At 70.3% G+C, this 112,593-nt stretch carries 105 protein-coding genes, 2 tRNA genes and 6 pseudogenes; 41 read left to right on the top strand and 72 right to left on the bottom strand.

Annotated features, from left to right (window positions below; translation table 11 throughout):
* The first annotated feature begins 126 nt into the window (after window positions 1-126).
* The gene (locus C3488_RS08135; protein ID WP_103838637.1) at window positions 127-558 is read left to right on the top strand and encodes an SRPBCC family protein; all 432 of its coding nucleotides are present in this window, start codon (window positions 127-129) and stop codon (window positions 556-558) included.
* Here C3488_RS08135 and C3488_RS08130 read toward each other — a convergent pair.
* The 5 genes from C3488_RS08130 to C3488_RS08110 form a co-directional block, all read right to left on the bottom strand.
* On the bottom strand, window positions 530-1,216 hold the full coding sequence (locus C3488_RS08130; RefSeq protein WP_103838659.1) for a TetR/AcrR family transcriptional regulator: 687 nt from the start codon (window positions 1,214-1,216) through the stop codon (window positions 530-532). The genes C3488_RS08135 and C3488_RS08130 overlap by 29 nt on opposite strands.
* Complete coding sequence (locus tag C3488_RS08125; RefSeq protein WP_103838658.1) at window positions 1,213-1,869, bottom strand: DUF4166 domain-containing protein; 657 nt, start codon at window positions 1,867-1,869, stop codon at window positions 1,213-1,215. Before C3488_RS08125 ends, C3488_RS08130 begins: the two co-directional genes overlap by 4 nt.
* A gap of 23 nt (window positions 1,870-1,892) precedes the next feature.
* Complete coding sequence (locus C3488_RS08120; RefSeq protein WP_103838636.1) at window positions 1,893-2,642, bottom strand: hypothetical protein; 750 nt, start codon at window positions 2,640-2,642, stop codon at window positions 1,893-1,895.
* Window positions 2,643-2,813: 171 nt separating this feature from the next.
* Complete coding sequence (locus C3488_RS08115) at window positions 2,814-3,110, bottom strand: MTH1187 family thiamine-binding protein (RefSeq protein ID WP_103838635.1); 297 nt, start codon at window positions 3,108-3,110, stop codon at window positions 2,814-2,816.
* Window positions 3,107-3,451 carry a DUF3817 domain-containing protein gene (locus C3488_RS08110; protein WP_103838634.1) on the bottom strand — a complete coding sequence of 115 codons (345 nt, stop codon included), beginning with the start codon at window positions 3,449-3,451 and terminating at the stop codon, window positions 3,107-3,109. Before C3488_RS08110 ends, C3488_RS08115 begins: the two co-directional genes overlap by 4 nt.
* Window positions 3,452-3,693: 242 nt before the next feature.
* Here C3488_RS08110 and C3488_RS08105 point away from each other — a divergent pair, with 242 nt between their 5' ends.
* The 4 genes from C3488_RS08105 (at window position 3,694) to C3488_RS08090 (ending at window position 6,338) form a co-directional block, all read left to right on the top strand.
* A complete protein-coding gene (locus C3488_RS08105; RefSeq protein WP_103838657.1) occupies window positions 3,694-4,326 on the top strand; it encodes an AIM24 family protein in 633 nt (210 codons plus the stop codon).
* A gap of 1 nt (window position 4,327) precedes the next feature.
* Complete coding sequence (locus tag C3488_RS08100) at window positions 4,328-4,978, top strand: AIM24 family protein (protein ID WP_103838633.1); 651 nt, start codon at window positions 4,328-4,330, stop codon at window positions 4,976-4,978.
* Window positions 4,975-5,769: an AIM24 family protein gene (locus tag C3488_RS08095; protein WP_103838632.1), complete on the top strand. Its 795-nt coding sequence runs from the start codon at window positions 4,975-4,977 to the stop codon at window positions 5,767-5,769. The genes C3488_RS08100 and C3488_RS08095 overlap by 4 nt, the downstream gene beginning before the upstream one ends.
* A 92-nt stretch (window positions 5,770-5,861) precedes the next feature.
* Window positions 5,862-6,338 (top strand): MarR family winged helix-turn-helix transcriptional regulator, encoded by a 477-nt coding sequence (locus C3488_RS08090; RefSeq protein ID WP_103838631.1) that lies wholly within the window; start codon window positions 5,862-5,864, stop codon window positions 6,336-6,338.
* A gap of 39 nt (window positions 6,339-6,377) precedes the next feature.
* Here the strand turns inward: C3488_RS08090 and C3488_RS08085 are convergent, their stop codons facing one another.
* The 3 genes from C3488_RS08085 to C3488_RS08075 all read right to left on the bottom strand — a co-directional run bounded on the left by C3488_RS08085 (window position 6,378) and on the right by C3488_RS08075 (window position 10,017).
* Entirely contained in the window at window positions 6,378-7,646 is a 1,269-nt protein-coding gene (locus tag C3488_RS08085; RefSeq protein WP_107528742.1) for an MFS transporter, read from the bottom strand.
* A gap of 164 nt (window positions 7,647-7,810) precedes the next feature.
* Window positions 7,811-8,767 carry a methylmalonyl Co-A mutase-associated GTPase MeaB gene (gene meaB, locus C3488_RS08080; protein WP_103838630.1) on the bottom strand — a complete coding sequence of 319 codons (957 nt, stop codon included), beginning with the start codon at window positions 8,765-8,767 and terminating at the stop codon, window positions 7,811-7,813.
* 47 nt (window positions 8,768-8,814) lie between these two features.
* The gene (locus C3488_RS08075) at window positions 8,815-10,017 is read right to left on the bottom strand and encodes an acetyl-CoA C-acetyltransferase (protein ID WP_103838629.1); all 1,203 of its coding nucleotides are present in this window, start codon (window positions 10,015-10,017) and stop codon (window positions 8,815-8,817) included.
* A 148-nt stretch (window positions 10,018-10,165) separates the two neighbouring features.
* Between C3488_RS08075 and mce the strand changes: the two genes are divergently transcribed.
* The 5 genes from mce (at window position 10,166) to C3488_RS08050 (ending at window position 18,351) form a co-directional block, all read left to right on the top strand.
* Window positions 10,166-10,606, top strand: coding sequence for a methylmalonyl-CoA epimerase (mce, locus tag C3488_RS08070; RefSeq protein WP_103838628.1), 441 nt, complete (start codon window positions 10,166-10,168; stop codon window positions 10,604-10,606).
* Between the two features lie 233 nt (window positions 10,607-10,839).
* Complete coding sequence (scy, locus tag C3488_RS08065; protein ID WP_103838627.1) at window positions 10,840-14,688, top strand: polarized growth protein Scy; 3,849 nt, start codon at window positions 10,840-10,842, stop codon at window positions 14,686-14,688.
* 181 nt (window positions 14,689-14,869) lie between these two features.
* Window positions 14,870-15,805 (top strand): cellulose-binding protein, encoded by a 936-nt coding sequence (locus tag C3488_RS08060; protein ID WP_103838626.1) that lies wholly within the window; start codon window positions 14,870-14,872, stop codon window positions 15,803-15,805.
* A 438-nt stretch (window positions 15,806-16,243) separates the two neighbouring features.
* Window positions 16,244-17,485, top strand: coding sequence for an ABC transporter ATP-binding protein (locus C3488_RS08055; RefSeq protein WP_103838625.1), 1,242 nt, complete (start codon window positions 16,244-16,246; stop codon window positions 17,483-17,485).
* Complete coding sequence (locus C3488_RS08050) at window positions 17,482-18,351, top strand: ABC transporter permease subunit (RefSeq protein WP_103838624.1); 870 nt, start codon at window positions 17,482-17,484, stop codon at window positions 18,349-18,351. The genes C3488_RS08055 and C3488_RS08050 overlap by 4 nt, the downstream gene beginning before the upstream one ends.
* A 9-nt stretch (window positions 18,352-18,360) precedes the next feature.
* Here the strand turns inward: C3488_RS08050 and C3488_RS08045 are convergent, their stop codons facing one another.
* The gene (locus C3488_RS08045) at window positions 18,361-18,690 is read right to left on the bottom strand and encodes an ATP/GTP-binding protein (protein ID WP_103838623.1); all 330 of its coding nucleotides are present in this window, start codon (window positions 18,688-18,690) and stop codon (window positions 18,361-18,363) included.
* A gap of 219 nt (window positions 18,691-18,909) precedes the next feature.
* Here C3488_RS08045 and C3488_RS08040 point away from each other — a divergent pair, with 219 nt between their 5' ends.
* Window positions 18,910-19,938 (top strand): LLM class flavin-dependent oxidoreductase, encoded by a 1,029-nt coding sequence (locus tag C3488_RS08040; protein ID WP_103838622.1) that lies wholly within the window; start codon window positions 18,910-18,912, stop codon window positions 19,936-19,938.
* A 121-nt stretch (window positions 19,939-20,059) separates the two neighbouring features.
* On the opposite strand, the gene C3488_RS08035 is transcribed toward C3488_RS08040, so the two are convergent.
* Window positions 20,060-20,452, bottom strand: a complete 393-nt coding sequence (locus tag C3488_RS08035; protein ID WP_103838621.1) for an SCO5389 family protein — start codon at window positions 20,450-20,452, stop codon at window positions 20,060-20,062.
* A gap of 280 nt (window positions 20,453-20,732) precedes the next feature.
* On the opposite strand from C3488_RS08035, the gene nucS reads away from it, so the two are divergent.
* Complete coding sequence (gene nucS, locus C3488_RS08030) at window positions 20,733-21,404, top strand: endonuclease NucS (protein WP_103838620.1); 672 nt, start codon at window positions 20,733-20,735, stop codon at window positions 21,402-21,404.
* Between the two features lie 66 nt (window positions 21,405-21,470).
* Here the strand turns inward: nucS and C3488_RS08025 are convergent, their stop codons facing one another.
* The 5 genes and pseudogenes from C3488_RS08025 to C3488_RS08010 all read right to left on the bottom strand — a co-directional run.
* Window positions 21,471-23,978 carry an ATP-binding protein gene (locus tag C3488_RS08025; protein WP_103838619.1) on the bottom strand — a complete coding sequence of 836 codons (2,508 nt, stop codon included), beginning with the start codon at window positions 23,976-23,978 and terminating at the stop codon, window positions 21,471-21,473.
* Window positions 23,979-24,269: 291 nt separating this feature from the next.
* Window positions 24,270-24,593, bottom strand: a complete 324-nt coding sequence (locus C3488_RS08020) for an STAS domain-containing protein (RefSeq protein WP_103838618.1) — start codon at window positions 24,591-24,593, stop codon at window positions 24,270-24,272.
* Between the two features lie 145 nt (window positions 24,594-24,738).
* Entirely contained in the window at window positions 24,739-25,587 is an 849-nt protein-coding gene (locus C3488_RS08015; RefSeq protein ID WP_103838617.1) for a 3-hydroxyacyl-CoA dehydrogenase family protein, read from the bottom strand.
* 126 nt (window positions 25,588-25,713) lie between these two features.
* The gene (locus tag C3488_RS40430; protein WP_181138928.1) at window positions 25,714-25,887 is read right to left on the bottom strand and encodes a hypothetical protein; all 174 of its coding nucleotides are present in this window, start codon (window positions 25,885-25,887) and stop codon (window positions 25,714-25,716) included.
* A gap of 265 nt (window positions 25,888-26,152) precedes the next feature.
* A pseudogene (locus C3488_RS08010) lies at window positions 26,153-26,665 on the bottom strand (transposase); the annotation flags it as partial.
* 137 nt (window positions 26,666-26,802) lie between these two features.
* On the opposite strand from C3488_RS08010, the pseudogene C3488_RS08005 reads away from it, so the two are divergent.
* Window positions 26,803-26,937 (top strand): annotated as a pseudogene (locus C3488_RS08005) (ABC transporter permease); the annotation flags it as partial.
* A gap of 13 nt (window positions 26,938-26,950) precedes the next feature.
* Window positions 26,951-27,523, top strand: a complete 573-nt coding sequence (locus tag C3488_RS08000) for a cob(I)yrinic acid a,c-diamide adenosyltransferase (protein WP_103838616.1) — start codon at window positions 26,951-26,953, stop codon at window positions 27,521-27,523.
* A 56-nt stretch (window positions 27,524-27,579) separates the two neighbouring features.
* Here the strand turns inward: C3488_RS08000 and C3488_RS07995 are convergent, their stop codons facing one another.
* The 5 genes from C3488_RS07995 to C3488_RS07975 all read right to left on the bottom strand — a co-directional run bounded on the left by C3488_RS07995 (window position 27,580) and on the right by C3488_RS07975 (window position 31,270).
* Window positions 27,580-27,822, bottom strand: coding sequence for a hypothetical protein (locus C3488_RS07995; protein ID WP_103838615.1), 243 nt, complete (start codon window positions 27,820-27,822; stop codon window positions 27,580-27,582).
* A complete protein-coding gene (locus tag C3488_RS07990; protein ID WP_103838614.1) occupies window positions 27,822-28,244 on the bottom strand; it encodes a hypothetical protein in 423 nt (140 codons plus the stop codon). Before C3488_RS07990 ends, C3488_RS07995 begins: the two co-directional genes overlap by 1 nt.
* Window positions 28,245-28,293: 49 nt before the next feature.
* Window positions 28,294-29,757, bottom strand: coding sequence for a sensor histidine kinase KdpD (locus tag C3488_RS07985; protein WP_103838613.1), 1,464 nt, complete (start codon window positions 29,755-29,757; stop codon window positions 28,294-28,296).
* Complete coding sequence (locus C3488_RS07980) at window positions 29,754-30,443, bottom strand: response regulator transcription factor (protein WP_103838612.1); 690 nt, start codon at window positions 30,441-30,443, stop codon at window positions 29,754-29,756. Before C3488_RS07980 ends, C3488_RS07985 begins: the two co-directional genes overlap by 4 nt.
* A 272-nt stretch (window positions 30,444-30,715) precedes the next feature.
* Complete coding sequence (locus C3488_RS07975; protein ID WP_103838611.1) at window positions 30,716-31,270, bottom strand: hypothetical protein; 555 nt, start codon at window positions 31,268-31,270, stop codon at window positions 30,716-30,718.
* Between the two features lie 152 nt (window positions 31,271-31,422).
* Between C3488_RS07975 and C3488_RS07970 the strand changes: the two genes are divergently transcribed.
* From C3488_RS07970 to C3488_RS07960, 3 genes are all read left to right on the top strand, one after another.
* Window positions 31,423-32,595, top strand: coding sequence for a sensor histidine kinase (locus C3488_RS07970; RefSeq protein WP_103838610.1), 1,173 nt, complete (start codon window positions 31,423-31,425; stop codon window positions 32,593-32,595).
* Window positions 32,592-33,233 (top strand): response regulator transcription factor, encoded by a 642-nt coding sequence (locus tag C3488_RS07965; RefSeq protein ID WP_103838609.1) that lies wholly within the window; start codon window positions 32,592-32,594, stop codon window positions 33,231-33,233. Before C3488_RS07970 ends, C3488_RS07965 begins: the two co-directional genes overlap by 4 nt.
* Window positions 33,234-33,361: 128 nt before the next feature.
* The gene (locus C3488_RS07960; RefSeq protein WP_103838608.1) at window positions 33,362-35,191 is read left to right on the top strand and encodes a glycoside hydrolase family 18 chitinase; all 1,830 of its coding nucleotides are present in this window, start codon (window positions 33,362-33,364) and stop codon (window positions 35,189-35,191) included.
* A 68-nt stretch (window positions 35,192-35,259) separates the two neighbouring features.
* Here C3488_RS07960 and C3488_RS07955 read toward each other — a convergent pair whose 3' ends face one another.
* From C3488_RS07955 to C3488_RS07835, 25 genes are all read right to left on the bottom strand, one after another.
* A complete protein-coding gene (locus C3488_RS07955; protein ID WP_103838607.1) occupies window positions 35,260-35,706 on the bottom strand; it encodes a DUF2550 domain-containing protein in 447 nt (148 codons plus the stop codon).
* A 157-nt stretch (window positions 35,707-35,863) separates the two neighbouring features.
* A complete protein-coding gene (locus tag C3488_RS07950) occupies window positions 35,864-36,241 on the bottom strand; it encodes a F0F1 ATP synthase subunit epsilon (protein WP_103838606.1) in 378 nt (125 codons plus the stop codon).
* Between the two features lie 174 nt (window positions 36,242-36,415).
* Complete coding sequence (gene atpD / locus C3488_RS07945) at window positions 36,416-37,852, bottom strand: F0F1 ATP synthase subunit beta (protein WP_103838605.1); 1,437 nt, start codon at window positions 37,850-37,852, stop codon at window positions 36,416-36,418.
* Window positions 37,852-38,772 (bottom strand): F0F1 ATP synthase subunit gamma, encoded by a 921-nt coding sequence (locus tag C3488_RS07940; protein ID WP_103838604.1) that lies wholly within the window; start codon window positions 38,770-38,772, stop codon window positions 37,852-37,854. Before C3488_RS07940 ends, atpD begins: the two co-directional genes overlap by 1 nt.
* A gap of 21 nt (window positions 38,773-38,793) precedes the next feature.
* Window positions 38,794-40,386 carry a F0F1 ATP synthase subunit alpha gene (atpA, locus tag C3488_RS07935; RefSeq protein ID WP_103838603.1) on the bottom strand — a complete coding sequence of 531 codons (1,593 nt, stop codon included), beginning with the start codon at window positions 40,384-40,386 and terminating at the stop codon, window positions 38,794-38,796.
* Window positions 40,387-40,508: 122 nt separating this feature from the next.
* Window positions 40,509-41,324: a F0F1 ATP synthase subunit delta gene (locus C3488_RS07930; protein WP_103838602.1), complete on the bottom strand. Its 816-nt coding sequence runs from the start codon at window positions 41,322-41,324 to the stop codon at window positions 40,509-40,511.
* Complete coding sequence (locus C3488_RS07925) at window positions 41,321-41,872, bottom strand: F0F1 ATP synthase subunit B (RefSeq protein ID WP_103838601.1); 552 nt, start codon at window positions 41,870-41,872, stop codon at window positions 41,321-41,323. The genes C3488_RS07930 and C3488_RS07925 overlap by 4 nt, the downstream gene beginning before the upstream one ends.
* Before the next feature lie 39 nt (window positions 41,873-41,911).
* Window positions 41,912-42,157 (bottom strand): ATP synthase F0 subunit C, encoded by a 246-nt coding sequence (gene atpE, locus C3488_RS07920; protein ID WP_103838600.1) that lies wholly within the window; start codon window positions 42,155-42,157, stop codon window positions 41,912-41,914.
* A 75-nt stretch (window positions 42,158-42,232) separates the two neighbouring features.
* Window positions 42,233-43,003: a F0F1 ATP synthase subunit A gene (gene atpB / locus C3488_RS07915; RefSeq protein ID WP_103838656.1), complete on the bottom strand. Its 771-nt coding sequence runs from the start codon at window positions 43,001-43,003 to the stop codon at window positions 42,233-42,235.
* Between the two features lie 273 nt (window positions 43,004-43,276).
* Window positions 43,277-43,714 carry a hypothetical protein gene (locus C3488_RS07910; protein ID WP_103838599.1) on the bottom strand — a complete coding sequence of 146 codons (438 nt, stop codon included), beginning with the start codon at window positions 43,712-43,714 and terminating at the stop codon, window positions 43,277-43,279.
* A 298-nt stretch (window positions 43,715-44,012) separates the two neighbouring features.
* Window positions 44,013-45,350, bottom strand: a complete 1,338-nt coding sequence (locus tag C3488_RS07905; protein WP_103838655.1) for an MraY family glycosyltransferase — start codon at window positions 45,348-45,350, stop codon at window positions 44,013-44,015.
* A gap of 126 nt (window positions 45,351-45,476) precedes the next feature.
* Window positions 45,477-46,718 carry a serine hydroxymethyltransferase gene (gene glyA, locus C3488_RS07900; protein WP_103838598.1) on the bottom strand — a complete coding sequence of 414 codons (1,242 nt, stop codon included), beginning with the start codon at window positions 46,716-46,718 and terminating at the stop codon, window positions 45,477-45,479.
* A 344-nt stretch (window positions 46,719-47,062) separates the two neighbouring features.
* A complete protein-coding gene (locus tag C3488_RS07895; RefSeq protein ID WP_103838597.1) occupies window positions 47,063-47,722 on the bottom strand; it encodes a protein-tyrosine-phosphatase in 660 nt (219 codons plus the stop codon).
* An 88-nt stretch (window positions 47,723-47,810) separates the two neighbouring features.
* Window positions 47,811-48,458, bottom strand: a complete 648-nt coding sequence (locus tag C3488_RS07890; protein ID WP_103838596.1) for an L-threonylcarbamoyladenylate synthase — start codon at window positions 48,456-48,458, stop codon at window positions 47,811-47,813.
* 55 nt (window positions 48,459-48,513) lie between these two features.
* Window positions 48,514-49,359 (bottom strand): peptide chain release factor N(5)-glutamine methyltransferase, encoded by an 846-nt coding sequence (prmC, locus tag C3488_RS07885; RefSeq protein WP_103838595.1) that lies wholly within the window; start codon window positions 49,357-49,359, stop codon window positions 48,514-48,516.
* 49 nt (window positions 49,360-49,408) lie between these two features.
* Entirely contained in the window at window positions 49,409-50,479 is a 1,071-nt protein-coding gene (gene prfA / locus C3488_RS07880) for a peptide chain release factor 1 (RefSeq protein WP_103838594.1), read from the bottom strand.
* A 134-nt stretch (window positions 50,480-50,613) separates the two neighbouring features.
* Window positions 50,614-50,835 (bottom strand): 50S ribosomal protein L31, encoded by a 222-nt coding sequence (gene rpmE, locus C3488_RS07875; protein WP_103838593.1) that lies wholly within the window; start codon window positions 50,833-50,835, stop codon window positions 50,614-50,616.
* A 254-nt stretch (window positions 50,836-51,089) separates the two neighbouring features.
* Entirely contained in the window at window positions 51,090-52,229 is a 1,140-nt protein-coding gene (locus tag C3488_RS07870) for an LCP family protein (protein ID WP_103838592.1), read from the bottom strand.
* A gap of 283 nt (window positions 52,230-52,512) precedes the next feature.
* A complete protein-coding gene (rho, locus tag C3488_RS07865; RefSeq protein ID WP_103838591.1) occupies window positions 52,513-54,504 on the bottom strand; it encodes a transcription termination factor Rho in 1,992 nt (663 codons plus the stop codon).
* 408 nt (window positions 54,505-54,912) lie between these two features.
* A complete protein-coding gene (gene thrB, locus C3488_RS07860; RefSeq protein WP_103838590.1) occupies window positions 54,913-55,830 on the bottom strand; it encodes a homoserine kinase in 918 nt (305 codons plus the stop codon).
* 255 nt (window positions 55,831-56,085) lie between these two features.
* The gene (gene thrC / locus C3488_RS07855) at window positions 56,086-57,144 is read right to left on the bottom strand and encodes a threonine synthase (protein ID WP_103838589.1); all 1,059 of its coding nucleotides are present in this window, start codon (window positions 57,142-57,144) and stop codon (window positions 56,086-56,088) included.
* A gap of 6 nt (window positions 57,145-57,150) precedes the next feature.
* Window positions 57,151-58,500, bottom strand: coding sequence for a homoserine dehydrogenase (locus C3488_RS07850; RefSeq protein WP_181138927.1), 1,350 nt, complete (start codon window positions 58,498-58,500; stop codon window positions 57,151-57,153).
* Between the two features lie 149 nt (window positions 58,501-58,649).
* Window positions 58,650-60,041, bottom strand: a complete 1,392-nt coding sequence (gene lysA, locus C3488_RS07845) for a diaminopimelate decarboxylase (protein WP_103838588.1) — start codon at window positions 60,039-60,041, stop codon at window positions 58,650-58,652.
* Window positions 60,042-60,067: 26 nt separating this feature from the next.
* Window positions 60,068-61,066: an ArgS-related anticodon-binding protein NrtL gene (nrtL, locus tag C3488_RS07840; protein ID WP_103838587.1), complete on the bottom strand. Its 999-nt coding sequence runs from the start codon at window positions 61,064-61,066 to the stop codon at window positions 60,068-60,070.
* A gap of 219 nt (window positions 61,067-61,285) precedes the next feature.
* Window positions 61,286-61,834, bottom strand: coding sequence for a response regulator (locus tag C3488_RS07835; protein ID WP_103838586.1), 549 nt, complete (start codon window positions 61,832-61,834; stop codon window positions 61,286-61,288).
* Between the two features lie 109 nt (window positions 61,835-61,943).
* On the opposite strand from C3488_RS07835, the gene C3488_RS07830 reads away from it, so the two are divergent.
* Window positions 61,944-62,015 (top strand) — tRNA-Arg (locus C3488_RS07830).
* A 218-nt stretch (window positions 62,016-62,233) separates the two neighbouring features.
* On the opposite strand, the gene C3488_RS07825 is transcribed toward C3488_RS07830, so the two are convergent.
* The 13 genes from C3488_RS07825 to C3488_RS07765 form a co-directional block, all read right to left on the bottom strand.
* A complete protein-coding gene (locus tag C3488_RS07825) occupies window positions 62,234-63,607 on the bottom strand; it encodes a tyrosine-type recombinase/integrase (protein WP_103838585.1) in 1,374 nt (457 codons plus the stop codon).
* Complete coding sequence (locus C3488_RS07820; protein WP_078917071.1) at window positions 63,604-63,777, bottom strand: AlpA family transcriptional regulator; 174 nt, start codon at window positions 63,775-63,777, stop codon at window positions 63,604-63,606. The genes C3488_RS07825 and C3488_RS07820 overlap by 4 nt, the downstream gene beginning before the upstream one ends.
* Window positions 63,778-63,788: 11 nt before the next feature.
* A complete protein-coding gene (gene repSA, locus C3488_RS07815) occupies window positions 63,789-65,162 on the bottom strand; it encodes a replication initiator protein RepSA (protein ID WP_103838583.1) in 1,374 nt (457 codons plus the stop codon).
* Window positions 65,159-66,214: a DNA cytosine methyltransferase gene (locus tag C3488_RS07810; RefSeq protein ID WP_103838582.1), complete on the bottom strand. Its 1,056-nt coding sequence runs from the start codon at window positions 66,212-66,214 to the stop codon at window positions 65,159-65,161. Before C3488_RS07810 ends, repSA begins: the two co-directional genes overlap by 4 nt.
* Window positions 66,215-66,219: 5 nt before the next feature.
* Window positions 66,220-66,399: a hypothetical protein gene (locus C3488_RS07805; protein ID WP_103838581.1), complete on the bottom strand. Its 180-nt coding sequence runs from the start codon at window positions 66,397-66,399 to the stop codon at window positions 66,220-66,222.
* Window positions 66,400-66,490: 91 nt separating this feature from the next.
* Entirely contained in the window at window positions 66,491-66,808 is a 318-nt protein-coding gene (locus tag C3488_RS07800) for a SpdD-like protein (protein WP_103838580.1), read from the bottom strand.
* 23 nt (window positions 66,809-66,831) lie between these two features.
* Window positions 66,832-66,987: a hypothetical protein gene (locus tag C3488_RS07795; RefSeq protein ID WP_103838579.1), complete on the bottom strand. Its 156-nt coding sequence runs from the start codon at window positions 66,985-66,987 to the stop codon at window positions 66,832-66,834.
* 12 nt (window positions 66,988-66,999) lie between these two features.
* Window positions 67,000-67,191, bottom strand: a complete 192-nt coding sequence (locus C3488_RS07790) for a mobile element transfer protein (RefSeq protein ID WP_030610028.1) — start codon at window positions 67,189-67,191, stop codon at window positions 67,000-67,002.
* 18 nt (window positions 67,192-67,209) lie between these two features.
* Complete coding sequence (locus tag C3488_RS07785) at window positions 67,210-67,893, bottom strand: DUF2637 domain-containing protein (RefSeq protein ID WP_103838578.1); 684 nt, start codon at window positions 67,891-67,893, stop codon at window positions 67,210-67,212.
* A gap of 74 nt (window positions 67,894-67,967) precedes the next feature.
* Window positions 67,968-68,153, bottom strand: coding sequence for a hypothetical protein (locus C3488_RS07780; RefSeq protein ID WP_103838653.1), 186 nt, complete (start codon window positions 68,151-68,153; stop codon window positions 67,968-67,970).
* Between the two features lie 2 nt (window positions 68,154-68,155).
* Window positions 68,156-68,362 (bottom strand): hypothetical protein, encoded by a 207-nt coding sequence (locus C3488_RS07775; RefSeq protein ID WP_103838577.1) that lies wholly within the window; start codon window positions 68,360-68,362, stop codon window positions 68,156-68,158.
* Between the two features lie 82 nt (window positions 68,363-68,444).
* Window positions 68,445-69,800, bottom strand: coding sequence for an FtsK/SpoIIIE domain-containing protein (locus tag C3488_RS07770; RefSeq protein WP_103838576.1), 1,356 nt, complete (start codon window positions 69,798-69,800; stop codon window positions 68,445-68,447).
* 2 nt (window positions 69,801-69,802) lie between these two features.
* Window positions 69,803-70,159, bottom strand: coding sequence for a hypothetical protein (locus tag C3488_RS07765; RefSeq protein ID WP_103838575.1), 357 nt, complete (start codon window positions 70,157-70,159; stop codon window positions 69,803-69,805).
* A gap of 150 nt (window positions 70,160-70,309) precedes the next feature.
* On the opposite strand from C3488_RS07765, the gene C3488_RS07760 reads away from it, so the two are divergent.
* The 3 genes from C3488_RS07760 (at window position 70,310) to C3488_RS07750 (ending at window position 72,638) form a co-directional block, all read left to right on the top strand.
* The gene (locus C3488_RS07760) at window positions 70,310-70,681 is read left to right on the top strand and encodes a winged helix-turn-helix domain-containing protein (protein WP_103838574.1); all 372 of its coding nucleotides are present in this window, start codon (window positions 70,310-70,312) and stop codon (window positions 70,679-70,681) included.
* Window positions 70,682-70,915: 234 nt separating this feature from the next.
* On the top strand, window positions 70,916-72,130 hold the full coding sequence (locus C3488_RS07755; protein ID WP_103838573.1) for a helix-turn-helix domain-containing protein: 1,215 nt from the start codon (window positions 70,916-70,918) through the stop codon (window positions 72,128-72,130).
* A gap of 19 nt (window positions 72,131-72,149) precedes the next feature.
* On the top strand, window positions 72,150-72,638 hold the full coding sequence (locus C3488_RS07750) for an NUDIX hydrolase (RefSeq protein ID WP_103838652.1): 489 nt from the start codon (window positions 72,150-72,152) through the stop codon (window positions 72,636-72,638).
* Between the two features lie 507 nt (window positions 72,639-73,145).
* On the opposite strand, the gene C3488_RS07740 is transcribed toward C3488_RS07750, so the two are convergent.
* A complete protein-coding gene (locus tag C3488_RS07740; protein ID WP_146067844.1) occupies window positions 73,146-74,174 on the bottom strand; it encodes a DNA cytosine methyltransferase in 1,029 nt (342 codons plus the stop codon).
* A 167-nt stretch (window positions 74,175-74,341) separates the two neighbouring features.
* On the opposite strand from C3488_RS07740, the gene C3488_RS07735 reads away from it, so the two are divergent.
* Both C3488_RS07735 and C3488_RS40425 read left to right on the top strand, forming a co-directional pair.
* Window positions 74,342-76,465, top strand: coding sequence for an ATP-binding protein (locus tag C3488_RS07735; RefSeq protein ID WP_181138925.1), 2,124 nt, complete (start codon window positions 74,342-74,344; stop codon window positions 76,463-76,465).
* A 99-nt stretch (window positions 76,466-76,564) separates the two neighbouring features.
* Window positions 76,565-76,649, top strand: a tRNA-Arg gene (locus C3488_RS40425).
* Between the two features lie 561 nt (window positions 76,650-77,210).
* On the opposite strand, the gene C3488_RS07730 is transcribed toward C3488_RS40425, so the two are convergent.
* Window positions 77,211-78,887, bottom strand: coding sequence for an SWIM zinc finger domain-containing protein (locus C3488_RS07730; protein WP_103838569.1), 1,677 nt, complete (start codon window positions 78,885-78,887; stop codon window positions 77,211-77,213).
* A 193-nt stretch (window positions 78,888-79,080) separates the two neighbouring features.
* On the opposite strand from C3488_RS07730, the gene C3488_RS07725 reads away from it, so the two are divergent.
* Window positions 79,081-79,902 carry a MerR family transcriptional regulator gene (locus tag C3488_RS07725; RefSeq protein ID WP_103838568.1) on the top strand — a complete coding sequence of 274 codons (822 nt, stop codon included), beginning with the start codon at window positions 79,081-79,083 and terminating at the stop codon, window positions 79,900-79,902.
* Between the two features lie 723 nt (window positions 79,903-80,625).
* On the opposite strand, the gene C3488_RS07720 is transcribed toward C3488_RS07725, so the two are convergent.
* The 6 genes and pseudogenes from C3488_RS07720 to C3488_RS07695 all read right to left on the bottom strand — a co-directional run.
* On the bottom strand, window positions 80,626-81,933 hold the full coding sequence (locus tag C3488_RS07720) for a YrhB domain-containing protein (RefSeq protein WP_103838567.1): 1,308 nt from the start codon (window positions 81,931-81,933) through the stop codon (window positions 80,626-80,628).
* 4 nt (window positions 81,934-81,937) lie between these two features.
* A complete protein-coding gene (locus tag C3488_RS07715) occupies window positions 81,938-82,234 on the bottom strand; it encodes a YrhB domain-containing protein (RefSeq protein ID WP_103838566.1) in 297 nt (98 codons plus the stop codon).
* Between the two features lie 48 nt (window positions 82,235-82,282).
* A complete protein-coding gene (locus tag C3488_RS07710) occupies window positions 82,283-84,055 on the bottom strand; it encodes a putative T7SS-secreted protein (protein WP_103838565.1) in 1,773 nt (590 codons plus the stop codon).
* A gap of 12 nt (window positions 84,056-84,067) precedes the next feature.
* A complete protein-coding gene (locus C3488_RS07705) occupies window positions 84,068-84,676 on the bottom strand; it encodes a hypothetical protein (protein WP_103838564.1) in 609 nt (202 codons plus the stop codon).
* The gene (locus C3488_RS07700; RefSeq protein WP_103838651.1) at window positions 84,673-85,059 is read right to left on the bottom strand and encodes an SseB family protein; all 387 of its coding nucleotides are present in this window, start codon (window positions 85,057-85,059) and stop codon (window positions 84,673-84,675) included. The genes C3488_RS07705 and C3488_RS07700 overlap by 4 nt, the downstream gene beginning before the upstream one ends.
* A 132-nt stretch (window positions 85,060-85,191) precedes the next feature.
* A pseudogene (locus tag C3488_RS07695) lies at window positions 85,192-85,420 on the bottom strand (leucine zipper domain-containing protein); the annotation flags it as partial.
* 483 nt (window positions 85,421-85,903) lie between these two features.
* Here C3488_RS07695 and C3488_RS07685 point away from each other — a divergent pair.
* The 10 genes from C3488_RS07685 to C3488_RS07640 all read left to right on the top strand — a co-directional run bounded on the left by C3488_RS07685 (window position 85,904) and on the right by C3488_RS07640 (window position 98,596).
* The gene (locus C3488_RS07685) at window positions 85,904-86,236 is read left to right on the top strand and encodes a hypothetical protein (protein WP_103838563.1); all 333 of its coding nucleotides are present in this window, start codon (window positions 85,904-85,906) and stop codon (window positions 86,234-86,236) included.
* Between the two features lie 65 nt (window positions 86,237-86,301).
* Complete coding sequence (locus C3488_RS07680; protein ID WP_103838562.1) at window positions 86,302-86,613, top strand: pore-forming ESAT-6 family protein; 312 nt, start codon at window positions 86,302-86,304, stop codon at window positions 86,611-86,613.
* A gap of 25 nt (window positions 86,614-86,638) precedes the next feature.
* The gene (locus C3488_RS07675) at window positions 86,639-87,043 is read left to right on the top strand and encodes a DUF6507 family protein (RefSeq protein ID WP_103838561.1); all 405 of its coding nucleotides are present in this window, start codon (window positions 86,639-86,641) and stop codon (window positions 87,041-87,043) included.
* A complete protein-coding gene (locus tag C3488_RS07670) occupies window positions 87,040-89,505 on the top strand; it encodes a hypothetical protein (protein ID WP_146067843.1) in 2,466 nt (821 codons plus the stop codon). Before C3488_RS07675 ends, C3488_RS07670 begins: the two co-directional genes overlap by 4 nt.
* The gene (locus C3488_RS07665; protein ID WP_103838559.1) at window positions 89,502-90,374 is read left to right on the top strand and encodes an immunity 49 family protein; all 873 of its coding nucleotides are present in this window, start codon (window positions 89,502-89,504) and stop codon (window positions 90,372-90,374) included. Before C3488_RS07670 ends, C3488_RS07665 begins: the two co-directional genes overlap by 4 nt.
* A gap of 2 nt (window positions 90,375-90,376) precedes the next feature.
* On the top strand, window positions 90,377-90,661 hold the full coding sequence (locus tag C3488_RS07660; protein WP_103838558.1) for a hypothetical protein: 285 nt from the start codon (window positions 90,377-90,379) through the stop codon (window positions 90,659-90,661).
* Window positions 90,662-90,692: 31 nt separating this feature from the next.
* Entirely contained in the window at window positions 90,693-92,057 is a 1,365-nt protein-coding gene (eccD, locus tag C3488_RS07655) for a type VII secretion integral membrane protein EccD (RefSeq protein ID WP_103838557.1), read from the top strand.
* 31 nt (window positions 92,058-92,088) lie between these two features.
* A complete protein-coding gene (locus C3488_RS07650; RefSeq protein WP_258053334.1) occupies window positions 92,089-93,219 on the top strand; it encodes a hypothetical protein in 1,131 nt (376 codons plus the stop codon).
* Window positions 93,216-97,199, top strand: coding sequence for a type VII secretion protein EccCb (eccCb, locus tag C3488_RS07645; RefSeq protein ID WP_103838556.1), 3,984 nt, complete (start codon window positions 93,216-93,218; stop codon window positions 97,197-97,199). Before C3488_RS07650 ends, eccCb begins: the two co-directional genes overlap by 4 nt.
* Complete coding sequence (locus C3488_RS07640; protein ID WP_103838555.1) at window positions 97,196-98,596, top strand: DUF6177 family protein; 1,401 nt, start codon at window positions 97,196-97,198, stop codon at window positions 98,594-98,596. Before eccCb ends, C3488_RS07640 begins: the two co-directional genes overlap by 4 nt.
* 438 nt (window positions 98,597-99,034) lie before the next feature.
* Here C3488_RS07640 and C3488_RS41415 read toward each other — a convergent pair.
* Window positions 99,035-99,613, bottom strand: a pseudogene (locus tag C3488_RS41415) (MMPL family transporter); the annotation flags it as partial.
* A gap of 474 nt (window positions 99,614-100,087) precedes the next feature.
* Between C3488_RS41415 and C3488_RS07630 the strand changes: the two are divergent.
* The gene (locus tag C3488_RS07630) at window positions 100,088-100,309 is read left to right on the top strand and encodes a hypothetical protein (protein WP_103838553.1); all 222 of its coding nucleotides are present in this window, start codon (window positions 100,088-100,090) and stop codon (window positions 100,307-100,309) included.
* A gap of 361 nt (window positions 100,310-100,670) precedes the next feature.
* Here C3488_RS07630 and C3488_RS40060 read toward each other — a convergent pair whose 3' ends face one another.
* Entirely contained in the window at window positions 100,671-100,874 is a 204-nt protein-coding gene (locus C3488_RS40060) for a hypothetical protein (protein ID WP_146067842.1), read from the bottom strand.
* A gap of 535 nt (window positions 100,875-101,409) precedes the next feature.
* On the opposite strand from C3488_RS40060, the gene C3488_RS07615 reads away from it, so the two are divergent.
* Window positions 101,410-102,594 (top strand): mannosyltransferase family protein, encoded by a 1,185-nt coding sequence (locus C3488_RS07615; RefSeq protein ID WP_181138924.1) that lies wholly within the window; start codon window positions 101,410-101,412, stop codon window positions 102,592-102,594.
* A gap of 189 nt (window positions 102,595-102,783) precedes the next feature.
* Here the strand turns inward: C3488_RS07615 and C3488_RS07610 are convergent, their stop codons facing one another.
* A complete protein-coding gene (locus C3488_RS07610) occupies window positions 102,784-105,141 on the bottom strand; it encodes an MFS transporter (protein ID WP_103838549.1) in 2,358 nt (785 codons plus the stop codon).
* A gap of 253 nt (window positions 105,142-105,394) precedes the next feature.
* Window positions 105,395-106,075: pseudogene (locus tag C3488_RS07605) on the bottom strand (FAD-dependent oxidoreductase); the annotation flags it as partial.
* A gap of 441 nt (window positions 106,076-106,516) precedes the next feature.
* Here C3488_RS07605 and C3488_RS07595 point away from each other — a divergent pair.
* Window positions 106,517-107,923: a beta-ketoacyl synthase gene (locus C3488_RS07595; protein WP_103838548.1), complete on the top strand. Its 1,407-nt coding sequence runs from the start codon at window positions 106,517-106,519 to the stop codon at window positions 107,921-107,923.
* On the opposite strand, the gene C3488_RS07590 is transcribed toward C3488_RS07595, so the two are convergent.
* Window positions 107,924-109,003, bottom strand: a complete 1,080-nt coding sequence (locus tag C3488_RS07590) for a Ku protein (protein WP_103838547.1) — start codon at window positions 109,001-109,003, stop codon at window positions 107,924-107,926.
* A 62-nt stretch (window positions 109,004-109,065) separates the two neighbouring features.
* Here C3488_RS07590 and ligD point away from each other — a divergent pair, with 62 nt between their 5' ends.
* Window positions 109,066-109,947, top strand: a complete 882-nt coding sequence (gene ligD, locus C3488_RS07585; RefSeq protein WP_103838546.1) for a non-homologous end-joining DNA ligase — start codon at window positions 109,066-109,068, stop codon at window positions 109,945-109,947.
* A gap of 99 nt (window positions 109,948-110,046) precedes the next feature.
* On the opposite strand, the gene C3488_RS07580 is transcribed toward ligD, so the two are convergent.
* A complete protein-coding gene (locus C3488_RS07580; protein WP_103838545.1) occupies window positions 110,047-110,850 on the bottom strand; it encodes a nuclease-related domain-containing protein in 804 nt (267 codons plus the stop codon).
* A 97-nt stretch (window positions 110,851-110,947) separates the two neighbouring features.
* On the opposite strand from C3488_RS07580, the gene C3488_RS07575 reads away from it, so the two are divergent.
* From C3488_RS07575 to C3488_RS07565, 3 genes and pseudogenes are all read left to right on the top strand, one after another.
* The gene (locus C3488_RS07575) at window positions 110,948-111,454 is read left to right on the top strand and encodes a dual specificity protein phosphatase family protein (protein WP_103838544.1); all 507 of its coding nucleotides are present in this window, start codon (window positions 110,948-110,950) and stop codon (window positions 111,452-111,454) included.
* A 142-nt stretch (window positions 111,455-111,596) separates the two neighbouring features.
* Entirely contained in the window at window positions 111,597-112,349 is a 753-nt protein-coding gene (locus tag C3488_RS07570; RefSeq protein ID WP_103838649.1) for a hypothetical protein, read from the top strand.
* Window positions 112,346-112,593 (top strand): annotated as a pseudogene (locus C3488_RS07565) (two-component sensor histidine kinase); the annotation flags it as partial. The gene C3488_RS07570 and the pseudogene C3488_RS07565, both read left to right, overlap by 4 nt.

Below are 112,593 nucleotides of genomic sequence, written 5' to 3'. Positions count from 1 at the left end.
CATCGACCTTACCGGCCGGTCACATGCTGGTCAGCCCCGTCTCGCTTTTCGGTCCACGGGCTGTCGCCGGGCGCACACTGGAAGCAGAAGGCAGGAGGGGGGACGAACCGAACCCGGAGGTCAGCCATGAGCACCCTCGAAGAACACGTGGATGTGGGAGTCCCCATCGACACGGCCTGGGAGAGCCTGCACCGGGTGGAGAACTATCCGCGCTTCGTGGACGGACTGCGGGACGCCCGCACGGAGTCGGGCGGCCGGGCGCATCTGGACGTCGAGGCGGGCGGCCGGTCCCGGGAGATCGAGGCGGAGGTCTCCGACCGCGGCGGGGAACGCGTGATGGAGTGGCGCACCACGGGCGAGCCCGAGCTGAAGTGCTCCTTCTCACTGCAGTCGATCGACAGGGACCACACCCGGGTACAGGCGCGGCTCGCATACGACCCCGGTGCGGTCAGGGAGACGTTCGGCGGCCCGAAGGGCTTCGCCCAGGCGAGCGCCATCGAACGACTGGTGCGCAGCGATCTGGAGCACTTCAAGGAGTACGTCGAGCAGGGGAGCTGAGCGAGGACCCCTCGGGGCGGGAGCCCCGGGTGCGCGACGCCCGGCGCAGCGTGTGGCGGACCGCCCGCTGAGCCACCGGGCCCAGATCCTCCAGCGCCGCCACGACAAGGGCCAGCTGGTCCAGGGCGCCGAGCGCCGCGCTCGCCCCTTCCGCGTCCACGCCCTCGTACAGCTCGATCCCCACGAAGGACGCCGACACGGCCCGCGCGAGCCCCTTGGCGTCGGCGAACTCGCCGAGCGGTGTCCCCCCGAGCACCCGTTCCAGCACCCGCTCGATCTCCACGATCCACAGGTCGAGTCCCGCGGCCGTCGCCGGCGCGAGGCGGGGATGCGTCTGCGCCCCCGCCAGCAGCTGGCCGAGCACCGCCACGTACCCGGCCGTCTTCTCCTCCTCGTGCATCTCCCGGCCGAACGCGAGGAGCTCACCGAGCGAGCCGATACCGTCGAGGCGTTCCCGGTAGCGCGCCACCCGCTGTTCCGTGCCGTACCGGCACGCGGCCGCGAGCAGCTCGTCCACCGAGCCGAAGTGATAGAAGACGAGGGCCTGGTTGACACCGGCGGCCGCCGCGATCGTCCGCGCTGACGTCTTCGCGATCCCCTGCTCCGTGAGCGTGCGCAGTGCCCCCTGGAGCAGCTTGATCTTCGTCGCCTCGCTCACGCCCGCGCCTCCTCCCGCGCCGGCCGCAGCCCCGGCCGCACCCCGCACGCACCGACGTCCGCGTACGACACCGTGAACGACCCCTCATAGCCGAACAACGGGCCGACGTACCGGTTCGCCACCCGCACCCGGATCCGGAACCGTCCGGTCGACTCGTCGAACGACTCCCGGACCTCCGCCTGCCCGCCGATGACGTCCGGCACGCGCACGTCCACCGGCCCCTCCCGGAAGCGGTGCTCGCCGGAGCGGATCAGCAGTGACCCATCCGGCTCCGCCGAGAAGTGCAACTCGCTCGCCAGATGCTGATGGGTGCCGAGATAGTCCAGAACACGGTCGCCCTTCGGGCTCAGCACCATCTGCGCGTCGAAGCGGCGGGCCCGGCCCGGGAGGTCGAAGGTACGCACGAACGACACCGTCTCACGGCCGAAGGTGTCGGTGTACGGGACGTTCTCGATGACGAAGGGAACGTTCTGCCCCTGGCGCGGGACGAGGATGTTCCGCGTGCCGCCCAGCACGAGGAACGGCTTCACCAGACCCCTGTCGTGCCAGACGCGGTCCATGACACCGCGCCCCGTGCACGCCTCGCCGTTCACCAGCCCCACGGAGAAGCGGCGCCGCAGCTCCGGGTGCAGCCGCCCGAAGTCCGCGCCCATCGCCGTCTGGAAGATCGAGGTCGTCACGGCCGTTCCAGGGTGGTGAGGAGGCGGGGTGCGCTCACGCGCGTGGGCGGGGTGCGCAGACAGCGACGGGCGGCCGGGGTGCGGGGCAGGGGCGCCTTGAACAGGGCCAGCGAGATGGCGACCACCAGCAGCAGTGGGCACAGAAAGGCAGTCGCCGACGTGAAGGGGCCGAACAGGTCGGAGGAGGAGCCCAGGGCGAGGCCCGTGCCGGCGGCCGTGACGATCAGCGCGCGGGCCGCCAGTTCCACCAGCCAGTTCACGAGCGCGCGCTCCGGTGCGACCCCCCGCTCCAGCCACAGGCGCAGGCGGTCGAACGACCAGGCCGTCGCCCACCCCATCAGGGGCCGGAAGACCAGCCGGTCGGCCAGGGAGCCGAAGGCACCCCAGCGCGGCCGGTAGTCGTACCCGGTCAGGAAGCGGACGCCGTCGCCGTCGGGGACGTATCGCCAGTAGCCGCTCCCCTCGGCGATCAGCGACAGCGGGTGCGGCGAGGAGAACCGCAGCGCGGAGGTGCGGGTGCCGTCCGGTCGCGTCTTCTCCCCCGCCGACACGCCGGTGGCGGACACCGTCAGGAAGGGCAGGACCCGCGTGGCGTACCGGAAGCGCCGGGGTTCGCCCTCCGCGCAGGGCAGGTGGTCGATCTCGGTGAAACGGAGATCCCAGCGCCGGTGCTGCGCGGGGTCCTGGGTGCGTTCCCACAGGTCGTCGAGGGCGACCCGTATGTGTTCCTCCACGTAGAGCCCCATGCGGATCCCCCTGATCCCCTGGTCGTCGTCCTTTTTGAGCAGTCGCTCAAGCAGGTTGCCTCGACAGTACAGCAGATTTGAGCGACCGCTCAAACGTGCGCGCAAAGAAATGCCCCGGCCCCTGGGGGCCGGGGTTCGGAGTTGCGGGCCCTTACCTCGCCGGGCGGCGCCTCACCCTCCGGTCAGGTGCCTCTCCACCGTCTCCACCTTGGAGGTGAGGCCGTCCGTCACGCCCGGGCGGATGTCCGCCTTGAGGACCAGGGAGACCCGCGGCGCCCGCTCCTCGACCACAGCGACGGCACGCTTCACCACGTCCATCACCTCGTCCCACTCCCCCTCGATCGAGGTGAACATGGCGTCGGTGCGGTTGGGCAGACCGGATTCCCGTACGACCCGGACGGCGTCGGCGACGTACTCCCCCACGTCCTCGCCGACGCCCAGCGGCGTCACGGAGAAGGCGACGATCACGCGTTCACGACCCCTTCCTTGCGGGCGCGAGCCGCGATGACGGCGTCCTCGGCCTCGCGGCGCAGCTTGCGCTCGGCGAAGAAGCCGCCGGTCGGCAGCACGGAGAGGACGAAGTAGACGGCGGCGGTCTTCAACGGCCACTTGGTGCGGTTCCAGGCGTCCGCCCAGAAGATCACGTACAGGATGAACAGGACACCGTGGATCGAGCCCATCACGGGCACGGCGTTGAAGTCGGTGGTGCGCTTCAGTACCGAGCAGACGAGCAGCAGCAGGAACGAGACGGCCTCTGGGGCCGAGACCAGGCGGAGCCGGCGGAGGGCGGTGGCGGTCTTTATGTCCACGGGTCACCTTCGGTGGGAGGTTCGTCCGGAAGGGCGGGCGCTTTGTGAACGCACGCACAAGCGCCCGCCCATTGTGACATCCGGGAAGCGGCGGCCCCGGCACGGGGGTACGGGGTGTCGGCGACACGCCGACTCATCCCTTACCCGACCGCTGGACCCCTCTAAGGGGCGGCTCGGGGTGCGGATCCACCTTCGGGCTCTGTCCGCCGCACCCGCGCGGCCGTTACCTTCGCTCCGTGGCGATGTTCCGACTCCAAGGCAGCAAGGTGCTGGCCGTCGACATGACCGGGGACGGCGTGAAGGCGAAGAACGGCTCCATGGTCGCGTACGACGGCCAGATGACCTTCAAGAAGCTCACCGGCGGCGGTGAGGGGATCCGGGGAATGGTGACCCGGCGGCTCACCGGCGAGCAGATGACCGTGATGGAGGTGAAGGGGCACGGGACGTGCTGGTTCGCGGACCGGGCCTCCGAGATCAACCTCGTCAGCCTCCAGGGGGACAAGCTGTACGTCGAGTCGAGCAACCTCCTCGCGACGGACGCCGGCCTGCGCACGGGCACGACGTTCACCGGCCTGCGGGGCGCCTCGCAGGGCAACGGCCTGTTCACGACGACGGTCGAGGGCCACGGCCAGGCGGCGATCATGTCGGACGGCCCGGCGGTGGTGCTGCGGGTCAGTGCGCAGTACCCGCTGACCGTCGACCCGGGCGCGTACGTGGCGCACCAGGGGAACCTGCGGCAGTCGTTCCAGTCGGGCGTGACGTTCCGCACATTCATGGGCGAGGGCGGCGGCGAGGCCTTCCAGATCCGCTTCGAGGGGGACGGACTGGTGTACGTGCAGCCCAGCGAGCGCAACACGATCGCGGGGGACCTCTGACATGGGCTTCCGAGAAGTGAACTCCAAGATGATCGAGGCGACGGTGATCCCCGGGCAGCGGCTGTTCAGCCAGCGGGGCGCGATGCTCGCCTACAAGGGCGACGTCGCCTTCACCCCCAACATCCAGGGCGGCCAGGGCGGGGTCATGTCGATGATCGGCCGCCGCATCGCGGGCGAGGCGACGCCGCTGATGACGGTCGAGGGCAGCGGCACGGTGCTGTTCGGGCACGGCGGCCACCACATCCAGGTGATCAACCTGACCGGCGACACGCTGTACGTCGAGGCGGACCGGCTGCTCGCCTTCGAGGGCACCCTCCAGCAGGGCACGATGTTCATGGGCTCCCAGGGGGGCGTCATGGGGCTGGTGCGGGGCCAGGTCACCGGCCAGGGCCTGTTCACGACGACCCTGACCGGGCACGGCGCGGTCGCCGTCATGGCGCACGGAGGCGTCTTCGAGGTGCCGATCACCCCGCAGCGCCCGGTCCACGTCGACCCGCAGGCGTATGTCGCCCACCACGGCGACGTGCGCAACAAGCTGTCCACGGCGCTCGGCTGGCGCGACATGGTGGGCCGCGGCTCCGGCGAGGCGTTCCAGCTGGAGCTGAGCGGCAGTGGTGTGGTGTACGTGCAGGCGTCGGAGGAGAAGCTGTGACCACCTACCCGGGCGCGGGGCCCGTCGTGTACGACCCGATGACGCTGCCGGCCGACGACAACGTCGACAAGTACACCTTCTGCGTGGAGCTCAAGGGGAGCCAGTGGTTCCTGCAGAAGGGCAAGATGATCGCCTACTACGGCTCGATGGAGTTCAACGGCATCGGGCACGGCCGTCTGGACCGTCTCGTCCGTACGTCGTTCCATTCGCCACTGCACGCGAGCGACTGGGTGGTGGCGGAGGGCTCCGGCAAGATGCTGCTCGCCGACCGGGCCTTCGACGTGAACTCGTACGACCTCGAGGACGGCAATCTGACCATTCGCTCCGGCAACCTGCTCGCTTTTCAGCCAAGTCTCTCGCTGAAGCAGTCGATCATTCCGGGCTTCCTCACGCTCATCGGAACCGGGAAGTTCGTGGCCGCGTCCAACGGTCCGGTGGTGTTCATGGAACCCCCGATCCGGGTGGACCCGCAGGCACTGGTCGGCTGGGCCGACTGCCCGTCGCCGTGCCACCACTACGACCATGGGTACCTGACGGGCGTATGGGGCGGTCTACGTGCGATGACGGGGCTCGGCGGGGCCTCCGGGGAGGAGCACCAGTTCGAGTTCGTCGGGGCGGGCACGGTGCTGCTGCAGTCCTCGGAGACGCTCATGGCCGAGCAGGACACGGGAGTGGTCCCGCACGAGCCCGGCGTACCCGGCGGCGGTGGGGTACCCGGCCATCAGGGACAGCCGGGGACACCGCGTCTTCCCGGACAGCTGGGGGACCTCCAGCGTCGCTTCGGGCTGTGAGCGGTAGTCTGCGGAGTGTGACGTCGAACGCGTGCGCACAGTCACACCACCCTCACTAGTTCGCCTTTCAACCTTTTAGGTAGACTTCATTCATGGAGATCGAGACGGCCACGCGCTGGCTGACGGATGCGGAACAGTGTGCTTGGCGCACCCACCTGGAGGTCAACAAGCTGCTGACCTACCAGCTGGAAAAGGATCTGCAGCCGTTCGGCCTGACGATGAACGACTACGAGATCCTGGTGAACCTCTCGGAGTCGGAGGGCCTGCGAATGCGGATGAGCGACCTCGCGTCCGCCACCCTCCAGTCCAAGAGCCGCCTCTCGCACCAGATCACTCGTATGGAGAACGCGGACCTGGTACGCCGGGAGAACTGCGAGTCCGACCGCCGGGGTCTGTACGCGGTCCTCACGGACCACGGCCTGGAGACGATGCAGAAGGTCGCGCCGCACCACGTGGCGTCCGTGCGGCGGCACTTCATCGACCTGCTGCCCGCGGACGACCTGGAACACCTCCACAAGTCCCTGCGACCCATCGCGGAACACCTGCGGGGGCAGCGGGGCAAGCCGTAGCACTCCGCCGGCCCCGCGTGGAGCCGTAGGGGGCGCCCGTCAGTGCTCGCCCGCGGGCCCGTTGCGGCCGGTCGCGCAGCTCCCCGCGCCCCTTGGGGCGCGGGGACAGCCACCGGCGGCCAAACCCGCGGCAGCCACTGTGACCGCCCCCGGCACCGCGAAGCACCACCCCAGCGGCAGATGCCCCAACAACGCCCCTACCGCTGCCGAGCCGGCCGAGATGCCGCCGTTCACGGCCATGTTCACCCAGGCACCCGCCTGGGTGCGGAAGTCAGCAGGGGACGACTCGTCCGCGAGCAGGTACGACGTCGTCAGGGCCGGGGCGATGAACAGGCCCGCGCAGATCACCGTCGCCGTGAGGACGCCGAGGCCCGGAGCGAGCCCCGCCGCCGCCACCGCCAGCCCCAGACCCGCGCCCAGCAGCGACAGGCGCACCCGAGCGCTCCCCCGCCACTCCACCGCCCCGTTCAGCAGCCCGCCCACCGCGCTGCCCGCGGACAGTGCCGCGAGCACCCAGGCCACCACGTCGTCGCCGTACCCTCGCTGCTCGGCGAACGCCATGACCAGGAGGTCCAGCGCGCCGACGGCAAGCCCGGCGCCCGCGGCCACGAGCACCGGCTGCGCCAGTCCCCGCACACCCCGCAGCTGCCCGTGCATCAGGCGCGCCGGTGTCCCCGCGGGCGGCCGCACACGCGCCACCCCCGGGGAGGTGACGAAGGCGATCGTCCCGGCCGTCACCAACAGCGCGCTCAGCGCCACTCCGGCCGCCGGTGGCGCATACCGGACCGCCGCGCCGACCAGCAGCGGGCCCGCGACGAACGTCAGCTCCTCGACCACGGCATCCAGGCCGTACGCCCGCTGCACCAGCCGGCGGTCGTCGAACAGGGCGCTCCACACGGCCCGTACGGTGGGCCCGAGCGGCGGCGGAAAGACCCCGGCGGCGGCGCCCAGGGCGCCCAGCAGCAGCGCCGGGGCGCCGGGCCGCCGGGTGACCACCGCGAGCAGGCACAGGACGCAGGCGTAGAGCAGGGCCATCGTCAGGAGCGCCCGCCGGGGCCCGTAGCGGTCGACGAAGGCCGCCCTCAGCGGTGACAGCAGGACCGTCGTGGCCCCGAACAGCGCCAGGACCGTCCCGGCCACGGCGTACGACCCGCTGGCCCTGGTCACGGCGAGCATCACGGAGAGGGGAGCCGTCCCGTACGACAGCCGCGCGACCAGGGAGGCGGCGAGAGTGCGGCGGACGCGCGGGGCACGGAGAACGGCGGCGTAGGAGGGCCGCACGGAAGCAGCGGAAGGAGGCGTGGACACGCGGAGAGTTCCTCGGCTCGAGGCGATGAAGGGACGCCGGAGTGCCGCGACGACCACAGCCACTGCTGCTCGTCGATCGCGGTCCTGGGCGGGCCCTAGGCCAAGAGGCGGAACATGCGGATCAACGTATCAACACACCCGCGTACGGACCACACACTTTCCCGTCAGCCCTGCGTCAGCCCCGCCACCAGTTCGTCCGCCGCCCGGTACGGGTCCAGCTCCCCCGCCACGATCCGCTCCGCCAGGGCGCTCAGGCGGCGGTCCCCGTGGAGGTCGCCGATGCGTTCCCTCAGGGCCGTCACGGCGATCGTCTCGACCTCGTGGGCCGCGCGGGAGAGCCGGCGCTCCGCCAGGACGCCCCGCTCCTCCATCCACGCCCGGTGCTTCTCCAGCGCCTCCACGACCTCGTCGACGCCCTCGGCACGGGCCGCGACCGTCTTCACGATCGGCGGGCGCCAGTCGCCGGGAGCCCGCGACTCGCCCAGGCCCAGCATGTGGTTCAGCTCACGCGCGGTGGCGTCCGCGCCGTCCCGGTCGGCCTTGTTGACGACGTACACGTCGCCGATCTCGAGGATGCCCGCCTTCGCGGCCTGGATGCCGTCGCCCATACCCGGGGCCAGCAGGACGACCGAGGTGTCCGCCTGGGAGGCGATCTCCACCTCCGACTGGCCTACGCCGACCGTCTCCACCAGGATCACGTCGCAGCCCGCCGCGTCCAGGACCCGGATCGCCTGCGGAGCCGCCCACGCCAGACCCCCCAGGTGGCCGCGGGTGGCCATCGAGCGGATGTAGACGCCGGGGTCCGAGGCGTGCTCCGACATCCGCACCCGGTCGCCGAGCAGGGCGCCGCCCGAGAAGGGCGAGGACGGGTCGACGGCGAGCACGCCGACCCGCTTGCCCTGCTTGCGGTACGCGGTCACCAGCGCCGACGTGGACGTGGACTTGCCGACGCCCGGCGACCCCGTGAGGCCCACCACGTATGCGTTGCCGGTCAGCGGGGCCAGCGCCGCCATGACCTCCCTGAGCTGCGGGGACGCCCCCTCCACCAGGGAGATCAGCCGGGCCACGGCCCGCGGCCGGCCTTCCCTGGCCTGGGCCACCAGCGAGGAGACGTCCTGCATCACAGCTCCGTTCACGTGTTCACGCAAAGAGGTCGGTTCGAGAGTGCTCAGGCCTTGGGTACCCGCACGATCAGCGCGTCACCCTGGCCGCCGCCCCCGCACAGCGCCGCCGCGCCCACGCCGCCGCCGCGCCGCTTCAGCTCCAGGGCGAGGTGCAGGACGAGCCGGGCGCCGGACATCCCGATCGGGTGACCCAGAGCAATGGCACCGCCATTGACATTCACCTTTTCGGAGGAAACCCCAAGGTCCTTCATTGACTGCACGGCGACCGCCGCGAAGGCCTCGTTGATCTCGATCAGGTCGAGGTCGGCGACCTCCAGGCCCTCCTTCTTCAGGGCGTGCAGGATCGCGTTCGACGGCTGCGACTGCAGGGAGTTGTCCGGCCCCGCCACGTTGCCGTGGGCGCCGATCTCCGCGATCCAGTCCAGGCCCAGCTCCTGAGCCTTGGCCTTGCTCATCACGACCACGGCCGCCGCACCGTCCGAGATCTGCGAGGAGGAACCGGCCGTGATCGTGCCGTCCTTGCTGAACGCCGGCCGCAGCTTGCCCAGCGACTCCGCCGTGGTGTCGCCGCGGATGCCCTCGTCCTTGGCGAAGAGGACCGGCTCGCCCTTGCGCTGCGGGATCTCCACGGGGGTGATCTCCGCCTCGAAGACGCCGTTCTTCTGGGCGGCGGCGGCCCGCTGGTGGGACAGGGCGGCGATCTCGTCCTGCTCCTGGCGGCCGATGCCGAGGCGGGTGTTGTGCTTCTCGGTGGACTCGCCCATGGCGATGCCGTCGAAGGAGTCGGTCAGCCCGTCGTACGCCATCGCGTCCAGCATCTGGACCGCGCCGTACTTGAAGCCCTCCCGGGACTTCGGCAGCAGGTGGGGGGCGTTGGTCATGGACTCCTGGCCGCCCGCGACGATCACGTCGAACTCACCCGCACGGATCAGCTGGTCCGCGAGCGCGATCGCGTCGAGGCCCGACAGACACACCTTGTTGATCGTCAGGGCCGGGACGCTCATCGGGATGCCCGCCTTGACCGCGGCCTGACGTGCCGGGATCTGACCGGCCCCGGCCTGGAGCACCTGGCCCATGATGACGTACTGCACCTGGTCGCCACCGATCCCCGCACGGTCGAGGGCGGCCTTGATCGCGAAGCCGCCGAGGTCGGCTCCGGAGAAGGACTTCAGCGAGCCGAGCAGCCGTCCCATCGGGGTGCGCGCACCCGCGACGATGACGCTGGTCGTGCTGTTCGTTCCAGACATGAGCTGCGATCCCCTTCCGGCCTGCACAGCCGAGGAGTGAACGAGGGTTTACTTCGAATGTACTGAGCGGTAGGGCAAGCCGTCACCGGGCTGTCAGTGTGATCGCGCGCACGTTGCGTAACCACACGAGGAGCGCTGCACTGAATCCATGCTGACGCGAATCGACCACATCGGAATCGCCTGTTTCGACCTCGAGAAGACCGTCGAGTTCTACACCTCGACGTACGGCTTCTCCGTGTTCCACACCGAGGTCAACGAGGAACAGGGTGTCCGCGAGGCCATGCTGAAGATCAACGACACGGGCGACGGCGGCGCCTCCTACCTGCAACTGCTGGAACCCATCCGCGAGGACTCCACCGTCGCCAAGTGGCTCGCGAAGAACGGCGAGGGCGTGCACCACATCGCCTTCGGCACGGCGGACGTGGACGGCGACTCCGCCGAGATCAGGGACAAGGGCGTGCGGGTGCTGTACGACGAGCCGCGGCGCGGCTCCATGGGCTCGCGGATCACCTTCCTGCACCCCAAGGACTGCCACGGCGTTCTCACAGAACTGGTCACATCGGCGGCCGTTGAGACACCTGAGCACTGACTCCCGTACATAGGGGCCGGTAGGGTTGGGGGCGGTCGCCGCTCCACCAGGGCGACCGGGTCCCGCCGTGACACCGGCGGGACGTGCCGGGGTCCGGGTTTCGGGGGACGAGCGCCGGGGCAGCAGCCCATGCTCCGCCGTTGATCTGACACCATTCCCCGGGGGCCCCGTTCGGCGGATGGACGGAGCTCGTTTGGAGAGACTTGCGACCAGGGGACGGATGGGACCGCGCAGTGCGGGGCTACGAACGCCAGGAGCGAGAGCCGGCGGCTGACGTCGACCACCTCTCTCGGTTCGAGGCCGAGATGGAGCGGCTGAAGACCGAGCGGGAAAAGGCGATCCAGCACGCCGAGGACCTCGGCTACCAGGTCGAGGTGCTGCGCGCCAAGCTGCACGAGGCGCGCCGCACCATCATGTCCCGTCCCGCGTACGACGGGGCCGACATCGGCTACCAGGCCGAGCAGATGCTGCGCACCGCCCAGATGCAGGCGGACCAGCTGCGGGCGGAGGCCGAGCGGGAGCTGAGCCAGGCCCGCGCGCAGACCCAGCGCATCCTCCAGGAGCACGCCGAGCAGGCCGCCCGCCTCCAGGCGGAGCTGCACGCGGAGGCGGTCGCCCGCCGCCAGCAGCTCGACCAGGAGCTGGCCGAGCGCCGGGCGACCGTCGAGTCGCACGTCAACGAGAACGTGGCCTGGGCGGAGCAGCTGCGCGCCCGCTCCGAGGCACAGGCCCGCCGCCTGGTCGAGGAGTCCCGCACCGAGGCCGAGCAGGCCCTCGCCGCCGCCCGCGCCGAGGCCGAGCGGCTGGTCGCCGAGGCCCGGCAGCGGCTGCAGAGCGACGCCGAGTCCGCCCGTGCGGAGGCCGACCAGATCCTGCGCCGCGCCCGCGCGGACGCCGAGCGGCTGCTGAACGCCGCCTCCACCCAGGCCCAGGAGGCCACCGACCACGCCGAGCAGCTGCGCTCCTCCTCCGCCAGCGAGTCGGAGGCCGCCCGCCGGCAGGCGTCCGAGCTGAGCCGGGCCGCCGAGCAGCGGATGGCCGAGGCGGAGGCCGCGCTGCGCGAGGCGCGTGCCCAGGCCGACAAGGTCGTCGCGGAGGCCAAGGAGGCCGCCGCCAAGGCCCTTTCGACCGCCGAGACGGAGGGCGAGCAGCGCACCCGTACCGCCAAGGAGCAGGTCGCCCGGCTGGTCAGCGAGGCCACCAAGGAGGCGGAGGCCACCAAGGCCGAGGCCGAGCAGGTCGTCGCGGACGCGCGCGCCGAGGCCGAGAAGATCGTCGCGGAGGCCGCCGAGAAGGCCCGCACGATCACGGCCGAGGAGACCGCCTCCCAGCTCGGCAAGGCGGCCCGTACGGCCGAGGAGGTCCTCAACAAGGCGTCTCAGGACGCCGCGGCGACCACGAAGGCCGCCGCCGAGGAGGCCGACCGGATCCGCAAGGAGGCCGAGGCCGAGGCGGACCGGCTGCGCGCCGAGGCGCACGACATCGCCGAGCAGCTCAAGGGCGCCGCCAAGGACGACACCAAGGAGTACCGCGCCAAGACGGTCGAGCTGCAGGAGGAGGCCCGCCGGCTGCGCGGCGAGGCCGAGCAGTTGCGCGCCGAGGCGGTCGCCGAGGGCGAGAAGATCCGCGCCGAGGCGCGCCGAGAGGCCGTCCAGCAGATCGAGGAGGCGGCCAAGACCGCCGAGGAGCTGCTCTCCAAGGCGAAGGCCGACGCGGACGAGCTGCGCACCACCGCCACCGCCGACAGCGAGAAGGTCCGCACCGAGGCCATCGAACGCGCCTCGATGCTGCGCCGCCAGGCCGAGGAAGCCCTGGAGCGCACCCGCAAGGAGGCCGAGACCCAGCGCGCCGAGGCCGTCGAGCTGGCGGAGGCGATCAAGGAGGAGGCCGAGAAGGTCGCGCGCGCCCTGCGCGAGGAGAGCGAGCGGGCCGTGGAGGCCCGCCGCGCGGAGGCCGCCGAGGAACTGGCCCGCCTGCAGTCGGAGGCCGAGCAGCGGCTCGCCTCCGCCGAGCAGGCCCTCTCCGACGCCCGTGCGGAGGCGGAGCGGATCCGTCGGGAGGCCGTCGAGGAGACCGACCGGCTGCGCACGGAGTCCTCCGAGCGCATTCGTACGCTGCAGGCGCAGGCCGAGGCCGAGGCCGAGCGGCTGCGCACGGAGGCCGCCTCGGACGCGTCGGCCTCGCGCGCGGAGGGCGAGGCCATCGCCGTCCGCCTGCGCTCGGAGGCGGCGGCCGAGGCCGAGCGGCTGAAGTCGGAGGCGCAGGACACCGCCGACCGGGTCCGCGCGGAGGCGCAGGCCGCGGCCGAGCGGCTGAGCACGGAGGCCTCCGAGACGCTGGCCGCCGCTCAGGAGGAGGCCGCCCGGCGCCGCAGGGAGGCCGAGGAACTCCTCGGTGCCGCCCGCCAGGAGGCCGACCAGGAGCGCGAGCGCGCCCGGGAGCAGAGCGAGGAGCTGCTGGCAGTCGCGCGCGCCCGGGTCGAGGAGGCCCAGGCGGAGGCCGTACGGCTGGTGGAGGAGGCCGACCGGCGCGCCACCGAGATGGTGTCGGCGGCCGAACAGCACGCCCAGCAGGTGCGGGACTCCGTGGCCGGGCTGCACGAGCAGGCGCAGGAGGAGATCACCGGCCTGCGCTCGGCCGCCGAGCACGCGGCGGAGCGTACGCGCACCGAGGCGCAGGAGGAGGCCGACCGGGTCCGCTCCGACGCCTACGCGGAGCGCGAGCGGGCCACCGAGGACGCGAACCGCATCCGGCGGCAGGCCGCCGAGGAGTCGGAGGCCGCCAAGTCGCTGGCGGAGCGGACGGTTTCGGAGGCGATCGCCGAGGCGGAGCGGCTCCGTACGGACGCCACCGAGCACGCGCAGCGGGTGCGGACCGAGGCGTCGGACGCTCTCGCCGAGGCCGACCATGCTGCGGCGCGCACCCGTGCGGAGGCGCGCGAGGACGCCAACCGGATCCGGTCGGACGCGGCCACGCAGGCGGACACCCTCATCACCGAGGCGCGCGCGGAGGCCGAGCGGCTCACCACGGAGACCGCCGCCGAGGCCGAGCGGGTGCGCGCGGAGTCCGTGGCCAAGGCGGAGAAGCTGCTGTCGGACGCCACCGACGAGGCGGAGCGGCTGCGCGCCGAGGCCGCCGAGACGGTGGGCTCCGCGCAGGCGCACGCCGAGCGGATCCGCACCGAGTCGGAGAGGGTCAAGGCGGACGCGGAAGCGGAGGCCGAGCGGATCACGACGGCGGCCCGCGAGGAGGCCGAGCGCACCCTGGACGAGGCCCGCAAGGACGCCAACAAGCGGCGTTCCGAGGCGGCCGAGCAGGTGGACAAGCTCATCACGGAGACCGCCGCCGAGGCCGACAAGCTCCTCACGGAGGCCCAGCAGACGGCCCACAAGACGACCGCGGACGCCGAGGCGCAGGCCGACACGATGGTGGGTGCCGCCCGCGCGGAGGCCGACCGTCTGGTCTCCGAGGCGACGGTCGAGGGCAACACCCTGGTGGAGCGGGCCCGGGCGGACGCGGACGAACTCCTCGTCGGCGCGCGTCGGGACGCCACCCAGATCCGGGAGCGCGCTCAGGAGCTGCGCGAGCGCATCACCGCCGAGATCGAGGAGCTGCACGAGCGGGCGCGGCGCGAGTCGGCCGAGGCGATGAAGTCGGCGGGCGAGCGGTGCGACGCACTGGTCAAGGCCGCCGAGGAGCAGCTCGAGAAGGCCAAGGCGCAGGCGAAGGAGCTGCTGTCGGAGGCCAACTCCGAAGCGGGCAAGGTCCGTATCGCCGCCGTCAAGAAGGCCGAGGGGCTGCTGAAGGAGGCCGAGCAGAAGAAGGCCACGCTGGTCGCCGAGGCCGAGCAGATCAAGGCGGAGGCGATCCGTGAGGCCCGCAAGGCCGTCGAGGAGGGCAAGCGGGAGCTGGAGATTTTGGTGCGCCGGCGGGAGGACATCAACGCGGAGATCTCCCGTGTGCAGGACGTCCTGGAGGCGCTCGAGTCCTTCGAGGCGCCGTCCGCCGGCAAGGACTCCGGTGTCAAGGCGGGTGCCACCGTGGGTGCACCTCGTTCGGGTGGCAAGGCGTCAGAAGGCTAGCCAGAAGCGGGGTTCTATGCTTGCCGGGGCGCCGTGCACAGGTCCTGGCAAGCCCCCCGGCGGCTCAGCCACCCAAAAGGAGTGTCATTCTCCAGATCAAACACGCATCCGCTCGATGACACGCCGCTTTGCGCCCTAGGATTCCCCTATCACCTCACCGGTCTCATTCGACAGGAACCCCATGAGCGACACTTCCCCCTACGGCTTCGAGCTTGTGCGGCGTGGGTACGACCGCGCTCAGGTGGACGAACGGATCTCCAAGCTCGTCTCCGACCGTGACAGTGCTCTCGCGCGCATCACCGCCCTGGAGAAGCGCATCGAGGAGCTCCACCTCGAGACGCAGAACGCCCAGGCCGCCGTCAGCGACGCGGAGCCGTCCTACGCGGGTCTCGGCGCGCGCGTCGAGAAGATCCTCCGCCTCGCCGAGGAAGAGGCCAAGGACCTGCGCGAGGAGGCCCGTCGCGCCGCCGAGCAGCACCGCGAACTCGCCGAGTCGGCCGCCCAGCAGGTGCGCAACGACGCGGAGTCGTTCGCCGCCGACCGCAAGGCGAAGGCGGAGGACGAGGGCCTCCGGATCGTCGAGAAGGCCAAGAGCGACGCGGCCCAGCTGCGCGCCGAGGCGCAGAAGGACGCCCAGTCCAAGCGCGAGGAGGCGGACGCCCTCTTCGAGGAGACCCGCGCCAAGGCCGCTCAGGCCGCCGCCGACTTCGAGACGAACCTCGCCAAGCGGCGTGAGCAGTCCGAGCGCGACCTCGCCTCGCGTCAGGCCAAGGCGGAGAAGCGCCTCGCGGAGATCGAGCACCGCGCCGAGCAGCTGCGCCTGGAGGCGGAGAAGCTGCGTACGGACGCCGACCGTCGTGCCCGCCAGACGGTGGAGACGGCCCAGCGCCAGGCCGAGGACATCGTCGCGGACGCGAACGCCAAGGCCGACCGCATCCGCTCCGAATCCGAGCGCGAGCTCGCGGCCCTGACGAACCGTCGCGACTCGATCAACGCCCAGCTCACCAACGTCCGCGAGATGCTGGCGACGCTCACGGGCGCCGCGGTCGCCGCGACCGGCACGCCGGCCGAGGACGAGCCGATCTCGCGCGGGGTCCCGGCGCAGCAGTCCCGGTAACACCGGGCCGTACGGCGTCTGAACATCCGCGAAGCCCCCCGCCACTCAAGTGGCGGGGGGCTTTGCGCCGTTCTGGCGCGGGCGGCATGATCGAGCTCGAGGCCGGGAGTCCACCGGTGGAACGAGTACAGCACCGGCATGATCCGCACCTCGCTGCCGGCAGCAGGATGGTGCGGGTCGTCGTCACGGCCGGCGACGACCTCCCGTACGGGCCCTCGCGTGCGGGCCCTCGCGTACGGGCCCTGGGGCGGCCTCGGGATCGTGGCGGTGTGGTGATCGCGGCGCTCGCCGGCGGCCATGTCGTGCCGAAAGGCCGCGACGCCTGACCACGGGTCGTTTTACCCGCCCTTGAGCGGAACCGTCAGCGCCCCGATATCCTCCTAACCCTTACGGGGGGCGTGCGCCCCGCTGTCCTGAACCTTGCGATGGGTGCGGAGCATGATCGAGGCAGTCGGCCTGACGAAGCGCTACGGCGACAAGACCGCTGTGTACAACCTCTCCTTCCAGGTGCGGCCGGGAGCCGTGACCGGCTTCCTCGGGCCGAACGGCTCGGGCAAGTCGACAACCATGCGGATGATCCTCGGCCTGGACAACCCGACGTCGGGGACGGTGACGATCGGCGGCTACCCGTACCGCAAGCTGCCCAACGCCCCCCGCCAGGTCGGCGCCCTGCTCGATGCCAAGGCCGTGCACGGGGGCCGGGCCGCCCGCAACCATCTGCTGTCCCTCGCCCAGCTCTCCGGCATCCCGGCCCGCCGCGTGGACGAGGTGCTGGCCGTCGTGGGCCTGCAGGAGGTGGCCGGGAAGCGGTCCAAGGGCTTCTCGCTCGGCATGGGCCAGCGGCTCGGCATCGCCGCCGCGCTCCTCGGCGACCCTCAGGTGCTGCTGTTCGACGAACCGGTCAACGGCCTCGACCCCGAGGGCATCCTGTGGGTCCGCAACCTGATGAAGTCCCTCGCGGCGGAGGGCCGTACGGTCTTCGTCTCCTCCCACCTGATGAGCGAGATGGCGCTGACCGCCGACCACCTGATCGTGATCGGGCGCGGGCAGCTGCTCGCCGACATGAGCGTCAAGGACTTCATCTCCGCGAACTCCGCCGACTTCGCCCGCGTACGCACCCCCGACACCGAGCCGCAGCAGCGGGAGAAGCTGACGGCCGCGCTCACCGAGGCGGGCGGGCACGTGCTGCCCGAGCAGGACGGCGCGCTGCGCGTCACCGGGCTGCCGCTGCCCCGCATCAGCGGCATCGCGCACGACACCGACGTACGCCTGTGGGAACTGTCGCCGCACCAGGCCTCGCTGGAGGAGGCGTACATGCGGATGACGCAGGCGGCCGTCGACTACCGCTCGAGCATCGACCAGAAGGCGGGCCTGATGCAGCCGCTGCCGCCCGGCGTCCAGCCGCCGGTCCCGGTGCCGGGCCAGGGCCAGCCGGGCTGGTACGCCCCACCGCCGCCGCAGCAGGGCGGACAGCCGTTCTCCCCGCAGGGGCAGCCCGGGCAGCCGCCCACGGGGCCGTACACCGCCCCGGCCGCACCGCCCGCCGGGCAGCAGCCGAACCCCTATGCGCAGCCGGTGCCCCAGGAGCAGGCACCGGCCCCCGCCGCCGCGTCCGCGCAGGCACCCGCCGCCGACGCCCCCGCCGCTGCCGACCCGACCAAGTCCGAGGACGCCCGATGAGCACGCCCCAGCCCCCCATGCCGCAGGCCGCGCCCACCTGGCAGGCGGCGCCCGGTTCCGCGTACCCCTCCTACACCTCGCCGATCCCGGTCGTGCGCACCCACCTCGGACACGCCATCGCCTCGGAGTGGACGAAGATCAGGTCGGTGCGCTCGACGATGTGGACGCTGGGTGTCTTCCTGGTCCTCATGATCGGGATCGGGACGCTGTTCGCCGCCATCGCCGCCGCGTCGGACGCCCGCCTCGAGGGCAACTCACCGCTGGGCCTCGGGATCGGCGGAGTCCTGACCGGCAGCATCTGCATCATCACGCTCGGCGTGCTGACCACCGCCTCCGAGTACGGCACCGGGATGATCCGGACGACCATGACCGCATGCCCGAGCCGGACCAGGGTGCTGCTGGCGAAGGCGATCGTCTTCTTCGCCGTGGCGTTCGTGATCACGACGGTGTCCGCGCTGCTCGTCGGCATCCTCCAGACCGCCATGCTGAGGAGCTACGGCCTGGCCCAGCCCACCGGCATGGAGTGGCTGAAGGGAACGGTCGGCATCGGCCTGTACGTGGCGCTGCTCGGCCTGCTCTCGCTGTTCGTGGGCTCCGTCATCCGGCACTCGGCGGGGGCCATCACCATCATGATCGGCCTGGTGCTCGCCCCGCTGGTCATCGCGATGTTCCTGTTCTCGGAGTCGATGCGGGGCCTGCAGAGGTTCCTGCTGGAGTACTCGATCCCGAGCCAGCTCAGCGCCCTGTACGGGGACTCCCTGGGCGGCTCGGGCCCCACGGGCTGGGAGCCGGTGTGGATCGTCCTCGGCCTCGCGGCCGTCGCCTTCGCCGGCGCCTGGCTGCTGCTGGAGCGACGGGACGTGTAGGCCCCGGGCTCAGAACTTCGGCGCGTTTCGGGACCGCTGCACCCGCGTGGTGCGGCGGTCCTTCGCGTTCCAGCAGGACTTGTGCCAGTGCCGGCGTTCGTCCACCCCCGCGAACTCGGGCCAGGCCACCACGTGCGGGACGCCGGAGGAGATCACCTGGTCGCAGCCGGGGCACCGGTAGGTCTTGCCCTCGGCGCTCGCGCCCGCCACATGGCGCACGCTCCACTCCTCGCCCTGCCAGCTCTCGGTGGACTGCCAGCCGCCGTACCGCTCCCTGTCGTCGTCCGCGCTCCGGCCGGACGAGCCTGGGCCCTTGGGTCGGTTGCGACGCGGAGACACAGGACACCTCACAGGGCTATACAGGGAGCAGCGGCCGTATCCAGCCTACGCGGCGCCGACACGGGTACGCGTACGTCACCAACTCCACGGATCCCCCTCCCACCGGCCGATTCGGCAGACAATCCGCAAATCTCTCCGCAACCCGTGACTTGGGCACATGTCAGGCAGTTATGCCGCGTGGGGGCGCTCCGCGTCGGAGCCAGGAAAGCAGGAAGTGCGATGCGCGTTGGAAGTTTTGTACTGGCGGCCCAGTTTCCGGGACAGGGCCAGGGTGAGGCGCTGCACCGCGCGGTGCGGTCGGCCGAGGCCGCCGAGGAGGCGGGCCTGGACACGGTGTGGCTGGCCGAGCACCACTTCGTGCCGTACGGGACCTGCCCGTCGGCGATCACGCTGGCGGCCCTCCTGCTGGGCCGCACCCACCGGATCCGGGTCGGCACGGCGGTGAGCGTCCTGCCCACCGCGCACCCGGTCGCACTCGGCGAGCAGGCCGCGCTCCTCCACATCACCTCCGGCGGGCGGTTCTCGCTCGGCGTGGGGCGCGGCGGACCGTGGGTGGACCTGGAGGTGTTCGGCACGGGGCTGAAGGCGTACGAGACGGGCTTCCCGGAATCACTCGATCTGTTGGTGCGCTGGCTGCGCGAACCGTCCGTGGCCGCTGCGGGGGAACGATTCACCTTCCGTGAAGTCCCGGTCGTCCCGCGCCCGTCGGAGTCGCTCACGGACACCGAGGGCCCGGAGGTCGTCGTCGCCTGCACCTCGCCGGCGAGCGTACGGCTGGCGGCCGAGCGGGGTCTGCCGATGCTGCTCGGCATGCACGTGGGGGACGAGGAGAAGGCGGACATGGTCGCCCTGTGGCGGAGCCACGCGCAGGCGGCCGGAGTCGACGGCGACGCGATCGCCGGCGCCGCCCATGTCTCGGCCGGTGTCTGCCAGATCGCCGACCGGCGCACCGACGCCGTCGAGGCGCTGACGAAGGCGATGCCAGGCTGGCTGAAACAGGGGCTCGACGCGCATGTGACGGTGGACGGGCGGGCCCGCGCCATGCGGGACCCGCTCGCGTACACCGAACTGCTCTGCGGGCTGCACCCGGTGGGCACCCCGCGGCTGTGTGCCGACCGGCTCGCGGCGACCTCCGAGCGGACCGGCATCACACGCTTCGCGCTGCTCGTCGAGGGCTCCGGCGACCTTGCGGCGACGGTGGAGAACGTCCGCAGGCTGGGCGCCGAGGTACTCCCCCACGTCCGCTGAACCCACCGGGCGGGTCACGGACGCGGGAGCCTGCCGCTTCGGCACACACTCAGGAGCCTGCCGCTCCGGAACCGCTGTACTTCCCGCGTACGGAGCGGCAAGCCGTACGACTTGGCGGGTCTCAGCAGTCGCGCAGCTCCGGTGACTGGTTGAGGAGCTGACTGCGGACCGAGGTGAAGCGGGCCAGCGTGTCGTCCACCGTGGAGTCCAGCGGGAACACCGCCACTCGGTGGCAGTTCTGGAATGCCAGGCGCACTCCGAAGTGCCGCTGCAACGCGCCGCGTATCGCGTCGCTCGCGAGTGCGCGCAGCAGCTGTCCACGTGCCTGCTCGTCCGGCGGGGGCGTCTGGTTGTCGGCGAAATCACCGCCGTCCACCTTCAGCTGGGCCACCAGGGAGCTGATCATCTCCCACGCGTAGGGCAGGGAGGTCCGGACGCAGTCGACGAAGTCCGCTTCATCGACCTCGCCTCGCTCGGCCTGTTCGAGTAGGGCCGGTGAGACGTCGAGCGACATGGGTTCTCCTCTCGCACCCCGAGACAACAGGGGTTGATGGACAGGTAAGGGAGTTCGCGATATCGAACACGCTGAGTACATACGCCGCGACCTCCCGTTTACTACGGTAGGCAACCGCCGATGGCGGCACCAGGAAAATGCGAACACAGCGAAATCCCACTGGGCACACAACCAGCCATTGCCGAACGGGGGCATCTCGGGAAAAACGGAGAAGCCCCGGGGGCGGCTCGCTCAAGGCCGAATCGCGTGCGGACGGGGGCGTCGAGTAGCGTTGCCGACCATGCGTCTCGTCATTGCCCGGTGCTCCGTCGACTACGCGGGCCGTCTCACCGCCCACCTCCCCTCCGCTCCCCGCCTGATCCTGGTGAAGGCGGACGGAAGCGTCTCGATCCACGCGGACGACCGTGCCTACAAGCCCCTCAACTGGATGTCGCCGCCCTGCACGCTGAAGGAGGGTTCGGGCGACGAGGAGGGCGTGTGGACCGTGATCAACAAGACGGGCGAGAAACTGATCATCACGATGGAGGAGATCCTCCACGACTCCTCGCACGAACTCGGCGTCGACCCGGGGCTGATCAAGGACGGCGTGGAAGCGCACCTCCAGGAACTGCTCGCCGACCGCATCGAGACCCTCGGCGAGGGCTACACGCTGATCCGCCGCGAATACATGACGGCGATCGGGCCGGTGGACATCCTGTGCCGGGACGCCGAGGGGCAGACCGTGGCGGTGGAGATCAAACGGCGCGGCGAGATCGACGGCGTGGAACAGCTCACGCGCTACCTGGAGCTCCTGAACCGCGACCCGCACCTCGCACCGGTGCGCGGCATCTTCGCGGCCCAGGAGATCAAGCCGCAGGCCCGCGTGCTGGCCACGGACCGCGGGATCAGCTGCGCGGTACTGGACTACGACGCCCTGAGGGGCATCGAGGACGACAAGCTCCGCTTGTTCTGACGGGCGGTACGACGACGCGGGGCCGGGTCCGGGAGGCGGACTCGGCCCTCTGGTGTGGACAGGGCTTTACATCACCGGGCCTGTGCTGCTCGGGGTGCTGGAGCCGGTGGGGGCGCTGGCCGAGCTGCTCGTTGTGGACGGGGTGCTAGAAGTCGGGCCACTCGCGGTCGTCGTGTTCGCGGGGGGCGTGGTCGTGGGCGTGTTGGTCGGAGGCGTCGTGGTCGGAGTCGTCGGAGGCGTCGTGGTCGGAGTCGTCGGAGGCGTCGTGGTCGAAGACGTCGGCGGCTTGGTCGTGGGCGACTTCGACGGCGGCTTCGAGGTCGACTTCGAAGGAGTCGCCCCCTGCGTCCCCGTCGGGTCGCCCGACGGCACGTCACCGGTGCTGCCCGGCGTCGGGCCGCCCGTAGTACCGGGCGTGCCGGTCCCGCCGGGAGCCTTCGCCGTCGCCGCGCCCACCGAGCCCGAACCGACCTTGCCGCCCGAACCGCTGTCGCCCGCCTTGTCCGCGCCCAGGCCGCCGCCGTCCGTGCCCTGGCTGGCCGAAGGGCCCACGCGGACCTGGTCCGCCGGGGCGTTGCCGTCGTTGTTCGACGTCATGCCGAGCGTCACCACCGTGCCGAGCACCGCGACCAGCGCCGCGCCCGCGCCCGCGGCCACCAGGTTGCGCCGGGTGCCCTTGGCCACGCCGCGCAGGCCGCCGGACGGGCGGGCCGGCGCCTGCCGGGTGAGCAGTGTCCCCATGTCGTCGGAGGGGGTGGGCACCAGGAAGCCGGTCGGCGGCGTCGGTTCCGCGGGCAGCTCCACACCGGGCGGCGTCTCACCGGACCGGTCGGCGACCAGGGCGAGGGCGCGCCGCCCCGCGACCGTGCCGCGCTTGTCGGCGAGGGCACCGCGCAGCCCGATGGACGCCTCGAGCTCGGCCCGGGCCCGGTCGAGCTGTCCGCCGCAGAGCGCGAGGACGCCCAGCTCGTGGTGGAAGTAGGCCTGCTCCCCGACCTCGCCCGCCAGCCGGGACGCCTCAGCGCCGGAGCGCAGTGCCCGCTCCCAGGCACCCCAGTGCAGCCCCGCGGCCAGCGCGGGCGCCGCCTGCCGGGCCAGCAGCACCGCCGGGCTGTCCTCGCCCTCGGCGGGCGAGGAGGATCCTCCATGATCGAGCGAAGTCGGGAGCTTGGGGGAAGTGACCGGAACGAGCGCGGTCAGCGCGGCCAGTACGGCGTCGGCCTCCGCGGCGACCCTCTCGGGTGTGACCGAGGGGTGCCCGGCCCACCAGGAGTAGTGCCGGGCGGCCTTGAGCGCGTACTCCTCCGCGCCGGTCGCGTATCCGGCGGCCTCCAGCTGGGCCAGCACTCCGGCCGCGAGCCGGTAGCGGGAGCCGACCGGGGAGACCAGGGCGCAGCCGACGAGCTCTGCGAGCGCCGCGTCCGCGTGGGTGTCGTCGACGAGGGCCGGCAGATGCGTCTGGTGCGGCACCTCCCCTCCGAGCGCGACCGCGAACTTCAGCGTCTCGCGCGCCGAGGCGCTGAGCCGGGAGGCGAGCAGCGGGGCGGGAGCGGCGGCCTCTGCGAGCGACGGCAGCGGCACGTCACGGCCGTCCCCGGCGTCGAAGGGCGCGTCGATGGGGACGTCGACGTCCTGGAAGACGCCGAACTCGTCGACGGCGCCCTCGTCGGCCCGCTGCCGGTCGCGCTGCCTGAGCAGCGCCGCGGCCTGCACGAAGCGCAGCGGCAGTCCTTCGGACTCGAACCACAGGTCGCCCGCCCAGTTGGCCTCTTCCTCGGTGAGGTCGCGGCCGACGGCGTGTTCGAGGAGTTCCAGGCCTCCGGCGCGGGCGAGCCCACCGAGGAAGACCTCCTCCACATGCGAGTCGGCGGAGGGCGCGGGCACGTCGGGCGTGGCGGAGAGCAGGAACGCACACTCGGGTGTGGCGTCCAGCAGCTCGTCGAGCGCGCTGCCGCCGAACTCCAGGTCGTCCAGGACGACCACGGCGCCGATCTCGCGGACGCACTCGAGCAGCTCCTCCCGGTCGGGCCGGTGCCGAGGCGCCTTGTGGACGGCGGCGAAGAGGTCGTACAGCAGGTCCCCGGTGGTGCGCCGATAGCCGGTCAGGCGTACGACGCCGTCGGGCGCGAGATCCGCGCAGTCCTCGGCGACGACGTCGAGGAGCGTGGTGCGGCCGGAGCCGGAGGGTCCGGTGAGCCGGACCGAGCGGCCGCGGGCGAGCAGCCGCACCAGCCGCTCGCGCTCCTCCTGGCGCTCGAGCAGCGGCAGCCGTGCCTGCGAGGGCCCGGGCGGTACGGGCGGCCTGGCGGCGCGGTCGCGGTCGCTGCGCTCGTCAGCGGTGTACTTGGCCGGGCGCGCGGGGCGCTCCCCGGGCGGGCAGACCTCGATCTCGCTGCCGTCGACGGGGTTGACGGTGAGCAGGAAGTCGCCCGTCACGAGCTGGACGGTACGGGCGAGTGCCGGTGCCGGCTGTCCGAAGTCGGGTGTGATGGGGTCCCGCGGCGGTCGCCGGCCGGGCGCGTCACCAGCGCCGTCCCGGCCGTACTGCTCGGGTCCCGGGTTGTTCGGGTCCATAGGTCCAAGCCCCCCAAAAGCGTCGTGTGCCTGAGCCCCTCCCGGCCTTGCCGCACACTGCGCTGTCGCTTCTGGTCCGGTGCCCGCTCGAGGGCCTGAGGGCGGCGGGCAGCCGAACCCTAAACCTTTGGTCAGTATCTCCGACAGGCCGGGGTACCACGCCGTCCGAGACATCACAGTCTCGTGAGGATTGCGCGCGACGCACGTTTCGTCGGCGTTCACCCCTGCGGGCCGATCTCCGGGTCACCTGCGTCGCGCCGCCGAAACCCGTGCCGTCCGGTCACCGCCCGGTCAGACCCGGGGCAGTGACTCCACCCCGATGCCGCCCTCGATGGCCAGGATCCGGTGCAGCCGGGTGGCCACCAGCAGGCGCTGCATCTGCGGCGGTACACCGCGCAGCACCAGCCGCCGGCCGCACCGCCCGGCCCGCCTGTGGGCCCCCATGATCACCCCGAGCCCGGTGGCGTCCCAGGAGTCCAGTTCGGACAGGTCGAGCACCAGGTCGCCGACGCCGTCGTCGACGGCCGAGTGCAGGACCGTACGGGCGTCCGCCGCGCTGTGGACGTCGAGGCGGCCCCCGACGACCAGCTCGGCGTGGTCGCCCCTGATGTGCATATGCGCTCCCCGAGAGTGCGTCGCTGTGTACTCCGCGTTGTGGTTGTGCAACGTCTGACTGCCTGGAGAGCGGCCAGGTTGCCGATCGTTGGCGAACCGATACCGAATTCACCCGGGAGGGTGATCCCCGAGAGGGCCCGCGGTGTCAGTACGTGTAGAAGCCCTGCCCGCTCTTGCGGCCGATGTCACCCGCGTCAACCATCCGGCGCATCAGCTCGGGCGGAGCGAACTTCTCGTCCTGGGTCTCGGTGTAGATGTTGCTGGTGGCGTGCAGCAGGATGTCGACGCCGGTGAGGTCGGCGGTGGCCAGGGGTCCCATGGCGTGGCCGAAGCCCAGCTTGCAGGCGAGGTCGATGTCCTCGGCGGTGGCCACGCCCGATTCGTACAGCTTGGTGGCCTCGACGACGAGTGCCGAGATGAGACGGGTCGTCACGAAACCGGCGACGTCGCGGTTGACGACGATACAGGTCTTGCCGACGGACTCGGCGAACTCACGGGCGGTGGCCAGGGTTTGGTCGCTCGTCTTGTAGCCGCGGACGAGCTCGACGAGCTGCATCATCGGCACCGGCGAGAAGAAGTGCACGCCGACGACGCGCTCCGGGTGCTCGGTGGCCGCCGCGATCTTGGTGATCGGGATGGCGGAGGTGTTGGACGCGAGCACGGTGTCCTCGCGTACGAGCTTGTCGAGCGCCCGGAAGATCTCGTGCTTGACCTCGAGCTTCTCGAAGACGGCCTCGATGACGACGTCCGCGTCGGCGGCGGCGTCGAGGTCGGTGGTCGCTGTGATGCGGGCGAGCGCCGCGTCGGCGTCACGCGCCTCCAGCCTGCCCTTGCTCACGAACTTCTCGTACGACGCCTTGATGGCGTCCGTGCCACGGTTCAGCGCGTCGTCCGTGACGTCCCTGAGGACGACGTCCCAGCCGGCCTGGGCCGATACCTGGGCAATACCGGAACCCATGAGTCCGGCCCCGATGACGGCAAGCTTCCGTGTCACTGTGCGACTCCCCTGACGCGCTCTCCGTGTATGCCTCTCGGGCGGACACTAGCGCTCGTGAGGGCCGGTGTGACCGGTTAGTAACGCGCGTCACGTCTCAAATGACGGACGTCACACCGGCACAGGTCATTCCGGGGCACGGACGGCGTACTTGAGCACCTTCTCGCTCAACAGCTCCTCGATGTCATGTAAAAGTTCCAGGACCTCACGGGACACTTCGCGCGGATCGAGCCCCTTGACCATCTCGCGTCCGGTGACGGCCACGGCGGTGCTGCACATCCAGCCGACCTGACGCACCATCAGCTGTGCAGCGGATCGCCCTCGGCCGGGCCGGTCTCCTCCCGCAGCGCCTACTCCAGGTCGGCCTGCCCCTCCTGGCTGATGCCCACAGCCGTGAGCGCAGTGCGGGAGCCTGACCATGGAGAACGCTCAGCGGATGGTGGAGCGGACGCGGGGTGACTCCGGTCAGCCGCCTGCCCCTTGTCGTCCCCGTTCCGCTATCTGTTGACGCTTTGTGCTCCGTGCGCCGCCGGAGCAGACCCCAGCCTTGGGCAAGTACCGCCCGGTTCAGGCCGGCCTTCTGCGCCACGTTCTTGCCGGACTGCTCCACGGTTCCCTTCGCAGAGCGGGTCATGTTCTTGATGTGCAGCTTCTCGAACCGGACCAGGCCATAGGAGCGGGCGAGCATGGTGCTGGTCTTCTCGCACCAGTCCTTGCGCCGGTTCGCCTCCCGCGCCTTGAGCTTGGCGACCTTCGCGTACGCGGCCGCCTTCTCGGGGCTGTCCTTCTTCGCTCTGGCCGCCCGCCGCTCATACTTTCGGATCCGGGCGCGTTCCTTGACAGTCAGCTGTGGGCAGTTCAGCTTCCGGCCGTCCGACAGGGCAGCGGTGATCGTGACACCGCGGTCGATGCCGATAACCTCACCCGTGCCGGGCGCCGGGGTCGGCTCAGGCATGACTGCGAACGCAATGTGCCACTGCCCGTTACGGAAGGTGACCCGGAACGTCTTCGCGTCGGGCAGCTGTGCGCCCTTGCCCTCGGCGCTGAGGCGGAACCTGACCCAGCCGCAGCCGGGCACCTTGACCCGAGCACGCCTCCGCTCAAGATCACCCGCGAGAGTGACCGGCACAACGGCGATTCCTCCACCTTGCCCGCTACGCGGGCAAGTGCACTCACCCCCGTCCTGAAGACCGGGGCGCCCGCCTGGAAAGAGAGGTGGACGCGGTGCGCGACGCCTACGTCGGCCGGTACACGAGCGCGCACATGCTCTACGGCGTTGTCGTCGCCGTCGGCCTCACGGCGCTCGCCGTGACGGTGGGCACACGGGTGTTCCGGACGGCCGGAGCGTAACTACGCTGGTCGCATGGTCAATCTCACGCGCATCTACACGCGGACCGGCGACAAGGGCACGACGCATCTCGGGGACATGAGCCGGGTGCCGAAGACCGACCTGCGGATCGCCGCCTACGCGGACGCCAACGAGGCGAACGCGGTGATCGGCACCGCGATCGCGCTGGGCGGGTTGGGCGACGCACTTGTCAAGGTCCTCACCCGCGTGCAGAACGACCTGTTCGACGTGGGCGCGGACCTGTCGACGCCGGTGGTCGAGAACCCGGAGTTCGCGCCGCTGAGGGTGGAGCAGTTCTACATCGACCGGCTGGAGGAGGACTGCGACCGCTTCCTGGCCGACCTGGAGAAGCTGCGCTCGTTCATCCTGCCCGGCGGCACCCCCGGCGCCGCCCTGCTGCACCAGGCGTGCACGGTCGTACGGCGGGCCGAGCGCTCCACGTGGGCGGCGCTGGAGGTCCACGGCGAGGTGATGAACCCCCTGACGGCCACGTATCTCAACCGGCTCTCGGACCTGCTGTTCATTCTCGCCCGGTACGCGAACAAGGAGACCGGGGACGTGCTGTGGGTGCCCGGCGGCGAACGCTGACCCTGACGCCCGTCGGCCGGGCCGGGTGGGAGCGCCGAGCCTGCGCCCCCACCCGGTCAGCGGCCGGTGCCGTCCTGGGCCGCGTCCCGGTCCGCCTGCGTGAGCGCGGACTCCGCGGCGGCCACCTTCTTCTGCATGTCCGCCAACCCGGACGGGGCCGCGGAGGAGGCAGCGGACGGCGCCGCTGACGGGCCACCGGACTTCACCGGCGTGGCCGCCGTCCCGTGGTCCCGTGCGCAGCCCGCGGTGAGGCCCACGAGCAGGGCCACCACGGGGGCGGCCGCCCGCAGCGCTCGCATCAGCTCGCCGCCTTGCCGTTGTCGTTGTCCGCGCACCACGTCTTGACCCCGGCCAGGTCCTTCTGCCGCTGCTGCAGCGTGGTCACCAGCGACTTGCGGAAGGTGAGCCGGTCCTGGAGATAGGTCGCGATCTCCTCGTGCCCCGCCTTCTTCGCGTTGTCCACGCGCTGCTGCAGCCGGGCGATGGAACCGCGCACGTCGGCGCCGCCCTCCAGCCGCTTCAGCGCGCGGTCGATGCGCCGGTCGATCTTCGGCACCCGCTTGCACAGCGCCTTCGCCCCGTCGCCCTTGGGCGCCGCCTCGGCCGTGTGCGCGGACGCGGGCGCGGGTGACGTCTCCGCCACGGCCGCCCCGGCCCCGCTCACCAGCAGTACGGCCGTGGCCAGACCCGCGAGCAGGGTGCGCCGTCGTCGTACGTCCATGTCCTCCTCCGTTCCCGGACGGCCCGTCGTCCGTCCGACGCCCCGGAGGCTAGGAGCTGTCTTTGTGGGAACTCTGTGACCGGTTTGCCCCTGCTGTACCGATCAGCCAGTCCCGCCGTTCGGGCAGCGCCCCACCCGCCCTGGGCAGCCGTACCTCGAAGCGCGCCCCCGCCCCGTCCGGGCCGTCCGTCACCATGACGCTCCCCCGGTGCAGCGCCGCCTGCTGCGCGACCAGGGTGAGGCCGAGCCCGGAGCCGGAACTGTCCGGCCCCCGCTGGAACCGTTCGAAGATCCGGGCGCGGGACTCGGCCGGGACCCCGGGCCCCCGGTCGTCCACCGTGATCACCACCTCCTGACCGTCGTCCCGCGCGCCGACCGTCACGGCCGCCCTGCCCTGCCCGTCCCGTCCGTGGGCCAGCGCGTTGGCGAGCAGGTTGTCGAGCAGCAGCCGCAGTCCGGGCTCCCAGCCGTGCACGGTGAGCCCCGGCTGCGCGCTCGAGGTGACGCGGGCGTCCGGGGCACGGCGGCGGGCCTCGGCGACCGCCGCGTCCACGGCTTCCGTCACATCGACCGTGCGGAACGCCTCCGCCTCCACCAGGTCTCCTCGCCCCAGCTCACGCAGCATCACCAGCAGTCCGAGCAGCCTGGCGTGCTCGCGGCGCAGGTCGGTGAGGACCTCCGTGCGGTCCGGCTCGGGCAGGTCCGGGTGGTCGGCGAGGATGTCGAGGTTGGTGCCCATGCTCATCAGCGGGGTGCGCAGTTCGTGCGAGGCGGCGGCGGAGAAGGAACGGGCGGTGTCCAGGGCCTCGGCGGTGCGGGCGGCCTGTTCGTCGTAGCGGGCGAGGACCGTGCGCAGGGTGGCCGCGAGTTCGTCGACCTCCTTCACTCCGGTCGGCTCGTGGCGCAGCCGGGCGGTGCTGGTGCGCGGGTCGAGGCCCGCGGTGCGGCGGCCGAGGCGGCGCAGCGGGCCGGTGGCGCCGGTGGCCAGGCCCCAGGCCAGCAGGCCGGACAGGGGCGCGGCGAGCAGGGCGGTCATGACGACGCGGTGCCGTACGAGGCGGAGTTGGGTGCGGTCGGCGGTGTCGGGCTGGAAGACCCACAGGGTGCCGGAGACCTGGGGGCCCTCGATCGGTTTGGACAGGGCTCGCCAGCTGCGCCCCGCGTCCCGGACGGTGACCGGCGCGGTGGCCTCGGCCGGCAGGGCGACCGAGGTGTCGGGCTGGGGTCCGCCGCTGAAGGTGGCGTCCGGGCCGACGACGCGTACGCCGACGTCGAGGGCGGCGGTGTAGAGCCGGCGTTCCCGGGTGTCGGCGGCCTTGGCCCGGCCGGCGGCGGCCGCGCGCAGCAGGGAGCGCGCGTCCGGGGCGACGGCGGCGGCCCGGCTGCGCAGATGGCGGTCCTCCTCCTGGTGCAGGTCGCGGGCGACCATGCGCAGCAGCAGCCAGCCGGAGGCCAGCACGAGGAGCGGGACGGTGAGTCCCACGGCGAGCCCGATGCGGGTCGAGAGTCTCACGGCTGGTCCCTCAGGACGAAGCCCACCCCGCGCACGGTGTGGATCAACCGGGACTGTCCCTGCGCCTCCAGCTTGCGCCGCAGATAGCTGACGAAGGTGTCGACGGCGTCGGTGCGGACGTCGAAGTCGTAGCCCCATACGCGTTCCAGGAGCTGGTCGCGGGTGAGGACGAGGCCGGTGTTGCGGGCCAGCACCTCGAGGAGTTCGAACTCGCGCCGGGTCAGCTCCAGGGGGCGGCCGTCGCGGTGGGCGGTGCGCGCCGCCGGGTCGATCACCAGGTCCGCCACGCGCAGCACGTCCCGGTCGGCGGGCGGGCGGCGGCGCAGCAGGGCGCGCAGCCTGAGGACGAGTTCCTGGAGGGCGAAGGGTTTGACGAGGTAGTCGTCGCCGCCCGCCTGGAGGCCGGCTATGCGGTCGGCGGTCTCGTCGAGCGCGGAGAGCATGAGCACGGGCAGGTCCTGGCCGTCGTCACGGAGCCGGGTGCACACCTCGATGCCGCTCATACCGGGCATCGACACATCGAGTACCAGAACGTCGGGGGGTGCGTCCCGGATGACGGCGAGCGCCTCGGCCCCGCCTTCGGCGGTCCGCACCCGGAAACCGCTGAGCCTGAGACCGCGCTCCAGCGAACGGCGGATGGCCGCGTCGTCGTCCACGACCAGCACCGCCCCGACCGCGTCACTCATGCGCCCTCCCTGGACCGCCTGTCGCCGGATCAGCGTACGGCGCTCCGGTGAGAGGGCGGCGTCGGCGTCCGGGGCGGCAGGGGTCAAACCGACGGGTCAGAGCTTGTGGACATGTCCGCGGGCACGTCAGCCAGGGTCGCACGCGGCGCGGCGCCTTCCTCGGCGAGTGTCGGCAACGCCCTGCATGCGAGCAATGCGTCCGCCGCCTCGTCCGGGATGCGGAGGAGAAGTCGTCCATGGCCCACGTGCGCCCGTCTCCCGCACCAGCCGGATCAGCGTCCGGTCGCCGTCCGCCTCTCTTGGGCGGGGGCCTTCTTCGGCCACAGCAGGTACGTGACGGCGATCAGCCCGTGGATGCCGAGGGCGCGCAGGGCCGCGTACTGCCAGTCCCTCAGGGACGCGGGAGAGCCCACATACCAGATCGCGCCCTGCAGCAGCGCACAGGCCACGGTCGTTGCGAGCAGCGTGCGCAGCCACAGCCTGCCCTCGTGTGCGGCGCGTGCCAGGCCGTACCTGGGCGGCTTCGGCTGGGGCGGGGCGCCCGCGAGGCGGTGGGCCGCGTGACCGTCCAGCCACCGGATCGTGTGGTGCCCGTAGGCGATGGTGAAGCCGATGTACAGCGCCGCCAGCCCGTGTTCCCAGCTCGGCCTCGCCCCGCTCCTCAGGTCGATCGCGGTCGCGACGAACAGCACGACCTCCAGTAGCGGCTCGCACAGCAGCAACGCCACGCTGGTGCGGCGCCACTTCAGCAGGTACCGGACGGCGAGGCCCGCCGCCAGCAGCACCCAGAAGCCGACCTCGCAGGCAACGACCAATCCGACTATCACGGTTGACTCCCCTCGCTCATCCCACCAGCGTCGGGTGCCGCGGCGTGCTGGTCGTCGTCGGCGGTGACGAGGTCGCGGTACATCGAAAGATGCAGTCCGGGACCGTTCCCGGGGACCACGCGGTCGGCCCGCGACCCGTGTTGGATGGACCCATGTCCGTACGACTCCCCCGCCCGCACCGTGACGACGTGCGGATCGCCGCGGGCGGGTTGCTCGGGGGACTGTTGCTGTGGGGCGTCGGGCTCACTCCCCGCACGGCGCAGGACGGTCTCGTGCTGTGGCCGGCGCTCTGGGCGGTGCTCGTGCCGCTCGTCGTCACGGCCGGCTGCGAGCTGCTGCGCCGTACCCGGCCCAAGGCGGCCCTGCTGATCGGCACCGCCGCGCTGGTCGCCGACACGGTGACCCGGGGCAGCGTGGTCACCGTCGTGATGTTCACGGACCTCATGTACGCGGCCGTCCTCTACGGCACCCCCGCCTCCGCCCGCCGCCTGCCGTGGGTCACCGGGCTCCTCACCGTCATCGGCGCTCTGGTCCCCCTCGCCGTCTGGCGCGTCCCCGAAAGCATGCTGATCGGCGTGGGCGTCGGCATCGTCGCGCTCGCCCCAGCCGCCACCGGCTGGGTCGTCCGCAACCACCGCGACGCCGCCGAAGCGGCCCGGCTGCGTGCCGAACAGACCGCCCTGCTCGCCGAGATGGACCGCGCGCAGGCCGTCACCGCGGAACGGGCACGCATGGCACGGGAGTTGCACGACATGGTGGCCAACCACCTGTCCGCGATCGCCATCCACTCGACGGCCGCGCTGTCCCTGGACGACCCGCAGACCTCCCGGGATGCCCTGGCCGTCATCCGTGAGAACAGCGTGGCCGGTCTGGAGGAGATGCGGCGACTGATCGGCGTCCTGCGGGACGGCGGCGCCGGCCGGGAACCCGCCGCGACCCCCACGCTCGACGGGCTCGCCTCCCTGGTCGACGCCGCCCGCACGAACGGGCTCGACGTCTCGCTCGACTCCGCTCACGAGGAAGTCCCGGCACCTGTGGAGCTGGCCGCGTACCGGATCGTCCAGGAGTCGCTGACCAACGCCCTCAAGCACGCCGGCCCCGGCAGGGTCACCGTGCGTCTCGCCCAGCGCGACGGCGTGCTCGACATCCGCGTGGTCAGCCCTTACGGTCACGCGGACGGCCCGCGCGCCCCCGGTTCCGGTTCCGGGCTCGCCGGGATGCGGGAGCGCGCCGCGTTACTGGGCGGCACGTTCGAGGCGGGTCCCGACGGCTCCTGGTGGACCGTACGTGCCGCTCTCCCCGTCACCGAAGGAGATCCCGCATGATCCGCGTCCTGGTCGCCGAGGACCAGTCCGCCGTACGCGCAGGGCTGGTCCTCATCCTGCGCAGCGCGCCCGACATCGAGGTGGTGGGGGAGGCCGCGGACGGCGAGGCGGCGGTGGCGCTCGCCCGCGAACTACGGCCGGATGTCGTTCTGATGGATGTGCAGATGCCGAAACTCGACGGGGTGTCCACGACCCGGCAGGTCGTCCAGGAGCAACTCGCCGACGTTCTCGTCCTGACCACCTTCGACCTGGACGAGTACGTCTTCGGCGCGCTGCGGGCCGGCGCGGCCGGCTTCCTGCTGAAGAACACGGAGGCGAGGGACCTCATCGACGCCGTGCGGACGGTGGCGCGCGGCGAGGGGCTGATCGCTCCTGCGGTGACGCGACGCCTGATCGCGGAGTTCGCCGCCGGGCCGGCCCGGGAGCCCAAAACCGATCCGGGCGTCCTGGACGCCCTCACCCGGCGCGAGCGCGACGTGCTGTCGTGCCTCGGTGAGGGGCTGTCCAACGCCGAGATCGCCGGGCGTCTGAACATGGCCGAGGCCACCGTGAAGACCCACGTCAGTCGTCTCCTCGGCAAGCTGGAGCTGCGCAGCCGGGTCCAAGCGGCCGTCCTGGCGCAGGAATTGGGGATCTAGCACGCCGATCGGCACAGTGGTCCAGACCTATTGACCTCTGGTCCAGACCTTTCTATTCTCGCGGCACCGTGGGCGTGAAGGCTCAGTCATGCCCACCACTCCCCATCCCCAAGACAGGGAGGCGCAGCATGCGCTTCAGACACAGAGCCGCGGCAGGGTTCGCGACCCTGTTGCTCCCGCTGGCCGGTCTCGTCGGACTCGCCGCAGGCCCCGCCCAGGCCGCCTCGACCGCCACCGCCACCTATGCCAAGACGCAGGACTGGGGCACCGGCTTCGAGGGCAAGTGGACGGTGCAGAACACCGGCTCCACGACCATCAACTCCTGGACCGTGGAGTGGGACTTCCCCACCGGCACGTCCGTCACCTCGGCGTGGGACGCGGACGTCACCAGCTCCGGCACCCACTGGACGGCCAGGAACAAGTCCTACAACGGCACCCTCGCCCCCGGCGCCTCCGTCTCCTTCGGCTTCAACGGCAGCGGCTCCGGCTCACCGTCCAACTGCAAGCTCAACGGCGGCAGCTGTGACGGCGGCACGACCGTCCCCGGCGACAACCCGCCCTCCGCGCCCGGCACCCCCACCGCCTCGAGCATCACGGACACCTCGGTGAAGCTCAGCTGGAGCGCCGCCACCGACGACAAGGGCGTCAAGAACTACGACGTCCTGCGCGACGGCAAGACCGTCGCCACCGTGACGGCCACCTCGTACACGGACACCGGCCTGACGGCCGGCACCGACTACTCCTACACCGTCCAGGCCCGTGACACCGCCGGTCAGACGGGTCCGGTCAGCGGCGCGGTCGCCGTGCACACCACCGGGGGCACCACCACACCCCCGACCACCGGCGACACGGTCAAGCTCGGCTACTTCACCGAGTGGGGCATCTACGGCCGCAACTACAACGTCAAGAACCTGGTGACCTCCGGGTCCGCGTCCAAGATCACGCACATCAACTACGCCTTCGGCAACGTCACCGGCGGCAAGTGCGCGATCGGCGACTCCTACGCCGACTACGACAAGGCGTTCACCGCCGACCAGTCCGTCAGCGGTGTCGCCGACACCTGGGACCAGCCGCTGCGCGGCAACTTCAACCAGCTGCGGGAGCTGAAGGCCAAGTACCCGCACCTCAAGGTGCTGTGGTCCTTCGGCGGCTGGACCTGGTCCGGCGGGTTCGCGGACGCCGCCAAGGACCCGGCGGGCTTCGCCCAGTCCTGCTACGCCCTGGTGCACGACCCCCGCTGGGCCGACGTCTTCGACGGCATCGACATCGACTGGGAGTACCCGAACGCCTGCGGCCTGTCCTGCGACACCAGCGGCGCTGCGGCCTTCAGGAACGTGATGGCCGCGCTGCGCGCCAAGTTCGGCTCCTCCGCCCTGGTCACCGCCGCCGTCACGGCCGACGGCTCCGCCGGCGGCAAGATCGATGCCGCCGACTACGCGGGCGCCGCGAGCTATGTGAACTGGTACAACGTGATGACGTACGACTTCTTCGGCGCCTGGGACGCACAGGGCCCCACGGCCCCGCACTCCCCGCTCACGTCGTACAGCGGCATCCCCAAGGCCGGTTTCACCACGGCCGACGCGATCGCCAAGTACAAGGCGATCGGTGTGCCCGCCAAGAAGCTCCTCGTCGGCATCGGCTTCTACGGCCGCGGCTGGACCGGCGTCACCCAGGACGCACCGGGCGGCTCGGCCACGGGCCCGGCGGCCGGCACGTACGAGCAGGGCATCGAGGACTACAAGGTGCTCAAGACGTCCTGCCCGGCCACCGGCACCATCGCGGGGACGGCGTACGCGCACTGCGGCAGCAACTGGTGGTCGTACGACACCCCGGCCACCATCGGGACGAAGATGGCATGGGCCAGGAACCAGGGTCTCGGCGGCGCCTTCTTCTGGGAGTTCAGCGGGGACACCAGCAACGGTGAGCTGGTGAGCGCCCTCAGCAACGGCCTTTCGTAAACCTGACCGAAGGGTCTCGGACGACGTTCGCCCTCCCCCGCAATGCGTTCGGGGGAGGGTGAACGTGGTCACGCCACGTTCACCCGTTGTCCGGGAGGTGCGGCTTCGAGCCACGCCAGGAAACCGGTCAGCGCGTCCTCGCTCATCGCGAGCTCCAGACGGGTGCCCCGGTGGTGACAGGCGAGGACCACCGCGTCGGAGAGCAGCGCCAGCTCCTCCTCGCCCTCGGGATCCCGTCGGCCGGCCACCTCGATCGCCGAGCGCTCCAGGACGCGGCGCGGGCGCGGCGCGTAGGAGAAGACGCGGAACCATTCGATGCGGTCGCCGTTGTAGCGGGCGATGCCGTATCCCCAGCCCTTGCCGCTGGTGTCGGGCTCCTCCGGGACGTTCCACCTCAGGCTGCAGTCGAAGGTGCCGCCGGAGCGCTGGATGAGGCGGCGCCTGAGGCCGAAGACGAACAGCCCCACCAGTACGAGTGCCACGACCACTCCGCACACGCTCAGAGCGAGGACCATCGACACCGACCTCCTCGTCTCCTAGGTAACGGAACGGAAAAAACACCCGGATTTGCCTCAGCCGCGGCCGGCACCGGATCACTCCGGGCCGACCGCGGCTGAGTCACGTCTAGCAAGCGCTCCCCCAGAGCCTAGACGGCCTGGGAGGTACCCCCGGTCAGCGCGCCGCCTGTGCCGCCCGCAGGCGGACATCCGCGCGCCGCTCGGCGACGGCGTCGTCCTCCGCCTTCGCGCGCTCGAGCTCCCGCTCGACGCGCTGGACGTCGATCTCGTCCGACAGCTCGGCGACCTCGGCCAGCAACGACAGCTTGTTGTCCGCGAACGAGATGAAACCGCCGTGCACCGCGGCGACGACCGTTCCACCATCACTCGTACGGATGGTCACCGGGCCCGACTCCAGCACACCGAGAAGCGGCTGGTGACCGGGCATGACGCCGATGTCGCCGGACGTGGTGCGCGCGACGACCAGGGTGGCCTCGCCGGACCAGACCTGGCGGTCGGCAGCGACCAGCTCGACATGCAGCTCAGCAGCCAAGGGTGGCTCCTCGGGTCACCACCCGGCGGTCGCCGGGTGTTGGTCTGAATTCTAGTAGGCGTACGGAGAGGGGCGGACCGCACCCCGCGGGCAAGCCCGCGAGACGCCTCTCCACCCCTCTCACCAAGAGGCGGTACCTGTGCGGGCCCGGTTCGAGCCCGCCACAGGCGACCGTCAGGAGACGCCCAGCTCCTTGGCGTTCTTCTTCAGGTCCTCGATACCACCGCACATGAAGAACGCCTGCTCCGGGAAGTGGTCGTAGTCGCCGTCGATGATCGCGTTGAACGCGGCGATCGACTCGTCCAGCGGCACGTCCGACCCGTCGACGCCGGTGAACTGCTTGGCGACGTGGGTGTTCTGGGACAGGAAGCGCTCCACACGGCGGGCCCGGTGGACGACGAGCTTGTCCTCCTCGCCGAGCTCGTCGATACCGAGGATCGCGATGATGTCCTGGAGGTCCTTGTACTTCTGCAGGACCGTCTTGACGCGCATGGCCGCGTTGTAGTGGTCCGCGGAGATGTAGCGCGGGTCCAGGATGCGGGACGTGGAGTCCAGCGGGTCCACGGCCGGGTAGATGCCCTTCTCCGAGATCGGACGGGACAGAACCGTCGTCGCGTCGAGGTGGGCGAACGTGGTGGCCGGGGCCGGGTCGGTCAGGTCGTCGGCGGGGACGTAGATCGCCTGCATCGAGGTGATCGAGTGACCGCGGGTCGAGGTGATGCGCTCCTGCAGCAGACCCATCTCGTCGGCCAGGTTCGGCTGGTAGCCCACCGCGGACGGCATACGGCCGAGCAGCGTGGAGACCTCGGAACCTGCCTGGGTGAAGCGGAAGATGTTGTCGATGAAGAACAGCACGTCCTGCTTCTGGACGTCGCGGAAGTACTCCGCCATCGTCAGACCCGCGAGGGCCACCCGCAGACGGGTGCCCGGCGGCTCGTCCATCTGACCGAAGACCAGCGCGGTCTTGTCGATGACGCCTGACTCGGACATCTCCTGGATGAGGTCGTTGCCCTCACGGGTGCGCTCACCGACACCGGCGAACACGGAGACACCGTCGTGGTTGTTGGCGACGCGGTAGATCATCTCCTGGATGAGCACCGTCTTGCCGACGCCGGCGCCGCCGAACAGACCGATCTTGCCGCCCTTGACGTACGGGGTCAGCAGGTCGATGACCTTGATGCCGGTCTCGAACATCTCGGTCTTGGACTCGAGCTGGTCGAAGTTCGGCGCCTTGCGGTGGATCGGCCACCGCTCGCCGGCGTACTTCTCGTCCACGTTCAGGACGTCACCGATGGTGTTGAACACCTTGCCCTTGGTGAAGTCGCCGACCGGGACGGAGATGGAGGCGCCGGTGTCGGTCACCGGGGCCTGGCGGACCAGACCGTCGGTGGGCTGCATCGAGATCGTGCGGACCAGGCCGTCGCCCAGGTGCTGGGCGACCTCCAGGGTCAGCGTCTTCTTCTCGCCCGCGTTCGCCGGGTCGGAGACCTCGACGTGGAGGGCGTTGTACATGTCCGGGATCGCGTCGACGGGGAACTCCACGTCGACGACCGGGCCGATGACCCGCGCGACGCGGCCCGTCGCCGTGGCCGTCTCAACAGTGGTGGTCATTAGTAGTCACTCCCCGCGGTCGCGTCGGCCAGGGCGCTCGCGCCACCGACGATCTCGCTGATTTCCTGGGTGATGTCGGCCTGGCGGGCCGCGTTGGCAAGCCGGGTGAGGCTCTCGATGAGGTCCCCGGCGTTGTCGGTGGCCGACTTCATCGCACGCCGCGTGGCGGCGTGCTTGGAGGCGGCCGACTGGAGCAGCGCGTTGTAGATACGGCTCTCCACGTAGCGCGGCAGCAGGGCGTCGAGGACGTCCTCCGCCGAGGGCTCGAAGTCGTACAGCGGCAGGATCTCGTCGCCCTTCGGCGCCGCCTCCTTCGCCACGTCGTCGAGGCTGAGCGGCAGCAGACGGGCGCCGAGCGCCGTCTGCGTCATCATCGACACGAACTCCGTGTAGATGATGTGCAGCTCGTCCACGCCGCCGTCCGCGGTGTCCTTCTCGATGGCCTCGATCAGGGGGGCCGCGACCTTCTTGGCGTCCGCGTACGAGGGGTCGTCGGTGAAGCCCGTGAACGACTCCGCGATCTTGCGCTCGCGGAAGTTGTAGTGGGCCACACCGCGCCGGCCGACGATGTACGTGTCGACCTGCTTGCCCTCGCGCTCGAGCCGCTCGGTCAGCTGCTCCGCCGTCTTGATGGCGTTGGAGTTGAAGGCGCCGGCCAGGCCGCGGTCGCTCGTGAGGAGCAGGACCGCGGCACGGGTCGGGTTCTCCGACTCCGTCGTCAGCGGGTGCTTGGTGTTCGACCCCGTGGCGACCGCCGATACCGCGCGCGTCAGCTCGGTCGCGTACGGCGTGGAGGCCGCCACCTTGCGCTGCGCCTTGACGACGCGCGAGGCGGCGATCATCTCCATCGCCTTCGTGATCTTCTTGGTCGCGCTGACGGATCGGATGCGACGCTTGTAGACCCGGAGCTGGGCTCCCATGAGTCAGGTCCCTTCCTTACGTCACTTGGCGGCTGCGGCCGGGGTGTCCTCGCCGAGCAGCTTGCCGTCCGAGGTCTCGAACTGCTTCTTGAACTCCGCGACGGCGTCGTCGATCGCCTGGATGGTGTCGTCCGACATCTTGGCGCCCTCCTTGATGGAGGTCATCAGACCCTGCTCCTTGCGGTGCAGGTAGTCGAGGAGCTCCTTCTCGAAGCGGCGGATGTCGGCGACCGGGACGTCGTCCATACGGCCGTTGGTGCCGGCCCAGATGGAGACGACCTGGTCCTCGGTGGCCATCGGCTCGTACTGGTTCTGCTTGAGCAGCTCGACCATGCGCGAACCACGCTCCAGCTGCGCCTTCGACGCGGCGTCCAGGTCGGAACCGAAGGCGGCGAACGCCTCCAGCTCACGGAACTGGGCGAGGTCCACGCGCAGACGGCCGGAGACCTGGCGCATCGCCTTGTGCTGGGCGGAGCCACCGACGCGGGAGACCGAGATACCGACGTTCAGGGCCGGACGCTGACCGGCGTTGAACAGGTCGGACTCCAGGAAGCACTGGCCGTCGGTGATGGAGATGACGTTGGTCGGGATGAACGCCGAGACGTCGTTGGCCTTGGTCTCGACGATCGGCAGACCGGTCATGGAACCGGCACCCATGTCGTCGGAGAGCTTGGCGCAGCGCTCCAGCAGGCGGGAGTGCAGGTAGAAGACGTCGCCCGGGTAGGCCTCACGGCCCGGCGGACGGCGCAGCAGCAGGGACACGGCGCGGTAGGCGTCGGCCTGCTTCGACAGGTCGTCGAAGATGATCAGGACGTGCTTGCCCTGGTACATCCAGTGCTGGCCGATGGCGGAACCGGTGTAGGGCGCCAGGTACTTGAAGCCGGCCGGGTCGGACGCCGGGGCGGCGACGATCGTGGTGTACTCCAGCGCGCCGTTCTCCTCCAGCGCGCGGCGGACGCCGGCGATGGTGGAGCCCTTCTGGCCGATGGCGACGTAGATGCAGCGGACCTGCTTCTTCGGGTCGCCGGTGCGCCAGTTGTCGCGCTGGTTGATGATCGTGTCGATCGCCAGGGCGGTCTTGCCGGTCTGGCGGTCACCGATGATCAGCTGACGCTGGCCACGGCCGATCGGGGTCATCGCGTCGACGGCCTTGTAGCCCGTCTCCATCGGCTCGTGCACCGACTTGCGCTGCATGACCGTGGGGGCCTGCAGCTCGAGGGCGCGGCGGCCCTCGGTCTCGATCTCGCCGAGGCCGTCGATCGGGTTGCCGAGCGGGTCGACGACGCGGCCGAGGTAGCCCTCGCCGACGGCCACGGAGAGCACCTCACCGGTGCGCTGAACCGGCTGGCCCTCCTCGACGCCGCTGAACTCGCCGAGGACGATGGCACCGATCTCCCGCTCCTCGAGGTTGAGGGCGAGGCCGAGGGTGCCGTCCTCGAACTTCAGCAGCTCGTTGGCCATGGTCGAGGGCAGGCCCTCGACCTTCGCAATGCCGTCACCGGCGAACGTGACAGTGCCGACCTCCTCGCGCGAGGCCGCGTCCGGCTTGTACGCCTGGACAAAGTTCTCCAGCGCGTCCCGGATCTCCTCCGGCCGGATCGTGAGCTCCGCCATCTGGGTTCCCTGCTCTCCTTGTTGGGCCCGAAGTTTCTGTGGGGGTTCTGGGGGCGCCCCCCAGAAACTCTGCATCCTCTGCACGGCCCAACCCGGGCCGTAGTACTGCTTGTGGAGTTGTGCTAGCTCGCCATGCGGCGGCCGGCGTCCTCGAGTCGGTCCGCGATCGAACCGTTGATGACCTCGTCACCGACCTGCACCCGGATCCCTCCGACGACCTCGGGGTCGACGTCCAGGTTGAGGTGCATCTGGCGGCCGTAGAGCCCCGCCAGTGCGGCACCGAGGCGCCGCTTCTGGGTGTCGCTCAGCGGGACCGCCGAGGTGACCACGGCGACCAGGCGGTCACGGCGGGCGGCGGCCAGCTTGGACAGGGACTCGATTCCCGATTCCAGGCTACGTCCCCGCGGCGCGGTCACAAGACGCGTGACCAGACGCTCGGTCGCGACGTCGGCGCGACCGCCGAGCAGCCGGTGCAGCAGCTCGATCTTGGCCGGGGTGCCGGCGGCACGGTCCGTGAGCGCGGCGCGCAGCTCGGTGTTCGAGGAGACGATCCGGGCGAACCGGAACAGCTCGTCCTCGACGTCGTCCAGCGCGCCCGCCTTCTCGGCGGCGGTGAGGTCGGCGAGGTTCGCCAGCTCCTCCAGCGCGTCGACCAGGTCGCGCGACTGCGACCAGCGCGAGCGCACCATGCCGGACAGCAGGTCCACGACCGGCCCGCCGACCTGGCCGCCGAGCAGGCTCTGGGCCAGCCCTGCCTTGGCCTCGCCGGCCCGCGCCGGGTCGGTGAGGACCCGGCGCAGCGACGCCTCGCGGTCGAGCAGCGCGGTGACGGCGGCCAGCTCGTCGGCGAGCTGCGCCGCGTCCACGGACGTTGCGTCCGTCAGCGCGTCGAGACGCTCGCGTGCGGCTGCCAGGGCCTCGCGGCTCGCTCCGTTCATCGCGCGGCCTCGGCCTTCTCCTCGAGCTCGTCGAGGAAGCGGTCGATCACGCGGCTCTGCCGGGCGTGGTCCTCGAGGGACTCGCCGACGAGCTTGCCGGCCAGCTCGGTGGCGAGCCTGCCGACGTCCTGCCGCAGGGTCTGCGAGGCGGCCTTGCGGTCGGCCTCGATCTGCGCGTGACCGGCGGCGATGATCTCCTCACGCTGCCGCTGGCCTTCCGCGCGCATCTCGGCGATGAGGGCGGCGCCCTGCTCCTGCGCCTCCTGGCGCAGCCGCGCGGCCTCGTGCCGGGCTTCGGCGAGCTGAGCCTTGTACTGCTCCAGCACGCTCTGGGCCTCGACCTTCATGGCGTCGGCCTCTTCGATGCCGCCTTCGATCGCCGCGCGACGCTCCTCCAGAACCTTGTTGATGTTCGGAAGCAGCTTCTTCCAGAAGAAGAAGAACACGATGGCGAAGGCGATGGTGCCGACGAGCAGCTCGGGACCGGCCGGGAGGAGCGGGTTCTGCTCCGTCTCCTCGGCCGCCAGCTGTACCAGGTTGGCGATCACATCAGTGCCTTTCGTCGGTTCGTGTCAGTAAGAAGGTGATTACTTACCGAACACGAACGGCATAACGATGCCGATGAGGGCGAGCGCCTCACAGAAGGCGAAGCCCAGGATCTGGTTGGCACGGATCAGACCGGCGGCCTCGGGCTGGCGGGCCAGGGCCTGGGTGCCGTTGCCGAAGATGATGCCGACGCCGATGCCGGGGCCGATGGCCGCGAGGCCGTAGCCGATGGAGCCGACGGAACCGTGGACACCAGTGGTGGCGGCGAGGGTCTCAAGAGCGGACATGCCGGTTCTTCCTTCTCTTTCATGGACCGGTGGGGGTTGGCCACCGGACGACCAGGGGGTTGGGTGCGGTGTGGCTCAGTGGTGCTCGGCGAGAGCACCCTGAATGTAGGAGCAGGCCAGGAGGACGAACACGTACGCCTGGACGGCCTGCACGAAGAGCTCGAAGCAGATCATGGCCATCGTCATGATGAACGACACACCGGCGCCCACGACGAGCCAGCTGTTCAGCAGGTACCAGGAGGCCACGGTGAACATGACCAGCATCAGGTGGCCGGCGAACATGTTGGCGAACAGTCGCACGGCGTGCGTGAACGGGCGCACCAGGAGGTTCGAGAAGAACTCGATGACCATGACGAGCGGCAGCACGGCACCGAGCGACTTGTCGTAGCCCGTGACGTTCTTGAAGAAGCCGACGAAGCCGTGCTTCTTGAAGGTGAGCGCGACCCAGGTGATGTAGACGATCGCCGCCAGGACCATCGGGAAGGCGATCACCGAGGAGACCGGGAACTGGGCCAGCGGAATCACGGACCAGACGTTCATGATCCAGATGAAGAAGAACAGCGAGACCATGAAGGGGACGTACTTCTCGCCCTCCCGCTTGCCCAGCGTCTCGTAGACGATGCCGCGGCGGACGAAGTCGTAACCGGCCTCACCGATCATCTGCAGCTTGCCCGGGACGACCTTGGCCTTGCCGAAGGCCGCCGTGAAGAAGACGACGATGAGCAGGGTGGTGACGAGCGCGAGCAGCATCACCTTGTTGAACTCGAAGCCTCCGACCGTGGCAAGCGGCTTGAACAAGAAGGATTGCAGGCCAGGGGCCGGGAAACCGCACCCGTTGTCGGACAGGACCCGACAACTCCAGTCAAAGGCGAGCTGGGTCTGGTCAGCACTCACCGCGGGCTCCTTCGGCATGACGCATGGGTACGGCAACCTCGTTGTGTCGGCGCGGCGCGCAGCCGCGGGTCGGCACCGGACTGGTGTTACGGATGTGGGGGCGGCTGGGGGGCATCGAGCCTCGCGTGTGAGCAGGCGTCAGCTCAGATGCCCGCGCCCGCGATGCCGCAGTTGGCACCGGACGATAGCAGGAGATCTCACAACTCTTTATCCCGGCCCTACCCCTCACGACGCGGGCCCTGTCTTCTCGGGCTTCTCGCTCTTCTGGGAGTCCGGGTCGACGTAGAAGATCTTGGCCTTCATGTGCGCACGCGCCTGCGCGGCCATCCAGACGACCGTGGTGACGACGAGCGTGAGCGCGAACGTCTTGGGGTTGAAGAGAGAAGTGCCCTTGAAGAGGCCCACGAAGATCAGGAGCAGCAGCAGCTGGGCCATGTAGAGCATCAGCCCCATGGCCTGGAACAGGTGCGGGAGGGACTTCGCCGTCCACTGCAGGACGTAGAGCCCGATCCCCATGAAGAGGACGGCGAGCACCGTGCCGACGGCCGCCCCGATCGCTCCCTTGCCGCCCGCGACAACACCGCTGACGACGACGGCGACCGCGCCGGCAGACGCTGTGGGCACAGCGATCTGCAGAAGGTTCCGGGCGTCATTGGACGGCATGGCGGCAACTCCGCTTTCACAGGGGGCAGGGTGTCGTCATGGACGAGCGTAGTCCCGGGCCGAGCGAAGTCCGCACGCCGAGGGGCCGTCGCATCGGGGCCCTCCGGCTCTATCCCGGGGTTCTCGTGAACCGTATCACAAACTATTTGATGCGGTCTTTACCTAGGTGGTGTGCCTACTGTCACACATGAGAGTGAATCTGCCCGTCTGCGCGGACACGGCGGCACCTTGTCTGGTATTGCGATGCTTTGCGCCCCCACGATTGGGCAACGCGCTCGCCAGATTCTTACCTTGCACGTCAGCGTGACGACTCCGCCCGGCTGCGGTCCATCCGCGCACGGGTGCCGATGGCGGTGGCTCCGTTGACGCCCGAGACGCCTGCGACGACAGGGGTGCGGTGCTCCTCCTGCCGCGCCTGCCCACTCCCGGCGTACGCGGCGGCCGGCAGCTGCTTCGCGGCGGTGCCGCGCCGACGGCGGTAGCGCGGAGGCACGAAGGACTCGGCCCACTGCGGGGCGCGCGGCGTGAACCGCGGCAGCAGGAGCAGCACCAGACCGACCGCGCTGAGCACCACGATGCCGAGCACGATCCACATGGACGCGGAGTTCACGGAGTAACCGAGGGCGCCGAAGGCGATGAGCGCCGACCAGAAGTACATGATCAGCACCGCGCGGCTGTGCGAGTGCCCGATCTCCAGCAGCCGGTGGTGCAGATGACCGCGGTCGGCGGCGAACGGGGACTGGCCGCGCCAGGTACGGCGCACGATCGCGAGGAAGAAGTCGGCGACCGGCACGGCGATGATCGTCAGCGGAAGCAGCAGCGGGATGTAGACGGGGACGGTGGCGTGCACCGTGGCGCGCTCGGACCCGGAGAAGAGGTTCATCGCGTCCGGGTCCACCTGCCCGGTGATGGAAATGGCACCGGCGGCCAGCACCAGCCCGATCAGCATCGATCCCGAGTCGCCCATGAAGATCCGCGCCGGGTGCATGTTGTGCGGCAGGAAGCCCAGGCACATGCCCATCAGGACGGCCGCGAAGAGGGTGGCGGGGGCGGCGGCCTCGAGCCCGTAGCCGTACCAGATCCGGTACGCGTACATGAAGAACGCCGCCGACGCGATGCACACCATGCCGGCGGCGAGACCGTCGAGACCGTCGACGAAGTTGACCGCGTTGATCGTGATGACGACCAGCGCCACGGTCAGCAGGGTGCCCTGCCAGGGGGTGAGCGAGACCGTGCCGACGCCCGGGACCGGCAGCCACAGGATGGTCAGACCCTGCATGACCATCACACCCGCCGCGATCATCTGGCCGCCCAGCTTGATCAGGGCGTCGATCTCGAACTTGTCGTCCAGCACACCGATCAGCCAGATGAGGGCCGCTCCGGAGAGCAGCGCCCGGGGCTCGTTGGACTTCGCGAAGACCTCGTTGAGGTTCTTGAGGTGGTCGGCGGCCAGCAGGCCCGCGCACAGACCGAAGAACATGGCGATCCCGCCGAGCCGGGGCGTCGGTTCCCGGTGCACGTCCCGGGCCCGGATCTCCGGCATCGCTCCTGCCACGATCGCGAATTTGCGTACCGGCCCTGTCAGCAGATACGTCACCGCGGCCGTGATGCAGAGCGTCAGCAGGTATTCACGCACGGGCTTCCCCACAGGTCTCGCTGGGCGTCCTCAGCCCCACACCCTAGCTTCGCGTGCATACGGATGAGGACTCACGGGTAGCGAAGATGGTTGCACGTGTGGCTGTGTATAACGCGCGCCTACCCCTCATCGCCCGGGATACGGCGGAAATCCCTCGGTGAGATCCCGCACTTTCTCGCGTGCCGTCCTGGCCTCCGTCTCCTGGCGGATCACGGCCGCGAACAGGGCCGCCACATACGCCATTTCGCCCTCGCCCATGCCCTGGGTCGTCAGCGCGGCGGTGCCCAGGCGCAGGCCACGGGCGTCGCCGTGCGGCAGCGCACAGCAGTCCAGGACCATCCCGGCGGCGGCCAGCAGCCCGCGCGCGCTGCGGCCGTCGACGCCCAGCGGCGCCGGATCGGCGATGATCAGGTGTGTGTCGGTGCCCTCGGTGGTGATGTGCAGCCCCTCGGCGGCCAGTCCCGCCGCGAGCGCCCGTGCATTGGCGACCACCCGGTGGACGTACGCGGCGAAGGCGTCCGTCGCCGCCTCCCCGAACGCGACGGCCTTGGCCGCGATGGTGTGCATCTGCGCGCCGCCCTGGGTGAACGGGAAGACGGCCCGGTCCACGCGCTCGGCCAGTTCGCTTCCGCACAGGATCATGCCGCCGCGCGGACCGCGCAGCACCTTGTGCGTGGTGGCGCAGACGATGTCGGCGTACGGGACCGGACTGGGCGCCGCTCCCCCGGCCACGAGCCCGATCGGGTGCGCGGCGTCGGCGATGAGATACGCGCCCACCTCGTCGGCGACCTCCCGGAAGAAGGCGTAGTCGATGTGGCGCGGGTAGGCGATCGACCCGCACACGATGGCCTTCGGGCGGTGTGCACGAGCCAGGGCGCGCACCTGCGCGTGGTCCATGAGCCCCGACTCCGCCTCGACTCCGTAGCCGACGAAGTCGAACCAGCGGCCGGAGAAGTTGGCGGGTGAGCCGTGCGTGAGATGGCCGCCGTGCGGCAGCCCGAGGGCGAGCACGGTGTCGCCGGGGCGGAGCAGGGCGGCGTACGCGGCGAGCATCGCCGACGACCCCGAGTGGCACTGCACATTCGCGTGCTCGGCACCGAAGAGGGCCTTGGCCCGCTCCACGGCGAGGCGCTCGGCGACGTCGACGATCTCGCACCCGCCGTGGTGCCGGGCGCCGGGGTATCCCTCGGCGTACTTGTTGGCCAGCGGGGACCCCAGGGCGGCGAGCACCGCCGGCGAACTGAAGTTCTCCGCGGCGATCAGTTGCAGGGTCGTCGACTGCCGTGCCAGCTCCCCGAGCAGGAGCTCGGCCATCTCGGGGTCCTGCCGCCGCAGGACGTCGGCCTCGAGCGTGGGGATGACCGCCATGGTGAGCTCCCGGGCGACGACGGGGATGTAGCACCAATGTAGGCCGGGGACGGCTGGGACGCCCGGTATCGGGGGCCCTCAGAGCTCGGGCGTTCCGTGGTCACGGCGACCGGGGCTTCGCCGCGGCCTGTCGCGCGGTTCCCGGCGCCCCCTACGGGGCGCTGTGGCCGCAGCAGCCGCAACGGCGGGCAGCCGTGCCGCCCCGGCGGCACGGGTGAGCACTGGGGTCCCCCTGCTCGAGGAGCTCGGGGAAGGCGCCCCGTGGCACCGGGGCTGCGCGACCTCTCCCCGGGCACCGCGCCCCGGGCACCGCACACGCCGGTGCGCCCGAACGCCACGGCACCCTACGTCCGCGCAGGCACCCCCGTCAGCGCCGTCACCACCGGCTCCAGCGCCTGATGGATCTCGTCCCCGATCGACCGGAAGAAGGGCAGAGGCGCTCCGTACGGGTCGTACACCTCGTCCGCCTCCGCCGTCGGCGCCAGAAGCCACCCGCGTAGAGCCGCCGCAGCACGCACCAGCGCCCGCGCCCGCGCGACCACGCCGTCCTCCAGGGGCGGCAGGGTGGCCGGGTCTATCGCGCGCACCAGCCGGGTGAACTCCTTCAGCGTGAACGTGCGCAGCCCCGCCGAGTGCCCCATCGAGATGACCTGCGCCCGGTGGTCGCGGGTCGCGGTCAGCACCAGGTCGGCCCGGATGACGTGCTCGTCCAGCAGTTCCCGCCCCACGAACCCGGAGGCGTCCGCCCCGAAGTCCGCGAGGACCGCCTCCGCGTTCGCCTCCATGGGCGCGCCCTCATGGCCCCAGGTGCCTGCGCTCTCGACGATGACCCCGCCCCCCAGCGGGTCGCCGAGCCGGTCCGCCAGGGCGTGCCGGGTCAGCCGCTCGGTGATCGGCGAGCGGCACACGTTGCCGGTGCTGACGTGGAGGATGCGGAAGGTGTCGTGGGGCGGACCCGGCTGGGCCGGGTCCCCCGTCTCGTCCCCGTTGCCTATGCCACGCATGGGAGTGCCCCCTGCTCATGGGGGTCCCCCCGCTCGAGCGAAGCCGAGAGTGGGGGAGAAGCCGAGAGCTTGGGGGAGTCAGGGGCCGTCAATTCGCCACCTCGAGGTCGGGTACGACCTTGCGCAGCTCCTCCGGCGACAGGGCGCCCTCGCGCAGCAGCACGGGCACCTTGCCGGTGACGTCGACGATCGACGACGGCACGTTGCCGGGGGTGGGGCCGCCGTCCAGGTAGACGGAGACGGAGTCGCCCAGCATCTCCTGCGCGGCGTCGCACGTCTCCGGCGCCGGGTGGCCGGTGAGGTTCGCGGAGGAGACCGCCATCGGCCCGACCTCCGTCAGCAGCTCGATCGCGACCGGGTGCAGCGGCATCCGCACGGCGACGGTGCCCCGGGTGTCCCCCAGGTCCCACTGCAGCGACGGCTGGTGCCTGGTGACGAGGGTGAGGGCCCCCGGCCAGAACGCGTCCACCAGCTCCCACGCCATCTCGGAGAAGTCCGTGACGAGGCCGTGCAGCGTGTTCGGGGAGCCGATGAGGACGGGCGTGGGCATGTTGCGGCCCCGGCCCTTGGCCTGGAGCAGGTCGGCCACGGCCTCCGCGGAGAACGCGTCGGCGCCGATGCCGTACACCGTGTCGGTCGGCAGCACCACGAGTTCGCCACGGCGGACGGCGGACGCGGCCTCGCGCAGACCCGTCGCGCGGTCGGTCGCGTCGTTGGTGTCGTATCGCCGTGCCATTGTCAGCTGGCCTCCTGGTACACGTACTGCTGCGGGAAATCAGTCTCAGGGATGCTCACGGCAGCGCCTTGCGCGCGGTCGCGAAGCGCGGCCGGTTGTTCAGGTCGGGGTGGTCGGCCGCGTCGGCCCAGCCCCGCTCCTCGGTGAAGATCCACGGCACCTGGCCGCCCTGGGTGTCGGCGTGCTCGATGACGACGACACCGCCGGGGCGCAGCAGCCGGTGCGCGGTGCGCTCGATGCCCCGGATGAGGTCCAGGCCGTCCTCGCCGGAGAACAGGGCCAGCTCCGGGTCGTAGTCCCGGGCCTCCGGGGCCACGTACTCCCACTCGGTGAGCGGGATGTACGGCGGGTTGGAGATCACCAGGTCGACCTGTCCGTTGAGGTCCGGGAAGGCGTCACGGGCGTCTCCCTGACGCAGGTCGACCCTGGAGCCCGCCATGTTCTTGCGGGTCCACTGCAGGGCGTCCTCGGACAGCTCCACGGCGTGCACGCGCGAGCGCGGCACCTCCTGCGCCAGGGCGAGCGCGATGGCGCCGGAGCCGGTGCACAGGTCCACGATGCACGGCTCGACGACGTCCATGGCCCGTACGGCGTCTATGGCCCAGCCGACGACCGACTCGGTCTCCGGGCGCGGTACGAACACCCCGGGTCCGACCTGGAGTTCCAGGTAACGGAAGTAGGCGCGCCCGGTGATGTGCTGGAGCGGCTCGCGCTGCTCCCGGCGCGCGATGACCTCCCAGTAGCGGGCGTCGAAGTCCGAGTCCTTCACGGAGTGCAGCTCGCCCCGCTTGACGCCGTGCACGAACGCGGCGAGCTCCTCCGCGTCGTTGCGCGGCGAGGGCACGCCGGCGTCGGCCAGCCGCTGGGTGGCCTGGGCCACCTCCGCGAGCAGCAGGTTCACGCTGGTCCTCCGGTGCTGTGTACGGGCCGGGTGCGGCTGGTACGGAGCCTTACGCGGCGGCGGCGAGCTTGGCGGCCGAGTCCGCGTCGACGCAGGCCTGGATGACCGCGTCGAGGTCGCCGTCCAGGACCTGGTCCAGGTTGTACGCCTTGAAGCCGACGCGGTGGTCCGAGATGCGGTTCTCCGGGAAGTTGTAGGTGCGGATCTTCTCGGAGCGGTCGACGGTGCGGACCTGGCTGCGGCGGGCGTCGGCGGCCTCCTTCTCCGCCTCCTCCTGCGCCATGGCGAGCAGCCTGGAGCGCAGGATACGCATCGCCTGCTGCTTGTTCTGCAGCTGGCTCTTCTCGTTCTGGCAGGAGGCGACGACGCCGGTCGGGATGTGCGTGATGCGCACCGCGGAGTCGGTGGTGTTGACGGACTGGCCGCCGGGGCCCGAGGACCGGTAGACGTCGATCCGGAGGTCGTTGGGGTTGATCTCCACGTCGACCTCCTCGGCCTCGGGGGTGACGAGGACACCGGCCGCGGAGGTGTGGATGCGGCCCTGGGACTCGGTCGCGGGCACGCGCTGCACGCGGTGCACCCCGCCCTCGTACTTCAGCCGGGCCCACACGCCCTGGCCGGGCTCGATCTGCCCGCGGGCCTTCACCGCGACCTGGACGTCCTTGTAGCCGCCGAGCTCGGACTCGGTGGAGTCGATGATCTCGGTCTTCCAGCCGACGCGCTCGGCGTAGCGCAGGTACATGCGCAGCAGGTCACCGGCGAACAGGGCGGACTCGTCGCCGCCCGCGCCCGCCTTGATCTCGAGGATGACGTCCTTGTCGTCGCTGGGGTCGCGCGGGATCAGCAGCAGGCGCAGCTTCTCGGTCAGCTCCTCGCGCTGCTTCTCCAGCTCCTTGACCTCGGCGGCGAAGTCCGGGTCGTCGGCGGCGAGTTCGCGCGCGGTCTCGATGTCGTCGCCGGTCTGCTTCCAGGAGCGGTACGTGGCGACGATCGGGCCCAGCTCGGCGTAGCGCTTGTTCAGCCTGCGCGCGCCCGCCTGGTCGGCGTGGATCGACGGATCCGCGAGTTTCTTCTCCAGGTCGGCGTGCTCACCGACCAGTTCCTCGACCGCCTCGAACATCTCCGGCTCCCTGAAATGCCCCCTGCCCGGCCGGGGCATGGGGACGTGTGTACGACGAACAATGGCTGCACCGCAAAGCGCCGGCCCCGGTGCCCCCGGCGAAGGGGGCACCGGAGACCGGCGCTGTGGGCTCGCTACTTCTTGGCAGCGGCAGCCTTGCCGAAGCGGGCCTCGAAGCGGGCCACACGGCCACCGGTGTCGAGGATCTTCTGCTTGCCCGTGTAGAACGGGTGGCACTCGGAGCAGACCTCGGCCCGGATGGTGCCGGACTCGATGGTGCTACGGGTGGTGAACGACGCGCCGCAGGTGCAGCTGACCTGCGTCTCGACGTACGCGGGGTGGATGTCGCGCTTCAAGGTGTCTCCTAGTTTTCCGGGAGGGCGCCGGGTCGCAGCCGCGGGATGCGGGTGCGTGAACCGGAGCCGACGTACCAGTCTGCCAGGACTGGCGCCATCCCCCAAAACCGGGGGCCGGGGTCGTGTATTCCCCACGGGGGGAGGGGCGGGTTCGCCTACCGGGGGCCGCCTCGTCGCCCGGGGCGGGTGCGGGATCGATGTGGTTCCCCGCGCCCACGCGGCGCAAGCCGCATACCGGTATGTCCCCGCCCCCTTTACGGGGCGCTGACCACGCCCTTGGCCTCGCCCGTGGCCGTCCCCTCCGTCGCCGACGCCGGGATGGGCCGGTCGTTCTTCAGGGCGGTCCACATCAGCCGGGCCTTGGCCTCGTCCGGCAGGACCCGGTTCGGGTTCGCCGGGTCGTACTGGACCGGCATCGTCACCATGTTCATGTGCGAGGAGCTGATGCCCTTCAGCCCCTCGGCGAACAACGCCAGGTCCTTGACGGAGGCCAGGTCGGAGTCGGTGGTGACGGACTTCGTCGCGGTGTCGGCGAGGTCGTACAGCTTCTGCGGGCTGGTCAGCACGCCGATGTGCGCGACCTGGCTGACCAGGGCCTTGATGAACGCCTGCTGGAGCTGGATGCGCCCGAGGTCGGAGCCGTCGCCCACGCCGTGCCGGGTGCGGACCAGGCCGAGTGCCTGCTGCCCGTTCAGGGTGTGCGTGCCGGCCTTCAGGTCGAGGTGGCTGCTGCCGTCGTGGATGTCCTTGGTGGTGGTCACCTGGACGCCGCCGAGAGTGTCGATCAGTTTCTCGAAGCCGGCGAAGTCGACCTCGATGTAGTGGTCCATACGGATGCCGGTGATCGACTCCACGGTCTTCACGGCGCAGGTGGCGCCGCCGACGGAGTAGGCCTCGTTGAACATGGAGCCGCGGGCCGCTGCGTGGGTGACGCCCTTGGGGTCGGTGCACTCGGGGCGGTCGACGAGGGTGTCGCGCGGGATGGAGACGACGCTGGCCTGCTTGTGGCCCTTGTACAGGTGCACGATCATCGCCGTGTCCGAACGCCCGGTGCCGTCGTCGGTGCCGCCGCCCAGCTTCCTGTTGGCGCCGGAACGGGTGTCCGAGCCGAGGACCAGGATGTTCTCGGAGCCGTTGTCGACCTTCTTGGGCCGGTCGCCGGCGAGCGCCTGGTTGATGTCGACGCTCTTGATGTTGCCGTTGAACTTGAAGTACAGGTAGCCCGCGCCGGTGCCGCCGAGCAGCAGGATGCCCGCCGCACTCCATGCGGTGGCCAGGAGCGCCTTGCGCCCGGCGCTTCGGGGCTTGCGGCGGCGGCCCTTGCCGCCGCGGCGCGGACCCCGCGTCGTGGCCTCGCCGGGTATGCCGGCGTCCGGCGTGCTCTCGGAAGGCATGTGCTCCTCAGTCCTGGCGGCCTCTCATTGGTCCATGGTCGCTCCGTTCGGTCAGACGGAGAAACCGGAGAAAGAGTTGCACAACGCTGAGTGTCCAGGACGTGGCCCCGCAAACACGCACGGTCACCTCGAGGTCGACGGCGCCGCGCTCACCTGCGACTTCGCCCGTACAGGGGCGTAGTGGCCGTACTGCCCGCAACCCGTCCTTGTGGCATAAATCTCGCCGACGCACAGGGCCGCCCCGCCGGGTGCGACGGGACGGCCCTGTGGTGTGACGACTCGATCAGTCCCCGTTGCCGGGCGCGGGGGTCGTCTTCTGGATCTGCATCAGGAACTCGACGTTCGACTTGGTCTGCTTCATCTTGTCGAGGAGCAGCTCGATCGCCTGCTGCTGGTCGAGCGCGTGCAGCACCCGGCGCAGCTTCCAGACGATGCCCAGCTCCTCGGCGCCGAGCAGGATCTCCTCCTTGCGCGTACCGGACGCGTCCACGTCCACCGCGGGGAAGATGCGCTTGTCGGCGAGCTTCCGGTCGAGCTTGAGCTCCATGTTGCCGGTGCCCTTGAACTCCTCGAAGATCACCTCGTCCATGCGGGACCCGGTGTCCACCAGAGCGGTGGCGAGGATGGTCAGCGAGCCGCCGTCCTCGATGTTGCGGGCCGCACCGAAGAAGCGCTTCGGCGGGTACAGGGCGGTGGAGTCGACACCACCGGACAGGATGCGGCCGGAGGCCGGGGCGGCGAGGTTGTACGCACGGCCCAGACGCGTGATCGAGTCGAGCAGCACGACGACGTCGTGGCCCAGCTCCACCAGGCGCTTGGCGCGCTCGATGGCCAGCTCCGCGACCGTGGTGTGGTCCTCGGCCGGGCGGTCGAAGGTCGAGGAGATGACCTCGCCCTTGACCGACCGCTGCATGTCGGTGACCTCTTCCGGACGCTCGTCGACGAGGACGACCATCAGGTGGCACTCGGGGTTGTTGTGGGTGATCGCGTTGGCGATCGCCTGCATGATCATGGTCTTGCCGGTCTTCGGCGGGGCCACGATCAGACCGCGCTGGCCCTTACCGATCGGCGAGACCAGATCGATGATGCGGGTGGTGAGGACACCGGGGTCCGTCTCCAGGCGCAGGCGGTCCTGCGGGTAGAGCGGGGTCAGCTTGTTGAACTCCGGTCGGCCGCGGCCGTGTTCGGGCGCCATGCCGTTGACGGAGTCGAGGCGGACCAGCGCGTTGAACTTCTCGCGGCGCTCGCCCTCCTTCGGCTGGCGGACCGCACCGGTGACGTGGTCACCCTTGCGCAGGCCGTTCTTGCGGACCTGGGCGAGGGAGACGTACACGTCGTTCGGACCGGGGAGGTAGCCCGAGGTACGGATGAACGCGTAGTTGTCGAGGATGTCCAGGATGCCCGCGACGGGGATCAGGACGTCGTCCTCGGCGAGCTGCGGCTCGGCGGCGATGTCGTCGCGGCCACGACGGCCACGGCGGTCGCGGTAGCGGCCGCGACGGCCCCTGCGGCCGCCGTCGAAGTCGTCGTCGTCCTGCGGACCGGTGTTCCGGTCCTGGCGGCCGCCGCCCTGCGGCTGGCCCTGCTGCTGACGGTCCTGACGGCCGCCGCCCTGGCCCTGCTGCTGGTCGTCGCCCTTGCCGCGGCGGTCGCGGTCCCGGCCGCGCTCACGGCGGTCGCGGCGGCGGCCCTCGCCGTCACCGGCGTCGGCCTTGGCGCCGTCACCCTGCGGCTGGGTCTGCTGCGGCTGGGCCGGGGTCTCGGCCTTCGGCTCGCTCTGCGCCTCGGCGGCGACCGTCTCGGGGCTGCCGGCCTCGGCGGTGGCGCGGCGGCGGCGGCGCTCGGCCGGGGCGCCGTCACCGGCTCCCTGTCCGGGGATCTCGATCTGCTGCGGGGCCACGGCCTGCTCGGCCGCCTTGTCGGCCTTGGCCGCCTTCGGCTCGGCCGCGGCGGCCTCGTCGCCGGTGCGGGTCCTGGAGGTGGCCCGGCGCTTGGGCTTGGTCTCGGTGGCGCTGTCGGCCTTGGCGGCCGGGGCGCCGCCTCCCGCCTGCGCCTCCTTGATGACCTCGATCAGCTGGCTCTTGCGCATGCGCGCCGTGCCCCTGATGCCGAGGCCGGATGCGACCTGCTGCAGCTCGGCCAGCACCATGCCCTCGAGGCCGGTACCGCGGCGCCGCCGGGACCCGGCACCGGTGGCAGGCGCGGAGGCGTCCGTGGCGGGCGCTGCAGCGGTGTCCTCGACACGTGCGCCCATCAGATCGGTGGTGTCGCTCACGAAGGGTCCTTCCCTGGAGCGGACGTCGGCCTGTCTGGCTCGGCGACCGGTTGTGCTGTCCGGCTTCGGTCCGGTTTGTGTGGACCGTGCCGGTGCGGTGGTCCGCCAAAGCGGCGGAGGAGATATCTGGTGATTGGCGCTTCCCGAAGCCGTGACACCCGGTTTTGTGTCGCGCGGCTCGGTCACGCCGATTCCGGAGCGTGCTCTGCAATCCGCTCAGTGTCCGCGTACGACGTATAGCTCAGGTACGTGATACGGAACACAGGGCGGCTTGGGAAGCTCCCGGAAGAATGTCGGTCCCGGACGGGGACACGAAGCACCTCGCCATGGCGGGGTCGGGTGCAGACTTGAGGTTAACACTACCGGATCCAACAAACATTCCCCCTCTCGAAATCCGGCAACCGTGTGTCAGGGCGCAAGCGGCAGCACGCTCGCTCCCTGGCTGTCCAGCTCCAGCCGGTTGGCGGCCCAGCCCTCGCCCGCCAGGTCGGCCACCTTGTCGGCGCTCGCGCCGTCGGCGAGCGCCAGGACCGTGGGGCCGGCGCCGGAGATCACCGCGGGGACGCCGTCCGCCCGCAGCCGCTCCACCAGCGCGGCGCTCTCCGGCATGGCCGGGGCGCGGTACTCCTGGTGGAGGCGGTCCTCGGTGGCGGGCAGCAGCAGCTCGGGGCGCCTGGTCAGGGCCTCGACGAGCAGCGCGGCGCGGCCCGCGTTGGCGGCGGCGTCGACGTGCGGCACGGTGCGCGGGAGCAGTCCGCGCGCGGTCGCGGTCAGGACCGGCTTCCCGGGGACGAAAACCACCGGAACGATGGAATCGGCGGGGTCCATGCGGATCGCACGGGCGGCGCCGCGCTCCATCCAGGAGAGGGTGAAGCCGCCGAGGAGGCAGGCCGCGACGTTGTCGGGGTGCCCCTCGATCTCGGTGGCGAGCTCCAGCAGCGCGGTGTCGTCGAGCCGGCTGTCGCCGCCTATGGTCACGGCGCGGGCGGCGACGATGCCGGCGCAGATGGCGGCGGAGGAGGAGCCGAGGCCCCGGCCGTGCGGGATGCGGTTGGCGCAGACGATCTCCAGGCCGCGCGGCTGCCCGCCCAGCGCGTCGAAGGCGGCGCGCAGGGACCGTACGAGGAGGTGGCTCTCGTCCCGCGGGAGGGTCTCGCTGCCCTCGCCCGCGATGTCGATGTGCAGCCCGGAGTCGGCCACCCGGACGACCACGTCGTCGTAGAGCCCCAGCGCGAGTCCGAGGGCGTCGAAGCCCGGACCGAGATTGGCGCTGGTGGCAGGGACGCGCACCCGGACGGCGGCGGCGCGGAACGCTGGACCGGCCATCGCTCGTTGACTCTCCTTGAGCTGCATGATCGTCGAATGACATTCGATGACGTACCGAGGACCCGAAGGCCGCGAAGGCGGCGCGGCACCACGGCACATGCGGCTGCGGCATATGCGGCGGGCGGGTTCGGTACAGCCTATCGAAGGAAGGTTCTGTGGCGACATAGGGCGCACAGGAGGCGCACGATGCGTGTCGTGCCGCCCCTGTGCCCCCTCTGTCGGTGCCGTAAGGGTTATCCCCCGGGAAGGGCCTGGTTACGCGAGGCCGAGCCGCTCGGCGGCGGTCGCCGCGTCGACCGGGACGGTGACCGGCTGCGGGGCGCCCGCGACGGCCCAGTCGGGGTCCTTGAGGCCGTTGCCGGTGACGGTGCACACGATGCGCTGGCCGGGGTCGACCTTGCCCTGCTCGGCGGCCTTCAGCAGACCTGCGACCGACGCGGCGGACGCGGGCTCCACGAAGACGCCCTCCTGAGCGGCCAACAGCCGGTAGGCGCGGAGGATCTCACGGTCGGTCACCTCGTCGATGGCACCGCCCGATTCGTCCCGGGCCTCGAGGGCGTACTTCCAGGACGCCGGGTTGCCGATGCGGATGGCGGTGGCGATGGTCGACGGGTCCTTGACGACCTCCCCGCGCACGATCGGGGCGGAGCCGGACGCCTGGAAGCCCCACATGCGCGGGGTGCGCCTGGCGACGCCGTCGGCGGCGTACTCCTTGTAGCCCTTCCAGTAGGCCGTGATGTTGCCCGCGTTGCCGACCGGCAGGACGTGGATGTCCGGGGCGTCGCCGAGCATGTCCACGATCTCGAAGGACGCCGTCTTCTGACCCTCGATACGTACCGGGTTGACCGAATTGACCAACGCCACGGGGTAGTTGTCGCTGAGCGCCCGGGCGAGGGTGAGGCAGTCGTCGAAGTTGCCGTCGACCTGGAGGATCTTCGCACCGTGCACCAGGGCCTGGCCCATCTTGCCGAGCGCGATCTTGCCCTGCGGCACGAGCACGGCGGAGACCATGCCGGCGCGTACGGCGTAGGCGGCGGCGGAGGCGGACGTGTTGCCCGTGGAGGCGCAGATGACGGCCTTCGCGCCCTCCTCCTTGGCCTTGGAGATGGCCATGGTCATACCGCGGTCCTTGAAGGACCCGGTGGGGTTGGCGCCCTCCACCTTCAGGTGGACCTCACACCCGGTGCGCTCGGAGAGCACCTGCGCGGGCACGAGCGGCGTACCGCCCTCGCGGAGCGTGACGACCGGCGTGCTGTCGGACACCGGCAGCCGATCCCGGTACTCCTCGATGATTCCGCGCCACTGGTGGGTCATTGCTGGTTACTCTCCTTCAACCCGCATGATGCTGGCGACACCCCGCACGGTGTCGAGCTTGCGCAGCGCCTCGACGGTCCCGCTGAGCGAGGCGTCGGACGCTCGGTGGGTGACGACGACGAGGGACGCCTCGCCGCCCTCCCGTCGCCCGCCACCACCCTGATCGATGGCGACTACGTCGCCACTGCCTTGATTTCGCCCCTGCTGGCGAACCGTATCGATCGAGACGTCGTGCTCGGCGAAGACGGTGGCGACCTGGGCGAGAACACCCGGTTTGTCGGCGACGTCGAGGCTGATGTGGTAGCGCGTGACGACGTCGCCCATGGGCGACACGGGCAGGGCCGCGTACGCGGACTCGCCGGGCCCGGTGGCACCGCTGAGGCGGTTGCGGCACACGGCGACGAGATCGCCGAGAACGGCGGAGGCGGTCGGCGCGCCACCGGCGCCGGGACCGTAGAACATGAGCTGACCGGCGGCGTCGGACTCCACGAACACGGCGTTGTACGCGCCGCGCACCGAGGCCAGCGGGTGGGTCAGCGGAATCATGGCGGGGTGCACGCGCGCGGTGACCGAGCCTCCGTCGGCGGCCCGCTCACAGATGGCGAGCAGCTTGATGGTGCAGCCCATCTGCTTGGCGGAGGCGAAGTCGGCCGCGGTGACCTCGGTCATGCCCTCGCGGTAGACGTCGTCGAGACGCACGCGCGTGTGGAAGGCGATCCCGGCCAGGATGGCGGCCTTGGCGGCCGCGTCGAACCCCTCGACGTCGGCGGTGGGGTCGGCCTCCGCGTACCCCAGGGCGGTGGCCTCGTCCAGGGCCTCCTGGTACCCGGCGCCGGTCGAGTCCATCTTGTCGAGGATGAAGTTGGTCGTCCCGTTGACGATGCCGAGCACCCGGTTGACCTTGTCGCCGGCCAGTGACTCGCGCAGCGGCCGGATCAGCGGGATGGCACCGGCGACGGCGGCCTCGTAGTACAGGTCCTTGCCGTGCTCCTCGGCGGCCGCGTGGAGGGCGGCCCCGTCCCTTGCGAGGAGTGCCTTGTTGGCGGACACGACGGACGCCCCGTGCTCGAAGGCGGTGGTGATGAGGCTCCGGGCGGGCTCGATCCCGCCGATGACCTCCACGACCACGTCGATGTCCCCGCGTTTGACGAGGGCGGTGGCGTCGGTGGTGACGAGGGCGGGGTCGATGCCCTCCCGGACCTTGGAGGGCCGCCGCACGGCCACGCCCGCGAGCTCCACGGGCGCGCCGATCCGGGCGGCGAGGTCGTCGGCGTGCGTCGTCATGATGCGCGCCACCTCTGAGCCGACAACCCCACAGCCCAGCAGCGCCACCTTCAGCGGACGCGTACGCATCATCCGACCTCGTTTCCTCATGCGGTCTACGGTTGGACCAGTCTCACTCACCGGACGGGAGTTTCTGCCCTTGGTCCGGATCGTGAGACGTTTATTTCATTTTGTCAGTGGCGGAAGACCGGAAGATCTTCCGCCCTCTGCCTGTCGGCGGTTCACCCGACGTCGAGACGCAGCAGGTCCTCCTCCGTCTCGCGGCGGACGATGACCCGGGCGTCCCCGTCGCCCACGGCGACGACGGGCGGGCGCAGCGCGTGGTTGTAGTTGCTGGCCATGGACCGGCAGTAGGCGCCGGTGGCAGGTACGGCGATGAGGTCACCGGGCGCGAGATCGGCGGGCAGGAAGGCGTCCCGCACCACGATGTCCCCGCTCTCGCAGTGCTTGCCGACGATGCGGACCAGCATCGGTTCCGCGTCCGAGGTGCGCGAGGCGAGAGCGACGCTGTACTCGGCGTCGTAGAGCGCGGTGCGGATGTTGTCGGACATGCCGCCGTCGACGGAGACGTACGTACGCAGCCCCTGGAGCGGCTTGATGGTGCCGACCTCGTAGAGGGTGAAGGCGGTCGGTCCCACGATGGCACGGCCCGGCTCGACGGAGATGCGGGGGGTGCGGAGGCGGGCGCCCTCGCACTCACGCGAAACGATCTCCGTCAGCGCCTTGGCGATCTCGTGGGGCTCACGGGGGTCGTCGTCGCTGGTGTAGGCGATGCCGAGGCCGCCGCCGAGGTCGATCTCGGGCAGCTCGACGCCGTGCTCGTCCCGAATGTCCTTGAGCAGCCCCACCACCCGGTGGGCGGCGACCTCGAACCCGGACATGTCGAAGATCTGGGACCCGATGTGGGAGTGGATCCCGATGAGTTCGAGCCCGTCGAGCTGAAGGGCACGGCGTACGGCTTCGGCGGCCTGCCCGTCGGCGAGCGGGATGCCGAACTTCTGGTCCTCGTGGGCGGTGGCGATGAACTCGTGGGTGTGCGCCTCGACACCGACGGTCACGCGGATCTGCACGCGCTGCCGCTTGCCCATGGAGGAGGCGATGTGCGCGACCCGCACGATCTCCTGGAAGGAGTCGAGGACGATCCGCCCGACACCGGCTTCGACGGCCTTGGTGATCTCCTCGACCGACTTGTTGTTGCCGTGGAAGGCGATGCGGTCGGCGGGCATACCGCCGGCGAGAGCGGTGGCGAGCTCACCACCGGAGCAGACGTCGAGGTTGAGGCCCTCTTCGTGCAGCCAACGCACGACGGCGCGGGACAGGAACGCCTTCCCGGCGTAGAACACGTCGGCGTCCGGCCCGAAGGCGGTCCGCCACGCGCGGGCGCGGGCCCGGAAGTCGGCCTCGTCGATGAAGTAGGCGGGGGTGCCGAACCACTCGGCGAGCGTCTTGACGTCGATGCCGCCGACGGTGACGACACCATGCGCGTCACGGGTGACGGTCTGCGCCCACACCTTGGGGTCGAGGGCGTTGAGGTCGGCGGGCGGGGCGGAGTAGTGCCCTTCGGGCAGGACGTCGGCGTGCCGGGGCCCGGCGGGATGTGCGGAACGGCTCATGACTGGTCTGGGCTTTCTCGGAGGTCTCAGAGGTAGTCGGGTGCGCTGATGCCGAGCAGGGACAGGCCGCCGGCCAGCACCGTCCCGGCGGCTTCGGCGAGAGCGAGCCGGGCGCGGTGGGCGGCCGAGGGTTTCTCCTCGCCGAGCGGAAGAACGGTGTGCTGGAAGCCGAGCAGTCCGTCGGCGACGGCGACGAGGTGCCGGGCGAGCCGGTCGGGCGCACGGTGGGCGGCCGCCTGGGCGAGGGCGGTGGGGTACTCGGCGAGGGCGCGGGTGAGGGGTGCGGCGGTCGCGTCCGGTACGTCGCCGGGGGCGGCCTCGAATCCCAGCCGGGCGGCGTTGCGGACCAGGGCGCGGGCGCGGGAGTGGGCGTAGCGAACGCGGAAGAGGGGGTTGCTCTCGCGCTGGAGCAGGTGGTCGGCGGTGATACGGGGCCGGTCGTGCGCGGCGGGGTGGAGGAGGGCCCAGCGGGCGGCGTCGGGGCCGAGGGGGGTGGGGTCCTCGGGCGCCGGGACGGGCCGGAGATCGACGGGTTCACCGGGACGCGCATGATCGACCTCGGCGCGTCCGCCCTGGGTGGCGATGATCCGCACGAGGGTGTCGGCCACGACTTCGGCGCGGATGTCGTAGGGGATGCGGAGGGGGATGACGGCGCCGTCGAGGGCCTGGCTGTGCCCGTAGTCGTTCCCGAGGTGGTCACCGTGATCGAGGATCTCGCGGACGAGGGCGGCGGTGGCCGCGCCCTGATCGAGGTGGATGTTGAGGAACCCGGGCCCGGTGATCTCGACATCGGCGACGCCGACGGTGTCACGGAGATGGGGCCGGAGAATCTCGGCGACCTGAAGGGCAGGACGCCCGGCGGGCCGGGCCAGCTGCAGGGCGATGTTGGTGGCGTAGTCCCCACGGCCACCGGGCCCCGGCGGAGTGACCACCGCACGTGTGGGCAGCGGCACGCTGAGTTCCCCCACGTCAACGGCACGACGCACCGCGTGCAGCACGGTGCGGGACAGCTCGACGGGGGTCACGGGGACAAGCGTAGGGGAGGAGGGGGGTGGGTAGGCGAGTTGGTTTCCGTGGGGTCCGGGATGTGGACGGGGATGGTGGGGCGAGGGTGGGCCTGGGCGGTTCGGTTGCGCGGCGGGCCTGGGGGCGGTTCGGTTGCCCGGGGGCTTGCGGGGCGGCCCGGTTGCCCGGCGAGGCATGCCTGTGCGGTTGGCGGGGGTCGGGTGCGGGGAGGAGTGGCCTCAACCGCCCGGCTGCCCGGCGTGGGGGGCGTGCCCGGCGGGCTCGACGCGATCTGCGGCACCGGAGTCGGGCGCGCCGTGGAGGTCGCGACCGCTCTGCTGCTGGTGGTGCCGGCCGACCTGAGGACCGCGCTCGAGCAAGTCCTTCACGAGCTGGACGAGTTCGGACGGCTCGAAGGGCTTGGAGAGAAAGGCGTCGACGCCGACATCGAGACCGCTCTCGACCTCGGACTGCGAACAGGCGCTGATGATGGCGAGGGGCAGCTTCCGGGTCCGGGGATCGGCACGAAGCCGCGCCGCCGTGCGCAACCCGTCGAGCCGGGGCATGACGACATCCAGGGTGACGACATCGGGCCGCACCTGATGCACGACGTCCAGACACTCGGCACCGTCGGCGGCGGTCACGACCTCAAGACCCTCCAGCTCGAGGTTGACCCTGATCAGCTGCCGGATGACCTTGTTGTCGTCCACAACAAGCACCCGGCCGGACGCGCCTGGCACAACTCGAGAGTAGGTCGCCCCAGGGGGCCGCGTCCGGGTTTTCCCCACTTCCACCCCGTCCGGGCGAGCCGCGACGGCGGAGCCCCCGGGAAACCGTTCATGACCACCGCGAAGGAGCTGGTAGGGTTCTACCCGTCAGCGCAACAGCGCGGGACACGCCCCCGTAGCTCAGGGGATAGAGCAACGGCCTCCGGAGCCGTGTGCGCAGGTTCGAATCCTGCCGGGGGCACCCAGCATGAGGTGCCCAAAGACCCCGTCACCAGCGGAAACGCTGAGGCCGGGGTCTTCGCGTATGTGCAGGCGTATGCAGCACTGAGCGGCCCTATGTCGGGGTCTGTGGACTATTCGTGGACAGGATCTTGGGGCATTGGCCCTGGTCAGCCCCGGAAACGGCGAAGGCCCCCGGACGGATCCAGGGGCCTGAAGCCTCGTACAGCGCGCGTGGGATTACTCGTACTCGCGCAACAGCTCTTCGATCTTGCGGTTGGCGATCTCCTGCCGACCGTCGATGCACTTCGCGTAGCGGCTCAGCAGGACCTCGACGCTGTTGCCTGCACGCTCGGCGACCTCGGTCGCGTCGACGCCGGAGTTGAGCCAGGTCGACAGCGCCGAGTGCCGCAGGTCGTACGGACGGGCGGCGAGCGGCGAGGCAACAACGGCCGGCGGAAGAGCCAGCGCGCGAGCCTCCTGCCACACGCGGTAGTACGTAGACGAGCCGACCACTCCCCCGCGCTCGTTCGTGAACAGCCGCCCGTCCTTGGCAGTTCCGAACGTGTCGAGGTGATCTCGGAGAATCGCCACGAGCTGCGGCGGGATCGGCACGGGCCGGACCTCTTCGACGGGCCGGTTCTTGAGTCCGCGATCGTCATGCGTCTCGCCAGAGTCGGTCCATCGCTTGCCGACGCTGGGGCGGGTGCGATTCAGCAGAGCCGTTCCCCAGCCCGCTTCAGGCAGTTTCAGGTCTGCCTCTTTGAGGCCGACAGCCTCAGCGGGGCGAAGGGCGCCGTAGTACATGCAGGCGAAGAAGCCGACAAGTCGTCGGCCGCGCGCACGGCCATATCCGCCGACGTACGAGACCGCAGTCAGCAGAGCACGAGCCTGTTCGGGGTTCGCCACTACTCGGGGATCTACTTCCTTGACCACCTTCGGTTTCTTCCAGCGAACCGCAGTGATCGGGTTCTCTTTGAACTCGCCGAGATCCACCGCGTAGTGCATGGCATTGACCAGAGTGCGCCGCTTGCGCCGTACGGTTTCTGCCGCAGCCGCCGTTCCGTCGAGCTTGAGCTTCAGGGAGTCCAGGACGGCCCTGCCGACCGCCGCGTCGGCGAGGTCCGAGAGAGGGCGCGATGCCTTGGCCACCCAATGCAGGGTGTTCGCGATCTCGGTCGGCAACTCACGGTCGTCCGGGCCGGGAAGGACGAAAGCCCAGTTACGAAGCGCCTTCCTGAGGAGGTCATCGGCCGGCCGCCCAGGACGATCGTCGAGGAGCGCCACGGTGACAGCGGTCAACGACTCGTTGATCCCGTCGCGGGTGTTCGGCGCAGCGTGCGGCCATTTCATGGCGAGGTACTTCAAAGCGAAGGCATACCACGTCATCGTGGGCGCCTTTTCGACCATCGAGCCCGGCAGCCCGGTAGCTGCGTCGAACTCCTCGCCGTCGCGCATTGCACGCAGGAGCTTGGAACGGTAGTTGTCCGCGAGTCCCTTGGTGCGGAACTGTTCGGAGAAAACGTTCCCGGAGACGATCCACCTAACGTCATAGGACGGCTTCTTGGTGTTCCTTTTCCGGACTCCCCAGACCTTCACGTCGAGTGACTTCACGCCGCTGCCCTCTCCCGACTGTTCAGCCACGCCGTGAAGTCGCTGCGCCACACCCGCAGTTCGCCATTGGGCAGCTTGAAAGCTCGCGGAGCCTGCCCCAATTCTCGCCAGCGGTAGAAGGTCCGGCGTGATACCCCTTTGAGTTCGGCGAGGATTTCCGGAACGGTCATCAGCTCGTCTTTCACGCCAGTTCTCCTTCCAAGGCTTCGCGTGCGGTTTCGCGGTTGAGTTCGATGTCCCGGCGGATCGAGGCGGCTAGGGCGGATTCGCCGGGGGTGTGGCCGTGGCCGGCGTACTGCCAGTCAGCGAGGACGAGGACGGTGTCAGGCTCGATGTCGTCCAGACCGAGCGCTTCACGTTCCTGCGCGGCACGGAAGTCGGCGCGTGCCTGACGGAGGGCGCCGAGCGTGGTCGAGTAGCGGCGCGACTTGGACGAAAAGTGCCCGCGGAAGCCGAGCATGTGAGCCCAAGCCCACAGGCGCCGGTTCGGGTACAGCTCATCCAGGTCTCGGCACGCGGTGATCAGACGCCGGGCGTGATCGGGGACGCCGTGGCGGTCGAGTTCGGCGAGTTCGCCGATGCGTCGGTCCAGGGTGCCCGTGTTCTCGGCCGCCTTGGTGGCGTACTTGGCCACGTAGGAGGCGACCGCCTGTTCGGTGAGGTCGGAGCCGTCACCGAACGCCTTGATGGGCCGGACGTCGAGCTGTCGGCCCCACTGGAAGGTGCGGGCGGGTTGGTCGCCGGCGGCGGGGACGCTGACGCGGCTGTATGGATGCGCGGCGGCGGCGCGGATGGCGTCAGTGAGCAGGTCGGTGGTGGCCCAGGACGGCGGGGCGGAGTCGGCTCCGTCCGGGCCGTCGAGGCGGATCACGGCATGGAAGTGGACGGCGCCCCGCTTCTGGAACTCGGCAACCTTGCCGTAGGACAGCCGGCAGACCTCGGCGAGTTCGCGCTGTGTCAGCCCGGCCCGCTTGGCGATCTCACGGCGGAGCCGGTTGATGGTGCGCATCCACAGCTCACCCGCGTGGTTGTTGAACAGCACCGCGCCGGCGTAGTCGTACGTGCCCGGATCGAGCGCCGTGCCCAGGGCGGAGTCGTCGGCGGGGTGGCGAGCGCCGCAGCGGCAGGCGCCACGGTCGGGCCGGTTGTGGACCGGGCCGAACGAGGGCGCGGTGAAGGTGGCGAACACCCGCGGGTGATCCCGGACGGTGGCGGGGATGTCCTTGTCTGGGTCGCCGGCGAGCCCGGCGCGGATCAGGTGGTAGGTGTCACCGGCGTAGGTCCAGGCGCAGGCGGGGCAACGGGAGGCCCGGCGGTTGCCGCAGGCGACCCGGAGCCGTCCGCCGGGCTCATTCTCGGTGCTGTAGCGGTGCAGGGTCTCCCCGGTGACCTTGTCCTTGTGGACGACCCAGCCACGCAGGTGGATCGGGTCGGAGCAACCGCCGGTGCGCTTGATCTGGTCCTGCCAGCGGTCGAAGCCGGGGAGCCCGGCCACCCGGAGGAGGTCCCCCAGGGTGACCGGGTCCAGGCCCGCGAAGGTCGCGGTGTCGCTCACGCAGCCACCTCCAGCGCGGCCGGGACGAGGGGCCTCAGGAGCGCGGTGGCGAGCGGCGGGGGGACGGCGTTGCCGATCTGCTCGAACTGCTTGGTGCGTGAGCCGGCCCACGGGTAGGGGGCGGGGAAGCCCTGGAGGACCGCAGCCTCATGGACCGCGAGGCGGCGGATAGGGGTGCCCTCGGAGTCGATCCAGGACACGTCGTTCAGGGCCTTGCCGAACAGCAGCGTCGGGGCGGGCTGGTCGAGGCGGCGGCGGGTGGCGGCCGGGCGGTTGCCGACCTTGAGCAGCCAGGACCGGGCGCGGCCGGTGACCGCCCAGGACGGGCCGGTCGTGGGGAAGGTGCTGCCGCCGGTGGTGTGGTTCCCGCGAGTGACGACGAGAGCGGGCGGGCAGCCCAGGACATCGAGCATGGTCCGCCAGGGCGAGAGCCCGTCACCGAAGAGGTCAGCAGGGGTGCCGCCGTCAGCGTGGGTGGGCTCCGGGGGCGTGGCCGGGCGGGTACGGGAGGCGACCAGGAAGGCGCGGCGGCGGGTCTGGGCAAGGCCGAAGTTAGCAGCGTTGAGAACGCCGGTCCACGTTGAGTAGCCAATGCCCGCCAGGAGGCGGGCGGTGTGCTCGAACAGCGGCAGCACTGCGGGGACTTCCTCCAGGGTGATCCAGTCGGGGCGCAGGTCGAGGGCGTAGCGCAGCGGCTCGACGACCAGCAGGGAGCGCGGGTCGACGCAGGCGGCACGGAGCACGGCGCGGGTGTCCCTCCCGCGGGCGAGGTCGTCAAGGGCCTGGTGGCACAGGGGCAGGTCGGTGTTCCCGGCGCGCAGGCCGGCGGCGCTGAAGGTCTGGCAGGGCGGGGAGCCGATCAGCCCCGTCACCTTCCCGCGGAGAGGAGCGGTGGGGTAGGCGGCGACGTCGGCGCGGATGGTGGTATGTCCGGCGGCGGCGCGGGTGGTGCAGACGGCAGGGTCGATCTCGATACCGATGTCGGTCAGGCCGAGGGCGCGCAGTCCCTCGGACCAGCCGCCGGGGCCGGCGAAGAGGTCGAGGACGGTCACTCGGGTCACCTCCCGACGCGGACGAGGGAGGCGCGGAGGGTGTGGCCAGTGCCCTTGCAGGTCGGGCAGTCGACGCGGAGGGTGACGCGGGTGCCGTCGGCGTGACGGGTGCCGGTGTCGATGGCGACGGAGGCGAAGCCGTCGCAGTCGCGGCAGATCGGCAGGTTCGGGATGCTCTGGGGCATGATGGGCCGTGCCTTTCTGGTCCGTTGGATCGGGAAGGGGAGGCGCCCGGAGCGGCGGAAACTTGGCGGTTGAGGCCGCTCCGGGAGCCGGTCAGCGCCGCTTGGTCTCGGAGGCGAGCAGCGAGCGCAGGACGACGGCGACGACGGCGACCGAGGCGCCGGTGATGGCGACCGCCAGGAGCATGGAGACGAGGACGGCGCCGACGACCAGGACGACGGCGGTGCCGCCGCCGACGAGGGCGAGCACGGTGCCGGGGGTGAGCTGGACCACCGGACGGGACGGCGCCGGGGCCGTGGGGGCGGCCAGCGGGGTCTGGAGGCTGGGAAGGACGGCGGTCGGCTCGACGGGGGCTGGCGGGGTGACGTGCCCGGTCGGGGTGGGCATGGTCGGGATCTTCGGGCGGAGCATGTTGGGACTCCCTTCCGGGGGCGTTACTTGATCAGACCGTTGATGGCCGGGGCCAGGACGCTGTCAGCGAGAAGGAAGCCGCCGAGCAGGAGGACGGCGATGAGCCAGGCCGGCGGGCGGATGAGCTTGACGCCGAGGTAGCCGACGACGAGCAGCGCGAACCAAAGGGGAACCTGCATGGCGGTGGACTCCTAGCGGACGCGGCAGCGGTGGGTGCGGGCGGCGAGCTGGGCGGCGGACTGGCTGGAGTAGTCGGCGGACCAGCCGCAGTCGTCGGAGGTACACACGGCGGCGTGCTTGGTCTGGCCGTGGCGGTCGCGGTGGGTGCCGATCTGGACCGGACCGATCTGCATCACGGAGTGGAAGAAGTCGCGCATGGGCATGGCTGAACTCCTTGTCTGTCAGGCGAGTTGGGCGGCGATGGCGTCGGCCATGGGCGCGGGGACGCCGAGGCGGGCGCGCAGGGTGTCGGTGTCGATCGGGGAGCCGGTACGGGCTTCGTGGTCGGCGGCGACCTTGCGCGCGTGAGCGACCAGCGGAGCCGGGACCGCTACCTCGGGCGCGGGTGCGGGAGCCGAAGCGGGAGCGGGGGCCGGGTCAGCGGCAGGTAGCGCCGGGGTGTCGTCAGCAGCGGTGACCGGCTCCCGAGCGGGCTCCGGTTCAGGGGCGGGCTCGGGGGCCGGACCGGTGGCCGGGGCAGCAGCCGCCGTTACCGCTGCGGGATCGCCAGCCGAGTGGGCGAGCAGGGTGCCACCGAGGAAGGCGAGCGCGGGCCATCCGGCGATGCCGAGGCGGAGCAGCGCGGGCGGGTTGGCCAGGTCGAGGAAGCCGGCGGTGGCGACGTTGGCGCCGAGCGAGGCGAACAGCGCGATCAGGAACCAGCACCAGGCCAGCCGAGACGGGCCGTTGTTGCGCAGCCGACGCCAGGCGGCGACCAGGAGCAGGTCAACCGAGATCGGGTAGGCCCATGCCTTCCAGCCGGACTGTCCGGCGGCGGAGGCCAGGTCGTGAAGGTGGGCGAAGGACAGGGCACCGGCGATAACGGCCTGTACGAGGACGGCGTCCGGGCGGATCGAGCGGGTCATGTCGTCACCTCCCTTTGCGGGTTGGGCCAGGGGTGGGGCGGGGATCGAGGTCCGGCCGCCCCGCCCCGGCGGGTTCAGTCGGTGGGTGCTTCGCCGGATCCCCAGCAGGTCAGGCACAGGCCGGTCTGCCGGTCGTCGGTGGCGCGGCCCTTACGGGCGCCGACCCGGACGGTTTCGGTGATCTCGCCGGTGCCGTTGCAGTCGGGGCACGGCTTCGGCCGGGGCTTGCGGCGAGCGGCGGGCTTCTTCGCGGTCGGCACGGTCACCACCCCTCGCCGGGGTACTCGGGGCCCTCGTTCGGGTCGTAGCCGGGCGGGAAGGTGCCGGGTGGGGGCTCGGGCAGCGATGCGGCCAGGCACGGGCCCACGGTGTCGATGAAGTCCTGGTCAGCGCCGGTCCTGTCGGCGTACAGGGCCAGGTCGCCGAGCATCACCACGGTGCGGGTGAAGTCCTCGCAGTCGGGGCACATGGCGGGCGATCTCCCTTCTTCGGGCATGGCTCGGGTAGGGACCTGACGCGATGCGGTCGCGCCAGCCGTGGAGCGGGAGGGATCAGGCGGTAGCCGGGATGGACTCGACGGCCGGGGCGTCAACCGGCGTCGGCATCGCGAGCGCCGGCCGGAAGGGGGCCAGGGCGGGCAGGTCCGGGGCCAGGGCGGCGTACCGGTTGCAGGTGTTCACGGCTTGGCGCAGGGAGGTGTGCGGGGCACGGATACGGGCCCAGCCGCCGGTCGAGTCGCCGGTGATGGCGACGCCGGGCATGTCGGTGGGGATCTGGATCGCGGCGAGGACAGCGTCCGGGGCGATGTCGCCGAAGGCCATGTTCGCCGAGGACTCGTCGTTGACGCGGTGGGCGGTACGGCCGGTGAGCTGGGCGCGGAGCATGGTGATGCCCTTGCCGAGTTCGGAGCCGAAGCGCTGCCCGCAGATCTCCAGGTAGATGCCGGCGGCGCGGCCGAGTTGGGCGAGCCGGGCGAGGGCGGTGATGATCCGGTCCCGGCGCTTCTCTTCCTCCTTGGTGGCGAACAGGGCGAGTTCGGCAACCTCATCGACCAGGACCACGATGGGCACCGGGCGGAGGTCTTCCGGCAGGTCCCAGATGTCGGCGGCTATCTCCGCATCCGGCACGTCAGCGGTGATCCGCTGTTCGGCGCGGATGAGCTGGTAGACGTCCTCCATGTGGGACACCAGGGCGTCGAGGAGTTCGGCGGCGGAGTCCTGGTTGTCGGCCAGCGCGGAGAACCGGCGAGCCAGCGGGAACAGCTCCACACCCTGCTTGCAGTCGATCCCGACCAGGGCAACCCGCTGCGGGGCGAGTGCTGCCACGAGGTTGCGCTGATAGACGGACTTGCCGGACTCTGTGGCGCCGAGCGTCAGCGCGTGCGGCACGGCTCGGTAGTCGCGGTAGTGGATCGCACCGTCTTCCCTCAGCGCGACCGGGACCCGCATCGGACGGGTGTCGACCTTGGCCGGCATCTGCACCCGCTTGAGCACGTCGTAGCCGGTCATCCGCACTTCCACGACGCCGGAACGCAGTTCCCGCGAGGTGACGCCGTACATGGCGAACGAGTGCCGCAGCCGGTCACACGAGGCGGCCACGTCGAAGGCGTCCTGACCGGGACGGAGCTTGAGCCGCAGCACCAGCCCGGTTCGGGTCGGTCGCAGACGCAGGATGCGCGGGGCGCGGGGACCGGGGACCGGTCGGTTCGTGGCCCGAGCCAGGGTGAGGCGCCAGCGCGAGGGCGGGACCGTCAGCCCGCAGGCGTCCATGACGGACGCGTACCGGACGAGGACCCGCACCACGGCGAGGGAGACGCCGAAGGTAAGCCAGTACCAGGCGGGGCGCCGCCACCGCAGGAGACCCGCAGCGGCGACGACCAGCACCAAGGCGACCAGTGACCAGGTCATGGTCAGGCCGCCTTCGGCTTCGCAGCGCCGGCGACCAGCGAGGTGACCGCGACCGCCCGGAACGAGATCCCGTGCCGCTTCTGGCCGTTGAACTCGTTCTCCCACGGCCGCGCGATCAGGCCGGTCAGCCCGACCGGGGTGCCCATGGTGAGCTCACCGGTGATGCCCGACTCACCCACGGACACGGTGATGACCTCGGCGTTGCCGTTCATGACGAACAGCAGGTCCAGCGTCATCAGGAACTCGCCGGTCTGAGTGTCGACGGCGCGCGTCTGGGTCTTCCGGTCGGAGTACTTGGGCTGCGGGGGCTGGGCGACCATCAGGGTCGCGCCGTTCGTGTCGACGGGGATCTGACGCATGAGTGCGCTCCTAGAATCGACTACTTGACGTACTTAGTACGTCGTCTCTGGATAGAGAATGACCTGTACTACTTGGTGTGTCAAGTGGTTGGTCTCGACTCCCGTGCGCGGGATGTGCTGCACTAGGTACGACAACCACTGAGAGGGGCTATGGCCGACTTCACCGCCGGGCGGGCCGCGTACTTGCAGATCGCCGACGAGTTCAAGCGCAAGATCCGAGACGGGGAACTCGCACCGGGCGACAAGCTGCCCTCAGAGGCGGAGCTGATGACCAAGCACGGCGTGTCGCGCACCGTGGCCCGGCAGGCGATCTCTCGGCTCCGTGAGGACGGCTACGCGATCTCTCACCAGGGCAAGGGCAGCTTTGCAGCACTGCCCGGCGAGGGTGCGTCGGCGAAGCGGAGCACCGAGTTCGAGCAGATCACCGAGTACCTGTCGGAGGTCCGTCGGGACGTGCGTCGTCTCGCCGAGCGGATGGACCAACTTGAGGATCTCGTGCGGCAGCAAGGCCAAGCTCGGTGACCAACCTGTCCGCCCGCCGGGCGAGTTGCGTCATCTCTTCGCCAAGCTCCCTTATCTGGTTGAGTAGTTCCAGCCGCTCTACCGGGGTCAGCGCCATGACGGCCCCCTCGTTGCACTCTCGGTCTGACAGCTCCTTGGGTTGTCAGCAACGCTAGGACCGGTCCGGCTCACCACCCCGGAAAATCTCTCCGGGGTCGCGCGAAGAGACAGGGGGACGCTCTTCCCATGCGAGGAATGACGACGAACCTGACGATCGGTGAGCGAGTCGCTTGGTACCGCCGGCGGCGCGGCATGTCCCAGGAAGTCCTGGCCGGACTCGTCGGCCGTACGGTCGACTGGCTGAGCAAGGCCGAGAACAACCGGCTGGAGCTGGACAGGCTCTCGGTCATCAAGTCCCTGGCCGATGCCTTGGACGTGACCCTTGGCGATCTGCTCGCCGAGCCCACGCTGATGGACTGGACGGCGGACAGCGGCACCCGGACCGTGCCGGCGCTGCGGTCAGCGCTTATGAACTACCGGCAGCTCACGCCGCTTCTGGGCGTGACCACCGAGGGAGAACCGACGCCCCTCGATGAGCTGAAGGACAGCGTGGCCGAAGTCTGGGACGCCTACCAGGATTCGCGGTACGGCTTCGCCACCCGACGCCTTCCCTTGGTGCTTGCCGACGCACTCATTGCAGCCCAGGCGTACCAGGGGCGAGAGCGCGAGCGGGCACACGAGCTGATGGCCATGACGTACCAGGGCGCCGCCATGGTGCTGACCAAGGTCGGTGAAACGGATCTCGCGTGGATCGCGGCGGATCGCGGGTTGGCTGCGGCTCAGCAGTCGGACAACGCCGCCGTCACCGGGTCGCTCTTCCGGTCGGTGACGCACTGCCTACTCTCGAACGGCAGGTTCGACGCCGCCGTACAGCTCGTCAGCGCCGCCGCGGACTACCTCCGACCAGGGCTCCGGGAAGCCAGCCCCGAGTTCCTGTCGATCTACGGGACGCTCTTCCTCGCGGGGTCGATGGCAGCCGCACGTGCCGATGATCGCTCTACCACCCGTGACTTCCTCGCCGAGGCGGACCAGGCAGCGCAACGGCTTGGACGAGACGCCAACCACATGTGGACCGCATTCGGGCCGACGAACGTCGCGATCCACCGAGTGGCCACGGCGGCGGAGCTGGGAGACATGCAAGTTGCCGTGGACCTCGGCCCCCAGGTCGACACCAGCGGTCTGCCGATCGAACGGCGGACGCGGCACAACCTGGAGGTGGCCCGTGCACTCAGCGCGCACAACCGGATGGACGATGCCCTGTCCATGATCCTCGAAGCCGAGCAGTGGGCGCCGGAACAGGTGCGCAGCCACTACCTCGCTCGTGAGCTTGTGCTTACGTGGGTGCGCAACCAGCGCGGCCGGCCGAGCCGAACCCTGGCGGAGCTTGCCGATCGGCTGCATGTCGTCTGAGGTGGGTACGCTCGGGGCCATGGCAGCGACCGAGCACGAAGCGAAGATGGCGCATCCGCGCATGGCCGCGGGTGCGCTCTTCTTTGATGCCGACGGGCGTGTCCTCATGGTGGAGCCCACCTACAAGGACTACTGGGACATCCCCGGCGGCTACGTCGAGGTGGGGGAATCTCCGCTCCAGGCAGCCGCCCGCGAGGTGGAGGAAGAGTTGGGGATCACTCCTCCCCTGGGGCGCTTGCTGGCAGTCGACTGGGCTCCCAACGATGCCGAGGGCGACAAGGTGCTGTACCTCTTCGATGGCGGTCAGCTCACCCCGGAGGCTCTGGCCGAAGCGACCTTGCAGGCGGACGAGCTGAAGAGCATCGCGTTCCTGGGCCCCGACGAAGTCGCCGAGCGCACGATCCCGCGCTTGGCCAGGCGGATTCTTGCCGCCATCGACGCCCGATCATCAGGAACGGCGCCGATCTATCTCGAACACGGGCAGCAGCCCGACAGTGATGCCGCATAGCAGCACGGGAGCTTTCCGGCGGCCCCGACGCGGAACGCGGTGGAAGTTTCCCTACATCATCAAGAGCTCGCTTCGCTCGCCGTTGCTCCCGGCCTCCTGAACTGCAAGCAGTCCGATCACAGATCGGAGGTGCCGCGCACAGCGCGGCGGCGCCGGCCGGTCGCCGGCGCGCCGCCCCTCCTTGCCTTCGTCACCGGGGCCGCGCGCCGTCGCCCGTCCGCGCCCACAAGGGGGCGAAGACCAGGCCGGGGTAAGGGTGAGACGGCCCAGTCGAGGTCAGAACACCGTCGTGGCTGGGGCGGCCGGCTCCACGGCTTTAGGCAGCCACTTTGGCGCGAGCCTCGAAGATCAGGGCCCAAAATCGGGCACTAACGGGCAGGTCCACAAGCCTGCCCGATTCGCGGGCTAGCGTAATGGGCCCTGATCACTCGCGCCAAAGCAGCTCCAGCCCAAAGCCGCTCCGCCCGCCTCGGTGCCCCCCTCGCCGAGTATTTTCACCCGGTAAACTCAAGCACCAATTATCCGCCGAACCGCAGTTCCGAGAACTGTTGCCATGCGAACGGGTACGGCATTTCCGATCTGCCGCTCAATGGACCCGTAATCCCCCTGGAAATCATAGCCATGGGGAAAGGTCTGCAAAGTGGCTGCCTCGCGGAGCGTAATACCGCGATGCTCTTCAGGATGCACGAACGTGCCACATGCAGGAGTCGTACAACGAGTCGTCATCGTAGGAGAAGGGGAATCCCACTTGATGCGCCCATAGGAAGCTGTGGCGTTCTTCCTACCAAGTCTCTTGTGGCAGTCAAGCTGATGTTCCTCTGGGAGATCGAAGCGCCCTCCCCCTATCGGAATTGCCTCAATCCGCCGCAAAACCTTGTCTGAGCTTTTACGGGACCGCTCAAGTGGATCATCTTCCCGTCGGCTAGCGCGCAACCCCTGAAACGCCTCTCTAACCGTCATTGTGCCCCGGAAATCCGGTACGACGTCGGCGATATCCTTGGGTAGCTCTGTCCTCTTACCTCTGACAGCCAACATGATTAGGCGACGCCTACGCTGTGGGACTGCATACTCGGATGCTTCAAACTGATAGACCATCGACGCATAACCGAGCCCACTCAATGACTCGCGAACATATTGGAGACGCGCGTCCTTACCTAGCCCAGGGACATTCTCCAAAAGCACTGACTTAGGCATGAAAGCACGAACGAATCTGACGGTATGCACGACAAGGTCATTGCGCTCTTGGTCCGTCAGCCCCTTACCGGACGCAAGGGAAGAGAACCCTTGGCAAGGCGGGCAGGTCTTGAGCAACGTCAGCTCGCCCGGAGCTAGGTTCAACTGCTGCCGCATCCTGGTGGCCGGCAGCGCACGGATGTCCGTTTCCCATAGTTGCGCGGTCGGGTGATTCTTCGCATGCGTTGCAGCAGCATTTGAGTCATTCTCGACTGCGGCGAGAACGGAGAAGCCAGCTCCCATGAGCCCTTGGGTGGCTCCACCAGCTCCCGCAAAGAGATCGATGGCAGATGGCTGTGTCACGGCTGGATGTTAGCCCATCAGGACCGCCTGTGACCATGGTGTGCCTCGATGCAACCGGCATGCGCCCTAGGCAAGCTGACTGCGCGTCATGCAAGATGGCGGGTCCACCATCGTATCCCAGGGGGGACTAGATGTCGGAGTCGTCGGACCGCCATGAGCAGCTGCCCATGGAGACCTCGGGCGAGCCCAATCACCCGCGGACAGAGGGCAACGCCGACGCGTCGCATGTCTACACCATGCGCATCAGCCGGCTGACCATCGACAAGCTCGGCATCAAGCTCTACGACCGCGTAGCGGCAGTACTCGCCGAACTCATCGCGAACTCGTACGACGCGGATGCCGAAAACGTGACCGTCACCCTTCCGTGGGGAGCCTTCCTGTACGACCCCAAGGCCCCCCATCTCTCGGCCGCATACGAAATCACCATCTCCGATGACGGTCACGGCATGACGCCCGCCGAGATAAACCAACACTATCTGACCGTAGGCGCCGATAGGCGTACGCGAACGGGCAGTGACAAGTCTCGCGGAAAGAATCGTCCAGTGATGGGCAGGAAAGGAATCGGAAAGCTCGCCCCGTTCGGCATCTGCAAAACCGTCGAGGTCATTTCATCCGGAGGGGATAAGACGCCCGATGGATACCTCACCTCTCATTTGATTCTACACCTGCCCGACATGCTCGCTGACACCGAGAAGGACTACAACCCGGAAATTGGCGAGCGGGATGGGACCTTTGCCGAGAACCACGGGACCGTCATCAAGCTGCGAGACTTCTCAAGGAAGCGGGTCCCCAGCCAAGAGGAGCTGAATCGGCAACTTGCTGCGCGCTTCGGCCTTGAACGTAGCGACTGGCGCGTTTGCGTCAAGAACGCCTCCTCGCTATCAGAGGAGTTCACTCTAGGGCAGTTGAAGATTGATCTCATGGAGGGTACCCGAATCGATCTCGCCAATCGCCCGGTCCCGTTTGAGTCTTCCTTTCTCCCGGTCACAGGGTACGTCGCCTACAGCGAAAAATCTTACAAGGACGCCAATATGGCTGGCGTTCGGATCTACGCTCGCGGGAAGTTCGTAGCCCAGACCATGGACTTCGGAATCGCCACTGGATTTCATGGCGAATTCAAGCTTCGAAGCTCCATCGTTGGTGAACTCCATGCGGAGTGGCTTGACGAGGACGAAGATCTCATCCGCTCCGACCGACAAGATATCATCTGGTCTTCCGACCTTGGAGAAGCGCTAGCCGCTTGGGGTCAGGACTTGATGCGCGAGCTTGCGAAGCGCAGTGAAGAACACGCACGGAGGGCCAAGACTCGGTTCTTCATGGAAGCTTCTAAACTAGAGGAAAAGCTCGTGGAAGCCGCGCCGGCCGATCCCGTCTATCGGGACAGCGTGAAGGAAGCGGCAGCGCTACTCGTGAGGGACTCAGACCAAGACTCACTCAAGGACCCGGAGCACGTCGAGCGCATCAGCAGACTGGCCATGTCTTTGGGGCCGCATAGAAGCCTACTGCAGACGCTCCGGGAAGTGGCCGACACCACAGAGACCACGGTGGACGCGGTAATGGACCTCTTCCACAAGGCGCATATCGCGGAAATGTATTCCCTCGGCCAAGTGGCAGCTGAGCGCTTGGAGGTAGTGTCCAAACTGGAGGCCCTCATTGCAGACGGAAGAACACTGGAACGGCCGCTACAGGAGCTGATCGAGCAGGCCCCGTGGCTCCTGGCGCCCGAATGGACCCCCCTCGGGATGAACGAGTCACTCAAGCGGGTCAGGGCGAGCTTTGAAGCTTGGTACGCCAAGAAGTTCGGACAAGAGATCAACACCACTGCGATCGACAGAAAAGCGAAGGAACCAGACTTCGTACTGCTCCACGACTCAGGAATCCTCTGGATCGTTGAAATCAAGAGGCTTGGGTACAAGCTGACGGATGCAGAGTTCCTGAACGCTATGAACTACTTGCATTCGCTCCGGAAATTCTTGGACGAGAATCCGGAGCTCGGCCACCAGTTCCCGTACCGCAAGCTGACGTTCGTTGTGGATCACATCGACCGTCTCAACGCGGTCTCCTTGTCCTCCCTGGAAAGCGATCCACACGTCACGCGAAAGACCTGGCACGAGGTTCTCGATTCCACAAAGCGCGCGCACAAGGACTTTTTGGAACGCGTGGAAGCCACGGCCGGCGGCTGGACACCTGTTGCACCTGACCAGGCCCCGCGGGTCATCTCGCCCCGCAGCCCGGACACAACCGAGACGAACGAACCCACTGACACCGGCCAGGGACAGCTTGAGCTGTGACAACCGATCGCGGCGGTCTCCGTGCTCGCCTAAAGCAGGGGACCGCCGCGAGTTGTGCGCCATGGACTATCCATGGACAGGACGTGGGCCTACCGCCGCGTGCCCCGTGCTGACCAGGCACGTTGCCGTTTGCGGGAGCGGCCTCCGGAGCCGTGTGCGCAGGTTCGAATCCTGCCGGCGCACTCGCCTGCGCGGCATAACTGCAGGTCAGTGCACATCTCGAGGTATCCCGAGAGCCTGATGGTCAGTCAGGTTTGCTGGCTGACCATCAGCTGTTTCGTCTTTTGCGCAGGTCAGTACTGGTCCGGTTTGTTGCGAAGTGGGTGCCGCCTGGGGTATCCAGGTCTTGGCGCTCTGTTTTATGTGCTCAAGCCTGAGCGATGGGGCGGCGACTCCCTGTTGTCGTTTGGATCCTTGTCGCGCTGCGCATAGCCGGGGTGTGTCTGGAGCCGTGCGAGGACCTCGGGGATGGCTTCTCTCTGCCTGGTCGCAAGGTGCTCACCTTCGGGCCCGTCCACAAGGACGTACTCGATGACGACCTTGGGCGGTTCTCTGTGGCTCACTCTTCATACTCTGAACCGTGGCGCCGCCCGCTCGCGGGAGTTGGACGTGTCGCGGCGCTTCGGGACGAGGTTGACGCCGACAGGATGGTCTACGGCCTCGGGGTTTCGATAAGCGGCGGGGGCCGAGCCGGTGGCGAGGACAAGGGCGGCGTGGGCCGGTGGGCCTCAGAGACGCGTGCGGGTCACAGACCGTGTTCGTCCATGAGGCGCATCAAGTTCCGCTTGCGTTTCTGGGCGGTGCGCAGGGTGGTGACGTGCAGGGCGAACTCCTCCTCTGTGCCCAGGCGGCGGTGGCAGTCGCGGATGTTCAGCAGCAGGGCGACCAGCTGCTCGTAGACCGTGTTGCCGGTCTGCTTGGTCAGTGGCTCGGCCAGGCGCAGGTAGACGGTGAGCGCGTCGGCGGGACGGGTGGCCCGCGCCTGGTCGGCCAGGGTGTGCCACTGACGGTCATGGGCACCGGTTTGGGTTGCCGCCTGCCAGGCGGCGTCGAAATCCTTGTCGTCGAGCAGGGCGTCGACCAGGACGGGGCCGCCATACCGGCCGCGTTGCCGCCGCTCCGCGTCCGCACGCAGCAGGGCCAGGGCTCCCCCGCGCTCGGCCGGCCAGCAGTCCGCGGTCTGCGCGGCGGCGCGCAGCTGCTGGTATGCAAGCAGGGAGCGGCGGGCGCCGAAGTGGTCGCGGCGCACGGCGACAGCGTCAGCGAGTCGCCCCGCCTGCGCATAGCGTTCGCAGAGATGGTCGACGAGTGCGGTGTCGACGGCAGCAAGGTCCCGGACGTCCCGGATGCCGCGTTCCGCCCAGCTCAGGGCCTCGTCGGAGCGCCCGGCGGCATCCAGCTCGCGGGCAATGACCAGGTGCGTGTGGCCGTTCGGTGAGAGGTCGGCCGCGTGAACGGCGATCAGCGCGTCGATGTCTCCTCCTGCCTTGGCCAGGCGCTCCATCAGGTACTTCTCCGCCCAGCCGCGACGGTTGCCCCGCCACGCCTCGACCGCCAGCTTCCGCAGGGTGGCCATTCCCTCTTCGCCGAGGACATCCTTGTAATCGAGCGGGTCGATGCCGGTCAGGCCGTCGTCCGTGCCGCCGAGAGCATGGCCGACCAGCCAGCGCGCAAGTTCCTCGGGGTCGGGGCGTGCCGCACGGCAAGCGTCGAGGTGGGCCTCGGCCAGGTCTGCACCGGTCTGCCCGATCCATCCGTCGGCGTCGTCAACGCTCTCCATCGCCTCGGCCAGCAGCCGCATCGCCTCCCGCGCCAGGGGGATCGCGTCGGCGGGCCGGCCCGAGCCGGTCAGCGCGCCGATCGCGAACACCGCCTGACCGGCCTGGTCCGCGTAGGCGCGGGCATCGGCGTACTCGACGTATCCGTACTGCGCGAAGGGACCGATGTCGAGCAGTTCGCGGATACGGGACCGGACCGCAGCAAGGTCCCCGCGAGCACTCGCGGCCCGCAGTTCCAGGCGTCGCCGCAACTGCCGGTCCTCGTCGATCTGCTCCCGCAGGAGGGCGAGCAATTCGTCCTTGGAGAGGGCGGACAGCCATCCGTCGAGGTTCTGCGCTCGCTCCCGGGCCGCCTTTCGCTGCTGCGGCAGGCTCTCCCGCTGGGTGAGCACCGTCAGGCCGAGGGCGACCAGGTGCTTGCAGAAGTTGCCCTCCAGGCCGTACGGGCAGTCGCACTCGCCGGCCAATCCTCCGGGTCCGTCCAGGGTCAGCTCAACCTCGTAACGTTCCGTGCCGTGGACGCTCGCGGTGACCCAACCGTCACCGACCTCGACCCCGGACACGGCGTCGAGATACCCGAGGCCGCGTTCGAAGGAACGGGAACCGGCCAGCGTCCTCAGGTTCGCCTCGGTGAGGCCGCGCATGATTCTTTTCCGCCCTGCTGTGGTTGTGCGGTTGATGCTCCGCCAGCCTAGGGAAGGAGGTGGGCGGGCGCCGACGACTTCCGTGGATTGACGCTCGACTGCGCCGATGACGCCCCCGCGTTCTTGCTGTTCCCCGGCCGCCGAGTAGCTTCTTGACCCTCACACCGTGTCAGGTGGTCAGCTCGGAGACATCATGTTCACCATCGGAGACTTCGCCCGGCACGGCCGCGTCTCGGTCCGCATGCTGCGTCACTACGACGCGACCGGACTGCTGCACCCGGCCCACGTCGATCCCGCCAGCGGCTACCGCTACTACACCGCAGCCCAGCTCGCCCGCCTCAACCGGATCATCGCGCTCAAGGACCTCGGCTTCACCCTCCAGCAGGTCCAGGCCATCGTGGACGAGAAGGTCAGCGTCGAGGAACTGCGCGGCATGCTGCGGCTGCGGCGGGCCGAACTGGAGACCGCAATGGCTGCCGCGGGCTCCCGGCTGGTGCAGGTCGAGGCGAGGCTCCGAGCGATCGAGAGCGAGGGGCACATGCCCACGAACGACGTCGTCATCAAGAACGTCCCTGCCGTCCGGGTGGCGGAGCTGACCGCGACCGCCGCGAGTTTCGAGCCCGAGGACATCGGCCCGGTCATCGGACCGCTCTACGACGAGCTCTTCCGCCGCCTGGAGGCGGCGGGCATCACCCCCACGGGCCCCGGCGTCGCCTACTACGAGGACGCCCCGGAGGGTAACGGCAGGATCAGCGTCCACGCCGCCATCCAGGTCTCCGCCCCTCTCCAGGACGGCGCCTTCCGTATCCTCGACCTGCCGCCCCTCGACCAGGCGGCGACCATCGTGCACCGCGGCTCGATGGACACCGTGCTTCCCACCGCCCAGACCCTGGCCCGCTGGATCGACGCCAACGGCTACCAGTCGACCGGATACCCCCGTGAGATCAACCTGGAATGCCCCGAGAACCGCGACGACTGGGTGACGGAGCTACAGGCACCGGTGACCCGTCCCTGATCGATTCGCACCCCATCCTGACCACGGATCGGTTCGGGCAGGGAGAGACCGCATCGGGGCTCCCCCCGCCCGACCACATCTTGTGCTTTTCGCAGCAGGCAGTGCAGCGGCGAGCCCGAGGAAGGCAGCACTGCCAGGACGACGGCAGGCGGCCTAGTTCCCGGCCTTCGGGACCGTCCGCGACGAGGCGCTCATACCGGACCGACAAGCCGCCTGGCGCAGGCACCCCCGTGGCGTGCCCTCGCTCTGATCCGCGCGCCTACCGAATGGGAGCGGAGCCCGCTCGGCGGACGGCCAGGACCCGTAGGAGCATAGTGATCTCGCGCCAGCTCAACTGCGAAACACCGCGCAGAAGCCCAGTATCACCCTCACCACTCCGGCGGCCACGGCGGACACCCACGGCAACGGCTCCGTCGCGACAGCCTGGTACGCGGGAGAAAGCCCTGTGGTTCGTTCGTGAAAACGAGCAGCGCTACGACAACGGCTGCACGATCGCTTCCGAGGGCACACCACGATCAGCGGGGCGGCAGCGGGGCGGCCCGTACGGCAAGAGCCGTCATGCCCGGCACCCCCACTCCGCTTGCCGCGACGGCCCCGGATACGGCCGTCAGCGCCTTCAGCCACCTCCGGGCCGCCCAGGCCGGCGACGACGCTCAAGCCGCCCGCTAGTTCGCCGGCGCGGAGTTCGACCGTGAGCTCCAGACCCTTTGACGGCCCCGGCCCTCAGCGATAGCGGAGGACGTGGAGAGAGCGCACCCCCGTATTGTCCGGTGTGGCAGGGGCGTCACGGGCGGCGTCGATCAGTACGAGGCCCTTGGGAGTGTGGGCGGCGACGACCAGCAAGCCGACGGACTCACGGCCGCGCCGGTCCTCGCGACGGATCCACACCACCGCGCGAGCTCCCTCGGGGGAGGTGGCGAGTTCGGCCAGGACGGTTGCCCATTCCGTGTGGTCCGTCACGGAGATCACGGGCCCCAGTCGGCCCATCGTCTGCGGCATCCATCTCGCCGGCCCCGGCTTCGGCGGCAGATCGAGGCCCTCGGCTCCCGGCTCGGTACCGCCGTCCCAGCGCGCGAGCCAGCCCCATGGATCGGAGTTGGGCAGCCCGAACGGCTCGCCCTCGTCCTTGGGTACGACCAGGGCGGCGTCCAGCATGGCGTCGGCTGGACGCCCGCCGGCCAGGAACGCCTTCGAGTTGCAGGCGAACAACCAGCCGCGCGCGAGTTCGTCGGCGGGCGAGGGATCGACCAGGGCGACCTCACCCCGGTATGTGTCCAGAAGCCATTCCTCGGCCTTCCCCATCGCTGACGCGAGGTCAGGGGCCTGACGGCGCCAGGCAGGTGCCTCTGGCTCGTTTTCCTTGCCGCCGCCACCCGCGAAGCGGGCCAGGGTCAGCCGACGGATCCCGGTGGGCTCAAGACGCGCCAGCCGACCCGCCTGGGGATCGAGAAGCACCACCTGGCCACCGTTGTTGTGTGCATAGACCAGGTGTCCCGTCGCCTCGGCACCGTAGGCTTCGCGGCGGATCCAGACCACGCCGCGGGTGCCCGGCCCCGGCTCCTGCACGGCGGCGATCACCTCGTCCCAGCTCGCACAGGCCGAGACCTCGGCGTCGGGGAAGTGCCAGTGGAGCATGCGGTCCCACCAGCCCGGTGCCTCATGGAAAGGCCGCCACGGCAACGGCGTGGCCCTGCCGCCGTTCAAGGCGGCGTCTGCGGCCAGCAGACAGCCTCGTACGTTGGTGCGAAGCGCCTGCTCGGCGGGGTCGCGGGGCCCGGGAGCACGGTCGAAGGCCTCCAGATCCGCCCAGGGGTCGTCGGTGGCCGGGTGGAACGGACGGCTGCCGGACTTGGGGACCGCGAGCAGCGAGGTCAGCATGGGGGTGGCCGGGTAGCCGGGCACCGGCCGCGCACGGCAACCGAAGACCCATGCCTCAGGCCGCTCGGTGACCGGGCCGGAGCCGGACAGTTCCACCATTCCGCGGTAGGTCTGCCGCAACCATTCCTCAGCCTGCGATGCCGGATCACTCATGGGTTCAGAACGGCTTCCTGGGCTGCTGCCCCGTGGCGAGCCACGTCCTCAACTCCTCAGTGGTGTAGGCGGAGGGAGGGAACCCCACGAACGACCCGTCCTTGAAGACGGCGACGACCCGCACCATCGGCGCCTGGGTGAGGTCCCCGGTGTCGATGTGCTCCTGACTGTCGAAACGTACGGCCCACGCCGCATCGTGCTCGACCGAGAGTTCCGGCTGCATCACGATGGTCGGCGGACCGCCTCCGTAAATGCTCCGCAGGTGGACACGTGCCGCCTCTACGGCTTCGTCTCTCGTCATCGTCAGGACCCGATCGCTCTTTCTGCAGGACTCAATGCTTGAAGGAAACTACTTGTAGGGCAGATAACGAACTTCGGTGACGTTCTTCTCGAGGTTGCCGAGCCTTCCCGTCTGCCCATCCAGGAAAACGACTCCATTACGGTCGCGGATCACGTTGAAGACGTGCGCGGTCCCGTCCGGTCTGGATATGTAGACGACGCCGCGGGAGCCGAGCCCCCGCTTGTCCATGTCCTCGATGATGGAATCGTAGCTTGTGTTGTGCTGCCATTCGGCGTCCGGGTTGCCGAGTTTCTCCTTGCTCGGCCAGGCCGGCTGGTGCAGCGGTTCCGCGACAGAATCGTGGCCGTCCAGACGCCCGTCGATCGCCTCCACGTTCTTCGAGCAGTTCTGGTTGTATCCGGGAACCTTGTCCCAGTAACGGTTGCCGTTGACGTCTTTGAGCCAAGGATACTGATCGTCCAGGAACCTGCGCTGTGTTTCCAGATCCGTGACGTCGTGATGAATGGCCTTCGCGGAGACATGGTCCGTCGGCTGGGCCAGGTGCCCCCAGTCGTGAGCCGCCTCCTTGTCCGCCGTGGTGGGTTCGATGGTCCATCCATCGGGCAGCGCGTGACCGCCTTTCGCTGCCCCTTGCTCGGCCAGGTTCTCGGCTCCGTCCCTGGCGGCGTTCTCGGCCACGCCGACGGCCTCCCGTTCGGCCACCGACTCCCCGGCGCTGCCGCCGTCGGTGAGCACGCCGGCGGCGACGTTGGTGACCAACTTGCCGAACGCCTCGCCCGGGTCCGAGCCCCACCCCGAGCCGACCAGCGCCGAGACCAGCTCGGTGGGGTGGTTGGAGGCGTGGAGCATTCCGGCCGCCGTGGTGCTGACCTGGTCCAGCCACATCGCCGGATGGGTGACGTTGTACGGGTCCATCGGATTCAGGCCGCGGACGAACTTCACCAGGTCCGCGGCACCCTTGACGACACCGCCGGCGACATGGTCCAGGGTGAGCGAGTATCCGGCAGCCAGGTCCTCACCGTCCGCCAGTAGGCGGGAGGCGAAGCTCGGCTCCTTCGGAGCCGTGTTCGTGGCCGCCTCGACCGCCTGGGCAGCGGCTCGCGCCGCGGAGTCACGCTGCGCGCGGGCCTGGTGCAGATCCGTCTCCGCCAGGGCCATCTCCGCCGCGTAGGAGTCGCCGTCGAACGTCCCCGGCCTGGTGGGGGCCTCCCCTGGGTCACGCCCGGCGGACACCGCCTGGTTGTACCGGTCAGCCTGCGCGTTGTACGCGGCCACCTGCGCGTTGTACGCAGCCTGAGCCCGCTGGTAGGCGTCACCGGCCTTCGTGTACTGGTCGAGGCACTGCTTGGCCTGGCCTTGCGCCCACTCCACCACGTGTGCGTAAGTCTCCAGCGCGTCGGCGGCCTTCTGGCAGGCGTCGGCGGCGGTCAGCCACTGCGTGGCGTGCGGAGTGAACTTCGCGCGGAACGCCTCCGCCGCGTCGCCCTGCCAGTGGTCGTGGTCCAGCCGCCGCAGCCCCGACCCGGTCGACTCGAACGCGCCGTGGAAGTTGCGCAGATGACCGGCGGATTCTCGGATCCTCGCCGGGTCTCCGTGGAGCAGTTCCCTGGGGTCGTCGGTGTCGCCCAGTTCCTTCTCCGCGATCGCCACACCGAGGCTGTCGGCCACGCTGTCACCCCAGCCGTCGACCGACTTGGCCGCCCCCTGCAGGCCCACCACGTCCAGCCCGGCCCCGGCCACGTGCGCTGCGCCGTCGACCGTCTCGCCGACCACCTTCTTGCCCGTGTCCCAGGCATCACCCAGCCAGTCCCCGACACCCATCCCAGTCCCCGGCTACTGGCTCTTGCGCTCAGGACCGAACATCTCGTCCTGCGCCCGGTCGTACTCGGCGCCGTATCCGGCTGCGTCCGCCACCTGTTTCCGCCAGCCCATCGGACCGTCCATCATGTCCCGGCCCTCGGCCTTCCACGTCTGCGCCGAGTGCTGGGCCGCCTCCTCCATCGACTTCTCCGACCAGTCCCCGTGCCGGAAGTCGTTGAACGAGTTGTCCGACAGCGTCTTGCCCCAGGACTGGGCCTCCACCTGCTCCTGTGTGAGGTCCGGATTGCCCATGCCCGCGTCGACCACGTCCTTGAGCATCTTCTCCACGTACTGCTCCTGGTCGTGGTACAGCCCGGCCGACAGCCCCAGCCGCAGTGCGATCTCGTTGCCGTCGTGGATGAGCGTGCGCACGCCCCACGACCACCGCTCGCAGAACGCGTCGAAGGCACTTCGGAGCCCGGCGTCGCCCAGTTCCATGCCCTTCAACTCGATGTTCGAAAAGCCCCGGCCGACCTCGCCGCTCTCGTCGATCCCCAGCGACTTCAGCTCGTCGATCGCCTCGTTGATGCCTTTCGCCACCGTCTTCAGCGCGTCCGGATCGACCCGGTAGCCCTCGCTCACGCCGCCACCGCCGTCGGCGGTACGATCCCCGCCACCGGCGGCAGCAACCCCGGCCACGGCCCGGCCACGTCCACCGCGATCCCGGCCGGGACGCCGACCGCGGGCACCGCCACATCCAGCAACCGCGCCCCGTACACCCTCATGTACCGCGCTTCCGCGCCTGGTCCGACGCCCCGCGCGGCCAGGAACCGACCCAGCGACTCCTCACTGGTGAAGGCATACACCCACCTCACGCCTCCGGAATCCGCCGACCACACCGCCTCCTCGATCAGCGGAACGAGCACCAGCGCCCGCCGGAACTCCCCGACCAGCGCTGCTCCGTCCAGCCGCCCCTCATGCGATTCGGCCAGCCGTTCCGCCAGCCCCCGTCCCGTATCGCGCATCCCGCCAGTATCAGGCGTCCTCCACCGCCAACTGATCGTGAAGTCCTGGGCTTTACTGGGTGGTTGCACCGGCTTTACGGTGCCGCCTCGGAGTGTGCTCGCAGGCCACTCAGTCTTCGCGACCTTGCTGTGGCGCTCGGTGCGGGTCGGGGTCCGCCGGGGGCTGTGGTGCGGGCGGCTGGTGCGGTCGGCCATGCCCCTCTCGCCGAGTTGACGGTGGCGCTCCGCCCATCGCCGGGCCGTCGTCGGTGAGAGTTCGGAAGCGTTCGGCGGCCCGGCGAAGACTCCAGCCGTCCTCGTTGACGCAGCGGCCCAGGCGCAGCCGTCCGGTCTCGGTCAGGGGTGCATTACGGTGGGGCACGAGGTCCTTTGTGTTGGTGCAGACGTCGCAATCCACACCGCAGCGAAGGGTCTTCACCCGTTCAGGATCCCTGAGCTGAGACCTGGCTCACCCGTCCACAACCTCCCCGGACAGAACACCTGGGCGTCCTCACCAATCTCGGCCGGCCCCTCGGCACCGCCCTCAGCATCCTGCAGGTCCTCGGCGACAACTCCGTAACGCACTTGCTCATGGCACTCGCACTGTCCGTCGCCGTCACAGCGGCGGCCTTGATAACACCGTACGGTCGCCTGGTCCTGTCCTCGCTCCGGAGCGGGTACGGCAAAGTGTAGGCGGCTGGATAAGCCACCCATGAATAGGATCGCGCCACTTCAGACTCTTTCGCGTTGTGTCTACAACCCGTGATGCGAGAGGATGTTCGACAAGCTGTGAGGTCAGCGCGACGCATGATGCCGCACTGGCGGTAGAGCGGCCTCACGGACAACACGCTTACGGGGATGGCGAATGAAGTTCGACATGGGGTCGACGACCCTGTCGCAGCTCGGCAAGAGCACCATGGGCTCCAGTGAGGACCTGGGCACTCTGATCAAGTTGCTCATCCAGGCGGCGGAGCCGCTGGAAGGAAAGTTCAACGGAGCGGGCAAGGCGGCGTTCGACGCGTTCAAGGCGCACGCCGACGAGATCACCGCCGATCTGAACAGCTCACTGAGCGCGATCCTGGGTGGCCAGTCCGGCATGGACACCGCGTTCGGCACCGGTGACGTGGAGTTGGGTGACAACGCCCGTCAGAACATGGGCGCGGCCAACTTCGACGCGGCCCGCTTCGGCGCGCGATAACAGCCGCATCCGCTGAAGCCGTCCTCACGACCACCGACTTTCTGCTTTCGAGGGGGATCTCGCCCATGGGTCAGAACCAGGACCGTCGCTCGTACGACACCGGCGCCTCGGCCGAGGTGCAACTCGGTCTGGCCGGCGTCATCGGCCAGTTGGAGCGCGTCCTGACGGATCGCGACCGCGCTGTGAAGGCGGCGATGGCCGACTTCACGGCTGACGGCGTGGCCGACGAGTACCACGGCAAGGAGGTCCGCTGGCACCGCGCCGCAAGCGAGGTCCGCGACATCATCCGGCTGGTCCGCACAACGCTGGAGCAGAACGACGGGACCGCGCAGTCGACGCTGGCCAAGGCGAGGGCGGCCGTCGACAACATCGGCTGACCGTGATTTTTTACGGGGGTTGGGCATGACCGCCTGGGACATCTCGACGTCCGGCGTGCAGTTCGTGACCTCGCTGGTCGAGGACGCGATAACCGACATGGAAAAGCACGTCAAGGCCTACGGCAAGGACGTGAAGAGCGCGGCGGGTTCGTCCGGCACCATCGCCGGGGTGTACTGCGGCGCCGTGCCGACCGGCCCCATCGCAGCCGCGCTGAGGCTGTTCGTGGAGAAGACCGCCGGTGACGTGCTCTTCCTCGGCGCCCGGGCAGCGAAGTCGGTGAACGGCGCGCGCGAGGCCACCGCGTACTACGTCCTCGGGGATCTCGACATGGCCACCAGGACGCAGCACCAGACCCTTGCCGTGCCGAAGATCGACATGCCTGGACGAGGTGGCGGCACGGGGCAGGACAAGGAGCACGGGAAGCAGTGATCAGTCCTTCCGGCATACCGCAGTTCACCGGCGACTTCGACCAGTTGGACAAGGATGTCTCCGCGCTGCGCAGCGACGCCGTGGGCATCCGCAACGGCGGCATGGACGTCCACTCCCGCTTCCAGATGCTGCAGGCCTTCTATACCGCGCCCGAGGCCGACGACCTGTTCGCCACCACACAGCCGGTGATGGACAAGGCCGACACCTTCGCCGCCAAGCTGGAGACGGTGGCCGACGCGCTGGACGCCTTCTCCATCGAGGCCCGCCCGCTCGCCAAGCGCCTTGAGCAGCTCAAGGCGGACGCCCTCGCATTCGTGGCGAGCGTCGAGGGCGACGACAAATGGACCGAGGACGAGGACAAGGTCCACCGGAACAAGCAGCTCGTCGACGACGTCACCGCCACCCAGTTCGCCTTCCAAGAGGCGGAGCGCAGGGCGGCCGGCAAGATCTCGAAGATCGTGGGCGGCCCGTCCTTCGTGGCCGACCGCGGCAGCGGGTCCCACGCCCGCAACACGGTGGCGTACGGCTACGACCTCGACCTGCTCGAAGGCGCCGAGGAGTTGCCCTGGGGCAGCGTGGACGAGCAGAGCTACGAGGCGTGGAGCCTCGGCTGGTTCGGGCACGGCGCCAAGAGCTTCGTCTGGGACGGCATCTATCACGACGGCATCGAAGCCGGCGTCAGCGGGCTGTGGACGCTGGTCGGCGGAAACGGCGCGGATGCGGCGGGCGACGCCTGGAGCGGGCTGAAGGACGTCGTCACCGGCATCGGCCTGTACACCATGACGCCGTACGACGCGGCCATGGACTGGGCCTTCGGCCCGGACAAGGAGAGCGCCGACGAGATCAGGGCGAAGAAGGCGGCGAAGGAGTTCGGCAAATCCCTGGTCGCCTGGGACCAGTGGCAGGAGAACCCGGCCCGCGCCGCGGGAACGACCGTTTTCAACGTCCTCACCCTGGGCGCCGGCCCGCTCGCGGTCGTGTCCAGGACGAGCGAGGTCGGCGCGGTCGCCAAGAGTGCGAGCGTCGCCGCCAAGGTCGGCGAATTCATGGACCCGGTCTCGGTGGGCCTCAAGGCGACCGGCAAGGTCGTCGGCACGCTACCCACTCTGTCCGACCTGACCTCCAGGATCTTCACGGGCGCGGATGCCGCCGGAGATGCGGGGCGTGTGCACAGCGTCATCGAGCTCGAGGACGGCTCCAAGGTCGTCGTCGAGAACGGCGAGTTCATCGCCTTGGACAAGCACGGCGATGTCATCCACGACGCCCCGAAGCAGGAACGATCCGCCGTTCCGGAATCCGCCTCCGACCAGCCCCGCGTACCGGAACGGGAACTGACGGGAGTCGGGGCGGCCTCACGGCCGTCCGGCGCCGGTGCGTCCCTGGGCGACGGCGCATCGTCACGCGTCGGGCACGACGCCACTGCCAGCAGCGGTCGTGGGACATCGGGTGCCACAGGGACGGCTGACACGCTTGACTCAGGTGCCCACCCCGTTGGTGCCTCTCATGGCGGCACGTCTTCAAGCGACCACATGGCTTCCGACACGGCAGATGCCACGAGCAACGGCCGTACCGGGAGCCGAAGCGGAGGCGCGGCCGATCCCGAGGCGGTCATGCGCCACCAGGTCTACAGGGCCAACCACGAGCCCGGCTATTTCGAGAAGTACTACCGTAAGAACGGCACTCGGCTGAACACCAAGGTGGCTGACGAGAGCGGGTTGGTTCCGCCCCAGCTCGTGAAGGATCCATCGACAGGGCGGTGGATCGCGGTGAACGACGCCCCATCGCCCCTCCCGCCGAAGTACACCGGGGACGCCGTCAAGGTAGGGCGCGAAACCGCGACGCCGGAAGCCCTCAAGGTTCTCGACAACGCGGCACACACGCGTCATTCCGCGATTGCCGCCGACCAACTGGCCGAGCATCGCCTCAGGGAAGCCAGGCATGCTTTCGACGCGCACCCGACTGACGGGAGCAAAGCAGCGGTTGCCGCGGCAGATGCGGCGCACAAGCCCCTGCACAAGGGCATGTCCGAGGCCAGCGAGGCCTTCGGCGAGGCGGTGGCTGAGCACCATGTGATCCCCGAACACTACCCTCACGCCAAGAGGATGGAACTCGACGGCCCCGCCAACGGCAACGACCAGTTCGACCAGGTCTGGCAACGCGAGGACGGCGGGTTCGTGGTGGTCGAGGCGAAGAGCAGCACGGGCACTCAGCTGGGAGCGCGCAACCTGCCGGACGGTACAAGGGTCTCTCAAGGAACCAGGGAATATTTCAACGATATTCTTCGCGAAATGCGCATCCGGGGCCGTCGAAACCCGAAGGAGCTCAAACTCGCGACAGCGCTCAACAAGGCCCTGAGAGATGGAAAACTGGACTACATCCTCGTCAAGGGGAACCCGAAAGCGGGACGTTATGATGGTTACCTCATGGAGAAATTCGACATAGGGGGCAGGAGCACGCCGTGACGGTGAAGGTGACTCGGCATGGCAGTCCGGGGCCCGACGACGAGGAATACGCCGGCGCACTCGGTGCGGGTCTGGCTGACACCATCGCGAGCCTCGAACAGTCGCCCGACATGTTCGACAGCGCCCTGAGCGAAGCACTCCTGCACATGAACGCACGCCTGGCCGTCAACCCTGACGCCTCCCACATCGACACCTGGGAAGCCGTGGTCACGGCCATGCAGGTGGGCTCCGCCCTGTTCGCGTCGGCCGGCACGACGGAAGGCACCGTCCAGTGCCGCATCGACCACGAACTGCGAACCCTCCCGGCCACGGGACCGCAGTCTTACTCCACTGCGGGCAACTGGCTCACCGCCTTCTGGCTTGCCGTCGTCTGCCGCGATCAGCAGCGCATGAACCAGTTGTGCGAGTTCCCCGTCGAGCTGCTGCGTGCTTCGGCATCGGCTTCGGGTGCACAGGTCGACGCATACGTGTATGACTGGGTGGACTCCCTCCAGTCGTACTGGCTGGAACGGCCGGGGCTGGTGGACAAGCTCGTGGCAGCGATCAACGGCTCGTATCCGGAGGCCGCCCGCATCACGCCCCGGGACCTGCTGGAAAAGATCCTCTACCAGCCGATCAACCTCTTCCACCGTTTCCTGCGCAAGGATCACGAAGGTTTCAACCAGGCCCTCGTCGAAGCGCTCGAGCACCACAAGGCCTACTGGACCGCCGACGAGGACCGGGAGAGCAGTGTCGAGGGATACCTCGCCCTGGGGCCTCTGGCCATCGCGTGCCTGGCCTATGACGCGGGCTTCCCCATCGCGGTCGAGTCCGACTACCTGCCGAGTGAGCTGCTGAACCGCGCCTGGCTCGGCGAGTTTCCGACATAGCCGTGACAGCGCAGGACTACGACAACCAGCTCCTGGAGTCGGTGGCCGTGCGCCGGCGTCGTCTTCGTGACGCGCTGCTGTTCGGTGCGCAGCGGCAGCGGCGGTCGCTGGACGAGCGGGTCGGGAAGGTGTTCGCCGGAGTGGTGATCGCGGCGGTGGTGTGCGCCGGGTGTGTGGGGTGGTCGTTCGTGTCGCACCGGGTGATCGGGAAAGGCCCGTACGCGACGCCCGTCCAGCCCTCGCCGCAGACGTCCTCCACGCCCTCCGTCGCCCCTTCTACCCGGTGATAGGTTCGAACACGTGATAGCCACGGGGTCTTTGAGTCGTTCCACGACCGGTGGTCGTACGGCGCTCAGCCGCATCACGCTGGTCGGTGAACGGCGTCGGGTGGACCTCGTGCTGCCCTCGCGGGAACCGATCGGTGTGCTGCTGCCGGAGATCATGCGGCTTCTCGACGACCGGGTGGGGGCGCGACCGGAGCTGCGGCATCTGGTGACCGCGGACGGATCCGTGCTGGCGCACGACGGCTCGTTGGAGTCGTCCGGAGTCGCCGACGGGGCCGTGCTGCGGTTGGTGCGCGTCGAGGACGCACCGTCGGCTCCGGTGGTACACGACGTCACCGATGTGGTCGCCGAGGACCTCGGTGTGCGGGCGTGGCGGTGGCGGCCTGCGGTGCGGCGCGTGGTGGCCGGGTTGGGCAGCGTGTTCTGGGCGCTGGCGGCCGGTGTGCTGGCCCGGGACGGGTTCGCCCTGTCGGCGGTTGCCGGTGGGCTGGTGGCCGTGGCGGGCGTGTGCGCGATCGCGGGAGTGCTGTGCGGCCGGATGCAGCGAAGTGGGATGGCCGCCACTTTGATCGCTACCGCGGGTGTGCTGGGCGCGCTCGGGGCCTGGACGGCCGCGGACGCCTACGGGTGGTCCGGCGCGGCGCGGCTGGCGGGTGTCACGGTGGCCGGGGCGGTCGCGTTGCTGCTGGCCGGGTGGTGCACTCCACTGGGGCGTGGCGCGCTGATCGGCGCGGGGGCGCTCGGTGGGTGTCTGCTGCTGTGGGAGGCGGCGATCGCCCTGCAGAACGGCGTCGGCGGTGCCACGGAGCAGGCCCGGGTCGGTGCCCTGCTCGCCCTCGTCTCCGTGGTCCTGTTGGGGCTGCTGCCGCGGCTGGCGTTGATGGCGTCGGGACTGACCGGGCTGGACGACCAGCGCACGGGCGGGGTGTCGGTGAGCCGGTACGACGTGAGCACGGCGCTCGCGGCCACGCACCGTGGGCTCGCGCTCGCGACCGCCGTTCTCACCGTCTCCGCGGCCGGGGCCGGTGTTCTCGTGCTGCGTGCGGTGTCCGTGTGGACGGTGCTGTTGAGCGTGGTCGTCGCGGTGGCGCTGGGCCTGCGGGCGCGCGCCTTTCCGCTCGCCGCGGAGGTCGTGGTGCTGCTGCTCGCCGCGGCGGTCGTCGCCGTGCGGCTGGCCGTGGTGTGGCTCGGGCATGCCCCGGCGGCGGGGCCTGTCGCCGTGCTCGCGTTGCTGGCCGCCGTACCTCTCCTGGTGCTGGTCGTGGAGCCGGCCGAGCATGTGCGGGTGCGGCTGCGGCGCGTCGGTGACCTCGTGGAGTCCGTGGCCGTGATCGCGCTGTTCCCGCTGGCCATCGGTGTGTTCGGGGTGTACGGGCGCCTGTTGGGCACCTTCGCGTGAGGACTTGGGGACCGAGGACGTAGGGACCACCATGGCTCAGGAAGGGGACTGGCAGCGGGACGTGTTGCGCGAGCTGGCCGACGGCTCCCAGGGCGGTACGCCGCCGTCACCGCGCCCGGTTGAGTCCGGCGTGATCCCGGCTGCTCCCGTGCGAGCGGGGGCGGATGCGGAGCCGTCCGCCGGGACCTCTCCGGCAGCGCCCCCGGTCCCCCGGCAGGCCCACGATCCGAGTGTCCCCACTCGGGTCCCCGAGTCCCTGCCCACCGTCGACCCACGGCTCGCCATCGCGTTGGGCCGCCCGCAGCACGGCGACTCGGTCGCACGCCGCACCGGCCGGTCGCTGCGCAGGCTCGCCGCCTCTGCCGGGCAGGAGGTCGCCGAGCAGACGCGCCTCGCCCAGGCGGTGCAGCAGCCGGTGACGACCGGTCGGATCATCGCGGTGACGTCGATCCGCGGCGGCGTGGGCAAGTCCACGGTCTCCGCACTTCTGGGCCGTACGTTCAACCACTACCGCCACGACCCCGTGCTCACTCTGGAGGCGGACGCGGCCCTGGGCACCCTGCCGGTGCGGATGGGCGCCGAGTCGGTGCGCTGGTCGTGCAGCGACCTGGCCCGGATTCTCAAGCCCGCCATGCAGCTCACCGACGTCATCGGCTACCTGGTGCCGGTGTCCGACGGCGGCTGGCTGCTGCCCGCCGGCCAGGGCCGCGTGGGCGCCCCCCTGGACGTGCGCACGTACCGCACGGTGACGCTGGCGCTGCGCCGGTACTTCGCGGTGACGGTGGTGGACTGCGAAAGCCTGCCCGGCGAGGTGGCCCGTACGGCGATGGACACCGCCCACGCCCGCGTGGTGGTGGCGCCGATGACCGCCGAGGGCGTCAACGGCACCCGCCAGGTCCTCGACTGGCTGGCGCAACTGCCGCACTCCGCCCTGACCACGACCGTCGTCGCCCTCAGCGCCGGCTCGCCCGACACCACCCTCGATCCCAAGACCGCGGCAGCGCACCTGCGCGAGCCCGGCGTACCTGTGGTGCTGCTCCCCTATGACCGCCATCTCGCCCAAGGAGGCCCCATCCACACCGCCATGCTGGGCCAGGACACTCGCACCGCGGCCGTCCGGCTGGCCGCCGAGGCGATGCAGCGAGCCGTGAGGACGCGATGACCCAGCAGCTCATCCACCGTCCGGCCCGCAGCACCCGCCCTCTCGAGCCCGCACCGCCCCGCACCGTCGAGGCGCCCCCGAACCTGCCCGAGGGCAAGGTCGGCAACGCGGCAACCGCCCTGCTGCCGATGGCCGGTGTCATCAGCTCCGTCGTGATGATGACCGTCATCCGCAACAGCCAGTTCGCCGCGCTCGGTGCGATCGTGCTGGTCGTCGCGCTGTGCGGCGCGGTGGCGCTCTTCCTGTCCCAGCGTGGCAAGGCCCAGCGCACCCGGCGCGTCCAGCGGGAACGGTACCTGGAGTATCTGGAAGAGCTGCGCGAGGAGTTGGGCACCGTCGAACGGGAGCGGCGACGCCTGGCCCGGCTGCTGAACCCGCCGCCGGAGGCCCTGTACGACCTCGTGCGCGACCCGGCCCGGCTGTGGGAGCGCCGCCGCCAGGACGCCGACTTCCTGCAGGTGCGGGCCGGCACTGGCGACATCCCCGTACAGGAGCTGGCCATCGGCCAGAACAGCGCCGGCGGAGTGCTGACCCCGCCGGACCCCTTCATGCTCAACGAGGCCCGCGCCCTGCAGGGCCGCTTCACCGCCGCCTCCGACTTTCCGCTCACCGTGCCTCTGGACCGTGCCGGGAACGTCAGCATCGTCGGTGACCGGGAGGGCGTTCTCCGCGTCGCGCGGGCGCTGCTGCTGCAGACGGCCGTGACGCACGCGCCGGACGACGTGGGCCTCGCCCTGGCCACGGGCGACGAGGCCGCGTGGGAGTGGGCCAAGTGGCTGCCGCACATCCTCGACTCGCAGCCCTACGACGGCCAGGTCGCCTCCCGCCGGATCGCACCCGACCTGCCGCGGCTGTCCCGGCTGTGCATGCCCGACCTGCAACAGCGCGCCGCGTACGCGGCCGAGGTGCGACGCGGGCTGGCCGGGCGGGATGCACTGCGCCTGACGGCCCGGCTCCTGGTCGTCAGCGACACGTACGGAGACACCGCGGCCGAACTCCCGCGTCCGGACTCGGCCGTCGGCCTTACGGACATGGGCGTCACCGTGCTGCACCTGCTGGAGCAGCAGGTCCACGAGCCGGACGAGGTGAGCGTGCGCATCACGGTCGACGGCGACCGGATCGCCGTCGAAGACCTGCGCGGACCCGGCGCCGCCGTCACGCGCGGCACCTCCGACGCCGTGACCGGCCCAGGTGCCGAGGGCATCGCCCGCATGCTGGCCCCGCTGCGGCTGTCCGCGGAGTCGGCCGCCGAGGGCACCCCGGTCGCCGGCCCCGTCGACTTCCCCGCCCTGCTGGGCATCGACGACCCCGCCGACCTCGACCTGCACCGACTGTGGGCACCTCGCGGCGAACGGGACTTCCTGCGCGTACCCATCGGCCTGACAGACCGCCGCGAGCCCGTACTGCTCGACCTGAAGGAGTCCTCGCAGCTGGGCATGGGACCGCACGGGCTGTGCGTGGGCGCGACGGGATCCGGCAAGAGCGAGCTGCTGCGCACCCTCGTCCTGGCCCTGACGGCCACGCACTCCCCCGAGGACCTCGCGCTGGTCCTGGTCGACTACAAGGGCGGCGCCACCTTCGCGCCCTTCGCCGGACTCCCGCACGTGGCCGGCGTGATCACCAATCTGGAGAACCAGGCCGGCCTCGTCGAGCGCGTCCACGCCAGTCTCGCCGGCGAGGTCAGACGCCGCCAGCAGGTCCTCAAGGACGCCGGAAACGTCGCAGACATCGGCCACTACGCCGCCCTGCGCGCCACCCGGCGACCCGACCTGGAGCCCCTCCCCCACCTCTTCGTCGTCATCGACGAGTTCGGCGAACTGATCACCGCCAAGCCGGACTTCATCGACCTGTTCCTGTCCATCGGCCGCATCGGCCGCTCCATCGGCGTCCATCTGCTGCTGTCCAGCCAGCGCATCGAGGGCGGCGGACTCAAGGGGCTGGACACCTATCTGTCGTACCGGCTGGGCCTGCGCACCTTCTCCGCCGACGAGTCCCGCACCGTCCTGGACACCGTCGACGCCTTCCACCTGCCGCCGCTGCCGGGCTTCGGCTATCTGAAGGTCGACACCTCCACCTACGAACGCTTCAAGGCCGGTTACGTCTCCGGGCGCTACCACGGCCCGACCCGGCACGAACAGGCCGACGACGCCCCGCTGGCGTGGCCCGACCCGACATACAACACGGGGCAGGAGAAACCGGAGGCTCCGGAAGAACCCGCCGCCACCCGGCGCGAGACCGGCCCGACCGTCCTGTCCGTCATGGTCGACCAGCTCGCCACCGCTGCACCCCCGGTACGCCGCATCTGGCTGCCCCCGCTGCCGGACGCCGTCACCCTGGACACGGCCGCCGGACCGCTGCAGGCCGGTACCGACGGCCTGCGCCTCACCCACCGCGACGACCCGCTGCGCGTCCCGCTCGGCGTCCTCGACGACCCGGCCCGCCAGTGGCAGCAGCCGTGGATGCTGGACCTGACCGTGGCCGGCGGACACGTCGCGGTGATCGGCGGACCGCAGTCCGGCAAGACCACCCTGCTGCGCACGCTCACCCTCGCCCTGGCCCTCACCCACACCCCGGACGACGTCGCCGTCTACGGCCTCGACCTGGCCGGCGGCGGCCTGTCCGCGCTGGCCGAGCTGCCGCACGTCGGCGGCATCGCGGGGCGCGCCGACCACGAGCGGGCCGCCCGCACCATCGCCGAGATCCGCACCATGCTGGCCGAGCGCGAGGAACTCTTCCGCGAGCTGGGCATCGACTCCGTCGACCGACTGCGCCACCTCAGGGCCGGCGGGCGGCTACCGCAGTCGGGCGCCACCGACATCGTGCTGCTCATCGACGGGTTCGGCGCCCTGCGCGACGAGTTCGCCGACCTCGATGACGCGATCGCCGACCTGCTCAAGCGGGGCGGCGGCTACGGCATCCACGTCGTGGCGGGCATGCTGCGCTGGAACGACGTCCGTATCGCCACCCAGTCGATGTTCGGCACCCGCGTCGAGCTCCGGCTCAACGACCCCGCCGACTCCTCCATCGACCGCAAACTGTCCGAGACCCTCGCCCCCGACACCCCCGGCCGGGCGCTGACCGACGGCAAGCTCTTCGCGCAGGTGGCGCTGCCCCGCATCGACAACCGCCCGGACACAGGCGACCTGGGCCCGGCCCTGGAGCGCACCGCCCGCACGATCCGCGCCTCCTGGCACGGCGAACTCGCGCCGCCCGTACGGGTGCTGCCCACCCGCCTCCCCGCTGCGAACCTGCCATCCCCCGCCGCCGAACCCGCCCGGATCCCCCTCGGCGTCGACCAGGACGCTCTCGCCCCGGTCCTGCTCGACCTGTTCGGCAGCGACCAGCACCTGCTGGTCCTCGGCGACAACGAGTGCGGCAAGACCAATCTGCTCAAACTGATCGCCACCCAGCTCGTCGAGCGGCACACGGACGAGGAACTCGTCTTCGGCATCTTCGACCCGCGCCGCGGCCTGCGCGGCGTCATCCCCGAGCCCTACCGCGGCGGCTACGCCCACAACGTCAAACTCGCCGCCGCCCTGGCCACCGGCATCGCCACCGAACTGGAAAAACGCCTGCCGGAAACCGCAGACCCGGACAGCACCACCACCGAGCCCTCCTTCCGCGGACCGCGCATCGTCATCCTGATCGACGACTACGACATCCTCACCACCGCCGGCCAGCAGCCCCTGGCGCCCTTCCTGCCGTACCTCTCCTCCGCCCAGGACATCGGCCTGCACTTCGTCCTCGCCCGCCGTGCCGCCGGAGCCTCCCGCGCCCTGTACGAACCCCTGCTCACCACCCTGCGCGAGACCGGGACCACGGCCCTGGTCATGACCGGCGACCGCACCGAGGGCCAGCTCTTCCCCGGCCTCTACGCCTCCCACCAGCCGCCCGGCCGCGGCACCCTCGTCCGCCGCGGCCGCCCCCACCAGCTCATCCAGACCGCCCTCATCGCAGAAGAGGCCGAAGAGACCCCGTGACGAAGGACGTCATCGCCCTCACCCCCACGATGCCGGACCTGAACACCGTGCTGGCAGGTCTCTACGCAGGCGGCCCCGACCTCGGTGTGAACACGACGGCCGACGGTGCCGTGGTGCAGCTCTGCGCCCCCGACGGTCGCCCCCTCGTCTCTGTGGAAGCACCGATCCTGGTCCACATCCCCGGTGAAACCACGCGCCTGCTGGACTGTCCCGCACCGGACGGACCGGTGTGGTGGACCGAAGCCCGCGCCTCCACCGCCGTCGCCGAGGCCGGCCGCCTCGCAGGCTCCTTCGCCGGACGCCTGGCCACCGTCCTGGGCGGCACAGTCTGGCCACCCGAGGCCGCCACCACCGACGTCGTGCCCCTCACCACCGACGTAACCGCAGTCCCGGTTCCCACCACCGCCACGCCCGCCGTCGACGTCCTGACCACGACCACGGCCGTAGTCATCCAGGATCGCCCCCTGGTCCCCCTGACCAGCTGGCTCGCCGACGCCCTGCGCACCGCGACCGCCGCCGACCGAGCCCTGCAGATCGTCACCCCGCCCACTGCCCGCCTCACCCTGCCCACCCGCACCGCCCTGCGCGGCCTGCCCAGCCGCTGGGTCGTCCAGCACCCCGAACACGGCTACTACGACGGCCTGTCCGGCGCCATCCTCCACTGGAAGAACGGCACCTTCACCCCCGTACGCGACAACAACGGCACCGCCCAGGCAGCCGAGGCCTTCGAAACCGTCACCGGCACAGGAGAACGCCAGCTCCTGCTCGCCCTGCGCACCCGCCACCCCGCCGACACGGACCTCGTCCTCGGCCGCGCCCTCGAAACCGCCTTCCACCACCTCACCGACGCCCCACCCGCCGGCTGGAGCACCGCGGAACCGGTCAACCTCCCCTGGTCCACCCGCCAGTTGACCGACCTCGCCCGCTCCCGCGCACCACAGCCCACCTGGCTCGTCGCCGTGGGCCGCCCCGACCGCCCCGCCCTCGCCACCGCCCGCGTCACCCGCACCCCGGCAGGCGTCGAGGAGGACATCACCCTCGCCCTCGGCTACGGCACGGACGAAACCCCACCCCTGAACGCGATCGAGCCCCTCGCCACGGCCCTCGCCACCGAGCACGGCCTCGCCACCCTGCTCACCTCACTCCGCACCGCCCGCCGCGACCTCACCGTGCCGCCCCACCTCGAAGCCCCACCCATCCCCGTCGCGCTCACCCTCGGACACAACGAGGTCGAGCACATCGACCGCACCCGAGCCGAACACCCACCCCTCGGGCCCACCCCGACCCGACTCGGCCACCCGGCCAGGCCCGCCCTCCACTACCCCCTGGGGGAGGGAACCGACCCAAGGTCCTGGGTCACGTTTCAGCACCTCACCCGGCACCTGAAGCAAGGGTGACCGCTCAGGACCCAGCTTTGAACCATCCCCTGCGGGAGATCGCCCACTGGACGGTACCGGCCGCCCCAATCCTCGAGTACGACGCTCCGAGAAGCCCACGGTTGCGCCGCTCTCCCAGGGCATCACCCGCGAGCAGAGCGACCGGCCCGCACACCCACAGGGCACCTGCCCCGCTCGATGAAACGCTGCGGCCACCACACGGTCGGTCAGGGGAACACGACGGCGTGACCGCCGAGGATCCTCGACGGCCGCCCGCTCGTCGGACAAGCAGCACCCGGTCGGCGGAGGTCAGGCCGAAGCGCTGGATCATCCAGGCTGCCTCTATTGATCACTCATCCAGGACACCGGCCCTGACCCGCGGGGGTTCGGGTCAGGGCCGCGCTCACGATCGGCGTGTTCTGAGCGGCCGATCGGGCCGGTCCGAACAGGCCGATCCGCTCATCCGAGCTGGTCGGCGGGAACCCGCAGCGGCACCGACTCGGCCACCTCGCCCTCGGCTTCCTTCAGGCCGTAGCGGGCGTGCAGGCGCCGCAGCGGAGCAGGGGCCCACCACGCCGCACGGCCGAGCAGCGCCATGGTGGCCGGCACGAGCAGCATGCGGACGATGGTCGCGTCGAACAGGACGGCGAGGCTGAGGCCCAGGCCGATCTGGAGCACCGGCGAGTACCCGCCGAGCATGAACGCCGCGAACACCACCAGGATCAGCATGGCCGCGCAGCTGACGATCCGCCCGGTGCGCTGAAGGCCGGCCACGACGGCCTCGCGGGGGTCGCCGCTCTCCAGCCATGCTTCGCGGACCCGGGCCAGGATGAAGATCTCGTAGTCCATCGCGAGGCCGAAGGCGATGCCCACGATCAGCGGCGGGGCGACCAGGTTGAGCGCGCCGAGCCCCTCGGCCCTGAACAGCCCTGCCCCGTGGCCGTCCTGGAAGACCCAGGTGACCACGCCGAGCGAGGCACCGCTGAGCGCAGTGGTGAGGATGGTCTTGATCGGGATGAGGAGGGAACCGACGTCTGCCTGGCGCAGACGCCGCCGGCCCGCCGCCCTCCGTTGCCGTACAGAGCCTCTCCGAAATGAGGTCGCAGCCGGGGTGGCGGATGCAGGCGGCGTTCCGCATCGAAGAGAGCCCCGAGCAGGTGTGCCCGAAGACCCCGTCACCAGCGGAATCGCGGAGTACGGGGTCTTCGTGTCGGTGCAGGCAGATGCCCCCGCAAGCCGCGGTCCGCCAGTGATCAAGGTGGAAGTGGCCGGAGCATACGCGCGCCCGATCGGTCGGTGCACTCGCTGTCCTGGCCGGCTGCCGGGGGGCTCAGGTCGTGCCACAACCGTGCCGGATGCAGCGGTCAGCCACTGGCAGCGAGAGGACCCACGGTCGAGTTTTCGCCGCCCTTGGTCTCAAAACCCCAGGTCAGTGGCATGACGCGGTTGCTCCCGTCCGGATCTGTGCCGACGGCCACAGCGAGCGGGATCCGCGTGGGCCCATACTGAGGCATGACGAAGCCCGCTGCACCTAAGCGTCATTTGCCCACCAGCCCCTTCAAGGCCCCGGTCACGCCGGCTCCCAAACACTTCGCCATGGGAGACCAAGTCACCCATGACGTGTACGGCCTCGGCCGGGTGATCGGCATCGAGGACGGAATCGCGGCGCTCGTGGATTTCGGCTCGACGCAAATGCGGATCTTGAGCCCGTACGCCAAGATGACCAAGCTGTAGAACCGCTGTGCCCGGTCAGGGCATACCAGGACCCTCAGGGGTCTGTGATGAAAGAGGAACCTCTCATCGATCTGACGCCGCTGTTCTCCGCCCTGGACGGGCAACCCCGCTGCTCCACTGCAGCATCGCCGCCTCCGACGACGAAGCCCTTCCAGGCCCCTGACTTCGGGCACGACGAGACCTTGCCGCTCGAGGACGCGCAGGAGCCCGCCTCGGGCATGCGTGCGGTGCGACCCAAAGCAGCTCAACTCCACGAATGACGGTGGCTGCGGCCCCCGCACACGGTTGGGCCACCGACCAACAAGAGGTCAGCTGCCATGGCAGACGGCGTCTTCCGAACCGTCTCCCTGGGTGCCGGCCATCAGCCCGGCTTGAGCTGTCCCGTCGCGGTGAGGGTGGCCGACGCCGTCCACCAGTCGCGTGGGCCGCACGGATCGTGCGTGGTGTGGTGCACGAGCCGCACCCGGGTGTCCGTCCGGAGCACCTGCCGTCCGGTCTCGTCCGCGGTGAGGGTGATCGTCACCATACGGTTCGGGCCGGTGCCGGGCGAAGTCGGGACGTGCACGTCTGCTCCGACTTCCCCGGCTGGGTACGACAAGCAGTGAGTGTCGGCGCAGGCTCGCACTGTCGCCTGCGGGTGTGCTCGCATCCAGGCCGAGACGTTGACGTCGACGGAGGGGAGCGCCAGCACCGCCGAGGCCGCGCACACTGTCGGCCGGGTGGTGCACCCGGCAACCGCACCGATCACGACCGTGCCGACCCCGAGCAGGCGGACCATCCTGAATCGTGTCGCACCAGGTGCTGTGAAACGAGGGCTCATGTCCGTGAGACCTCGCTGCACCGCTTTTGGTTGCGGTCGTAGCGGCAAACTCGTGGAGCGCCCTTCCGGGTGTGGAGGATTGCTCGACCGTGACCATGTTGACAGTCGCCGACAGCGCACTGACCGACTGAGGCAGGCGTGCTGTTCAGCAGTTCGTCAGCCGGCTGGATATCCCGTTGATTACCGCACCGTCAACAGGCCGCATGCCAAAGGGCTCCTGCGCGGGAATGCAGGCGTGCCTGGTCACGCGATGTGTGCCCATGGCAGGCATAGTTCCCGAATGGCTCACGTCAGCACCGGCCCCGCCCGCGTCGTCGCACATCTCGGGAACCGCGTCCGTGGCCGTCCTCCCGGGGAAGGGCGACGGCTGAAGATGTCGGCCGTCACCGCGATCGGCCTGTTCGTCGCCGTCCGGCTGTGCGGCGGAATCGTGGTCGCCCTCGCCGCCTCCTCCTCTGGCAGACGGCCGCTGCCTCTGCTCGGGTATTCGTGGGACTCGGTCTGGTACCTGAGAATCGCCGCGCACGGTTACGACCTCCCCAAGAACCTGGCCTTCTTCCCGCTGTATCCGGGACTGGTCCGCGCCGTCACCGCACTCACCCCGCTCGGTGGCATCGCAGCGGGCCTGCTGGTGTCCTGGGCGGCCGCCGCGGTCGCCGCGTACGGCATCCACCGGGTCGGCGTCCTGCTCCACGGCCCCGCCGTGGCCACCGCGCTCGTCGTGCTGTGGGGCGTGCTCCCGCACTCCGTCGTGCTGTCGATGGCGTACACGGAAACCCTGCTGACGGCGTGCGCCGCCTGGTCGTTGTACGCGGTCCTGACCGGGCGGTGGGTGTGGGCGGGAGCGCTTGCGGCGCTCGCGGGCCTTTCCCGGCCCAACGGCTGCGCCGTGACCGCGGCGGTCCTGGCGGGGGCGGCCCACGAGGTGTGGCGCAAGCGCGGGCGCGGAGTCCCCCACCGGTTGTGGATGGGCGCGGCGCTCTCGCCGCTCGGCTGGGCCGGCTATGTGCTGTGGGTGGGCCTGCGCAAGGGTGATCCGCTCGGCGGCTACTTCGCCGTACAGAGGCGGTGGGGTTCACGTTTCGACTTCGGGCGGGGGGCGCTGCGCTTCACCGAGCACATGATGCTGCACGGCGCTCGGCTGATCTTCCCGATGGCGCTGCTGATCGTCGTCGTGAGCACCTTGCTGTTCGTGCTGCTGATCCTGGACCGTGTTCCGCTGCCGTTGGTCGTCTACAGCGGTGTCCTGCTGCTGATCGCGCTCGGCGGCGCCGGCAACGGATACTTCCAGTGCAAGCCGCGCTTTCTGCTGCCGGCCTTCCCGCTGCTGATCGTGGTGGCGCGGGCGCTGGTGAGAACCGCCAGGGCCAGGCCGTGGCACGCCACCGTGGTGGCGAGCGCCCTTGCCGGGTTCTCGTTCGCCTACGGCGCGTTTCTGGTGGTGTTCTCCCGGCCGGCGCTTTGAGTGACCGACAGGCCGCACTCGAAGGCACCGGCGCGTGCGGCCGGACCGGACCGTCGAACGGTCCGGTCCGGTCCGGTCGCCGCCGTAGCACCCAGGCGCAGGGCCGGATGGCCCCCGATGCGCCGTGCGAACCGGGCCCCGCAGGCCGCGGCTTCGAACTGACGGCCCGGTCGCCACGCGGGCGGTCCCCTACGCCTCCTCGTGCCCCAGCGACACGTCCACCTGCCGGCGCCCGCCCCCGTCGATCTTCACCGGCGTGACCACCGGCGGGTAGCCGCTGGCGACCACCGTGTACTCGTCGCCGGACAGGTCGGTGAAGGCGTACGTGCCGTCCGGACCGGTGGAGCGGGCCGCGACGACGTTGCCCTCCGCGTCCAGCAGGGTGACGCGGGCGTCCTCCACCGTGCGGCCGTCCCGGGTGCGTATGGTGCCGCGTACGTCGACGGCGGCGCGGAGTTCGATGTCGTGGTGGATGCCCTCGGTCGTGACCGTCACCAGGGAGGCTGCCGGGCGGCGGCCCGCGGCGGTGACCGTGACCGCGTAGTCGCCGGGGAGGAGGTCGGCGACCCGGTAGGCGCCGTCCGTCCCCGTCGTCGTCGAGGACGCCACGGCGCCCCGCTCGTCGGTGACCACGACCAGGGCTGCGGGCAGCGCCTCTCCGCCCGTGTCGCGCACCGTGCCGGACACTGTGCCCGTGCCGGCGGGCATCACCAGGTCGTAGGCGATCGGTGTGCCGTTCAGGGACAGCGTCGCGACCTGCGGCTGGTGTCCGGCCGCCGAGCCGATGAGTACCAGACTCCCGCGTGCGGAGGTGTCCACGGCGTACGAGCCGTCCTCACGTGAGGTGGCCCGGGCGACCTGGCGGCCCGTCGGGTCCAGGACTGTGATGGCGGCGCGTGCCAGTGGTGTGCCGGCCCCGTCCCGCACCTGGCCGCGGATCACGCCCGGGCCGTCGATCTCGATGTCCGGACGGGCGGTGTCGCGGCCGTCGGTGTCCCCTGCGGTGGCGACGGCCAGGGGCTCAGGGGCGGCTGGTGCGGCCCCCGGGGCCGGGGCGGCAGGCGTGTCCGCGGCCGGCTGAGGCGTCGCCCTGCGGCGGAAGAGCAGCGCCGTCACCAGCACCGCGAAGGCGAAGAAGCCGGCCGACCACCAGTACGCGGTGGAGTAGCTGTGCAGGGCGGCGTTCGCCTTGACCAGCGGGTCGGTCATGTGGTGCTTCGCGTAGTCCGTCGCGGCGCTGGTGGCCAGCGTGTTGAGCAGCGCGGTGCTGACCGAACCGCCCACCTGCTGCGTGGTGTTGACGGCCGCCGAGGCCACGCCCTGGTCGCTCGCCTGGACGCCGAGGGTCGCGTAGCTCATCGCCGCGGGCATCGACAGGCCGAGGCCCGCGCCGATCAGCAGCAGGGGCGGCAGCACATGCGCGGCGTAGCCGCTGTGCAGGCCGAGGCGGGTCAGCCAGACCATGCCGCCGGCGGCCAGCAGCATGCCAATGGGCACGATCACCTTGGGGCCGACCTTCGGCACGAGCACGTTGGTGGACAGCTGGGCCATCACCATCAGCGCGCCCACCATCGGCAGGAAGGCCACGCCGTTCTTCACCGGCGAGTAGCCCAGCGTCGCCTGCAGGTAGTAGGTGAGGAAGAGGAAGACGCCGAACATGCCGGCGGAGGAGATGAGCACGGTGGACAGGGCGGCGCCGCGGTTGCGGTCCGCCAGCACCCGCAGCGGCAGCAGGGGGTGCTTCGCCCGGGCCTGCCAGAGGAAGAACGCAAGCAGGAGCACGCCGCCCGCGACCAGGAAGCCCCAGGTCATCCAGTTGCTCCAGTGGTGCGTCTCCGCGTTGGCGAAGCCGTAGACGACGCCGAAGAGGCCGCCGGAGACCAGGATCACGCCCGGGATGTCCAGCCGGGGCCGCTGGGCCGGGACCGAGCGGCTGATGAAGACGATCGCACCGATCAGCGCGAAGACCGCGATGACGTCGTTGACGTAGAGCGTCCAGCGCCAGTTCAGGTATTCGGTCAGCAGGCCGCCGAGGACCAGGCCGACGGCGGCACCGGAACCGGCGATGGCGCCGAAGACGCCGAACGCCCTCGCGCGTTCCTTGGCGTCCGTGAAGGTCGTGGTCAACAGCGAGAGCGCGGCGGGAGCCAGCAGGGCGCCGAACAGGCCCTGGACGGCGCGCGCGACGACGAGCATGGTGAAGCCGTTCGCCGCGCCGCCGAGTGCGGAGGCCGCCGCGAATCCGACCAGGCCGATGATGAAGGTGGTCTTGCGGCCGAACAGGTCGGCGAGGCGTCCGCCGAGCAGCAGCAGGCTGCCGAAGGCGAGCGAGTAGGCGGTGACGATCCACTGCCGTCCGTTGTTGTCGAAGCCCAGGTCCTGCTGGGCGGACGGCAGTGCGATGTTCACGATCGTGGCGTCGAGCACCACCATGAGTTGGGCGAGGGCGATCACGCCCAGCGCCCACCATCGGTGCTTCGGCTGGGCATGGTGGTGGGCCCGGCCGGAATCTGTGGCCGGGGCGGCTTCGGTCTGGATGAATTCCATGTGATCCCTCTGCGGGGCTCAAGGGCTCCGGGTGGCTCAGTGCCTTCCACCTCGAGGCGGAGCAGGACGACGATGTCCGTCCGGCGCTCGGGGTACGGGTGTGGGCGTCGGTTCGTTCGATGTTCGGCCGGTGTGGGGCCGCTTCGGCCAGCAGGCGGGGGCCCGCTGTCCGAAACGGTTTCGTACACCGTCCCGAGAGTAGGGAACCTCGTAGCGAAACGCAAACGTTTCGATCGTCGCCCTGTTCAGCACCTCAGTCCGCGGTGTAGCCGAGCTGGCGCCTCATGTACGGGGTCAGGAGGGTCTTGGCCTTGGCCAGGGTGCTGGTGCGGCTGCCGAGGACGGCGGTCTCGCCGCCCGGCACGGGCATCACGGTCACTCCGCCGGCCGGGCCGAACGGGACGGTGAGCGGGGTGCGGCGGATCGGCCGGTAGAGGCGGGGCTCCTTGCGGTGCCTGCCGGAACTGCGCAGATACGCGCGGATGTTGTGGGCGGCGATGTCCGTTTGGGCGAGTGCGGCCGGGGTGATCTTGAGCTCGCTGACGTCGTTCACGTCGCCGACGGCGAACACGTCCGTCCACCCCTCGACCCGGAGCGTCCGGTCGACCTTCACATGGCCGGCGCCGTCGAGCCAGTCGCCGTGACCGGCCAGCCGCAACCAGAGCGTGTTGGGGGTGGTGCCGGTCGCCCAGAAGGACAGGTCGGCGTCGACGACGTCGCCGCGAGCGTCGCGATAGGTGCCGAAGGTACTGCCGGGGGACATGAAGGAGTCGAGCCGCACCTCCACGTCGTGGGACTCCGGCCAAGCGCGAGCCTTGCGGCCGGCCCGCGTGCCGCCCGTGGAGTGGGGCAGCTCCGGCCCGGCGTGGGCGAGCGTGACCCGGGCATCCGGCCGGGCCGGGCGGATCTCCGCGCTGAGCTCGACACCGGACGGCCGCCGGCAGGGACTCACGGGACTGTGCCGCCAGGACGTAGCAGGGGCCGTACGCGAACACCTGCCGGAATCCCGTGAAGAACAGGGCGCCGCCCGCGATGAGAGCGGTGAACCATGCCGGAGCATGGAGCCCTGCCGCCACCACCGTGGACGAGGAAGTGGCCAGGGTGCCCAGCTCGGTGACGCGGTACCACTTGCGGGCCGAGTCGCGCACCTCCTCGGAGAAGGCCGGCTCCTCCCGGGCGAGCGCGAGCACCGGGTCCGGGGCTTCGAGCCACGAGCTGCTGTCCGGTCTACGCCGGCGCATGGCTCCCTGGTGTCCTACGGAGCCCCGCCGACGCCGTCCCGTATGCGGGCGAAGTACAGTGGAGTTGACCGACGGACAGCACAACCGGGCCTGGGGGCAGCAGCGTTCGGATCTACGGAAAGCTGCGTGGCACCATGCGCCCCTCCCCCTCCGCCTCGCCCCTCCCCCGACCGCCGCTGCCGGACGCCGGGTCGCCTCAGCCGCCCGAGCAGGAGAAGGCCCGCGGCCACCTCGTACGCCGGAACCCGAGCTCCCGGCGGCCGGCCCTCGGTGCCACACCGCGGCGGGTCCTCGTCACCGGGCTCGGAGCCATCACCCCGCTCGGTGTCGGGGTGGCCGAGTTGTGGCAGGGGCTTCTCGACGGGCGGTGCGGGATATCCGAGTTGACGGGTGACGACTTCGCCGGGTTGCCCGTCCGCACGGCCGGGACCGTGCCCGCCGATCCCGCCGCGCTGCTCCCACGGCCGCGGGCGCGGCGGATGAACCGGGCCGCGCAGTTCGGGGTGCTCGCGGCACGGGAGGCCTGGCGGGACGCCGGGTTCGACCTGGCGGGAGCGGTGGGCAGCGGACTCGAACCGGAGCGCGTCGGCGTGTCCGTGGGGTCCATCCTCGGTGACGCTTCCGTGCTGGTCGGTGGTGACCGGGTGCTGCGGGAGAAGGGGCCCCGCGCGGTCTCGCCCCTCACCACCCCCATGACCGTGCCCTCCCAGGCCGCCTCCCAGATATCGATCGACCTGGGGATCACCGGGGAGGCGCGCACCGTGACGAGCGCCTGTGCGTCGGGGACCGAGGCGATCGGGCAGGCGATCGACCGGATCCGGTACGGGCACGTGGACGTGGCCCTGGCGGGCGGCGCGGAGGCGGTGGTGACGCCGGCGATCATGGCGTCGTTCGCTGCGATGCGGGCCTTGTCCCAGCACGCGGTGGGGGACGTCTCGCCCTCCCGGCCCTTCGCCAAGGACCGCGACGGATTCGTGAACGGCGAGGGCGCCGGGTTCCTGCTGCTGGAGGCGGAGGAGCACGCACGGGCACGCGGGGTACGTGTGTACTGCGAGGCCGCCGGGTGGGGCTTGTCCGCCGACGCGCATCACATGGCCGCGCCGGATCCGTCGGGTGCCGGAATCGTGCTCGCGCTGCGGCGGGCGCTGCGGGACGCGGGTGCGCGCGCCGTGGACGTCGTCCACGTGAACGCGCACGCCACCGCGACGCCCGACGGCGACCTGGCGGAGGGCATCGCGCTACGGGAGGTGCTGGGCGACACCGTGCCGGTCACGGCGCTCAAGGGTCACCTGGGGCATCTGCAGGGCGCGGCGGGCGGTGTGGAGGCCGTGGCCACGGTGCTGACGCTGCACCACGCGCTCATCCCTCCGACGATCGGCGCCGCAGTCCGCCATCCCCAGGACTCCCAGGATCCGGAGATTCCACTGGACGTGGTCCGTGGCCGCCCCCGCCCGCTCCCCGCACGCGGCGACCTGGCCCTGAGCAACTCCTTCGGCTTCGGCGGCCACAACGCCGTACTGGCGCTGCGGCGGGAACACTAGCTAGGCGCCCTTGGCCGTCGCCTTCTTCGGCGCTGTCTTCTTCGCGGCAGTCTTCTTCGCCGCAGTCTGCTTGGCTGCCGTCTTCCTGGTCGAGCTCTGCTTGGCCGGGGTCTGCTTGGCCGAGGTCTGCCTGGTCGCGCTCTGCTTGGCCGCCGTCCTGTTCCCCGTGGTCCCCGACTTGGCCGCCGTCTTCTTCGCCGCCGGCGCCCTCTTCTTCCCGCCGGTCTCCTTCGGCTCCGTACGCGCCGCCTTCCGCTGCGGCAGCCGTCTGACCTCGGCCTTCTGCTCCGCCCCCTGATCGCCCGCCCCCCGCGCCTCCTTGGCCGCACGCACGCTCTTCTCCAGCGCCGCCATGAGGTCGAGCACCTTGCCTCCCTCGGGCGCCGGCGCCGTCGGCGGTTCCTTGCCCTCCGCCTTCGCCGCGATCAGTTCCTCCACCGCCTCGCGGTACTCGTCGTGCAGCTCGTCCAGGTCCACCTCCCCCAGCGTGTCCATCAGGGCGTCCGCCAGGTCCAGCTCCTTGTCCCGGACCGTGATGTTCCCCTCCGGTGCCACGCCCTCAGGTGCGCGGATCTCGTCCGGCCACAGCAAGGCGTGCATGGCGAGGACGTCGCCGACCGCGCGCAGCATCCCGAGCCGTTCCCGGCCCCGCAGCGCGAACTTCGCGATCGCCACCTTCCCCGTGCGTCCCAGCGCCTCGCGCAGCAGCGTGTAGGGCTTGGCGGCCGGAGTGCCGTTCGCGCACAGGTAGTAGGCCGTGTCCATCTGGAGCGGGTCGATCAGGTCCTGCGGGACGAACGCGACGATCTCGATCGTCTTGGTGGTCGGGATGGGCAGCTGCGACAGGTCCTCGTCCGTGATCGGGATGACCGAGCCGTCCGCGTCCTCGTACCCCTTGCCGATCTCCGCCTGCGCCACCTCGCGGTCCTCCAGCTCGCAGAACTTGCGGTACCGGATCCGGCCGCCGTCCTCCAGATGGATCTGGCGGAAGGAGATCGCGTGGTTCTCGGTGGCGTTCATCAGCTTGATGGGGATGCTCACCAGGCCGAACGAGATGGCACCGTTCCAGATGGATCGCACGTTCCGCCCCTTTTCCCGATAGATAGGCCGATTACATGGGGTTCTCGTGGGATTCTCATCGTATGACGCCGATCACAGAGGTGGAGGGCCGACGGCTGGCGCTCAGCAACCTGGAGAAGGTGCTCCATCCCGCCACCGGCTTCACCAAGGGCGAGCTGCTGCACTACTACGCGACCACCGCCGGCGCCCTGCTGCCCCACCTCCGCGACCGCCCGCTGTCCTTCCTGCGCTATCCGGACGGGCCGGACGGACAGCTGTTCTTCGCCAAGAACGTGCCGCCGGGTACGCCCGACTGGGTCACCACGGCCGAGGTGCCGCGTACGGAGGGTGCGGCCCGCATGGTGCTGATCCAGGACCTGGCGAGCCTGATGTGGGCGGCGAACCTCGTCACCGAGTTCCACACCCCGCAGTGGCGCATCGACACGCCGGACATCGCGGACCGGCTGGTCTTCGACCTCGACCCGGGGGCACCGGCCACGATCGTCGAGTGCTGCGAGGTCGCCCTGTGGCTGCGGGAGCGGCTGGCGGCGGACGGGATCGAGGCGTACGCGAAGACGTCCGGCTCCAAGGGGCTGCATCTGCTGGCCATCGTGGAACAGACGCCTTCGCAGCGGACGACGGACTACGCCCGGCAGCTCGCCGTGGAGGCGGAGAAGGCGATGCCCCGCCTCGTCGTCCACCGTATGACCCGCAGTCTGCGGCCCGGGAAGGTCTTCGTGGACTGGAGTCAGAACGCGGCGCGCAAGACCACCGCCACGCCGTACACACTGCGGGCCCGGGCGGAGCCCACCGTGTCGGCGCCGGTGACATGGGAGGAGGTGAGGGACTGCGCCTCGCCCGGCAGTCTCGTCTTCCGCGCGGCGGACATCGCTCCCCGGCTGCAGGCGTACGGGGACCTCATGGCCGAGCTCTGCGATCCGGACCAAGCGGTTCCGCTGCCGTGAGGACAAGCGGTTCCACTGCCGTGAGGACAAGCGGTTCCACCGCCCGGTGAGCAAGCGGCTCCCCTGCCCCGAGCCCTGCGGTGTGGCGTCGTCCTACGGTCACACCCGGGACCACGTGTGCCGGTCCCGTGCCATCGCGTGCAGCGCCTCCACGTCCGCCGGCTTCAGCATGCCTCCCAAGCGGGCCAGGGCGGTCAGGTCCGTGTCCTTCAGGACGCGGACCTTGCGCAGCGGGGTCGTGATCTCCAGGCGGGCGGGCTCGGTGACGATCAGGACCGGGTGGACCTCTGCCGTCAGCGCGTACGACGCCCGGTCCGCGTCGGCGCTCACCCGGCGCAGCAGCGGCCGCGCCTCCTGGCGGCCCACCGTCACCATCGGGTCGGCGATCAGGACCCGCTGCCTGCGGGCGTAGAGGGAGCGCACCGCGAACAGGCCGCCGGGGCCGATCGCCAGGTGGTGGATGCGGTCGCCGCCGGGCAGCGGCACCGAGTGGAGGGTGCGCCAGCCCGCCCCCTCCAGGCCGTCCAGGGCGTCACCGACCGCCTGCTCGGCGGCGAGCGCCCGGCGCCGCGGGTCCGGGCGCAGCCGGTGGGTGGGGCCCGGGTCTCGGTCCAGGGCGATCAGCAGGGCCTCGCCGGGCCGGTTCGGCGCCAGGTCGTCGTCCGGGTGGAGGGAGAGCCGGGCCAGCTCGGCGGGGGTGGGCACGGGGGGCGGCCCGACCGTGACCGGGCCCGTCACGAACGGGCCGAGCGCGTCGAGCACGTCCTCGCGCAGGTCCTCGCTCAGCAGGTTGACCCGCCCGGTATCCCGGTCGTACCAGGCGACGTTCCTCCCGTCGGTGCCGCACACGTACAGGCGCTCCTGTCCGTGCCGCCAGGTCGGTACGACGCGCAGTCCGTCCATGCACCATCACCCCTCGACCATGGGAACAGGCGGGGTGCTCCGGGGGCAAGAACCCGGCTACCTTTGTGAGCAGTTGGGGACTCGGTGGGAGGCGCCGTTGCGGAGCCGCAGAAAGCAACCCGATGTTCCGGCTCCCGACAGCCCGTGGAGCGAGATCGTGCCCGGTCTGTGGATGGGCGGCCACGAGTTCAAGGGGCGCTCCGGGGAGCGGGAGTTCGCCGTCGTACGTGATGAGTTCGATCTGGTGCTGACCTTGTTGCGGCTGCCCGGGCACGGGCCCGACGACGGGGTCGAGCACCATGTGTGGCCGATCCCGGACGGACCGCTGGACGGGACGCAGCTCGCGGGTGTGATGCGGCTGGCGCAGGCCGCCGACGACGCGCTGGAGGACGGGCGCCGGGTGCTCGTCCGGTGCTACCACGGGTACAACCGTTCGGGTCTGGTCGTCGCGCATGCGCTGGTCCGGGCCGGGCACACCCCCGAGGAGGCGATCCGCATGATCCGCGCCCGCCGCGGGCCCTGGGCGCTGCACAACGAGCTGTTCGTGGAGTACCTGCGCGCGGGACTGGACACCGCCCGCCTCCTGGAGGAACTCGCGGAGTAACCTCACTGGCCGGTCGTAGAGTGAACAACCGGTCATCAGGTGAGCAAAAAGGACGGATGCCCCCGTGTTCCCCAGCCGTCGCGCCGGCACGGCGTTCCGCAGTCGCCGTGTCGGCCCGGCACTCCCTGGCCGCCCCGTACGCATGGCCCTCGGCGTCGCCGTGGCCGCCCTGCTGCTGGCGGGCTGCGGCGACTCCGGTGCACTGCGCGGCGCGGGCCCGACCGCCACCGCCGTCGGCCCGGTACGGCTGTGGCCCCAGCTGCCGCCCGCCTCCACGCCCGCCCTGGACTACGGCGAGGCCGACACCGAGACCGTCAAGGGCGTCACCGTTCCCGGTGATGACATCCGCCGGGTGAATCCCCTGAACGTCGTGCGTGCCGAGGTCGCCGCGCATCCGGACGCCTACTCGGGCCCGCACGCCATGTACGCCGAGACGCGCGAGCGGTTGAAGGACTGCGGCGCACCGGGCCCGCAGGGGCGGCAGTGCCCGGTCCTGCGGGCGTACTACCGCGACCTCACCGGCGACGGCAAGGACGACATGGTGCTCGGCATCCGCTTCCCGGACGACCAGCTGGCGGTCCGCGTGTACACCGTCGAGCACCACCGGCTGGTGCAGGTGATGGGCACCTCGGACAGCGTGATCAGCGTGGAGCTGGCGGGCCGAACCGTGATCATCCGCTCGCCGTCGACGCTGCCGGGCTACGAGTTCCGCACGGAGTGGACCTGGGATCCGCACCAGCACGCGATGCTGGCGACCCGGGACGAGATCGTGCGGGTGGGCACCGCGCTCCCGCGCCGCCGGGTCACGCCGGCCCCGTCCGCCTCTCCCCCGGCGCCGCCCGTGCCGCCCGTCACCCCCTCGGCCGCACCGGTCCCCTCGGAGAGCGCCCGATGAGACCCCTCGGCCGCACGCTCAGCCGCACGCTCGGCCGGCTGCCGCGCTGGACCGGCACGCTGACCTGGAAGGCGGCCGCCTTCATCACCGTCATGTGCTGTGGTCTGGCCGCGCTGCTCGGCGTGCTCGTGCACGTCCAGGTCACCGACCGGACCGTCGGCGAGGCCCGCGGCCGGGCGCTGGCCCGGCTGACGGAGGCGGCGCAGGCGTACGAGGCGGGCGACCGACTGCCGCACGATGCGGG

The sequence above is a fragment of the Streptomyces sp. Ru72 genome, from assembly GCF_002920635.1.
GTDB lineage: Bacteria > Actinomycetota > Actinomycetes > Streptomycetales > Streptomycetaceae > Streptomyces.
This window is presented reverse-complemented; position numbering and strand designations above follow the sequence as displayed.

Bases quoted from the DNA above. Each gene is read 5' to 3' on its own strand.
- C3488_RS07990 (WP_103838614.1), bottom strand. From the start codon at position 28,244: ATGGACGTACGACGACGGCGCACCCTGCTCGCGGGTCTGGCCACGGCC.
- C3488_RS07955 (WP_103838607.1), bottom strand. From the start codon at position 35,706: ATGGTCCTCGCTCTGAGCGTGTGCGGAGTGGTCGTGGCACTCGTACTG.
- C3488_RS07615 (WP_181138924.1), top strand. From the start codon at position 101,410: ATGGCTCACGTCAGCACCGGCCCCGCCCGCGTCGTCGCACATCTCGGG.
- C3488_RS07650 (WP_258053334.1), top strand. From the start codon at position 92,089: ATGGCTCAGGAAGGGGACTGGCAGCGGGACGTGTTGCGCGAGCTGGCC.
- C3488_RS07800 (WP_103838580.1), bottom strand. From the start codon at position 66,808: ATGCTCCGCCCGAAGATCCCGACCATGCCCACCCCGACCGGGCACGTC.
- C3488_RS08090 (WP_103838631.1), top strand. From the start codon at position 5,862: ATGGAGATCGAGACGGCCACGCGCTGGCTGACGGATGCGGAACAGTGT.
- eccCb (WP_103838556.1), top strand. From the start codon at position 93,216: ATGACCCAGCAGCTCATCCACCGTCCGGCCCGCAGCACCCGCCCTCTC.
- C3488_RS08075 (WP_103838629.1), bottom strand. From the start codon at position 10,017: ATGTCTGGAACGAACAGCACGACCAGCGTCATCGTCGCGGGTGCGCGC.
- C3488_RS08020 (WP_103838618.1), bottom strand. From the start codon at position 24,593: ATGCACATCAGGGGCGACCACGCCGAGCTGGTCGTCGGGGGCCGCCTC.
- C3488_RS08135 (WP_103838637.1), top strand. From the start codon at position 127: ATGAGCACCCTCGAAGAACACGTGGATGTGGGAGTCCCCATCGACACG.
- C3488_RS07940 (WP_103838604.1), bottom strand. From the start codon at position 38,772: ATGGGAGCCCAGCTCCGGGTCTACAAGCGTCGCATCCGATCCGTCAGC.
- ligD (WP_103838546.1), top strand. From the start codon at position 109,066: ATGACGCCGATCACAGAGGTGGAGGGCCGACGGCTGGCGCTCAGCAAC.
- C3488_RS07970 (WP_103838610.1), top strand. From the start codon at position 31,423: ATGTCCGTACGACTCCCCCGCCCGCACCGTGACGACGTGCGGATCGCC.
- lysA (WP_103838588.1), bottom strand. From the start codon at position 60,041: ATGAGCCGTTCCGCACATCCCGCCGGGCCCCGGCACGCCGACGTCCTG.
- C3488_RS07720 (WP_103838567.1), bottom strand. From the start codon at position 81,933: ATGAGTGATCCGGCATCGCAGGCTGAGGAATGGTTGCGGCAGACCTAC.
- C3488_RS07980 (WP_103838612.1), bottom strand. From the start codon at position 30,443: ATGAGTGACGCGGTCGGGGCGGTGCTGGTCGTGGACGACGACGCGGCC.
- C3488_RS07795 (WP_103838579.1), bottom strand. From the start codon at position 66,987: ATGCAGGTTCCCCTTTGGTTCGCGCTGCTCGTCGTCGGCTACCTCGGC.
- C3488_RS08105 (WP_103838657.1), top strand. From the start codon at position 3,694: ATGTTCCGACTCCAAGGCAGCAAGGTGCTGGCCGTCGACATGACCGGG.
- C3488_RS07755 (WP_103838573.1), top strand. From the start codon at position 70,916: ATGACGACGAACCTGACGATCGGTGAGCGAGTCGCTTGGTACCGCCGG.
- C3488_RS07730 (WP_103838569.1), bottom strand. From the start codon at position 78,887: ATGCGCGGCCTCACCGAGGCGAACCTGAGGACGCTGGCCGGTTCCCGT.
- C3488_RS07890 (WP_103838596.1), bottom strand. From the start codon at position 48,458: ATGGCACGGCGATACGACACCAACGACGCGACCGACCGCGCGACGGGT.
- mce (WP_103838628.1), top strand. From the start codon at position 10,166: ATGCTGACGCGAATCGACCACATCGGAATCGCCTGTTTCGACCTCGAG.
- C3488_RS07675 (WP_103838561.1), top strand. From the start codon at position 86,639: ATGACCGCCTGGGACATCTCGACGTCCGGCGTGCAGTTCGTGACCTCG.
- C3488_RS07960 (WP_103838608.1), top strand. From the start codon at position 33,362: ATGCGCTTCAGACACAGAGCCGCGGCAGGGTTCGCGACCCTGTTGCTC.
- C3488_RS07930 (WP_103838602.1), bottom strand. From the start codon at position 41,324: ATGAACGGAGCGAGCCGCGAGGCCCTGGCAGCCGCACGCGAGCGTCTC.
- C3488_RS07805 (WP_103838581.1), bottom strand. From the start codon at position 66,399: ATGCCCCAGAGCATCCCGAACCTGCCGATCTGCCGCGACTGCGACGGC.
- C3488_RS07710 (WP_103838565.1), bottom strand. From the start codon at position 84,055: ATGGGTGTCGGGGACTGGCTGGGTGATGCCTGGGACACGGGCAAGAAG.
- C3488_RS07750 (WP_103838652.1), top strand. From the start codon at position 72,150: ATGGCAGCGACCGAGCACGAAGCGAAGATGGCGCATCCGCGCATGGCC.
- C3488_RS08035 (WP_103838621.1), bottom strand. From the start codon at position 20,452: ATGTCGCTCGACGTCTCACCGGCCCTACTCGAACAGGCCGAGCGAGGC.
- C3488_RS08050 (WP_103838624.1), top strand. From the start codon at position 17,482: ATGAGCACGCCCCAGCCCCCCATGCCGCAGGCCGCGCCCACCTGGCAG.
- thrB (WP_103838590.1), bottom strand. From the start codon at position 55,830: ATGGCCGGTCCAGCGTTCCGCGCCGCCGCCGTCCGGGTGCGCGTCCCT.
- C3488_RS07680 (WP_103838562.1), top strand. From the start codon at position 86,302: ATGGGTCAGAACCAGGACCGTCGCTCGTACGACACCGGCGCCTCGGCC.
- C3488_RS07630 (WP_103838553.1), top strand. From the start codon at position 100,088: ATGACGAAGCCCGCTGCACCTAAGCGTCATTTGCCCACCAGCCCCTTC.
- C3488_RS07995 (WP_103838615.1), bottom strand. From the start codon at position 27,822: ATGCGAGCGCTGCGGGCGGCCGCCCCCGTGGTGGCCCTGCTCGTGGGC.
- nucS (WP_103838620.1), top strand. From the start codon at position 20,733: ATGCGTCTCGTCATTGCCCGGTGCTCCGTCGACTACGCGGGCCGTCTC.
- C3488_RS07700 (WP_103838651.1), bottom strand. From the start codon at position 85,059: ATGCGCGATACGGGACGGGGGCTGGCGGAACGGCTGGCCGAATCGCAT.
- C3488_RS07715 (WP_103838566.1), bottom strand. From the start codon at position 82,234: ATGACGAGAGACGAAGCCGTAGAGGCGGCACGTGTCCACCTGCGGAGC.
- prfA (WP_103838594.1), bottom strand. From the start codon at position 50,479: ATGTTCGAGGCGGTCGAGGAACTGGTCGGTGAGCACGCCGACCTGGAG.
- C3488_RS07570 (WP_103838649.1), top strand. From the start codon at position 111,597: ATGGCCCTCGGCGTCGCCGTGGCCGCCCTGCTGCTGGCGGGCTGCGGC.
- C3488_RS07910 (WP_103838599.1), bottom strand. From the start codon at position 43,714: ATGCCGTCCAATGACGCCCGGAACCTTCTGCAGATCGCTGTGCCCACA.
- C3488_RS07895 (WP_103838597.1), bottom strand. From the start codon at position 47,722: ATGCGTGGCATAGGCAACGGGGACGAGACGGGGGACCCGGCCCAGCCG.
- C3488_RS07850 (WP_181138927.1), bottom strand. From the start codon at position 58,500: ATGATGCGTACGCGTCCGCTGAAGGTGGCGCTGCTGGGCTGTGGGGTT.
- C3488_RS07580 (WP_103838545.1), bottom strand. From the start codon at position 110,850: ATGGACGGACTGCGCGTCGTACCGACCTGGCGGCACGGACAGGAGCGC.
- C3488_RS07685 (WP_103838563.1), top strand. From the start codon at position 85,904: ATGAAGTTCGACATGGGGTCGACGACCCTGTCGCAGCTCGGCAAGAGC.
- C3488_RS08120 (WP_103838636.1), bottom strand. From the start codon at position 2,642: ATGGGGCTCTACGTGGAGGAACACATACGGGTCGCCCTCGACGACCTG.
- C3488_RS08025 (WP_103838619.1), bottom strand. From the start codon at position 23,978: ATGGACCCGAACAACCCGGGACCCGAGCAGTACGGCCGGGACGGCGCT.
- C3488_RS07785 (WP_103838578.1), bottom strand. From the start codon at position 67,893: ATGACCCGCTCGATCCGCCCGGACGCCGTCCTCGTACAGGCCGTTATC.
- C3488_RS07725 (WP_103838568.1), top strand. From the start codon at position 79,081: ATGTTCACCATCGGAGACTTCGCCCGGCACGGCCGCGTCTCGGTCCGC.
- atpD (WP_103838605.1), bottom strand. From the start codon at position 37,852: ATGACCACCACTGTTGAGACGGCCACGGCGACGGGCCGCGTCGCGCGG.
- C3488_RS07610 (WP_103838549.1), bottom strand. From the start codon at position 105,141: ATGGAATTCATCCAGACCGAAGCCGCCCCGGCCACAGATTCCGGCCGG.
- C3488_RS07775 (WP_103838577.1), bottom strand. From the start codon at position 68,362: ATGTGCCCCGACTGCGAGGACTTCACCCGCACCGTGGTGATGCTCGGC.
- atpE (WP_103838600.1), bottom strand. From the start codon at position 42,157: ATGTCCGCTCTTGAGACCCTCGCCGCCACCACTGGTGTCCACGGTTCC.
- C3488_RS08040 (WP_103838622.1), top strand. From the start codon at position 18,910: ATGCGCGTTGGAAGTTTTGTACTGGCGGCCCAGTTTCCGGGACAGGGC.
- C3488_RS07765 (WP_103838575.1), bottom strand. From the start codon at position 70,159: ATGCGTCAGATCCCCGTCGACACGAACGGCGCGACCCTGATGGTCGCC.
- thrC (WP_103838589.1), bottom strand. From the start codon at position 57,144: ATGACCCACCAGTGGCGCGGAATCATCGAGGAGTACCGGGATCGGCTG.
- glyA (WP_103838598.1), bottom strand. From the start codon at position 46,718: ATGGCGGTCATCCCCACGCTCGAGGCCGACGTCCTGCGGCGGCAGGAC.
- C3488_RS07870 (WP_103838592.1), bottom strand. From the start codon at position 52,229: ATGCCTTCCGAGAGCACGCCGGACGCCGGCATACCCGGCGAGGCCACG.
- C3488_RS08060 (WP_103838626.1), top strand. From the start codon at position 14,870: ATGAGCGACACTTCCCCCTACGGCTTCGAGCTTGTGCGGCGTGGGTAC.
- meaB (WP_103838630.1), bottom strand. From the start codon at position 8,767: ATGCAGGACGTCTCCTCGCTGGTGGCCCAGGCCAGGGAAGGCCGGCCG.
- C3488_RS08000 (WP_103838616.1), top strand. From the start codon at position 26,951: ATGGTCAATCTCACGCGCATCTACACGCGGACCGGCGACAAGGGCACG.
- C3488_RS07595 (WP_103838548.1), top strand. From the start codon at position 106,517: ATGCGCCCCTCCCCCTCCGCCTCGCCCCTCCCCCGACCGCCGCTGCCG.
- C3488_RS08100 (WP_103838633.1), top strand. From the start codon at position 4,328: ATGGGCTTCCGAGAAGTGAACTCCAAGATGATCGAGGCGACGGTGATC.
- C3488_RS07760 (WP_103838574.1), top strand. From the start codon at position 70,310: ATGGCCGACTTCACCGCCGGGCGGGCCGCGTACTTGCAGATCGCCGAC.
- atpA (WP_103838603.1), bottom strand. From the start codon at position 40,386: ATGGCGGAGCTCACGATCCGGCCGGAGGAGATCCGGGACGCGCTGGAG.
- C3488_RS07790 (WP_030610028.1), bottom strand. From the start codon at position 67,191: ATGCCCATGCGCGACTTCTTCCACTCCGTGATGCAGATCGGTCCGGTC.
- C3488_RS08125 (WP_103838658.1), bottom strand. From the start codon at position 1,869: ATGGGCGCGGACTTCGGGCGGCTGCACCCGGAGCTGCGGCGCCGCTTC.
- C3488_RS07770 (WP_103838576.1), bottom strand. From the start codon at position 69,800: ATGACCTGGTCACTGGTCGCCTTGGTGCTGGTCGTCGCCGCTGCGGGT.
- C3488_RS40430 (WP_181138928.1), bottom strand. From the start codon at position 25,887: ATGGTGCGTCAGGTCGGCTGGATGTGCAGCACCGCCGTGGCCGTCACC.
- C3488_RS08055 (WP_103838625.1), top strand. From the start codon at position 16,244: ATGATCGAGGCAGTCGGCCTGACGAAGCGCTACGGCGACAAGACCGCT.
- C3488_RS07820 (WP_078917071.1), bottom strand. From the start codon at position 63,777: ATGACCGTTCCGGAAATCCTCGCCGAACTCAAAGGGGTATCACGCCGG.
- C3488_RS07735 (WP_181138925.1), top strand. From the start codon at position 74,342: ATGGAGACCTCGGGCGAGCCCAATCACCCGCGGACAGAGGGCAACGCC.
- C3488_RS07965 (WP_103838609.1), top strand. From the start codon at position 32,592: ATGATCCGCGTCCTGGTCGCCGAGGACCAGTCCGCCGTACGCGCAGGG.